Annotated in this window: 103 protein-coding genes and 1 pseudogene (2 of these 104 running past the window's edge); 49 read left to right on the forward strand and 55 right to left on the reverse strand. The window is 49.0% G+C overall.

Going from position 1 to position 115,343, the window contains the following annotated elements:
- The 4 genes from H6F51_12015 to msrB form a co-directional block, all read right to left on the reverse strand.
- Positions 1-174, reverse strand: the 5' end (the start) of a protein-coding gene (locus tag H6F51_12015; protein MBD1823204.1) for a sulfite exporter TauE/SafE family protein. It extends 1,035 nt beyond the left edge of the window; only the first 174 of its 1,209 coding nucleotides appear in the window; its start codon is at positions 172-174; its stop codon lies beyond the left edge, outside the window.
- 14 nt (positions 175-188) lie between these two features.
- Positions 189-962 carry a class II glutamine amidotransferase gene (locus H6F51_12020; GenBank protein ID MBD1823205.1) on the reverse strand — a complete coding sequence of 258 codons (774 nt, stop codon included), beginning with the start codon at positions 960-962 and terminating at the stop codon, positions 189-191.
- 109 nt (positions 963-1,071) lie between these two features.
- On the reverse strand, positions 1,072-4,638 hold the full coding sequence (locus tag H6F51_12025) for a response regulator (GenBank protein ID MBD1823206.1): 3,567 nt from the start codon (positions 4,636-4,638) through the stop codon (positions 1,072-1,074).
- Between the two features lie 117 nt (positions 4,639-4,755).
- On the reverse strand, positions 4,756-5,163 hold the full coding sequence (gene msrB / locus H6F51_12030) for a peptide-methionine (R)-S-oxide reductase MsrB (GenBank protein MBD1823207.1): 408 nt from the start codon (positions 5,161-5,163) through the stop codon (positions 4,756-4,758).
- 124 nt (positions 5,164-5,287) lie between these two features.
- Here msrB and H6F51_12035 point away from each other — a divergent pair, with 124 nt between their 5' ends.
- Positions 5,288-6,379 carry a trypsin-like peptidase domain-containing protein gene (locus H6F51_12035; protein ID MBD1823208.1) on the forward strand — a complete coding sequence of 364 codons (1,092 nt, stop codon included), beginning with the start codon at positions 5,288-5,290 and terminating at the stop codon, positions 6,377-6,379.
- A 252-nt stretch (positions 6,380-6,631) separates the two neighbouring features.
- On the opposite strand, the gene H6F51_12040 is transcribed toward H6F51_12035, so the two are convergent.
- The 4 genes from H6F51_12040 to H6F51_12055 form a co-directional block, all read right to left on the reverse strand.
- Complete coding sequence (locus H6F51_12040) at positions 6,632-7,276, reverse strand: DUF4935 domain-containing protein (GenBank protein MBD1823209.1); 645 nt, start codon at positions 7,274-7,276, stop codon at positions 6,632-6,634.
- A complete protein-coding gene (locus tag H6F51_12045; GenBank protein MBD1823210.1) occupies positions 7,254-7,694 on the reverse strand; it encodes a hypothetical protein in 441 nt (146 codons plus the stop codon). Before H6F51_12045 ends, H6F51_12040 begins: the two co-directional genes overlap by 23 nt.
- 214 nt (positions 7,695-7,908) lie before the next feature.
- Entirely contained in the window at positions 7,909-9,591 is a 1,683-nt protein-coding gene (locus H6F51_12050) for an AarF/ABC1/UbiB kinase family protein (GenBank protein ID MBD1823211.1), read from the reverse strand.
- A 91-nt stretch (positions 9,592-9,682) separates the two neighbouring features.
- Entirely contained in the window at positions 9,683-11,755 is a 2,073-nt protein-coding gene (locus H6F51_12055; GenBank protein ID MBD1823212.1) for a GAF domain-containing protein, read from the reverse strand.
- 365 nt (positions 11,756-12,120) lie between these two features.
- Between H6F51_12055 and H6F51_12060 the strand changes: the two genes are divergently transcribed.
- Positions 12,121-13,806 carry a DUF87 domain-containing protein gene (locus H6F51_12060; GenBank protein MBD1823213.1) on the forward strand — a complete coding sequence of 562 codons (1,686 nt, stop codon included), beginning with the start codon at positions 12,121-12,123 and terminating at the stop codon, positions 13,804-13,806.
- Positions 13,807-13,825: 19 nt separating this feature from the next.
- On the opposite strand, the gene H6F51_12065 is transcribed toward H6F51_12060, so the two are convergent.
- The gene (locus H6F51_12065; GenBank protein ID MBD1823214.1) at positions 13,826-14,662 is read right to left on the reverse strand and encodes a hypothetical protein; all 837 of its coding nucleotides are present in this window, start codon (positions 14,660-14,662) and stop codon (positions 13,826-13,828) included.
- Positions 14,663-14,813: 151 nt separating this feature from the next.
- Positions 14,814-15,554 (reverse strand): histidine phosphatase family protein, encoded by a 741-nt coding sequence (locus tag H6F51_12070; protein ID MBD1823215.1) that lies wholly within the window; start codon positions 15,552-15,554, stop codon positions 14,814-14,816.
- A gap of 118 nt (positions 15,555-15,672) precedes the next feature.
- Here H6F51_12070 and H6F51_12075 point away from each other — a divergent pair, with 118 nt between their 5' ends.
- The 7 genes and pseudogenes from H6F51_12075 to H6F51_12105 all read left to right on the forward strand — a co-directional run bounded on the left by H6F51_12075 (position 15,673) and on the right by H6F51_12105 (position 23,016).
- Positions 15,673-16,008, forward strand: coding sequence for an NAD(P)H-quinone oxidoreductase subunit M (locus H6F51_12075; GenBank protein MBD1823216.1), 336 nt, complete (start codon positions 15,673-15,675; stop codon positions 16,006-16,008).
- Positions 16,009-16,203: 195 nt separating this feature from the next.
- The gene (locus H6F51_12080) at positions 16,204-17,580 is read left to right on the forward strand and encodes a cytochrome P450 (protein MBD1823217.1); all 1,377 of its coding nucleotides are present in this window, start codon (positions 16,204-16,206) and stop codon (positions 17,578-17,580) included.
- A gap of 102 nt (positions 17,581-17,682) precedes the next feature.
- Entirely contained in the window at positions 17,683-19,089 is a 1,407-nt protein-coding gene (locus tag H6F51_12085; GenBank protein MBD1823218.1) for an isochorismate synthase, read from the forward strand.
- Positions 19,086-19,754, forward strand: a complete 669-nt coding sequence (locus tag H6F51_12090) for a Uma2 family endonuclease (GenBank protein ID MBD1823219.1) — start codon at positions 19,086-19,088, stop codon at positions 19,752-19,754. Before H6F51_12085 ends, H6F51_12090 begins: the two co-directional genes overlap by 4 nt.
- The gene (menD, locus tag H6F51_12095) at positions 19,751-21,478 is read left to right on the forward strand and encodes a 2-succinyl-5-enolpyruvyl-6-hydroxy-3-cyclohexene-1-carboxylic-acid synthase (protein MBD1823220.1); all 1,728 of its coding nucleotides are present in this window, start codon (positions 19,751-19,753) and stop codon (positions 21,476-21,478) included. The genes H6F51_12090 and menD overlap by 4 nt, the downstream gene beginning before the upstream one ends.
- Complete coding sequence (gene menB, locus H6F51_12100) at positions 21,475-22,308, forward strand: 1,4-dihydroxy-2-naphthoyl-CoA synthase (GenBank protein ID MBD1823221.1); 834 nt, start codon at positions 21,475-21,477, stop codon at positions 22,306-22,308. The genes menD and menB overlap by 4 nt, the downstream gene beginning before the upstream one ends.
- A gap of 441 nt (positions 22,309-22,749) precedes the next feature.
- A pseudogene (locus tag H6F51_12105) lies at positions 22,750-23,016 on the forward strand (hypothetical protein).
- Positions 23,017-23,380: 364 nt separating this feature from the next.
- Here H6F51_12105 and H6F51_12110 read toward each other — a convergent pair.
- Positions 23,381-23,887 (reverse strand): pyridoxamine 5'-phosphate oxidase family protein, encoded by a 507-nt coding sequence (locus tag H6F51_12110; protein MBD1823222.1) that lies wholly within the window; start codon positions 23,885-23,887, stop codon positions 23,381-23,383.
- 380 nt (positions 23,888-24,267) lie between these two features.
- Between H6F51_12110 and H6F51_12115 the strand changes: the two genes are divergently transcribed.
- The 4 genes from H6F51_12115 to H6F51_12130 all read left to right on the forward strand — a co-directional run bounded on the left by H6F51_12115 (position 24,268) and on the right by H6F51_12130 (position 32,776).
- Entirely contained in the window at positions 24,268-24,909 is a 642-nt protein-coding gene (locus H6F51_12115; protein ID MBD1823223.1) for a hypothetical protein, read from the forward strand.
- A gap of 48 nt (positions 24,910-24,957) precedes the next feature.
- Complete coding sequence (locus H6F51_12120; GenBank protein MBD1823224.1) at positions 24,958-26,982, forward strand: hypothetical protein; 2,025 nt, start codon at positions 24,958-24,960, stop codon at positions 26,980-26,982.
- A gap of 70 nt (positions 26,983-27,052) precedes the next feature.
- Positions 27,053-30,877: a S8 family serine peptidase gene (locus H6F51_12125; GenBank protein MBD1823225.1), complete on the forward strand. Its 3,825-nt coding sequence runs from the start codon at positions 27,053-27,055 to the stop codon at positions 30,875-30,877.
- Positions 30,878-30,901: 24 nt separating this feature from the next.
- Positions 30,902-32,776: a hypothetical protein gene (locus tag H6F51_12130; protein ID MBD1823226.1), complete on the forward strand. Its 1,875-nt coding sequence runs from the start codon at positions 30,902-30,904 to the stop codon at positions 32,774-32,776.
- Between the two features lie 99 nt (positions 32,777-32,875).
- On the opposite strand, the gene H6F51_12135 is transcribed toward H6F51_12130, so the two are convergent.
- From H6F51_12135 to H6F51_12155, 5 genes are all read right to left on the reverse strand, one after another.
- The gene (locus tag H6F51_12135) at positions 32,876-34,819 is read right to left on the reverse strand and encodes a tetratricopeptide repeat protein (GenBank protein ID MBD1823227.1); all 1,944 of its coding nucleotides are present in this window, start codon (positions 34,817-34,819) and stop codon (positions 32,876-32,878) included.
- Positions 34,820-34,850: 31 nt separating this feature from the next.
- Positions 34,851-36,149, reverse strand: a complete 1,299-nt coding sequence (locus H6F51_12140) for an ATP-binding protein (GenBank protein ID MBD1823228.1) — start codon at positions 36,147-36,149, stop codon at positions 34,851-34,853.
- A gap of 231 nt (positions 36,150-36,380) precedes the next feature.
- Positions 36,381-37,337 (reverse strand): methylenetetrahydrofolate reductase, encoded by a 957-nt coding sequence (locus H6F51_12145; protein MBD1823229.1) that lies wholly within the window; start codon positions 37,335-37,337, stop codon positions 36,381-36,383.
- Positions 37,338-37,466: 129 nt separating this feature from the next.
- Positions 37,467-38,477 carry a tryptophan--tRNA ligase gene (trpS, locus tag H6F51_12150; GenBank protein MBD1823230.1) on the reverse strand — a complete coding sequence of 337 codons (1,011 nt, stop codon included), beginning with the start codon at positions 38,475-38,477 and terminating at the stop codon, positions 37,467-37,469.
- 56 nt (positions 38,478-38,533) lie between these two features.
- Positions 38,534-39,121 carry a Uma2 family endonuclease gene (locus H6F51_12155; GenBank protein MBD1823231.1) on the reverse strand — a complete coding sequence of 196 codons (588 nt, stop codon included), beginning with the start codon at positions 39,119-39,121 and terminating at the stop codon, positions 38,534-38,536.
- A gap of 183 nt (positions 39,122-39,304) precedes the next feature.
- Between H6F51_12155 and trxA the strand changes: the two genes are divergently transcribed.
- A complete protein-coding gene (gene trxA, locus H6F51_12160) occupies positions 39,305-39,622 on the forward strand; it encodes a thioredoxin (protein ID MBD1823232.1) in 318 nt (105 codons plus the stop codon).
- Here trxA and H6F51_12165 read toward each other — a convergent pair.
- The 4 genes from H6F51_12165 to uvrC form a co-directional block, all read right to left on the reverse strand.
- On the reverse strand, positions 39,619-44,628 hold the full coding sequence (locus H6F51_12165; GenBank protein ID MBD1823233.1) for a translocation/assembly module TamB domain-containing protein: 5,010 nt from the start codon (positions 44,626-44,628) through the stop codon (positions 39,619-39,621). The two genes, trxA and H6F51_12165, sit on opposite strands and share 4 nt — an antisense overlap.
- 321 nt (positions 44,629-44,949) lie before the next feature.
- A complete protein-coding gene (locus H6F51_12170; GenBank protein MBD1823234.1) occupies positions 44,950-45,693 on the reverse strand; it encodes a hypothetical protein in 744 nt (247 codons plus the stop codon).
- A 193-nt stretch (positions 45,694-45,886) separates the two neighbouring features.
- Positions 45,887-47,641: a tetratricopeptide repeat protein gene (locus H6F51_12175; protein ID MBD1823235.1), complete on the reverse strand. Its 1,755-nt coding sequence runs from the start codon at positions 47,639-47,641 to the stop codon at positions 45,887-45,889.
- A 116-nt stretch (positions 47,642-47,757) separates the two neighbouring features.
- A complete protein-coding gene (gene uvrC, locus H6F51_12180) occupies positions 47,758-49,698 on the reverse strand; it encodes an excinuclease ABC subunit UvrC (protein MBD1823236.1) in 1,941 nt (646 codons plus the stop codon).
- Positions 49,699-49,819: 121 nt separating this feature from the next.
- Here uvrC and H6F51_12185 point away from each other — a divergent pair, with 121 nt between their 5' ends.
- The gene (locus H6F51_12185; GenBank protein ID MBD1823237.1) at positions 49,820-50,020 is read left to right on the forward strand and encodes a hypothetical protein; all 201 of its coding nucleotides are present in this window, start codon (positions 49,820-49,822) and stop codon (positions 50,018-50,020) included.
- Between the two features lie 38 nt (positions 50,021-50,058).
- On the opposite strand, the gene H6F51_12190 is transcribed toward H6F51_12185, so the two are convergent.
- The 7 genes from H6F51_12190 to H6F51_12220 form a co-directional block, all read right to left on the reverse strand.
- Positions 50,059-50,457: a response regulator gene (locus tag H6F51_12190; GenBank protein MBD1823238.1), complete on the reverse strand. Its 399-nt coding sequence runs from the start codon at positions 50,455-50,457 to the stop codon at positions 50,059-50,061.
- Positions 50,458-50,641: 184 nt separating this feature from the next.
- On the reverse strand, positions 50,642-52,723 hold the full coding sequence (locus tag H6F51_12195) for a cation:proton antiporter (protein ID MBD1823239.1): 2,082 nt from the start codon (positions 52,721-52,723) through the stop codon (positions 50,642-50,644).
- A gap of 60 nt (positions 52,724-52,783) precedes the next feature.
- Positions 52,784-53,446, reverse strand: a complete 663-nt coding sequence (locus H6F51_12200) for a hypothetical protein (protein ID MBD1823240.1) — start codon at positions 53,444-53,446, stop codon at positions 52,784-52,786.
- 113 nt (positions 53,447-53,559) lie between these two features.
- The gene (locus H6F51_12205; GenBank protein ID MBD1823241.1) at positions 53,560-53,754 is read right to left on the reverse strand and encodes a DUF3252 domain-containing protein; all 195 of its coding nucleotides are present in this window, start codon (positions 53,752-53,754) and stop codon (positions 53,560-53,562) included.
- Positions 53,755-53,864: 110 nt separating this feature from the next.
- A complete protein-coding gene (rodA, locus tag H6F51_12210) occupies positions 53,865-55,142 on the reverse strand; it encodes a rod shape-determining protein RodA (protein MBD1823242.1) in 1,278 nt (425 codons plus the stop codon).
- A 16-nt stretch (positions 55,143-55,158) separates the two neighbouring features.
- Positions 55,159-56,229 carry an Mrp/NBP35 family ATP-binding protein gene (locus tag H6F51_12215; protein MBD1823243.1) on the reverse strand — a complete coding sequence of 357 codons (1,071 nt, stop codon included), beginning with the start codon at positions 56,227-56,229 and terminating at the stop codon, positions 55,159-55,161.
- Positions 56,230-56,292: 63 nt separating this feature from the next.
- The gene (locus H6F51_12220; protein MBD1823244.1) at positions 56,293-56,799 is read right to left on the reverse strand and encodes an SRPBCC family protein; all 507 of its coding nucleotides are present in this window, start codon (positions 56,797-56,799) and stop codon (positions 56,293-56,295) included.
- A gap of 336 nt (positions 56,800-57,135) precedes the next feature.
- Here H6F51_12220 and hemF point away from each other — a divergent pair, with 336 nt between their 5' ends.
- From hemF to H6F51_12240, 4 genes are all read left to right on the forward strand, one after another.
- Positions 57,136-58,191, forward strand: a complete 1,056-nt coding sequence (gene hemF, locus H6F51_12225) for an oxygen-dependent coproporphyrinogen oxidase (GenBank protein ID MBD1823245.1) — start codon at positions 57,136-57,138, stop codon at positions 58,189-58,191.
- A gap of 171 nt (positions 58,192-58,362) precedes the next feature.
- Positions 58,363-58,755, forward strand: coding sequence for an STAS domain-containing protein (locus tag H6F51_12230; GenBank protein ID MBD1823246.1), 393 nt, complete (start codon positions 58,363-58,365; stop codon positions 58,753-58,755).
- Positions 58,756-58,916: 161 nt separating this feature from the next.
- Positions 58,917-60,251, forward strand: a complete 1,335-nt coding sequence (locus H6F51_12235; GenBank protein ID MBD1823247.1) for a hypothetical protein — start codon at positions 58,917-58,919, stop codon at positions 60,249-60,251.
- 3 nt (positions 60,252-60,254) lie between these two features.
- On the forward strand, positions 60,255-61,442 hold the full coding sequence (locus tag H6F51_12240) for an MFS transporter (protein ID MBD1823248.1): 1,188 nt from the start codon (positions 60,255-60,257) through the stop codon (positions 61,440-61,442).
- Positions 61,443-61,459: 17 nt separating this feature from the next.
- On the opposite strand, the gene H6F51_12245 is transcribed toward H6F51_12240, so the two are convergent.
- Positions 61,460-62,047, reverse strand: coding sequence for a shikimate kinase (locus H6F51_12245; protein MBD1823249.1), 588 nt, complete (start codon positions 62,045-62,047; stop codon positions 61,460-61,462).
- A gap of 2 nt (positions 62,048-62,049) precedes the next feature.
- Entirely contained in the window at positions 62,050-62,577 is a 528-nt protein-coding gene (locus tag H6F51_12250; protein ID MBD1823250.1) for a hypothetical protein, read from the reverse strand.
- 328 nt (positions 62,578-62,905) lie between these two features.
- Here H6F51_12250 and H6F51_12255 point away from each other — a divergent pair, with 328 nt between their 5' ends.
- Both H6F51_12255 and H6F51_12260 read left to right on the forward strand, forming a co-directional pair.
- Complete coding sequence (locus H6F51_12255) at positions 62,906-64,519, forward strand: carbohydrate porin (protein ID MBD1823251.1); 1,614 nt, start codon at positions 62,906-62,908, stop codon at positions 64,517-64,519.
- A 76-nt stretch (positions 64,520-64,595) separates the two neighbouring features.
- Complete coding sequence (locus tag H6F51_12260) at positions 64,596-66,671, forward strand: thioredoxin domain-containing protein (GenBank protein ID MBD1823252.1); 2,076 nt, start codon at positions 64,596-64,598, stop codon at positions 66,669-66,671.
- Here the strand turns inward: H6F51_12260 and H6F51_12265 are convergent.
- The 3 genes from H6F51_12265 to hisH form a co-directional block, all read right to left on the reverse strand.
- The gene (locus H6F51_12265; GenBank protein MBD1823253.1) at positions 66,655-66,960 is read right to left on the reverse strand and encodes a hypothetical protein; all 306 of its coding nucleotides are present in this window, start codon (positions 66,958-66,960) and stop codon (positions 66,655-66,657) included. The two genes, H6F51_12260 and H6F51_12265, sit on opposite strands and share 17 nt — an antisense overlap.
- Positions 66,957-67,490 (reverse strand): 16S rRNA (guanine(966)-N(2))-methyltransferase RsmD, encoded by a 534-nt coding sequence (rsmD, locus tag H6F51_12270; GenBank protein ID MBD1823254.1) that lies wholly within the window; start codon positions 67,488-67,490, stop codon positions 66,957-66,959. The genes H6F51_12265 and rsmD overlap by 4 nt, the downstream gene beginning before the upstream one ends.
- A 117-nt stretch (positions 67,491-67,607) precedes the next feature.
- Positions 67,608-68,249 carry an imidazole glycerol phosphate synthase subunit HisH gene (gene hisH, locus H6F51_12275; protein MBD1823255.1) on the reverse strand — a complete coding sequence of 214 codons (642 nt, stop codon included), beginning with the start codon at positions 68,247-68,249 and terminating at the stop codon, positions 67,608-67,610.
- 34 nt (positions 68,250-68,283) lie between these two features.
- Here hisH and H6F51_12280 point away from each other — a divergent pair, with 34 nt between their 5' ends.
- Entirely contained in the window at positions 68,284-68,784 is a 501-nt protein-coding gene (locus tag H6F51_12280) for a peptidase C15 (GenBank protein MBD1823256.1), read from the forward strand.
- An 80-nt stretch (positions 68,785-68,864) separates the two neighbouring features.
- Positions 68,865-70,637 carry a family 10 glycosylhydrolase gene (locus H6F51_12285; GenBank protein ID MBD1823257.1) on the forward strand — a complete coding sequence of 591 codons (1,773 nt, stop codon included), beginning with the start codon at positions 68,865-68,867 and terminating at the stop codon, positions 70,635-70,637.
- A 130-nt stretch (positions 70,638-70,767) separates the two neighbouring features.
- Here H6F51_12285 and H6F51_12290 read toward each other — a convergent pair whose 3' ends face one another.
- From H6F51_12290 to petG, 3 genes are all read right to left on the reverse strand, one after another.
- Complete coding sequence (locus tag H6F51_12290) at positions 70,768-71,589, reverse strand: hypothetical protein (GenBank protein ID MBD1823258.1); 822 nt, start codon at positions 71,587-71,589, stop codon at positions 70,768-70,770.
- Positions 71,590-71,621: 32 nt separating this feature from the next.
- Positions 71,622-72,335 carry a DUF1361 domain-containing protein gene (locus H6F51_12295; GenBank protein ID MBD1823259.1) on the reverse strand — a complete coding sequence of 238 codons (714 nt, stop codon included), beginning with the start codon at positions 72,333-72,335 and terminating at the stop codon, positions 71,622-71,624.
- A gap of 131 nt (positions 72,336-72,466) precedes the next feature.
- Positions 72,467-72,580 (reverse strand): cytochrome b6-f complex subunit PetG, encoded by a 114-nt coding sequence (petG, locus tag H6F51_12300; protein MBD1823260.1) that lies wholly within the window; start codon positions 72,578-72,580, stop codon positions 72,467-72,469.
- A 234-nt stretch (positions 72,581-72,814) separates the two neighbouring features.
- Between petG and H6F51_12305 the strand changes: the two genes are divergently transcribed.
- Positions 72,815-73,189, forward strand: coding sequence for a cytochrome c (locus H6F51_12305; protein MBD1823261.1), 375 nt, complete (start codon positions 72,815-72,817; stop codon positions 73,187-73,189).
- On the opposite strand, the gene H6F51_12310 is transcribed toward H6F51_12305, so the two are convergent.
- Entirely contained in the window at positions 73,184-74,083 is a 900-nt protein-coding gene (locus H6F51_12310; protein MBD1823262.1) for a peptidoglycan-binding protein, read from the reverse strand. The genes H6F51_12305 and H6F51_12310 overlap by 6 nt on opposite strands.
- Positions 74,084-74,187: 104 nt before the next feature.
- Between H6F51_12310 and radC the strand changes: the two genes are divergently transcribed.
- On the forward strand, positions 74,188-74,913 hold the full coding sequence (gene radC / locus H6F51_12315) for a DNA repair protein RadC (protein MBD1823263.1): 726 nt from the start codon (positions 74,188-74,190) through the stop codon (positions 74,911-74,913).
- A gap of 41 nt (positions 74,914-74,954) precedes the next feature.
- Here radC and psaK read toward each other — a convergent pair whose 3' ends face one another.
- The 9 genes from psaK to H6F51_12360 all read right to left on the reverse strand — a co-directional run bounded on the left by psaK (position 74,955) and on the right by H6F51_12360 (position 81,772).
- Positions 74,955-75,269, reverse strand: a complete 315-nt coding sequence (gene psaK, locus H6F51_12320) for a photosystem I reaction center subunit PsaK (GenBank protein ID MBD1823264.1) — start codon at positions 75,267-75,269, stop codon at positions 74,955-74,957.
- Between the two features lie 44 nt (positions 75,270-75,313).
- Entirely contained in the window at positions 75,314-76,696 is a 1,383-nt protein-coding gene (locus tag H6F51_12325; protein ID MBD1823265.1) for an AtzE family amidohydrolase, read from the reverse strand.
- Positions 76,693-76,869, reverse strand: a complete 177-nt coding sequence (locus tag H6F51_12330) for a DUF4089 domain-containing protein (GenBank protein MBD1823266.1) — start codon at positions 76,867-76,869, stop codon at positions 76,693-76,695. Before H6F51_12330 ends, H6F51_12325 begins: the two co-directional genes overlap by 4 nt.
- On the reverse strand, positions 76,870-77,253 hold the full coding sequence (locus tag H6F51_12335) for a glutamyl-tRNA amidotransferase (protein ID MBD1823267.1): 384 nt from the start codon (positions 77,251-77,253) through the stop codon (positions 76,870-76,872).
- Positions 77,254-77,263: 10 nt separating this feature from the next.
- Entirely contained in the window at positions 77,264-77,704 is a 441-nt protein-coding gene (gene aroQ, locus H6F51_12340; GenBank protein ID MBD1823268.1) for a type II 3-dehydroquinate dehydratase, read from the reverse strand.
- Positions 77,705-77,731: 27 nt separating this feature from the next.
- A complete protein-coding gene (locus H6F51_12345; protein MBD1823269.1) occupies positions 77,732-77,869 on the reverse strand; it encodes a hypothetical protein in 138 nt (45 codons plus the stop codon).
- A 162-nt stretch (positions 77,870-78,031) separates the two neighbouring features.
- Positions 78,032-79,279, reverse strand: a complete 1,248-nt coding sequence (locus tag H6F51_12350) for a competence/damage-inducible protein A (protein MBD1823270.1) — start codon at positions 79,277-79,279, stop codon at positions 78,032-78,034.
- The gene (locus H6F51_12355; GenBank protein MBD1823271.1) at positions 79,276-80,307 is read right to left on the reverse strand and encodes an undecaprenyl/decaprenyl-phosphate alpha-N-acetylglucosaminyl 1-phosphate transferase; all 1,032 of its coding nucleotides are present in this window, start codon (positions 80,305-80,307) and stop codon (positions 79,276-79,278) included. The genes H6F51_12350 and H6F51_12355 overlap by 4 nt, the downstream gene beginning before the upstream one ends.
- 235 nt (positions 80,308-80,542) lie before the next feature.
- Positions 80,543-81,772, reverse strand: coding sequence for a serine hydroxymethyltransferase (locus H6F51_12360; GenBank protein ID MBD1823272.1), 1,230 nt, complete (start codon positions 81,770-81,772; stop codon positions 80,543-80,545).
- 389 nt (positions 81,773-82,161) lie between these two features.
- Here H6F51_12360 and glmU point away from each other — a divergent pair, with 389 nt between their 5' ends.
- Entirely contained in the window at positions 82,162-83,526 is a 1,365-nt protein-coding gene (glmU, locus tag H6F51_12365; GenBank protein ID MBD1823273.1) for a bifunctional UDP-N-acetylglucosamine diphosphorylase/glucosamine-1-phosphate N-acetyltransferase GlmU, read from the forward strand.
- A 143-nt stretch (positions 83,527-83,669) separates the two neighbouring features.
- Here glmU and H6F51_12370 read toward each other — a convergent pair whose 3' ends face one another.
- Complete coding sequence (locus tag H6F51_12370; protein MBD1823274.1) at positions 83,670-84,215, reverse strand: response regulator; 546 nt, start codon at positions 84,213-84,215, stop codon at positions 83,670-83,672.
- Positions 84,216-84,513: 298 nt separating this feature from the next.
- On the opposite strand from H6F51_12370, the gene lipA reads away from it, so the two are divergent.
- From lipA to H6F51_12385, 3 genes are all read left to right on the forward strand, one after another.
- Complete coding sequence (gene lipA, locus H6F51_12375; GenBank protein MBD1823275.1) at positions 84,514-85,440, forward strand: lipoyl synthase; 927 nt, start codon at positions 84,514-84,516, stop codon at positions 85,438-85,440.
- Between the two features lie 537 nt (positions 85,441-85,977).
- Positions 85,978-87,048, forward strand: coding sequence for a PEP-CTERM sorting domain-containing protein (locus H6F51_12380; protein ID MBD1823276.1), 1,071 nt, complete (start codon positions 85,978-85,980; stop codon positions 87,046-87,048).
- 232 nt (positions 87,049-87,280) lie between these two features.
- Positions 87,281-87,940 (forward strand): hypothetical protein, encoded by a 660-nt coding sequence (locus tag H6F51_12385; GenBank protein ID MBD1823277.1) that lies wholly within the window; start codon positions 87,281-87,283, stop codon positions 87,938-87,940.
- Here the strand turns inward: H6F51_12385 and H6F51_12390 are convergent.
- Entirely contained in the window at positions 87,937-88,515 is a 579-nt protein-coding gene (locus tag H6F51_12390) for a pyridoxamine 5'-phosphate oxidase family protein (protein ID MBD1823278.1), read from the reverse strand. The two genes, H6F51_12385 and H6F51_12390, sit on opposite strands and share 4 nt — an antisense overlap.
- A gap of 57 nt (positions 88,516-88,572) precedes the next feature.
- Here H6F51_12390 and H6F51_12395 point away from each other — a divergent pair, with 57 nt between their 5' ends.
- Positions 88,573-89,274, forward strand: coding sequence for an alpha/beta hydrolase (locus H6F51_12395; protein ID MBD1823279.1), 702 nt, complete (start codon positions 88,573-88,575; stop codon positions 89,272-89,274).
- Positions 89,275-89,323: 49 nt separating this feature from the next.
- Here the strand turns inward: H6F51_12395 and H6F51_12400 are convergent, their stop codons facing one another.
- A complete protein-coding gene (locus tag H6F51_12400; GenBank protein ID MBD1823280.1) occupies positions 89,324-89,986 on the reverse strand; it encodes a hypothetical protein in 663 nt (220 codons plus the stop codon).
- 180 nt (positions 89,987-90,166) lie between these two features.
- Entirely contained in the window at positions 90,167-90,679 is a 513-nt protein-coding gene (locus H6F51_12405; GenBank protein ID MBD1823281.1) for a L,D-transpeptidase, read from the reverse strand.
- Positions 90,680-90,850: 171 nt separating this feature from the next.
- Between H6F51_12405 and H6F51_12410 the strand changes: the two genes are divergently transcribed.
- From H6F51_12410 to H6F51_12445, 8 genes are all read left to right on the forward strand, one after another.
- Entirely contained in the window at positions 90,851-91,144 is a 294-nt protein-coding gene (locus tag H6F51_12410; GenBank protein ID MBD1823282.1) for a DUF2470 domain-containing protein, read from the forward strand.
- 80 nt (positions 91,145-91,224) lie between these two features.
- On the forward strand, positions 91,225-92,376 hold the full coding sequence (locus H6F51_12415; protein MBD1823283.1) for a glycosyltransferase family 4 protein: 1,152 nt from the start codon (positions 91,225-91,227) through the stop codon (positions 92,374-92,376).
- 75 nt (positions 92,377-92,451) lie between these two features.
- Positions 92,452-93,474, forward strand: coding sequence for a formamidase (locus H6F51_12420; protein ID MBD1823284.1), 1,023 nt, complete (start codon positions 92,452-92,454; stop codon positions 93,472-93,474).
- A 5-nt stretch (positions 93,475-93,479) separates the two neighbouring features.
- The gene (locus H6F51_12425; GenBank protein MBD1823285.1) at positions 93,480-94,163 is read left to right on the forward strand and encodes a cysteine hydrolase; all 684 of its coding nucleotides are present in this window, start codon (positions 93,480-93,482) and stop codon (positions 94,161-94,163) included.
- A gap of 75 nt (positions 94,164-94,238) precedes the next feature.
- On the forward strand, positions 94,239-95,438 hold the full coding sequence (locus tag H6F51_12430) for a BMP family ABC transporter substrate-binding protein (GenBank protein ID MBD1823286.1): 1,200 nt from the start codon (positions 94,239-94,241) through the stop codon (positions 95,436-95,438).
- Between the two features lie 40 nt (positions 95,439-95,478).
- Positions 95,479-96,300 carry a HAMP domain-containing histidine kinase gene (locus tag H6F51_12435; protein MBD1823287.1) on the forward strand — a complete coding sequence of 274 codons (822 nt, stop codon included), beginning with the start codon at positions 95,479-95,481 and terminating at the stop codon, positions 96,298-96,300.
- A gap of 21 nt (positions 96,301-96,321) precedes the next feature.
- On the forward strand, positions 96,322-97,959 hold the full coding sequence (locus tag H6F51_12440; protein MBD1823288.1) for a serine/threonine protein kinase: 1,638 nt from the start codon (positions 96,322-96,324) through the stop codon (positions 97,957-97,959).
- A gap of 188 nt (positions 97,960-98,147) precedes the next feature.
- Positions 98,148-98,438, forward strand: a complete 291-nt coding sequence (locus H6F51_12445; GenBank protein ID MBD1823289.1) for a hypothetical protein — start codon at positions 98,148-98,150, stop codon at positions 98,436-98,438.
- A 117-nt stretch (positions 98,439-98,555) separates the two neighbouring features.
- On the opposite strand, the gene H6F51_12450 is transcribed toward H6F51_12445, so the two are convergent.
- Positions 98,556-98,855: a hypothetical protein gene (locus H6F51_12450; GenBank protein ID MBD1823290.1), complete on the reverse strand. Its 300-nt coding sequence runs from the start codon at positions 98,853-98,855 to the stop codon at positions 98,556-98,558.
- Positions 98,856-99,100: 245 nt separating this feature from the next.
- Here H6F51_12450 and H6F51_12455 point away from each other — a divergent pair, with 245 nt between their 5' ends.
- The 3 genes from H6F51_12455 (at position 99,101) to H6F51_12465 (ending at position 102,284) form a co-directional block, all read left to right on the forward strand.
- Entirely contained in the window at positions 99,101-100,165 is a 1,065-nt protein-coding gene (locus H6F51_12455; GenBank protein ID MBD1823291.1) for a uroporphyrinogen decarboxylase, read from the forward strand.
- 119 nt (positions 100,166-100,284) lie between these two features.
- Positions 100,285-101,226 carry an NAD(P)-dependent oxidoreductase gene (locus tag H6F51_12460; protein ID MBD1823292.1) on the forward strand — a complete coding sequence of 314 codons (942 nt, stop codon included), beginning with the start codon at positions 100,285-100,287 and terminating at the stop codon, positions 101,224-101,226.
- A 116-nt stretch (positions 101,227-101,342) separates the two neighbouring features.
- The gene (locus H6F51_12465) at positions 101,343-102,284 is read left to right on the forward strand and encodes a ParA family protein (protein MBD1823293.1); all 942 of its coding nucleotides are present in this window, start codon (positions 101,343-101,345) and stop codon (positions 102,282-102,284) included.
- Here H6F51_12465 and H6F51_12470 read toward each other — a convergent pair.
- Entirely contained in the window at positions 102,242-102,733 is a 492-nt protein-coding gene (locus H6F51_12470; protein MBD1823294.1) for an AAA family ATPase, read from the reverse strand. The genes H6F51_12465 and H6F51_12470 overlap by 43 nt on opposite strands.
- A gap of 10 nt (positions 102,734-102,743) precedes the next feature.
- Positions 102,744-104,039 (reverse strand): glucose-1-phosphate adenylyltransferase, encoded by a 1,296-nt coding sequence (locus H6F51_12475; protein ID MBD1823295.1) that lies wholly within the window; start codon positions 104,037-104,039, stop codon positions 102,744-102,746.
- A 205-nt stretch (positions 104,040-104,244) separates the two neighbouring features.
- Between H6F51_12475 and gcvT the strand changes: the two genes are divergently transcribed.
- From gcvT to gcvP, 3 genes are all read left to right on the forward strand, one after another.
- The gene (gcvT, locus tag H6F51_12480) at positions 104,245-105,327 is read left to right on the forward strand and encodes a glycine cleavage system aminomethyltransferase GcvT (GenBank protein MBD1823296.1); all 1,083 of its coding nucleotides are present in this window, start codon (positions 104,245-104,247) and stop codon (positions 105,325-105,327) included.
- A gap of 32 nt (positions 105,328-105,359) precedes the next feature.
- Entirely contained in the window at positions 105,360-105,749 is a 390-nt protein-coding gene (gcvH, locus tag H6F51_12485) for a glycine cleavage system protein GcvH (GenBank protein ID MBD1823297.1), read from the forward strand.
- 203 nt (positions 105,750-105,952) lie between these two features.
- A complete protein-coding gene (gcvP, locus tag H6F51_12490) occupies positions 105,953-108,886 on the forward strand; it encodes an aminomethyl-transferring glycine dehydrogenase (protein MBD1823298.1) in 2,934 nt (977 codons plus the stop codon).
- Between the two features lie 57 nt (positions 108,887-108,943).
- On the opposite strand, the gene H6F51_12495 is transcribed toward gcvP, so the two are convergent.
- Positions 108,944-109,459 carry an SRPBCC family protein gene (locus H6F51_12495; protein MBD1823299.1) on the reverse strand — a complete coding sequence of 172 codons (516 nt, stop codon included), beginning with the start codon at positions 109,457-109,459 and terminating at the stop codon, positions 108,944-108,946.
- 142 nt (positions 109,460-109,601) lie between these two features.
- Between H6F51_12495 and H6F51_12500 the strand changes: the two genes are divergently transcribed.
- Positions 109,602-109,781: a hypothetical protein gene (locus H6F51_12500; protein ID MBD1823300.1), complete on the forward strand. Its 180-nt coding sequence runs from the start codon at positions 109,602-109,604 to the stop codon at positions 109,779-109,781.
- 143 nt (positions 109,782-109,924) lie between these two features.
- Positions 109,925-110,344, forward strand: coding sequence for a DUF2294 domain-containing protein (locus H6F51_12505; protein ID MBD1823301.1), 420 nt, complete (start codon positions 109,925-109,927; stop codon positions 110,342-110,344).
- Here H6F51_12505 and H6F51_12510 read toward each other — a convergent pair.
- Positions 110,310-110,714 carry a response regulator gene (locus H6F51_12510; protein ID MBD1823302.1) on the reverse strand — a complete coding sequence of 135 codons (405 nt, stop codon included), beginning with the start codon at positions 110,712-110,714 and terminating at the stop codon, positions 110,310-110,312. The two genes, H6F51_12505 and H6F51_12510, sit on opposite strands and share 35 nt — an antisense overlap.
- Positions 110,715-111,283: 569 nt before the next feature.
- On the opposite strand from H6F51_12510, the gene H6F51_12515 reads away from it, so the two are divergent.
- Entirely contained in the window at positions 111,284-112,651 is a 1,368-nt protein-coding gene (locus H6F51_12515) for an NAD-dependent succinate-semialdehyde dehydrogenase (protein ID MBD1823303.1), read from the forward strand.
- 80 nt (positions 112,652-112,731) lie between these two features.
- Complete coding sequence (locus H6F51_12520) at positions 112,732-114,369, forward strand: acetolactate synthase large subunit (protein MBD1823304.1); 1,638 nt, start codon at positions 112,732-112,734, stop codon at positions 114,367-114,369.
- Here the strand turns inward: H6F51_12520 and H6F51_12525 are convergent.
- A complete protein-coding gene (locus H6F51_12525; protein ID MBD1823305.1) occupies positions 114,366-114,794 on the reverse strand; it encodes a hypothetical protein in 429 nt (142 codons plus the stop codon). The genes H6F51_12520 and H6F51_12525 overlap by 4 nt on opposite strands.
- A gap of 7 nt (positions 114,795-114,801) precedes the next feature.
- Here H6F51_12525 and H6F51_12530 point away from each other — a divergent pair, with 7 nt between their 5' ends.
- Positions 114,802-115,343 carry the 5' portion of a class I SAM-dependent methyltransferase gene (locus H6F51_12530; GenBank protein ID MBD1823306.1) on the forward strand. Its footprint extends 118 nt past the window's final position, so only the first 542 of its 660 coding nucleotides appear in the window; it begins with the start codon at positions 114,802-114,804; its stop codon lies off the right edge, out of view.

Consider the following 115,343-nt stretch of genomic DNA (forward strand, 5'->3'; position numbering starts at 1 on the left):
CGTGTAACTCAAGACTCTACCAAAATTCAGCAGTAGATTAAACCGAATTTGCTGCCATCTGGAACCGCGTTCGCGAGATAGCGAAAATGCCACGGTCAACGGGCTACACATCCCCAAACAATGACCGAAGCTGCCTAAAAATCCGACACTCGCAATCAACAGTAAATCAAGCATTTTTTCATGCTATCTCATGCGAAGCGCACAGGTAAGCCATCTTGAAACGCTAGCAATTCTCCCGGCTCGATCGTTGTCCACACTTCGTTATCGGTTAACGGAGTCGTCGCGATCACGGCAACACGATCGCTCTTGTTCGTCAATTCCTGAAAATCCACCGTTAAATCCGCATCAATTAGATGTGCGGCTGCAAACGGAGCTTGCCGCACAATGTAGCAAAGCTTGGTTGAACAATGCACAAAAAAAGTTTCACCGTCTGAAAATAGATAGTTAAACGTGCCATATTTTGCGATCTGATCCGTGACCGATCGCAGCACCGGATACAACTCGGTTGAACTCGGTTTCTCGATCGGAAAGGTCTGCCGCAACGTATTCAAAATTAAACAAAACGCCCGTTCACTATCGGTTTGTCCCACAGGGCGATATATTCCGTCGGCTTCTGGCTCGAAGTTTGGCAAATCTCCGTTGTGTGCGAATACCCAATAGCGCCCCCATAATTCTCGCTGGAACGGATGGCAATTCTCTAACGCCACTCGACCGAAAGTGGCTTTACGAATATGAGCAATCACATGAGTCGAATGAATCGGATATTTACGAACTAACTCAGCTACCGGAGACGCGATCGCAGGCTTGATATCGATGAACGATCGCACTCCCGCTCCTTCAAAAAACGCAATCCCCCAGCCGTCCTGATGCTCATCGGTTCGACCGCCCCGCGCAGAAAATCCCTCAAACGAGAAGCAGATATCTGTGGGAACATTGCAATTCATTCCGAGTAATTGACACATACCTCGCGTTCAGAATCCCCGTAAAGTTGTTGGAATAGCACAGCGGTTTGCGATGCAATCGAGCTAGATAGTGTCTCAAGCGCGTGGCAAGTTAAGTTCGGACTGTGCTTCAACGATAAAGCCAAACGCGCAGCAATGACAATAATTGCTCAGTATCAACAGGCTTCGTAATGTAATCAGATGCGCCTGCTTCGATACATTTTTCTCGATCGCCCTGCATTGCTTTTGCAGTGAGCGCAATGATCGGCAGGGATTTAAATTGCGGTTGTTCTCGAATGGCGCGGGTTGTCTCATAACCATCCATTTCTGGCATCATAATATCCATCAGAACGACATTTGTATCGGGATGGGCTTGCAGCGTTTCAATGCCTTCGCGCCCATTCTCAGCGTAGAACACTTCCATCTGCTGACGCTCTAGCAAGCTTGTCAACGCAAAAATGTTCCGCATATCATCATCGATAATCAAGACTCTCTTGTTTCCTAAGACAGAATCGGCTTGATGCAGGTCTTCGAGGATTTGGCGTTTGGGCTGCGGTAGGTTCGCTTGCACACGGTGGAGAAACAGTGCAGTTTCATCAAGTAAGCGTTCGGGCGATCGTACATCTTTGATGATGATTGTCTCTGCAAGGCGTTTTAGCTGCGTCTCTTCTGGGCGGGTTAGTTCTTTGCCGGTGTAGATGATGATGGGAATTTTAGATAAAGCATCGTCTTGCTTGATCTGTTCGATGAGATCGAAACCGCTCATATCCGGGAGTCCCAAATCCATTACAACACAGTCAATTTGCTGTGAGTGTAATGTTGATAACGCATCTTTTGCTGTGTAAGCAGCAATGCTATTGACATCTCCGTTGCCAATCAGATCAATGATGCTTTGAGCTTGTACGGTGTCATCTTCAATGATTAGCAAGTTTTTAACGCGCCGATCGATAAAGCTTTGAATCTCACCGAACAATTGAGTTAAGTCGTCAGAAGAAACAGGCTTTTGCAGATAAGCGATCGCGCCCAATTGCAATCCGCGTTGGCGCTGGTCGTCGCTCGATAGAATGTGAACCGGAATATGACGCAGTTCTGGATCACGCTTTAAGCGATCGAGGACTGCCCAGCCGTCCATATCGGGCAAATGTAAATCTAGTAGAATTGCACGCGGTTTGAATTGTTGTGCCAGCGCCAATCCCGATTGACTCCTCAAGGCTGCAAGTACCTTAAAGCCCTGCCGTCGTGCAATATCTGTGAGAATTTTAACGAAGTTCACATCGTCTTCGATGATCAGTAGCACACGATCTCCCCCGTGAATCGAAGCACGATCGTCTGGAACTTCTGAAGTCAGATTGAGCGTTGGTGCAGGACGAGACACCGGAGGAGTAACGGTCTCTGGAGTCGTCGCAATTGGATCTTGAGTTTGAGGAAGGTAGAGTGTGAAGGTACTCCCGCGATCGGGTTCACTGGTCACTTCAATAAAGCCACCCAGTCGATAGGCTAACTCTCGACTAATCGACAGTCCTAAGCCTGTCCCCCCAAACTTACGGCTTGTTGTGCCATCAACCTGCTGAAATGCTTCAAAAATTAGCTGCTGCTTCTCACGCGGAATGCCAATCCCGGTATCCTGCACTGCAAAAAAAACTTTTTGATCCTGAGTTGAACCAATCCGAACGGTGACGCTTCCTTGTTCCGTGAATTTGAAAGCATTGGCGAGTAGATTCTTGAGAATCTGCTGAAGACGTTTGCTATCCGTTGAGATGACTTCTGGTGCTTGAGGATCACGCTCGATCGAGAACGCGAGTTCTTTACTGCTGGCAATCTGGCGGAAGGTGCGATCGAGACTCCGTTGCAGATCCGTGAGGTTAAGCGGTTCAATGTCGATCGCAATGGTTCCCGATTCAATCTTGGCAAGGTCGAGAATGTCATTGATCAACGTCAGCAAGTCATTACCAGAAGAGTAGATTGTTTTGCTGTATTCCACCTGCTTGTCGGTTAAATTCTGGTCTGCGTTGTCACTGAGGATCTTTGCTAGAATCAGCAAACTGTTGAGTGGTGTTCTCAACTCATGCGACATATTCGCCAAGAACTCCGACTTATACCGGGATGAAACTTCTAACTGCTCTGCTTTTTCTTGCAGTGCCAGCATCGCTTGATCAATCTCACCGTTTTTCTGTTCAACTTCGCGCTTTTGTGCAGCTAAGAGTTCTGCTTTTTCTTCAAGCTCCTCGTTAAGTTGCTGTAGCTCTTCGTTGGAGACTTTTAGCTCCTCTTGTTGTTCTTGCAGACGGAGTTCTGATTCTTCTAGAGCACGGGTTTGATCCTGAAGCTGTCGATTGCTTTGGTAAAGTTCTTCTTGCTGACTTCGCAGTTCTTCTGCCAAAGCTTGTGACTCTTTGAGTAACTGCTGCGTTTTTGCATCCGATGCGATCGCTTTTAACACAACCCCGATCGTTTGTGCTAATCGCTCTAATAAGGTGAGTTGAACCTCTGTGAATCGCTGAAATGATGCTAATTCGAGCACCGCAACGACTTCGTTTTCAAACAGCACGGGCAAAACAATCACATTGATTGGGCTTGCATCTCCTAAGCCCGATCGAATCCGAATGTAATCGCTTGGAACATCCGTTAAAAGAATGCGTTGCTTTTCTAGCGCACATTGTCCGACTAATCCCTCGCCTAAGTGAAACTGATTCGATAGCTGTTTGCGCTCTTGATACGCATAGCTACTTAACAGTTTGAGTACAGGTGGCGATAGTTCTGTATCCATCACGTAAAATGCGCCATGCCGAGATCCCACTAACGGAGCAAGGTGCGATAACATCAATCGCGACACCGTTTCTAAGCTCCGCTCTCCCTGAATCAAGTGGGAAAATTCTGCTAAGTTAGTCTGTAACCAAGTTTGGCGATCGCTCTTTTGCAAACTATCGCGCAAACTGTCTACCATTTGCCGCAAGGTGCGCGTTAGAATGCCAACTTCGTCTTGACGATCCAGCCTGGGCAGTTGTGCTGATAAGTCGCCGTCAGCAATTCTTTCAGCACTCCGTGAAACTTGGGTTAAAGGGGTTGAGATATGGCGATTGAGCAAAACACCCAAAATTGCCAGCAGCGTAAACGCAAGCGGCATCCCGATCGCAATGCTATCCAGTGTATTCTGTGCGGCAATATTGGCATTTCTGGATCGCTGATCCAGTAGCCTTTGTTCTCGCACTTTCATCTGATCGATGATTCGTCGAATCTGATCGGTAACAGGCTTGCCGCGCCGTACACTATCATCTTGTATGACTGCTTGCAGCCCTCGCGCTCGTCTGAGGGCAATGCGCTCCTTCATCAGTTCGATGCGTTGATCAACTAGACCCGCTAACTGCCTTATATCCTGTTGTTGAGTAGGATTATCTATGGTTAGCTGGCGAACATTTCCAATCCTTTGCTGAACCGTACTGATCGCGAGGTTGTAGGGCTGCAAATACGGTGTTTCACCAGTTAATAAATATCCCCGCTGTCCGTTTTCAGCTTCAACGATCAAGGATAGAATGTCTTCGAGTTCTCCTAAGACCTGATAAGTATGAGTGACCCAGCGTGAGGTTGCGATCAATTCACGGGTTCCACTGTATGAGGCAATTCCGATCGCTGCGAAAATGGAGAGTCCGAGTCCAAATGCCGCTCCGATCTTTGTCCCAATTCGCAAGCGCTTCAACATTTTTTACCCAGTGCGATCGTGCATTCAGCGATCGATTGTCTGACGGTTAGAAGAATTGCCACATCTGACTTTGGGTAGAGAGGCGAGAGAGAATTGCTTGTCTCTCACCCCTTGTTTCTATTCTGGAACGAATTCTAAAGCAACACCATTCATGCAATATCTCTGTCCGGTTGGACGAGGGCCGTCTTCAAACACATGACCTAAATGCCCACCGCACTTAGCACAGTGAACTTCAACGCGAGTCATGAAGAACGATCGATCAACTGTGGTCTCGATCGCGTTTTCTAAGGGTGCATAGAAGCTGGGCCAACCTGTACCGCTATTGAACTTAGTTTCAGATGAGAATAATGGCGTTCCACAGCCTGCACAGGAGAAAGTACCCTTGCCGTATTCCTTATCGAGTGGGCTAGTTCCGGCTCGTTCTGTGCCGTGTTTGCGTAACACTCGAAACTGGTCTGGGGTGAGCGAAGCTTTCCATTCTTCTTCGGTTTTGTTGATTTCAAATGAATTGTTTTGAGTGTTCATTACAGCAATGTTGTTTCTAGTGTTCTTAGTTTATTTTAACAAGTCCTCTAAATTTCCCTCGCAAGCATGAAGTCAGGAAAACGGCGATCGCGCTTGATTTGAGTGGTTTACTTCAAGTATGGCTATGATCAAGCGACTTCTGGGATATGTCAGTGTGTTAGTGCTGAGTTTGGGATGGCTGCTGCCTGCTCAGGCGGCTCCGTTTGGGCAGGGCGATAACTTTGTCACAGCGGCGATCGATAAAGTTGAAGCGGCAGTGGTGCAGGTGAATGTGTCGCGCAACTTAGGCGGTGATGTGCCGGGTGCTTTAAGGCCGTTTTTGGGCAATCCGCAAGCCGGTTCTTCTTCAAGAGTGCTGCGGGGATTGGGATCAGGGTTTGTGATTGATCAAAACGGTAAGATTCTCACCAATTCGCACGTCGTTGATAATGCGGATACAGTCACCGTTTCATTTCAAGATGGACGCGTGCTAGAAGGCAAAGTGCTGGGTAAAGATCCGGTGACAGATGTAGCTGTGATTCAGGTGCAAGCTGAGAACTTACCTACGGTAACGCTGGGGAATTCTGATGAGGTACGGCAGGGACAATGGGCGATCGCGATCGGGAATCCATTGGGACTTCAAGAAACCGTAACGGTCGGGGTGATTAGCGGGACAGAGCGATCGAGCGTAGATATTGGTGTTCCCGATAAGCGGGTGGGATTCATCCAAACCGATGCAGCAATTAATCCAGGGAACTCCGGCGGGCCGCTGTTAAATGCAAACGGTGATGTAATTGGAATCAATACGGCAATCATTCAGGGTACACAAGGATTGGGATTTGCCATTCCGATTAACACAGCACAAAATGTAGCACAACAATTGATCGCAACAGGAACTGTGACGCATCCCTATATTGGAGTTCAGTTAGTTGCGCTTGATCCGAATGTAAGAGACTTTATTAATCGCGCTCCCAACAGTCGCATGAAGGTTGAGGACGATCGCGGAATTCTGGTGGTTGGGGTCGGTCGTGGAACGCCTGCGGCAAAGGCAGGACTCAAAGCGGGAGACGTGATTCAAGCTGTGAATGATCAACCGATTCAAAACGTAAAAACGATTCAGCAATTGGTCGATCAAGCAGGAGTCGATGGCAGTTTGAGTGTCAACGTGAAGCGGAGCGATCGCACAGTTGCATTGACGATTTCACCGGAGCAATTACCTGCGGTTGAGGCACAATAAAATTGAGTTGTAGCGACGCGATTAATCGCGTCGCCCTACAAATTCCGCAATGGTCATCAGGCGCAACATTCAGCCATCAAATTGGTATAAAAAGACTCCTGTAGAGCGATCGCTCACATTGCAGCGATCGCTCTGAAATCTTGAATTCTATCTTGCTCAACAACTGCCTTAAACTTCTGCTGTAATTCGATCAGCTGCAAGAAGAAATCCTAAACACTCTTCTTGTTTCGGAAGCTCAACACCGATAGTTTCTCATTCAGTCTTCAATTCTTGCTGTAGCCAGCCCAGAAAGTTCTTCGTTCTTGTAAAGCGTTGACTTACTCCAGCGTCTAATAGTGCTTGCTTAGCAGGATTCGGTTGACCAAATATCTCATCCTTCCAGAACGCTGCATCATTCGTCAATAAGACTTTTTGCTCAGTGAAGTGTTGTCGAGCATGGTGCAGAATACATTGCAAAACTAAATTATCTCGACGCTGTTTCTGCTCTGGAAGAAACCGTTCATTCAGTCCACTGACTAAACTTTCAGGAGTCAAATGCACCATTTCAAATCGATTAGACATCGCTTGTACGGCTACCTGAAATCGTGCTTCAACATCATTCAGCAGATTGCTATAACGCACCAAGGCATCATTCAAAACAGACACTAATACTTCGCTACCCTGTGCTGTTTTATCTCGTCGTGCCTCGCTCAATTGCTGATCCAGTGTTTTCCTAAAGCTTTCTCGTCTTTGTCGATCCTCTTCAAAAGCAACCAAAGCTTCCATATAACAAATACTAGGAATGCCAATTCTTACCGACTCGCACAGCGAATCTTGCAGCAGTTCTGTTGCCTCTGGATCTTGCCCTTTTGCAATCGCCAAAATTAAGTTCGTCTCAACGTACAGAATCAAGCTCAACCTCTTCTTCCGTCGTACCGTCTGCCAAGTGATGCAGCAACCCGATTTCTTCTATCGCAGCCGCCGCAGGAGGATTTGGAGATTTCCAATGATAGGCTAGGTCGCGCAACCACGCTTCTACTAAAGTCGTTAAGTAACTCTCAAAAATTTGTTTTTGTCCAAACTTTGGCTCATAAAACCGCAACACATCCTCTGTGTTGAGCACTTGAATTGGCTTTGATAGTTCTTGTCCATTCCATCGGAAAATCTGAATGTTTTCGCTATTAACCGTCATGCCAAAGGAAACGTTGCCATGATACTGACTGAGATAATGCCTTAAATTCTCCTTTGAATCGCCTCCTAAGCCGCTTGTTTTCACTTCACCAACTAAGATGATGTTTCCGTCTTTATCTTTTGCTACAAAGTCGAACTTGTCCATTGTCATCTCCTACCCTCATTCTTTGCTTTGGTCATCATCTTACATTTCCTAGCTCAATGAAGACCAAAAATAAACCAGCAGGTTCAACCCGACTTGCTTTCACTTATTGATACCCTCACTCCGTTCTCGTCGTCGAGTTGCAACAAATTCACGCTCGTAGATCGTGAAAGTCAGCCCAAATAAGCTCACTCTCGGCATTAAGAGAGCTTCACCTCTAATCCAGCATTCGATCGACGCGATCGCGCAACATCAACCGAATCAGCGATCGGAGCAAAAACACTCCCGTCACTGCCGCGATTGCAAACGCAAAAACCGCGCCGCCGCTGATCTGACCAATCAGTAAAATGGCTCCAGTCAATCCCGCAAATCCTGAAATACACGCATAGAGCAGTGCTCTCACCGAAAGATTAAGCGTTTTCAAGGCGCGATCATGCTTCAGAGAATCGACCTGAACGCGGAATTCCCCTTCTTGAAGCCGGGTTTCGATCCGCTCGATCGCGCTCTGAGTTGGATTCGGTTTAGTCAATTGATACGCTAGAAAACTCTTCGCTTGCCGCGCTAACTCACCGACCCCACTCCCCTGCCGCGCTGGAAGCGTCGCTAAACTCTTCACAAACGGCTTTGCCGCAGACAACAAGTTATATTGCGGATCAAGATCCCGCGCCACCCCATCCAACGTAGTCAACGCCTTGATAATAAAAGTCATTCTTGCAGGCAGTCGGAAGGGCTGCTGCTCAAACACGGCGTAAAGCTCATTGCGTAAGCTCTTGAAGGCTTGCATTTCAACGGGCTTATCCGCGAAGCGCTCGACCAGCACATTCACAATCCGCTTCACCGGGGTCATATCTGCCATCGGCTCAACCAAGCCCATATCGACTAGGGTACTCACCACCTGATCCGTATCTTTCTTCAAGACAGCAAAAAAGGTCTGTACCATCTGGTTACGATTAATCGGCTGCACTTCCGCCATCATGCCGAAATCGTAAAAGATCAGCTTGCCGTCGTGGCTCACTGCCATATTGCCAGGATGCGGATCGGCTTGGAAAAAGCCATCTTGCAGCAATTGTTTTAAGTAGGCACAAATGCCCAAATGGTTAATCTCGCGTGGATCAAGCCCAACAGCAAGCAACCCTTGACGGTCGTTCACCTTAATTCCCGGCACATATTCCATCGTTAACACGCGACGAGTCGTGTACTTCGGATAAATCCTTGGAACGACAATGCGATCGTGATTCGCAAAATTATGCCGAAAGCGATCAGCGTTCATCGCCTCCTGAATGTAGTCGATTTCCCGACCGAGAATTTCTGAAAACTCTGCATGAATCGCCTGAACGTCATAGTGTCGCGCACTGGGCGAGATGCGATCGATCCAGCGAATCAGTCGCCCGACAATCTGAAAGTCCATCGCGAATAGCTGATCTAAGCCCGGTCGCTGTACCTTAACAACGACTTCTTCACCGGTATGCAGTCGCGCCCGATGCACTTGTCCTAAACTAGCAGCCGCGATCGGAGCGCGATCGAACTCCTGATACAGCAGGTGCAACGGATAACCGAGTTCGGATTCGATAATCGAGATCGCCTGGTTTGAGTCAAATTCAGGCACTCGATCTTGAAGCTGTCCCAATGCCTTGACATACTCCAACGGCAGCAAGTCTGCCCGTGTTGAGAGCGACTGCCCAATTTTGATAAAGGTGGGTCCTAAATCTAACAGCGTCCCCACCAGCCACTGAGCGCGGCGATTGCGGTGATGCGCGGACTGCTTGGCAATCTGCCGATCCCACCACAGGTAAAACGTCAACTTTGCAGCCGACACGGAAATATCCACTTGTCGCGCCAGTGGAGAAGAAAGTTGCCGTTGCCAGCGTAGGGATTTGGGAGGGACAGCAGTTTGTAACATAACTTCAACCCATTATACCCATAGTGCCCGCACAAGCAGAAAAGCAATCCTGCCCGCTTTTCCAGATTCTAGACAGGAACGCGAAGAAAAGCTACGCTCCAGCAATTTCTAAATTCTGCGGCAGCATGATCGTAAAGCAGGTTTCGTAAGATTGGGAGTCTGGAGCCGCCACGCTAATTGCCTCGATCGTGCCATTGAGATGCTGTACTAGACTTTTAACCAGCGCTAGTCCCAATCCAGTTCCAGGCACGGCGTTTTGAGTCATCCCCTGACACCGACGAAATTTATCAAAGATGTGCGGCAGTTCTTCCTCGGAAATGGGCGAACCCGTATTTGATAGAGAGAGCTTAATTTGCTGACCCGGCTCCAGCGTCACCTCTAGCCCAACTGTGCTATTCGGCTCGGCGTATTTGCCTGCATTCGTCAGTAATTCCAGCAAAATTCGCTGAAAACTGGCTAAATCCGTATGAAAAACAGGCGATCGAGCAGGTAATTTCACATCCAGCGTCAATCCTTTTGCTGCCCAGCGTTGATTAAACGACTGCGACAACTCCTCGATGGCGTGTGGTAATTCGACCCGCTGAAGCTGAAAGGCAACCTGTTTAGTTTCTAGTTCCTGTAGCGCCAGTAGATCGTTGATCAAGCTAGTTTCTTGAGCACACTGCTGCTCCAGAATATTGAGATACTGATCGCGTCGCTCAGGAGTCAGCGTCGCCTGCCGCAACATCCGAATCGCCAGCATCATGCTCGTTAAGGGTGTCCGTAGCTCGTGGCTGAGCGTGCTGATGAACTCGTCCATCCGCTGATTCATTTCCCGTAGCTTCTCGATTTGTCTGCGGGTAATTTCGTAGAGTCGCGCTTGTAGCTCTAAACTTTGCTGAAGCTGCGCCGTTCGCTCTTCAACCAGCGATTCTACCTGACGTAGGGTTTCGGTCTGAATGATTGCTGCACTAATTTGAGCGCTCAAGAGTTCAACCAGCGCAATCTCTTCCGGGAGCCAATTGCGCGATCGACTCTGCTGAACGGCAATAAATCCAAGCAAGCGGTTTTTGCTTTCTAAAGGTACAAGCAGCAGTGCAGGCATTTTTGCCGGATCGAAAATTGCGGCAACGCCCGCCGCTTCTCCCGTCGCGGTCGGAAATGCTGCAACATCTCTAAACACAAATGATTTTGCCGCACTTCGCAGTACAGCTTGGCAAACACCGCAATCGTTCACCCAAAACGACTGGCTCAACGGTGTCTCGGCTTCTAAGTCCAGGGGCTGCCGCCACTCGCTGTCAATCATGACGCGCATTTTCGGCACTCGATTGCTGTTCGATCGCAGACTCTGCCGTGGGTCCCAAAACTTCGCCCTCAGCACAAACGCTCGATCGATTTCAAGCGATTCGGCTAATCCTTCTAGCGCCAATTGCTGAACTTGCGGCAGATCCAAAGAATTCTGAATTGCCATTGTCACTCGGCGGAGCAGCGCTTGATATTGCGCTTGTTTTGCAACTTTTTGTTGCAGCAGAATTTGTGAAATCGCGATCGCAACCTGGTCAGTAATCTGAGCTAAGGTGTCAATCTCAAGATCGCTCCACTGATGCGCCTGAGTCCACATCAAGCTCACAACACCATTGATCCGCCCTTGAAACCGAGTCGGCAGACTAACTACCGATCGAATTGGCAACGCTCTTGCAGCGTAATCAATTTCGCTCAGGGTCAAGTCGGAGATCAATAATCCTGCGCGTTCTAGAGTCGCAGATTCAAGGATTACGGAGTTTGACACAATCTCTTTCTGCTGGCTGGCTGTGAACTGCGAGTGGGCAAACCAAGCCATGAGCGATCGATCCAAAGATTCAGACTGAATTGAAATCAAGCAAGCTTGTGCGCCATAAGCTTCACCTAACAGCGCCGCTACTTCAGATAAAACGGCATCGGGCTGAGTCGCACGACTGAGCGCCTGAACTAGCTTTCGTCCGATCGTGGCTTCCACTGTGGCGAGAGCCGATTGAAAGGCATGAGAATGCGACACAGTTTCGAGAGAATGGGTAGACGCTGAGGCAAGCCGATCCGAATCAATCCGAATCATCTCATCTCTTCTTGTAGTGTTGACAACATCCATGACCTGCCCCACAATTTCCTGCGATTTTACTGTTTCCGATCGCGAAACTTTTGCTTGCATCTTGTCACATGCCTGCTTGCGTCACGTTAGAGAAGGTTCCTTCACTAAGTTACCGTTGCTTAGTAAGGGAAACCGTGTTGCCCTGCATTGAAAAGGGAGATGGTCATTGCTTACCCCTGTCGCAATTCGCTTACTGCTTTATTGCACCATTGCTTTCAGATTACAATCTGAAGACTTTAACAGTATCCGTAAATTCCCCTGATTGCTCCCTCTAAATTGTTAAGTTCTCAAAACTCTATACGTGACGAAATCAAGCATAGATGAAGTGCGGGAGGTATTGTACCTGATGAATTGTGGATTTACGATTGATCTTCTCATTTTAATAGTACACTTGAACGAAATTCGCACTGACTTTCTTCCCAACTATGAGCCTTAAGCCTGCTTCAAACCCGATGAGCGTTGTAGGTACAGTCAAGGGACCCGGTGAGAACGGCAACCAGTACGTTTTCATCACTTCTGATAATCGCCATGTCCGAATCGGTGAATATGTCTATTACGAAGTTCGCGAGGCGGGAGCAGTCCGTAAGATCTTGGGGAAAATCTCCGATCGCCGGCTGATCGACCATTTGCCCGACCGCATTTTTGCGGATACCGAGATTAGCCCAGAGGCGATCGCGGCTTTGGTCGGATTTACCTACGACAACCCAGAGATTTATGAAGTGAGCGTGGATGTGATCGGATATTTCGATCCATCGCTTGGCTTTATGAATCCGCGAAAAAGTCCTGACCCCGGTGCAAAAGTGGTGTTGGCAGACGATGCCATGTTGCAGCAAATTCTCAATCGTCGGCAACCGCAAACGGTGGGATCAGCGCATATTGGGTCGCTGCTGCTGCGGGAAATGGGGGCAGTGCCGATCGCGCTTGATGTGAAAGAGCTTGTCAGTACCCATATGGCAATTCTGGCAGGAACAGGATCAGGAAAGTCTTATACAGCAGGCGTTTTAATCGAAGAGCTGCTGTTACCGCACAATCGCGCTGCGGTTTTGATTTTTGATCCTCACGGAGAGTACGGAACCCTAGCAGAAATGCGGGGACATCCTGCGTTTGAGGCGGCAGATGGATACTCGCCAAAAGTCAAAGTCATGACTCCAGAGGAGGTGAGAATCCGCATCTCTTCGCTCGATTATTACGATATTTTGGCGCTGCTGCCGGAAATGAGCGATCGACAACAAGCGATGCTGAGTAAAGCATTTCGGATTTTGCAACGTCACAAGCGCGGCGACTATCGCTGGGGAATTCAGGACTTGATTGCCGCCGTGCGAGAGGCGGATGTCCAAGTGGATGACGACGGCAACGAGAAAACCGGATCGTCGGCTCCCGCGCTGGAGTGGAAATTAGAGAAGATTGAGCGATCGAGCTACTTTCATACGCTAGAGCATACGGTTAGCCCAAAGGAGCTATTTGAACCGGGACAAGTCACAGTTCTTCAAATGAACGAGATTAGCCAAGAAGAACAACAGGTCATTTGTGCAGCCGTGCTGCGGCAAGTAAATCACGCTCGAATGAGTACCGAGAAAGAGCTAATTTCACCTCAAGATGAAAATTTCTTACCTTATCCCGTGTTTATCCTGATTGAAGAAGCGCATCGTTTTGCGCCTGCCCATGAACCGTCTCGCTGTAAATCAGTGCTACGAACGATTTTGAGCGAAGGGCGGAAGTTTGGGGTAGGCATGGGATTGATTACACAGCGCCCCGGAAAACTGGATGCGGATGTGCTATCCCAGTGCATGAGCCAGTTTTTGATGCGAATTGTGAATCCGGTCGATCAAGAAAGCTTGAAATATGGTGTAGAAGCAGCGGGAAGAGATTTACTCAAAGAATTACCCGCCTTGACCAAGGGACAGATTATTATTTCTGGAGCTTGTGTGAATACGCCTGTGTTATGTAAAGTTCGCCAGCGTTTAACCAAGCACGGCGGGGAAACCTTAGATGCTCCGGCACTTTGGCAAAAGCACTTTGAGAGCCATCGGATTCAAGAACGTCAAATCGAGCTTGCTCCCGTTGCGGTTCCGCGTCGATCGCAGACTGTTCGCGGTAGAAGCATTGATTAATAGCGCAGCGAGCGTGGCTCTACTTCACGTTCTTTAACGCAATCTGTTGATTCTTACGGTAGAGGTCTGCGCGATTTCGCGCCACATCTGCACGCGGATGATTATCGGGCACTTGAGACATCAGCCGGGATGCTCCTCCCCACATTTCTGCGACCTGTTGCCATTGAACCGGAGTTTTTGCCTCTTTCGCGCTGTTTGCGGCTTGTTCTGCAACTCGCACCGCTGTTGCAAAGGAGTCACCATCCTGCTTCACGTTTGCAGTCCACTGGGGCGGCTTGGGTGAGACTTGCGGCTGCATCCGCGGGGTGGCAAAGAACTTACCTTGGCTCCAAGCATAAACTCCCCAACCTGTGAGCAAAATGCCTGCGCTGATCACGATACCGCCGAAGATGCCTTTGGTGAATTGGCGTTTCTCGCGCACGGCTTGGGGTGAAAGCGTCCTTGGTAAGTCATCGCGATCGCTGAAGGCTTCTCGTAGATCTTGCAGCATTCCCCGAATGAAATTTGGTCGCTTTAGAAGGATCTCTTGCGACCAGAGTAATTGTCCATCGGGATCGCGGTTGATTTCTTCAAACCAGAGCAGTTGCTGTTCTCGGACAATTCGGCTGTTAATGTTTACTCGTCGAATATGGCGGGGTGAAATCGATTCGAGAATTTTGCGGACGCGCTCAGTGAGCGCTGCGCGATCGAGCTGGTCGGAGGTGGCTGCCTCGCATAAAAGTTGTAGCACTCCATTGGCAAAGATAGCGCGAGTTCTCACGCCAGAGTCTGCCAATTTATCATTCAGAATTTGAATGATCGCGGCGACGCTGCCTTGGTGGGCTTGCTTGTAGATATCATTGACCGCATTCACAATCATGAGATGAGTAGTTAACGAGAAACCCTGACTTGGAATTTACTACGTTAATATATCGCTTGTTTTGCATTTCAGGGCAAGTTTAACTGTCAGAAAAGGCAGATTCCTTAGCAAAAATTTGCTTTTTTACGAGAAATTGACCTCAGAATTTTTAATGTAAATGCCGAGAATCATTGAATCTACGAATCTGCCACAGATCGGTATTGAAACGATTTTGATTTTGCAGTTCCCAACGCGATCGATCAACCCAGAATTCAAACAGGGCAGTATTGTGGGCGCGTAATCTCCAGGATCTATCGCTTCCGAGTAATTGAGCGATTAAATGTTGCAAAATCCAACTGTGGCTCACAATCCAAAGTTGGTCTCCGTCGCGGTGGCGCTGCATAATTCGAGCGATAAATCGATGGGCACGATCGCGAGCATCATGTAGGGTTTCGGCTTCGGGGATCGGAATCCAATCGGGAGAAGTTTCTAATTTTCGGCAAAGATCGGGATAGCGAGATTGCGCTTCTGCCCAGGTTAATCCTTGAAAAATTCCGTTCTGAAATTCTTTTAATTCTTCGGCATATTCAAGCGGGATTTTTCGTGGGGTGGGTTCATCTTCAATCGGGCTTTCTAAATCGGAATCGATCAAATCGCTCACTGCAGCAGGTAGATGCGGTTCTTGAAAATAAGACAGCAGAATTTCAGTCGTTTGGGCAGCGCGTTTGAGGGGACTAGAGTAAACGTGGGAAGGTCGCCAAGACTCAGCGCGCAGGTGTTTCGCGAGTTTTTCGCACTGTTGGCGACCAAGGGGAGATAATTCGTAATCGCCGTGACCTTGCATTCGTTTTTGGATATTGCCGATCGACTGGGCGTGACGGATAAAAAGGAGTTTGAGGACTTTAGACATGAGAAAATCAATCTTAGAGATGGGAAAGGATTGATGAGTAAATTGGGCGCGATCGAGAAATTTGGCGACCGAGTACAATTACAATTTCAAAAGTAAGCTACGGAATCCAGGTCAGTTTATGTTACTCAAATCTACGACTCGCCACATTCATATTTTCTCGGCAGAAGTACAAAATAATGAGTTGATCGAAAGTGATAAGGTTCTGACGCTGGATGTTGATCCAGATAATGAATTGGTCTGGAACCAAGATGCGCTGCAAAAGGTGTATAGCAAGTTTGATGAGTTGGTTGAGTCTTACAGTGGTCAAGCACTGACAGACTACAACCTGCGACGAATCGGGTCGGATTTGGAGCATTTGGTGCGAGCGCTGCTTCAGAAGGGTGAGATTTCTTACAACCTAGAGAGTCGGGTTTTGAACTATAGTATGGGATTGCCGCAGGTGAAACCGGAGTAGAGCGATCGAGCTTGCGCGGAAAGTTTCGCTTCGTTTCAGTAGGTTGCAGCTCCCTAAATCCCCCATGAATGGGGGATTTTGAGTGTATGGGGGCTGACTTAAGCGAGTGTAGACCGTTTGAAGAATTTGAAACTTCTCACATAGAGCTGATCTAAATTCTCTAAACTAGAGACAGCGTGTATTACCAGTAATCTGATGACGTTGCCGCCCGGATTGCGTTCTCCTGCTCTTGTTCAAACTCTATCGCTTGTCGCTGATCCGATCGCGTTTTTCGATCGTGCGTCAGCCCGATATGGGGATACCTTTACCACGCGAGTTTTGGGTCTGAATTCCCCGCCTGTGGTCTTTCTCAGCAATCCTGATGCGATTCAAGCAGTATTTACGACACTGGCAGATGCGTTTGAGTTTGGTAAGGTCACGCACGTTTTTCGACCGTTGGTGGGCAATGAGTCGCTGATTATGCAGGAAGGTGCGCGGCATCAGCGACAGAGACAGTTATTGATGCCTGCATTGCATCGGGAGCAACTGCACAGTCAGGGACACTTGATTTGTCAGTTGACGCAGAAACGCATGATCGAGTGGAGCGTGGGAGAGACGATCGCCATTCGCTCTGAAATGTCGGAAATCTCGCTGCAAGTGATTCTTCAAGTTGTGTTTGGTTTAGTGCCCGGAGTGCGCTACGAGCGTTTGAAGCAGCTCCTCGCGCAATTGTTAGAAGCCATCACATCGCCGCTCTATTCAACGCAATTCTTTTTCCCGATGCTTCAGCAAAATTTGGGGCGCTGGAGTCCTTGGGGACAGTTTTTAGAGCAAATGGCGCAGATTGATGAGTTGATCTATGCGGAGATTGTCGATCGACGGTCGCAATCGCTGCAAAATCGTACCGATATTCTCTCGGTGCTGATGATGGCGCGAGATGAACAGGGCGAATCGATGAGCGATCAGGAATTGCGCGATCAGTTGATGACTCTGTTGCTCTTGGGACATGAAACCACGGCATCGGGTTTAACGTGGGCGTTTTATTGGTTGCATCGGAATCAAGAATCGCTCGATCGCTTGCGTCAAGAATTAGAAAGCTTGGGCGAAAATCCTGATCCGGTCGCACTTTCACAAGCGCCTTATCTCACCGCAGTTTGTAAGGAAGCGCTGCGGGTTTATCCGATCGCGCTGATCTCACAGCCGCGTAAGGTGAAACGAACGATCGAGATTGAAGGTTATACCTACGAGCCGGGAACGATTCTGATTCCGTGTATTTATCTGGCGCATCGGCGCGAGAAAACCTACGAACACGCGGATCAATTTAATCCCGATCGCTTCATCAATCAGAAGTTCTCGGCGTATGAATATTTGCCGTTTGGGGGTGGGAGTCGCAGTTGTGTGGGAATGGCGCTGTCGATGTTTGAGATGAAGCTGGTGCTGGCAACGGTGCTCTCTTGGTACGACTTTGAAACGACGCTCGCTCGCTCAGTTCATCCAGCGCGGCGAGGAATTACTTTCGTGCCACCCGATACGTTTCGGCTGAAAGTGGTGCGCGATCGGGCAATAATCCCCGAATTGCTTCACAATCCGTAATAAACACGACAGAAATGCTTCACTTCATTACAAATTACAAAGGATGAATCCCTAAGTGCTTTAAGATCGGCTTAATGGTTGCCGACGTTTAGGACAATTGTTATGCCTGCGATCCAGTATCAGCTTCAGTCACAGCTTGATCCTCAAGGTCTCTATCAGTTTCTTCTCAGGTGTAAACAATCTATCTCTCGAACGGTTAATTCTTGCATTGCCAGCATTTCTTTGAGTGTTGAAGAGATTGATCTGCTTGCGGTTCTAGAAGCATTGGTCAAGCCGGATCAAAAGCATTTTTATCTTGAGAACACACAAGCAGTTTTAGCATTTGATCCGGTTTTAGAATTTCAGGCTGAAGGAGGAGATCGATTCACCCAAGTTAAAAGATTCATCCAAGCGACGTTAGATCAAACTCATCAAATTGGAGCGCTCGATACCGAATTTGCTGGAGCGCATTTTTTTTGTAACTTCTCTTTTTTCGAGCAAACAGCCGATCCATTATTTCCAGCAGCGAATGTCTTTCTTCCTAGATGGCAAATTTCGCGCGCTCAGGATCGATCGACGATCACAGCAAATCTAAAAATTTCAGAGACTTCCGACTTAGAAACAACCGTAGAGCAAACGTTTCAAACCATTCAGAGAATTCGATCGATTAAACATAATGTGATTCGCTTGGCGATTGATACACCGAAACCTTTTTTCAAACGGCAATCCGTTTCGCATCCTGGGCACTATCAAAAATCTGTTGCCGCAGCGTTAAAACTGATTCAGCAAGAGCGATTTAACAAAATTGTTTTAGCTGATGCTTTGGATGTCATCTCGCCATTACCGTTTAATTTAGTTGGATCGCTGAGTAACTTACGATCGCGCTATCCCAACTGCTATATTTTCTCGGCAAGTAACGGAAAAAATGCAGCCTTTATCGGTGCAAGTCCAGAGCGGTTAGTTAAGATTCAGCACGATCGTTTACTCACTGAAGCTTTGGCGGGTTCCGCTCCACGGGGTAAAACTCGCGCTGAAGATGCTCGACTGGCAGCAGCATTACTCAACAGTCAGAAGGAAAAGCGTGAACATCAGGTTGTGATTGATTCGATCGCTCAACACCTTAGAAATTTGAATCTCACACCGCAATTTTCGCCGCCGCGATTGCTGCAACTCCCCAACATTCAGCATTTACAAACCCCAATTCGGGCTGTGATTAAATCTGATGTGCATCTGCTTGATGCAGTCGCAGAACTTCATCCGACACCTGCCGTTGCAGGCGCACCGAAATTGATTGCCTGTGAACATCTACGATCGTTTGAGGCATTCGAGCGATCGTGGTACGCGGCTCCGATCGGTTGGATCGATGCTCAAGGGAACGGTGAATTTGCAGTCGGAATTCGCTCTTGTATCTTGCAGGGGAATCGGGCGCGATTGTTCGCAGGCGCGGGAATTGTGTCAGGATCAGATCCAGAGAAGGAATTCGCTGAAGTTCAACTCAAACTCAAAGCTCTGTTGAATGCCCTTGTATGAACACTCCTGTAAGTCAAATTCCGCCGCTTGAGAATGGCGATCACTTAACTCGCGCAGAGTTCGAGCGCCGCTATGCTGCCTCTCCACACATCAGAAAAGCTGAATTAATCGAAGGAGTCGTGTACGTGGCATCAGCGTTACGCTTTCAGTCCCATGCAGAACCTCATAGCAATTTGAATGGTTGGCTGACGATCTATAAGGCATTTACTCCTGGCGTTCGACTTGGAGATAATCCAACTGTTCGACTGGATCTCGATAACGAGCCTCAACCCGATCTAGTTCTGTTTCTTGACCAGAGTCGAGGTGGACGAGTCGTTATTGATAGTGACGATTATCTGGCTGGCACACCTGAATTAGTGATTGAAGTTGCCGCGAGTAGTGCCGCGATCGATAGTGGAAGCAAAAAACGGGTTTATCGCCGGAATGGAGTCCAGGAATATATCATCTGGCAATCCTACGAGAAGCGTGTGGACTGGTTTCAATTGGTTGAAGGTGAATATCGATTGATGCTGCCAGATGAAACAGGGATTATTCGATCAAGCATTTTTCCCGGTTTGTGGCTCAGCGTCGAGGCTTTATTAGGCGGAGATATGATCACCGTATTGGAAACCGTTCAGGCAGGAGTGAGATCGCCAGAACATCAAGCTTTTATTAATCGGCAATGAATTTAGATTTTCGGAATGTGAATACGCTTTGGGCTTCGGTTTTAGTCGAAACTTTAGCCCGATCAGGCTTAAAAACTGCAATTATTTGTCCAGGATCGCGATCGACTCTCCTAACGGTTGCATTGGCCCGTCATCCTCAAATCGAAGCGATTCCAATCTTAGATGAGCGATCGGCTTCTTTTTTCGCACTTGGAATTGCTCGAAGAACTCATAATCCTGTGGTTTTAGTCTGCACCTCCGGATCAGCAGGCGCGAATTTTTATCCCGCAGTGGTTGAAGCGCGAGAAAGTCGAGTGCCATTGTTAATTCTGACCGCAGACCGCCCGCCGGAATTGAGAAATTGCAACGCAGGACAAGCGATCGATCAGCAAAAACTATTCGGTTCCTATGTCAATTTCTACACAGAGATTGCAATTCCTTCAACAGAATCATCAATGCTGCGATATTTGCGTCAAACAATGCTCAATGCAATGCAGCAAACTCAATATCCGATCTCCGGAGTTGTTCATCTCAATTTGCCGTTTCGCGAACCCTTAGCCCCGATCGAACAACCGGGAATGTCGATCAATATTCCCAATGATTTCTTCGATCACATTCACCCTAAAGTTTCAGCACAATCAAAGTCTCCCATGAACGGGGGATTTAGGGGGCAAATCAACCTTGCCGGCCAACGCGGAATTATCATTGCTGGAGTCGCTCAACCAGAGTCACCCAACCAATATTGTGAAGCGATCGCTCATCTTGCCAAATCGCTCTCGATGCCTGTTCTGGCTGAAGCGCTTTCACCTGTACGGAACTATGCCAGCCTCAATCCGTATCTAATTTCAACTTACGACACGATTCTCAGAAACAAAACTCTTGCTAAAAGCCTTGCACCTGAAGTTGTGATCCGAATCGGAGAAATGCCAACGAGCAAAGAATTACGGCTCTGGCTGAATGCGATTCAACCGACGCAAATTGTGATTGATCCGAGCGATCGTAGCCTCGATCCTCTTCACGGCAAAACCATTCATTTGCAATGTTCGATCGAATCCCTCGAATCACTTCCAAGCGTTGAGCCATCTGATTTTCTGCATGACTGGCTTAGTGCAGAATCGAAAATGCGGAGAACGATCGATCAGTTCCTGGCAAAAGAAACCGCTTTATTTGAGGGCAAAGCGGCTTGGATATTGTCACAATCTCTTCCGGCTGAAACGCCGCTATTCATTGCAAGCAGTATGCCTGTGCGCGATGTGGAGTTCTTCTGGAAACCTGGAAACTCGCAGACTCAGCCGTTCTTCAATCGAGGTGCGAATGGCATTGATGGAACCCTTTCAACCGCTTTAGGAATCGCGCATCATCAGCAAGCAGTCATGCTTACAGGAGATTTAGCGCTATTGCATGACACCAATGGATTTTTAATCCGATCGCACTTCAAAGGACATCTAACTATTGTTTTGATCAACAACAATGGTGGCGGCATTTTTGGAATGTTACCGATCGCGCCCTTCGATCCCCCGTTTGAAGAATTCTTTGCCACCCCACAGAACATTGATTTCTCCAAACTTTGTCAAACATACGGCATAAAACATGAAATCATCGAACATTGGGAGCAATTGCGCGATCGCATTCAATCGCTTCCCAAGAGCGGCATTCGGGTACTTGAACTAAGAACCGATCGCCATGACGATGCCAACTGGCGCAAAACCAACTTAAGAACATTCGCGGACTCAATAGAACTATGACGATTGAATGGCATAGCGTAAAAACCTACGAAGACATCCTTTATCACAAAGCCGACGGCATCGCCAAAATAACCATCAACCGTCCCCACAAGCGAAATGCCTTTCGCCCAAAAACCATTGTTGAACTGTATGATGCTTTCGCCAACGCCCGCGAAGATAGCCGCATCGGAGTCATTCTCTTGACAGGTGCAGGACCTCACACCGATGGGAAATACGCCTTCTGCTCCGGCGGGGATCAAAGTGTTCGGGGTCATGCAGGCTATGTTGATGAAGCGGGTATCCCACGATTAAACGTACTGGATTTACAGCGATTGATTCGATCGATGCCCAAAGCGATCATTGCTTTAGTGGCAGGCTATGCGATCGGGGGCGGTCATGTCTTGCATTTATTGTGCGATTTAACGATCGCGGCTGATAACGCCATCTTTGGACAAACAGGTCCAAAAGTGGGTAGCTTTGATGGTGGCTTTGGGGCAAGCTACATGGCGCGGATTGTCGGACAAAAAAAGGCGCGAGAGATTTGGTATCTTTGTCGCCAGTACAACGCTCAGGAAGCCTTAGAGATGGGATTGGTAAACACAGTCGTTCCAGTGGATCAACTCGAAGCAGAAGGTATTCAGTGGGCACAAGAAATTCTAGAAAAAAGCCCGATCGCAATCCGTTGTCTCAAAGCTGCGCTGAATGCAGACTGCGATGGACAAGCCGGACTTCAGGAACTCGCAGGAAACGCCACCATGCTTTACTACATGACCGAAGAAGGCTCAGAAGGCAAACAAGCCTTTCTCGAAAAGCGCAAACCCGACTTTCGCAAATATCCTTGGTTGCCTTAACTTTTCTCTGAGCTACCACAATTTAGAGTTTTAACGATTTTGAACATTTAAGGGTTTCTTCACAGTCTTCCATAGCTCTGATTGCTCCCTAATCTTTTACTTCAGGTAACTATACGGTGGTAAAAGTAATCAACTTGTAGCGAGATGTGATACCAAATTGATTTTTGAGTGCTACAGATCTTGGAAGCCCCCTAAATCCCCCACGTGTGGGGGACTTCAAGCCAAATCTGTTTCGGATTCTCAAAGTCCCCCAGTATGGGGGATTTAGGGGGCGAAGGATCTGTCGCATTAATAAATTGATTCGGTATGAAATGACTAGGATGGAATTGTTGAGTCATTCAACCTGAATCTGTCGAGTCTGGCAGATTCTGTAAGTGAGTTTGTTGGGAGACTGTGAGAATGATTCGTTTGTTAGTTGGTATTTTGGCGTTCGTGATTAATCAGGTCTATATCAATTACTACCGAGATGGCAATCTGTATATGTTTGATGAGTTCCAAGCCAGCAGAAAGCCTGAAGAGCGCCGTCCCAAGATCGACAATTTGTATGATGTCTTCATGGCAATTCGAGATGATGAATCAGAGCACGTTAAAACCATGATTGCCCGTCAGCACCCTGATGCACAATTGATGCTACAAAGTCCGCATACGGCTTGCGCGATCGGGGGCACTGCATCCAATGAAACCAACGATGAAGCTTTTGCTGCTTAACTTCAGGGCAGAGCTTCGCTGACACTAGCAGACTGTGAACAAACTATTTCCTTAACGATCGTCTGCATTGCTGCTAGCGTTACTTTTCAGCTTTTGAATGTGTTGCTTGCTAAGTATCTGCCGGAAGACGAGGACGGCGGTGAACTTTCTCCAGACGGTCGGGTGCTGGAAATGTTGAGTGAACACACCTTATACCGAATTAAACATAGAATGCGACAGATCATACTCAAAGTCCCCCATTCTGGGGGATTTAGGGGGCGAGAATCTGTCGCATCCACAAATCAATCTGGTATTAGAAGGCTGGCTCCTCACAGGGCGGCATGGATTCTTCTCAACCTAGGAAGCATTCGTTCATGTGATTGATTCAATTTAACGTGAGCTTCACGTCCTCAGTTAAATCCTCAGTTTTGCCTGTCGTTGCCGCCTTGACAAAGCCATAAGCTTTCGCAACCCAACCCGCAGGAGCATCCCAGTATTCTGCTTTCGTCGCACTCACTTTTAGCAAAGCAATATCAGGCTCATCGAGTTCTTTGGGAAACCAAGCTTTGAGTTCTGGTGTCCAAAGTTCTTCCATTTTGGCGCGATCGCGCACCAGTTCCGCCGTTCCTGAGAGCGACACATAGCGCTGTTTGTCTGGAGCAGAGAAGCTAACATTCACCTGATGATGGTGATTCACTTCAGTGACTTTGTGCGAACTCGCATAGGTAAAAAACCAGAGATCACCATTGGCTTCGACTTCACTATTGACAGACATGGGGCGACTGCGAAGGCTGCCATCGTCATCGATCGTGGTTAACATACAGAAGTTAATGTCCTTGATGATGTCGCGCAGCTTTTGTAAAGACTGATCAGAGTCGGTTGCAAGCGTCATTTTGTTGGTTCCTTCTTAGCATCATTTCTCACAATGCCGTAATCGAAAGATTTTTTCTCAAACCTTTAGAGAGGAGTTTGGCTCTATCAATTGGCAGAGGTTGCGTTGAGATCGCTAGTTTTGGCTAAATACTGAGCAGCTTCTTGAAGCTTCGACATCTTACTTTCTCCACAAAGATATGTTTGCAGTGACGTGTTTGCAGTGAGTAACCTAACAGTATCCAGAGGCTTGAGAAGCTGACAGAATATGCTTGTATTTGGCTATCTGCAACAGTACCCGCGTGGGTGATGCCAGAGCAACTCTCGATCAGCCACTTTAGATGCAGTTGAAGCAAGCGAACTGCTCACTATTGACCGAATCCCTGCTAGGAGGTCACTGGAATGGAAACCACAATTCCTATTTCCATCATGATCGTTGGGCATCCATTGCTTGAATCAGTAACGGTGGCATGGTCGGCGAACACTGGCATGGTTCCGAAAGCGCTTTCTTTTCCATCAGAAGGAGGGACGACGGAAGCTGAACTGACAAGCGAGAATCCTGCGATCGCTAGGATTCATTGTCAAGCTCAAGTGAACTTTGCCATCGCAAATTGGGAGGTCATTCACTGGGACGTGAGCCAATCGGTGCAACAGGGCGGCGATCGTATTGTGATTGATCCGGGACAGTGGATTCAATCTCTCAATCTGCAATTTGAGGTTGCAGCCATTGAGACAATGGATTCAGTTGAAAGTGTTAATCGCAATCATTTGGTGGTTAACCTAAATTGGCAGTCTCCTCATCTTTCCCGTCCTGTCAAACTCTCACACCGACTGACACCCAATCAGAGCTGGGACGTGCCGTATCTGCTATTTCCTGAAGAACAGACAGTCTTTACCATTACTGCATTTGGTGTTGTCAATCAGCGCTTGGTGAAGATGTTGGCTCAGTCGCTTGAGGTTATGCGATCGCAAAAGCTCCCTTCAACATTGATCTTGCTTGCCAAAGATCAAGAGCTTCAACTGTTCGATGCAATGTCTGTATAAAGTCGCTTCGTTTTAGATACTTTACTTACCACAAACCCAGGAGGTTTTATGGTCTCTAGCCTGTCTTCTCAATATTGCGTTGCTTTGTCTGGTCAGAAATGGGATGTCGGTAACTTCACGCTTTGGCAAAGCTCAGATGATGATGTCATTCTGTTCAGTCCCAAACAAGCAACCCTGGCGCGAGATTTTAGAACGGGACGCTATCAAGCTGCAATTAGCCAATTTCGAGTGCAGAAAGATGGAGCTTACAAAACTGTTGGAGGTGGCGCACTCTTTACGCTCTCGACAGGGATTGAATTTGATGCAGATACCTATAAGCAAATCGAACAGCAATGGCGTGAGGAAGTTGTTAAATCAGGACGCTCTAAGTCGACCAATCCTCGCTTTGTTCCCTTGGTCACTCGCAAAGGAACAGTGGAATTGTTGATTCCTGAAGTGATTGGTAAAGCGAGCCAATCGACGATCGACAACAAAGAATTCGGCGTGATTGGTTCTAAGGTGTCTTTGCTGGCAAACTTGACGGCTGAAGGGGCGCAAGCCTTGGCGCAAGCTGTTCGGAATCGGGAGAATACACCGATCGGTGCAATGGTACGGTATGAGTATCTGCAATCGATTCCAGAGTGTATTGTCGAAGTGGATGTGAATGGAAGCCGTGTGTTTAAGCATCTGTCCGCTCAGTTGAAAGCGAGCTACGACGGATGGTTCTACGGTGGCAGCATCGACTTGCAAGCACAATGGGAAAGCATGGTGCGGAATGGTGCCATTTCTGTAAAAGTGCAAGGCTTGGATAAGTTGCCAGATGGCATGGAGGAAGTCAAACAAAATCTGCTGAATACCTTTATTGATCAGGCATTTAAGAACTTCTTCCCGATGCTGTTTGAGAAAAAACCAGATGTTAAACCTGCTGAGGCGGGTAACACTTCTGGATGGTTTGGCGGTGCCAATTTCGCGCTGAAATGGCGGAAAGAGTCCGACGTGACCAATCTTTCCTTGAAGATGGAGTTTAACGGTTTCTCCTGGCTGAAAGGGGCAATGGATACAGGCGCAACGTTCCTTTCTGAGTTGGATGCAAGCTATCTCAATGAAGTGAACACCGAGCTAACCTTCCCGTTACTTCTGAGTGTTTCTCCTGATGAGATGGTGAAGTCGGTTGCACTGTCTTGTTCTGCAATGGAAGATGGTCGTCCGGTAATGATTCCGGCTTCTGATGTGTTTGGTGCGGATGTTACTTCTAAGCAATATCTACTCACCAGTCAAAAGCCTGATAAAGTGCGGATTAACTATCAGGCACAAATTGACTTCAACAATGCGAAGTTTCCAATCATCACCGAGAAGGGTTCGACCACGGGGGCGCAGCCTTCTATCACCATCAAACCGTCTGCTCGTCTGGGTCGAGTGAATATCTATCTCTACACCTTTGACAGCGACAATCAGATTAACTTAATGCCGGGTGACAAGGATGAATTAGTAGTTAACGTTTCGGTTGCAGGAACACATCTGAAGAATCCGATCAAGGAATCTGCTCGGATTAAGCCGTTCCCGAATGGAGAACCGATTACATTCACGTATCCAATGCCCCTTGATGGCACTCAGCCAGTCGTCACCTTCAGTGCAATGGGAGTGATTGGCACTAAGTTAGTCCGCGCCAAAGAACAACCGATTACTTTAACCGAAGAGTCAATCTTCATCGTGGTGGATAAGAACGGGGTGCGACTGATTTCTAAAGAAGCTGACTTGCCCGAAAGCGATCCGATCGCCGATCGCCTCCTCACAGCAGGAACCAATCCAGTGATTCACCTGAGCGAATCTGAGAACAAAGAGCCTGAGTCTGAAAAGACCGAACCCAACGGTAATGGAAACGGGAACAAAAAAGCGATCGCTGGAACATTAACCGCAGTGGAGTACGGCAAATTTGGTCCAGCACTGTGGATCGAGGAACTCAGCGGCAGCAAGCAGCGCGTCATGCTGCATGATGTGGAAGAAGCTGATCCGTTTGATGATGAAGGTCGCAAGAAGGTCAAAGTTCTGGTCGATGAAACGGGTTACGCAGAATCGATCGTCATTGAACTGTAATCCATAACTGGTGTGGATGAAAGAATTGCTTCTTTCATCCACGCCCTTGAGAATAAATGGTGAGCAACCTATGTCTGATGAACGAACAGTCTTAGTTCCTTCAAACTGCGAAATTCTCAGTCATGCGAGTACCGAGATTTTGCATACCTATCGCAACGGTGAAGTCTTAGTCCGAACTGCCGCACCGATCGATTCAACAGAAACCTTAATCAATTCGGGTGTGTGTTTAGACAGTCGTTTAGACGGTCAAACTAATCGTCTCCTCGAATCTAGTCGATCGCCCTTAGACGCATTCAGCGATCGTGACATTATCACTGCCTATCTTGAATTAATTGGTCCGCTTGATCCAGATTGGTTATTGATTCTTCAACAATTAGAAATCGAATTACTTCAATTTCAGCCTGAACATAGCTTTTTGAGCCGAGGTTCTGTCCAAGCTTTTCGGCAGGCATTGAAGCAATATTTTGTGATAGGTGTTGTGCCGATCAGCGCTGAAACGAAGCCTCAACCGCCAGCACCCGAAAGCGGAGAAGAAGAGGTTTGGATTGTTGTGCAGGATCAGCCCGATCGCACTGCTCTGATTCAAGAACTCAATTCGATTCCTGAGGTTTCAATTGATCCAAATCAGCCGATCGAGAGTGTTGGATTTTATCTACGTCTGCGGGGTCGGGTTTCTGCTCAAGGACAAGCCGCTCTACTCCAGCATCCTCATGTGTTGGCTGTAGAACCTTACAGTCCTGTGCAGCCTGAAGACGAAGTGGCAGGACTGATTTTGGCGGGACAATACAACAGTTTGGGACAACCTCAAGGATCATATCTGCGATGGTTGGAAGATCATGGCATCAATGGTGCAGGAGTCACGATCGGAATTGTAGATGCAGGGGTTGAAGCAAACCATCCCGCATTTACGGGGCGAATTAAGCAACTGAATCCTGATCGCAAATCCTGGCACGGTACGTTTGTGGCGGGTCATGCCGCAGGATGTTATCTAGAAGAAAAAGATAGCAATCAATTTATCTATGGATTAGGCATGGCTCCCAAAGCGGAGATACTCATTCAAGATAACCAATCGACTCCGATCGCACTCTGTCGCGAAACCGTTACCGAGAAAAGCCCATCCGGTCAAATCGGGAGCATCCAGAATAATTCCTGGGGCGCGGGAACTAAAAATCCAATGGATTATGGCTCACAGGAGGCAACCTACGATCGTTTAGTCCGCAATGCTGATCCAGATAGTGCGATCGCAAAACCCTTAAACATCTGTTTTTCGGCAGGTAACTCTGGTATCAATGGTTTAACTCGCCCAAAAGCTGCAAAAAATATCATTGTCACAGGAAATTCAGAAAACTATCGTCCCGCTACTGGCAAAGAACAAAGCGACAGCATCGATCAGCTTTATCAAGGTCCGCGAGGCAGCAGTTATGGTAATTGTGGGGATGGTCGCATTGCACCGCATCTCGTCGCACCCGGAGAATGGACAGCTTCTGCAAACTATGATTCTAATCCGGGCGATCGTGAATATATCAGTTCACAGTTAACTTGGGGAAGCGGCACGTCTGCGGCAAGTCCTAAAACGGCTGGAGCGTGCGCCCTTTTGATTCAATGGTGGCGACAACATCACTACAATCAAGACCCATCGCCTGCGCTGCTAAAAGCGATGTTAGTTAATGGTGCTGAACCTTTGAAAGCAGGTGGATTTATCCCCAATATGCAGCAAGGCTGGGGCAGACTGAACTTAGAGAATGTACTGCGTCCAGATGTTCAACGCATCTATATTGATCAATCTATCCGACTGAAGCAGCGCGGCGACAATCAGACCTGGAAAATTCGAGTTGCAAATCCGAATCTTCCAGTGAAAGTAACCCTATGCTGGACTGATCCACCAGGAGCATTAGGAACTGGAACAAGCACTGCTTCTGCGATCGTCAATAAGTTAGCTTTACGATTAGAAGCAAACGGCGAAACCTATCGAGGCAACCAATTCCAAAATGGATGGTCTTATCAGGATGGAAGTCGCGATCGTGAAGGGTGGGATAATCTACAAAATATTTTTCTAGCGCCCGGAACTGCAACAGGCACGTTACAGGTCACAGTGACTGCACTGGAAATTACAACGAATTGCCTCACTGGGAAAATTGATATTCCGCAGCAAGACTTTGCTTTAGTGATTAGCAATGCAACGATCGAGACTGACCAGACTAGCGTCTTCGTGAGTGTCGATCCAAATACAAACACTCAAACTAAGCCTAAAGATTCAGGAGATTATTGGGCAGGAAGAAACCAAGATCGCCAAAGCGTAGACTATGACTGGTGGCAGAAGATTGACAACAATACTAAACCCAAGCCAAAACCTGCAACCCAACAGCAGATCGAAGCTTGGTGGATGAGAGAGGATATTGGATCATCTAAGCCGGAAAGCGATCGCGCACTTCCGCCTGCGATCGTCGAATCTTTAGAAGCAAGCATCACGGTCGTTACAGCAGATCAATCGCATCAGATTGTGATGGCAAATCGAACCGAATCAGAAAGCAGTCGGACGAACTCATCAGAAGGGCTTGTGACCATGGGAGGTGGCAAAATTGCTGAAAGCACAAAGGATATTACTTCACTCCTTCAGTATCCAGTCGATCTAAGCCGTGCATTGCTTCAATTGATGCAGAATTGGACTCAGTTCGGCTCACTTCAGCAGAAGCAAGTTGCAGTTCTACTGGTCGGAGCAGGAACACGAGTCACCGCAGATGACCTTTTCGCATTACGACGACTCGCACAGTTAGGACAACTCTATCTAATTTCAACAGATGCTCAGTTGCTATCGTTTCTAGTACAACGGGTACATTACTCTCCTAATCTATTCTGTCGTCTTGCAAAAGATGAGAATGCTTTACCCACTTTACTGCGTGATACGATCGTCGAAGCCAGTGGAGGACAGCAATGTGAGATCGAGATGAATTCCATTGTGATTGAGAACAATTGGCTCAGTTACTACAGCTTCAACGTTACACATCTCGATCGTCATCTAACAATCCGATTGCAATTCCCACTTCAGCAAGCGCTACCTAAAATCGCACTTTACCGACCTGGACAAGAGACGATCGAACTCTCCTCCAGCATTTCAGGCATTCAGGTCACATCGGGTGAGGATTTTTTACAGATAGATTGCGATCGCTCATCTATCAGCGCAGGAGCATGGAAATTGCTGCTCCAACAAGCGACACCCGATGATACTTACCGGATTAGAGTTTGGGCATGGACTGATCTCGGTATTTCCATCGACCAAAAAACGCTAAGTGTCTCTGATCAGGAACTTGAGTTTCTTATGACGGTTCGGGGTGGTGAGGGAATTACATTCCATCGGCTACAAGGACAACCTCGATTGATTCAGGAAACCACAAGCTCTCGTGAAGTAGAGTCCGATCGTTTCATCGAAGCAACTGCGATCGCGCCACGGGAAGGACAGCGGCAACCTGAGTCGAGCCGCACCGTTAATGCAGCAGAATTGGGAACTGTGATCCGGGTGATGCCCTCTCAGCCAGGAGCCATTGCTCTGGATGTCCCGATGTGGGTTGAAGGCACAGATCCGCAGGGCGTTCAATTCACACGGTTAATTCGCCAGAGTTTGCTTCATCTTGAATCTCGATCGCAGTGGCGACAGCGCCTTGTAGAAGCAGCGGAACTCTTTTTCACGTCAGCCCGAATGATTGGTGTAGAGCGAGAAGCGGAAGCCATTGTTCGCTTAAAGCTTCAGCGCAGCGATCGCACTCGATGGGTTTCTGTTACTTCACCTTCTCTCAGAACTCAATTGGAGTGGATTTTAAAGCAATCTTGGTCTACGCAGGAATGTTTAGTAGGCATTACAGGTGATGAATTGTTCGGACTCTATCGGGCTTTGAAATAAAACACACTACTTTTGGATAAACCTATGTTGAAGAACGGCTCACTTACAGAATCAGACTGGATTGCTTATCTTTCAGAAAACCTAACGTCTTCGGATACTGTTCCGACAGAAGGCGATCGTCCATCTCCGATGCTTGATCGAATTGCTGTCGATAGAATTTCTCCTGTTTTGAGCAAACCGATTACTGAAGTAGTCACATCTCCGATTTCATCGGGACTGATCAAAGATCGGTTCCGCGAAGGAATCATTGATCGATCGGTGTTGACCGACTTAACAACAGCAAATCTGGCTAAGTCTAATTTAGCGATTCAAGCGAAGCCAGAATGGACAGTGGCGGCTCAGCAAGTCTATCGGCAAGTTCCACCTGTTCCAATGCTCGGTGATCCCATCCAAGTTGGAAATTTTCTACTCTGGGCTGACCCGCAAGCAGACACCATTGAGGTCAAATTACCGGAGCGATTTGTTCAACTTGATCCACGCTACATTAAGCCTTTGCCAAAACCAATCTTAATCGACCAACGAATCAATCCCGTCGATCGCATCATTGCTCCCCCAATGCTGACTGCGAATCTACCAACAATGGTCGATCGAGCAACAATGATCGATCGCGTCGTTCTCCGTCCCGATATCATCGATGCGCTTAAAGTTCAGAAAGTTAGAGTTCCAGCCCGGCGTGCTTTTTTTACAACCGTTGCACCAGAGCTTCAATCCTTCCGATTGATGGTGCAACAAGGTCAACCCGGACAAGCCACAGTCGGCACAGCGCTATTAACCGTTAGTCTGTACACGAAAGATTCAGCAGAACTCTTAGAAACCCATCGATTGAAGTGGACAGATGCCCTAACTCAAGCAGGCTATGGCGCTCGAATCTGGAAATTTCTGCCGATTAATTTACAGCAACTTCAACCCTTTCTGGATATTGATGCTCAACAGTTACGATCGCCCATTCAAGTTTCCACCAATGCAGGTGCAGGTACAGCAACCTTTTTACTGGAACTTTCTGAGATTGGAACTCAGATTTGGAGACAAGCGTTAGAACGCCGTCAGCCTGAGCAGATCACTGGAGTTGCAAGATTTACGGCTAAGTTCTATGCCCGCACCGACGATCGCCTACAAATCCGGGAGCAGAACTTCTCTGCGACTTTAGCAACCTTACTCTCTGGTTGCGGTTCAGAACATATCGAAGTCCTCAATCCGACCTTAGCCTTAACGACTTCAATTCTTGCCCAGCGACACGCCTTTGTAGACTCAACGACTGTAATTTGGGATATCGATCGATCTGAACACAGTTTTTCCGGCACTGAGGATGGAGTTTTAACGGGTGTGATTACAACAGACAATTTAGAAGGGGTACAGGTCAACTGGAAAGCACAAGTGAAGTATCGTTTCTCAAGCTGGTCGATCGGAGTTCAGCAAGGGAAACTATCTTTGCGAAACTCAATCGGAATTATTAAACCAGGCTCAACTGAATGGATTCGAGAATTCACGGTTTACACAGTGATGATGGCAAGCCCGACACAAGTTGCAACGGATCTCATTGATTTTGAAGACCTCGAAGTAGAAGCGGTTCTAACCTTTAACGCGGATTATCTCACTCTGCCACTCGCCACAACATTCAAACCTCGACATCTAGATGTTACAGAAGTTCCCTTTCCCGTCCAACCCGGACAGGCACCCAAGCAGGTTGGAATTACAGTCGTCGTGCGCTCGAAGTCCAGCGATCGCATCCTAGCCGCTCCTCCCCCTCGAATCTTGGCTCCTTCGTCCTCTTTAATCAATCTCAAAGTCTTTCGGGATGGCACGATCGATGTGGTCACAAACATCGATCCAATTTCAGAAAGCTCGATCGATGGCGATCTATTCGATTTGGTTCACAACCTCAAAGCATCCGATAACTAAAATTTGACAGCAGTTTGAATGATAAGCGCTCTGCATCTTCAAACTGCTCGACGATACACTCAGGACTGCTCGGTGGAACATTCAAAGTCTCTCCCGAACTTACTGCTTCTCATTCTCATTCTGGTGGGAGATTGTTGCACTGACTGAATCCACAAAATCAGTTACCGCTTGCACCAGTGACTTGGGTAAGTGATTACGGAACCATTGATACATATACAGCAAGGTTAAACCATTCACTTTCTTCTGGGTAAATAGCTCCTCCTGCAAATCATTCAAATGCTCTAGAGCGCGATGTCTCACTTCTTTTGGAGCTTCTGCACTCACTTGAGCGCGGAGCTGCTTGAAGTTCTGCTGCAATGAACTGAGATCCGATCGATCCGAAGAAAGCGCCGCGATCGAGGAAATGTAGCTGCCATTCATGCTCGTAATCGGAAGCACTTTCAGGCGTTCAACGAACTGCTCTTCCCGTCGAATCTGATCGAGTAAGCGCTTTACCTGAGCATTGTTCGGTTCAATCGCATACGCTTCTTCGAGCTGCGCGATCGCTTCATCGTTTTCACCTAAGTTGTGCAGTTCTTCAGCATAGTCATACAACGCTTCAACATAGTTATCTTGCACCCGTACTGCATCGACTAGGTAAGCTCTGCGGTAATGTCTTAAAGCCTGGGGAAACTCTCGCAGCTCTATCAAGCTATCTGCAAGCTCAAACAATGCTTCAAAGTGATTCGGATTGTGTCTGAGCGATTCATTTAACAAGCTAACAATCCTTGGCGTTGTGCCCCGACGACGCGCCGCTTTTGCCGTTTCGTACAAGGTTTTTGCTTTGACATCCAAATCCTCTAGTTCGCGTAGTTCACGGCGGATCGGATGACGTTGCACCAGCCAACGACGCACCAGTTCGATCGACACGCGATAGGTTGCAACGCTAGGTGGCATCGAAGTGCGACGGACTCCGATCCCAGAGCGGCTTCCAGTCGTCCGAAGAAATCGCCAATCGACCAGATTGATCACTCCATTGCGAATCGGCTCCGTGAGTTCAACTCCGCATTCGCGCAACAGTTCTAGCGACTCAGCTTCGCTAAAATCTAAGCTTGAGAGTTCTGGGTACTGCAATTGACGAGCGCGAGGCACTTCCGCCGCCGCAGAAAATACAACTCGTTCCGGTAGGGGAATCCCTTCCCAAAACCAGCCCAAGCCGCCTTCTCCAAGCTCGATTGCCCGATCGACATTTGCTCTGACATCCGAGCGCGTGACTCGCCAGCAATTCTCACTCCGGGCATGAGTAAACAGCGTGAAGCAGATCACCTGAGTAAAGTAGGGATGTCCTGCAGATAGCTCTAAAATGGCATCGATCGCCTCTAAGTCATACTCCAAAATCCCTTTTGCTGGAACTGTGACCAATTGTTCTGCACTTTGACGATCGAGCAATCCCACTTCCTGGTTGGGTGCTTCTCGAAACAAACTCAGCATCGCGGGTAAATCATCTAATTGCCGCCCAACCACCGGAATTAAATAAAGATGCGGATAGTCATACACTCCCGCTTGCAGAAAGTGAAACAGATTTCCTGCCGCTTGATCAACCGTTCGATTGTAAAGCGCGTCAAATTCGTCTAAGAGCAGCACCACATTCTCAACGGCTAACTCTCGTCGCAGATTCGGGATAAACTGCCGCAAAAATAGACTCGGATCACGCTGAAACTCCTCGATCGTCGGGATTTCCATGTGCTCCTTAAGACAATCAAACTGCTGCACCGCATCCCGCGCTAACTCATAAACCACTTCACCGATCGATTTGCGGCTATCTCCTTCGAGCGACAAGAGAACAAACGCAAACTGCGGCAGGTTAACCGATCGTGGAATTTGCGCTAAGACCGACGACTTGCCGATGCGTCGCTGTCCGTGCAGCAAAATCACCTGCGCTCCCTGAAGCAAATTGTCTGTGATGAACTCAAATAAACGATCGCGCCCAAAAAAGCAGTTGGGTTCGGCGATCGGACGACCGATAATGTATGGATTTCTGCGTTGCTCGATTAAGTAGCTCATAGCAGCAATTCGCTTAACCCGCTTTTGATTATCACAAGATCAATCCGGTGGATAGGGCAGCAGTAATTTTTCCTAACCAGGTCAGAATAGTCGGCACCTCGTCTTTGTTTTGCCACAGCCAGCGAATTGCGTTTGTGACCGTTTCCGCTTGCCGACGGCTCATCAGATTGAGAAAGGTGCGCTGTCTCGCTTGCAGTGCTTCTTCGTCACTGTTTTCGATCTCCTTAATCACCCACCATTCCATCAGCGAGGACGCAAAGCGATAATACTTTTTGCCTTCTTGAAATTGACAGAGGACGATCCCGCGTTCTTCGAGATCCCTTAATTCTCGCTCTTTTTGACTAAAGATTACATCCGTATCACCCAAGTCATAACGTTTCTTCAGTAACCGCCCTTTGAGGTGAGTCAGAGCGAGCAGCATCATCAAGCTTTGCTCGATTTCACTGGAGAAGTTCCAGTTGTCCTCGAAGTAGTGTTCGGTGGCGCGACGAAATTCCGCAACAAAAGCATTGGGATCGGGCAGGCGATTGGCGCGAAATTCTCGGAATAAAAGGTAGCCCGCAACTTGCAGGAGCGTTGGACTGCCATCGGCAATGTCTCGAATGCCTTCTTTGATCGCGGGCGTGAGCGGCAATCCGCCTAAAAGTGCGGCTGCCTCAGTTTCACTAAACGGTTTGAGCGGCTGAAAGAGGTAATGGTTATACCAGGGGGATTCATTTGGCTTGAGTTTGATCCCGGCTTCATTCAGGCGACGCAGTGAAGTGACAATGCTGGCAAGATGCTGGCTTTCTTTTGAGTGGGAGGCAAGATTGCGACAATCATTGAGGAAGTCAGCCGCATCTTGTTCGCTGTAGTCCTCAGTCGGCTGAAGCGCGACATCATAATCATCAATCAACAGCAGCAAAAATTTCTCTTTCTTGCCCAACAGCCGCAGAATCGATCGCAGCGCATCTTTACTCGCTGTAAGCCGCTCCAGGTGGCGATCGACTTCGGTTTGAATTTCCGGTTCATCGGTCAGGGCATCTTTCAGAATGAGAAAAACTTCTCGCCAGAAATTTGCCGCCGTAAATGGCGTAACTCCCAAGCAACTGAGCAGCACAATCACCGCTTTTGACGGATCGTGTCCCCGAAATGCCCAAGTCTGCGGAGCCGCGATCATTTGGAGAAAGGAGGTTTTGCCGATCCCAGACCCACCCCAAACTGCCAGATGTCCCCGAATGAGAATTTGGTCGAATGCAGTTTCGATCTCGTTACCGCGCCCGATAAAGGCGAGCGGCGACACAGGTTTACCAGGCACATAGGGATTTCGTAAAAATGGGGAATCGGTCATGGCAATATCTAGGGGCGATCGTCGATAGCAATCCTAAGCGAGAGTCTTTCGTGCCCTTATCCCCAGCCCTTCTCCCCCAGGGAGAAGGGAGCTAGAATTCTTGTCCCCTCTCCCTGAGGGAGAGGGTGAGGGTGAGGGTTGACACGCTAGGCTTTCACAAATTTATAGCTTTCACAAATCAATGAGGATTTTTATAGCTCGATCGTAGCGACGATCCCCAAAATCTGCGACCTATACGTTAACCACTTCAACCCGGGGCTTCTCGATCGCTTTGATCCCCGCCAAATCAAGAATTTCTGGGATCAAGTCTTCGCGTTTGACTGCCATCATGTGAACACCCTCACACAACTCTTTTGCCAGCTTCACTTGTTCCGCCGCGATCAGCATTCCTTCTCGGAGGGGGTCAGCCGCTTTTTCTAGGCGATCGATAATATGCTCTGGAATATTTACACCCGGAACGGCGCGATTGATAAATCTGGCATTTTTAGCAGATTTGAGTAAGAAGATTCCTGCAAGCACAGGTTTACCGCAGTTTGAGGCAATCTGAGTCATAAATTTTTCCAAGCGGTCGAAATCGGTAATTAACTGACTTTGGAAAAACTGTGCGCCTGCTTCGACCTTGCGCTCAAATCGCTTTTGCAAACCTGACCAACTGCCACACTGCGGATCAACTGCCGCACCCACGAATAAATCAGTTTCACCATCGCTTAGCGCTCGATCGTTCCAGTCCAACCCGCCATTCAGCTTGCCGATCATCTGCAACAACCGCACCGATTCCAGCTCGAACACTGCTTTTGCGTCAGGATGATCGCCAGCTTTGACCGGATCACCTGTAAGCGCCAGCACATTCCGAATGCCCAAGGCATGAGCGCCGAGCAAATCGGCTTGTAAACCGATCGCATTACGATCGCGGCAAGCGACTTGATAAATCGGCTCGATTCCCTGCTGCAGCAAGAGCGCCGCCGAAACCAGCGACGACATTCGCATCACCGCCCGACTACCATCGGTAATATTCACACCATGCACCCGTCCTTTGAGCAACTGCGCCATTTGCAGCATATGCGTCGGATTAGTCCCCTTGGGGGGTGCGACTTCTGCGGTGACGAGGAATTCGCCTTTTTTGGCGGCAGTGCGAAGAGCAGATAGAGGGGCGTGACCAAGGAAATTCGAGAATTGCGGATAGGTCATGAGCGATCGTTAGGGTGCGACTTCTTGATTTAGCGTATCGGGGGAGATTGAGAATTTTGAAGTCACTTGCCGAAACCTTTAGAAAAAGCAGTGAATTCAGAAGAAATTCGTGAAGTTACGGTTGATCTGTTAGCCAGGTAGCGTGTAGCCCATCGCTTTTTTTGCCTTGGTTAACGTTTGGTTCGCCACTTCGGATGCCTTTTCTCGACCCGATCGCAGTACCGATTCAAGATAGCCTTGGTCGGCTCGAATGGCGTGATATTTCTCCTGAATCGGTTTGAGGGCTGAGATCGTCGTTTCGGTGAGCAACGGTTTGAACTGTCCCCAGCCCATGTCCTGACATTCGGCAGCAACTTCATCTTTTGTTTTACCCGACAGCAGCAGATAAAGCGTCAGTAGATTGGTACATTCTGGACGCTGGGGATCACCAAAGGTTAAGCCGCGAATCGGATCAGTTTTACAGCGCTTGATTTTGTTTTGAATCACATCGGGCGGGTCGAGCAAATTAATCCGGCTCAGTTCCGACGGGTCAGACTTCGACATCTTTTTCGTGCCATCGGTCAAGCTCATGACTCGCGCACCGTCAGCCCGAATCAGCGCATCGGGACGTTTGAGAACCGGAGCATCGGGAGTCGTGAATTTGAAGTTGAAGCGATCGACTAAATCCCGCGTTAGTTCTAAATGCTGCTTTTGGTCTTCTCCGACCGGAACTTTATCCGGTTCGTACAGCAGAATATCCGATGCCATCAGCACTGGATAGGTGAGCAGACCTGTGCCGACATCTTGACCTTGCTTGATCCGTTTTTCTTTGAATTGGATCATGTCTTCGAGCCAGTTGAGCGGCGTAATGCAGCTTAATAACCAGGAAAACTCAGCATGAGCGGGGACATGAGATTGTACAAAAATGGTCGTGTGTTCTAAATCGAGTCCACAAGCGAGATAGAGTGCAGCAACTTCATAGGTGTTTTCTGCCAGCGTGGTGCGATCGTGCGGCACCGTAATCGCATGGAGATCAGCAAGAAAGAAATAGTTGTCGTACTGGTCTTGTCCTTCGACCCAGTTGCGAATTGCGCCCAAATAATTACCGAGATGAAGGTTTCCGGTGGTTTGAACGCCAGAAAGAACCCGCTGCTTAGTCATACCGTTTGTCAAATCGCCTGTGATTTTCTCTTTTGCCCATCATAGATGAGAGGCGACTATCTCGCTCTGCCGATTTGTCGAAAGAACTTTTGTACAGGAGCGCGAAATCCAGGGAGTAGCGGCGAGGTGATTTCGTCTTGGGCTTTGTACGTTGCAACTCGCTTAAGCGCAGCATTCTCGCGACGATAAACTTCGACCTGCTGGAGTTCGCGGCTGACAATCCAGTATTCCTCAACGCCTTGGGTGGAATAAAGTTTAAGTTTGGCTTCACGATCGCGTCTTTCGTTCGTTGTGCCCGGAGACAAAACTTCGACAATGAGTTCGGGGGCAGCAGTAAAATGTCCAGCTTCGTCAATGATTTGAGTCAGACGATCAACGCTTACCCAAACAACATCCGGAATGACGCTATCTGCTTCACTAAAAATGATGCCAGGAACTGGAAAAGCCTCGCCGAGTTGAGTCTCATCCGACCAGCTTTGTAATTCACCGCAAATATTACGAATGACAGATTGATGTCTAAGATGCGGCGCTCTCGTCACAAATAATTCTCCATCAATGATTTCATAGCGTTTCCATTCATCGTTGGAAAGCAGCTCAAGATCCGCAGTTGTCCAGCAGACGCGCTCAGGCAGAGTTTTACTCATGAGAATTCTCCACAGCCTTGATTTTTCTTATTTTCGCGCACTTTTCGTTAACCTCAGTTGGACAATTGTTAAGACGCTTTTAACAGGTTTCACAGACATTAACAATTCTCCATCGGGCTAGTTGAGACGGTTTTGCAGGGACGCGCTAGTGTAAGAGAACACGATATGGAGGCAACTGTAAAAATGGCAACGAAACAGCAATTCAACAGCTTTGAAGAGCTACTTTCTGGCTCGGAAATGCCAATCTTGGTAGACTTTTACGCGACTTGGTGCGGGCCTTGCCAAATGATGTCTGGATTTCTTGATCTCACTGCTGATAGCCTCAGAGACAAGCTCAAAATTGTCAAAATTGACGTAGACAAATATCCCGAAATTGCCAGTCAATACGGAATTTCAGCGCTACCTACAATGGTTCTGTTCAAAGAGGCTAAGCCCGTCGATACGATCGAAGGCGTAATCCGACCGCAGCAACTAATTGATCGCGTTCAGCCGTTCCTCTAAAACCGGAATTCGTATTCAAATACGCCTTGTGTGTCGCCGGAGAAATCCGTTGAGCCCCGGAACAATAAGCGATCACTAAATCGGTAGCGCACTCCAAATTGAGTCGGTTGATCCGCCGTTAACACTCGCAACACTGATGCAGATAGGTTGCGAGTGATATCGACCCCAACTTCTGCGGCTAATCCTAGCGTTGAGCCGCGCTGCTGACCCCGATCGAGCAGGGTTGGAAACAGACGAAAATCACTCAGACCAAGCGCGTTACCAATAAATCCTTGAATGTTGGTGAGCAATGCCGACCCCGCTAGGTTAGCAATGCCTAAAGCACTATCGCCCCGTCCCAGCGTGTTGACAAATCCGCCGCCGATTAGGGAAACGATTTCACTCCGGCTGCGGCTCGGACTGCTAGTGAGTTCTAAGTTTTGAAGCAGTTGACTTGCAGGGCCTGTTGCTTTTGCCTGAATTCGCACGGTTCGGAGTGAGCCTAGATTCGCGATCGAGGCAGCAGAAACCGGGCTATCTGACACTTCTGCGGTTCCGGGAGTCGCAATCCGACTTCCAGTAACTTCTGGAACAGAAGCAATCAAGCGGACATCTAGCACCGGATCAAGTCCTCGATCGCGCACGAAGGTTGCAGTCTGCGGATAGCCCCTTTCCAGCACAAACTGGGTTGTGAATAGATTCACCTGCCCGCTTCTAAGGCGAATCGTTCCTTCGGGGCGAAGCGCATCAAGCCTGCCGTTCACAGTCAGAGTACCAGAAGCGACAAAGTTAATCAGCGGTGCGCGGACAATCTGCACCCGATTGCCTAAGACGAGTTTCAGATCGTTTAAGCTGGCGCTGAGTTGAGGAGCCTGGGAATTGGTGCTACCTGATGCAGCAGGAGGCGTTGCTCCACCTGTGGCTTCTGTATCGGGCAATTGAATTTGTCCGTCTGCGAGTTCGACCTCTCCGCCAATTTCGGGTGCAAATGCAGTTCCCAATACTGTAATGTTGCCTGTCACGCCTCCTTGATACAAGCCTTTGCGGTTGATTGCTAGACGATCGAGCGTAATTTGTAGGGGATTGTTTGGATCAGCGTCCGCCGCGACCAGAATCGGTAGCGTTCCTTTGGCGATTACCTGTCCGCGATTGAACTGTCCTTGGAGGCTCTCAACCGAGATGCGATCCCGGTTAAACAAGATCGTGCCTGTGATGTCGGTTAGGGGTTCTTGTAAGGCCGTGGATTCGATCGTCGCACCTGCAAGAACGATCGAGCCTGTGACTTCTGGGCGCAGTAGGGTTCCTGCGACGTTGAGCTTGACGGCACCTTGTCCGTCGCGCCACGCGAGTTGAGGCACTAGCACGTTTAACACAGATAGTCCTTCGTTCTTCACGTCAAGATTCAAGCTAATTTGATTGCTCTCCGGGCGAACACTATCAGGCAGGAGTTGGTAGGGGAAGCTGCCTTCGATCGTAATCGGTTCGTTGGTTGACAGGGCGATGTTGCTGCCGAAATTGAGACGCGAGTTGGTGTAAGTGAAGTTGCCTGTGGCGGAGTTGATTGCTTTGTCATTCAAAAAGCCATCAATGACTCGGATTTGTCCTACGGCAGATGGATTCGTGCGTGTACCGCTAATCGTGACTGTGGTGTTGAGTTTGCCATCGATACCGAGGGGGAGGGGGTAAAAGCGATCGATTTCGGCGATCGGTAAGTTCTGCACTTCTAGCTGTCCGAATTGAGTTTCGCCGCCAAACTGCCCAGTCAGGTTAATCTGGGATTCACCGGATTGAATTCTGAGGGGTTCGAGGGAAACCACACCATTGTTGAGGCTACCAAGGGCGATCACCTGCTGAGCGGTGAGGACACGATCGTTCACCGGTTGGAGTTTGCCGTCGCGCAATCGAATTTGAGATTGATAAGGACGGTATTCCACATCTTGTGCGCGTAAATCGAAGTTTGCTTGAACGCCTTGAGCAGCGGAAGCACTAAGCGTAATTTCACCGCCAAAGTTACCGCGAATATCAGCAGTTTGAGGAATGCGATTGTTGGCGATCGCTTGATTATTCAGTCGCAGTAACGCATTGATTTCGGCAAAGCGACGGAGTTGATCAAACAATAAAGCTTGGGGATTACCGACTGCGACTGGGTTCAGCGCATCGGCGCGGTTGTAGGTCGGTGGTTTTGCTCCACGGGTAAAGTCTTGCAGATCAAAGAACTGTAATCCGCCTAAGACATCTTCGATTCTGCCTTGAGCGATCGCGATTTTGCCGTTGAATTTGGGCTGCGATCGCAAATCGACATTGCCTGAGACAGTGTATTTGCTTTGTCCCCTAGTCAGCACTGTGTCGCCAAATTCAAAGACATTATTGCGATTCACAAAGCTAGTCGAAGCGACATCTGTGCGGAATGATCCAAGCCGGAAGTTTTGCACCGTTGCAGTCCCATCAATCACTCGCAGTCGATCGAGATCAATGTCAAGGTTGCCAGCCAGCGTGCCACCGATGCCACCGTAACGAGAGACATCGACGCCGGGCAAAATAAACCCATCGATCGGGAATTGGCGCACCGCAACCTGGAAGATATTACCCCTGGTTTGTCCAATCAGGCTAGCTTCTCCGCGTTCGACGTTGAGCGATCGGGGTCTGAAGCTGGGCGCGAGATCGAGCGCAATTCGATCCTGAACGCCTGCCACTTTCAGATCAAAGCCTTGTGGTAGCAGATTTAGGGTTCCATTTAGCACTGGATCGAAGGTGATGCCATTCAGCGAGAGTCCCCGCACTGAAACGGTACTGACGACGCTTGGACGATCGGGCGTTCCGGTAATGCGTCCGACGAGATCCACGACACCGGAAAGCTGAGTCACAGGGGGACGAGGAATCGGCAGATTCGAGAGCGCGTATCCGTTGGCTTGAATGGCTAAATTAAGTCCAGTGATTTGTGGCGTTCCGCTCAGGTTTGCCAAAATCGTGCCATTTGCTCGGAAGCCCGAAGAGGTTGCCTGCGGAATGTTGAGTTTCTGACCATCCCAGTTAATCTGCGCGACTAAGGGCGTAGTGACCAACGAGATTCCTTGAGACAGTCTCACTTGTCCATTGGCTCGAACCGTCTCTGGACGTAGAGCATTTAACGCTCCTGTCAATCTCACATTACCGCTCAAGTCTCCGCGTAGTTGTTGAGAGAATTGATTCAGTGCAATTCCAGCGATTTGTGTATCGGCTTGCCAACGTCCTGCGATCGCATTGAAGTTTGCGTTCACAAAACTATTTCCGTTCGTCAGTCTGGCTTGTCCGCTTGCCTGTATATTTTCCAGTTGCGGTGAACTTAATGATCCAGCTACCTGAGCACTGCCGTTAATGATTCCTTGTACTTGTGACGAGAATTGACTAGCTTGAACATTGGAAGCTTGAACTGTGCCACGGAATCGATCGCCGATCGTTTGTCCCTGAGCGGTAACGGTTCCGCCTGCGACTTGAAACACTGCGTTTCTCAGCGCAACGTTTCGACCTGTCACTACAACTTCACCTGTTCCTGGATAAGTTGCTTCTGGCGCTTGGAATTGGGCGATCGTTTGGACGCGATCGAGCCGTCCGATTACTTGTCCTCGTGCATTGACGCGCCCCACGGTGACGGGTAGTGTTCGATTGTTGTAGAGAGCTGCGATCGTATCTCCTGGAATGTTCCAGGCTTGATAGTTCACTGCGATCGACTGAGGCGCATCGAGGTTGAGGTTGCCACTGGCGACAACTGTTCCACCCACTTCGGGCACGGCGCGAACATTCGATAAGGCTAAGTTAAGTGTCTTTGTATCGAGGCGAAAATCACTGCTGACTTGGGACAAATTGATGCGATCGACTCGTGCCGTTTTGGTATTGCGAACGCTGCCGGAAATAATCGGGCTTTGGGTTGCACCTGTAACCCTAACATTTGCGGTCGCTTCTCCGGTAGCTGCAACCGGGAGATTAACTTTGAAGGTACTGAAGAAATCTTCGACTTTGACCGCTCGGACATTTGCCGTGAGGTTAAAGCCTTTTTCAGTGTCGATCGTTCCGTTAGCGGTGAGGGGAATCTTTCCGAGTTGCGAAGAAACTTTCTCAAGCGTAATTAAAGTATCATCGATCTGTAAATTTCCCGATGACTTTGCGAATGTCTGAGGTAATCGCGGAATTTCTACCGTAACATCCTTAAAGTTTGCAGTTCCTCTGACAACTGCACGTTGATCCGGTCTGATTTGAACGTTGACGTTTCCATTCGTGCGACCTTGTTTTAAGTTGATCGGCAGTTTGACTAAACGATCGATTTCCGCAACTAAAAATCCTTGTCCTCGAATATTCAGATTAGAATTCAAACCATTATTAACAATGGTTTCGCCTTGAAGATCGAGCTTGCCTTCTTTAGTGGATTCAGCATCAAGCGTGTAAGCAATCTGCCGATTGTTATCAAAAAAGTTTGCTTCCCCCGCGCCCTGTCGTAACGTGACTGGAATGCGCTTTTGGTTCGGTTTCGGAAACGCATCGAGTTCGATATTGGCATCTTTGAATCGAATTCTCTGGAGTTCAGTTTTGATCAATCCTTCTTGTTCCTGCGCTTTAATCTGCGTTTTGACCCAAACGCCGTCTTTTTCCTGATCCAGATAAACATCCGGTTGCAGCAACGTTATATCCAAATTTAATCGGCGCGTTAACAGCAATTGCAGCAAATTAAATCCGACTTCAACACCTTCCACTGAAGCTCGATCGCGATCGTTCGGGGTTGCGGGGATTGCACTTTTACCAAACCGCAATCCGGTCAGCGAGGCACTTTCAACCTTGCCGAGTTCCACGGGTCGATCGAGCAGTTCGCTGAGATTTCGCTCAATTAAGGGGGCAAGATCTTGCTGTACAAATTTTGATCCGTACCAAATCCCCCCTGCAATGCCCAACGCACCAAGCGCCGCGATCGGGAGTCCGACGCGACCGAGCAGCATCAGCCATAAGCGGCGACGAGTCGGAGTTTCAGGGCGATTGTTGGGGTCAGGAGATTGGGTCATCGACTGGCGGGGGCAGATAGAAAGACAATCTATAGTTACCACACCCGCGAATCTCTAGTGCAAAGAATTTGACAGAATCTATCAATTGATCGCGGTCATTCTATTGATATCCAATAAAAAACGCGATCGTCCGGATAAACGATCGCGAGTCATACCAAATTGATCTTTAATCGCTACAGATCTTGCAAGCCCCCTAAATCCCCCACGAGTGGGGGACTTCAAACCAAAGAAGGACTGGATTCTCAAAGTCCCCCAGAATTGGGGATTTAGGGAGCACGACGGGCATCAACAAAGTGAAAAATCCGTCGAACTCACACCAATTTATGCTTCAGCGGTGCTTTTCGCTTGTTGGGATTTGCTTCTTGCCCGCTTCACTCCCCCAATAATGCCCGAAACAATTAGTCCAGGAATCGGCGAGAACGCAAATGGGACGGGTGTGATCTCACTGGCATCGATTCTGAAAGAGTTACGTATGCCGTCCCCTGCGCTCCAGGTCGGGCTTCCCGTTCCTTGAAATCTATAAGTAGCAGTAGGCGATGATGACCAACCAGAGCCGTTCTGTGCAACTGGAAGATCATTGTTGATGGTGTTTGCCCAACTGAAGCTGTTTCCCGTAACGACGAGCCAGTAGGTTGTGTTTGCCAACAAGGTTGAACCTCCTGGAGCGGTAAACACAAAGTTGTTAGTTGCTCCATTCCCTGGCACAGTTGGATTGATCAACGTATACAGGATTGTATCGGACGGATTATCGGTATCACTTGGGTTGCTTGGATCTTCGGGAAGATTCGTTCGGATTTGCATGGCGGCTGTATCCGCAGAAGTGAACTCCCTCAAGGATAACGCCACTGAATTGAGTGTCCAGTCTCGATTATCCGTTCTAAAGCTCACCGCTTTGAGCTGTGTCGGATTGCCCGTATTAATGCCTGAGCCGTTGTCGGAGTTGATTGGCACGTACAGTGTGTTGCCGTACACATCCAATGCTTGGCTCGGCACAGCCCAACCCATACCTACGATCGTCGCTCCCACCGTACCGAGCGGTAGAAGTCTTGTTGCATTCCTTATCATCGTCTTTAGTGTCTCAGAGAGATTGCTTGCATCGTACAAGTAAAGTTTTCCCTGGTCGCTCGAAAAAACGCTTAACTCGATCGCTAAATCCCCCTAGTTCTCAGTAGAAACACGAATAGGGCGCGATCGTCCCTGATGAAACAAATTCACACTTACGCAGAAGTCGATCTTCTCCTAGTCATGCAGGCACAGTTTACGGATTCACCCCTCGCAGTGCCCGAATTCCCTCCTGAGCGGCTCGCTGTCCTTCTGGATTGTTTTGTTGTTGATACAGTCGAACGGCTGAGCCATAGTCTTTGATTGCACCTGAACGATCGCCGCGTTTAGCCACAAGATTCGCCCGATTGAAATACGCATCCGCTAAGGCTGGATCAAGTCGAATCGCTTCAGTGTAATCAGAAATTGCTTGCTCGATGTTGCCATTGTTAGCGTATTCGATGCCGCGATTGTAGTAGAGATTTGCCGCTCGATTCGCTGGAGTCGGGCTGAGATTTAGCCCCTGAGTGTAAGCCTGGATTGCCGCATTGCGATCGCCCGCCTGCGCTTTACGGATGCCTTCATTAAACCAACCTTCTGCATCGGCAATCTGAGGGCGCGATCCGGGAAACGGTTGGAACAATGACCAAAGAATGGCACCAAACAGCCCCAAAACGAATAAACTTCCGAGTCCAAGCACCAACGGCAGGGGAATGTTGCGCTCTTGCAGATATTGCGAAATCCGATCGTTCGCAGGCTCAAGCTCTGAATCCGACGATCGCAACAACCGCCGATTTCTCAGAAACTGAGTCAATCGATTGCCTGAAGTTTCAAGCTGAGTCTCCGTCTCGACTTGCGGCTCAACTGGAACGATTTCAACCGGAGGCAGTGTCTCTGGTGCGGTATTTTGTGCCTCCTGCTCCATCACAGTTGCGGGTAGGGGTGCAGTCACAAAGGGGTTTTCCGACAGTCCCAATACTTGCCGAAGCTGCAATAGCTCTGCTCGCATATTATCGCTAAGCGGCGACTGACTAACTTGTTCGAGGATGCGATCGTACTGTCGCTGTTTCTCCATCTGCTGACGATGCGGCAAGAGTGCATCTTCTCGAATGGCAATGGCGATGCTTTGAGGAATTCCCTGTCTGATGCGTTGTTCTTCCAGAATGTTGTGTCCGACTAGCGAAATTTCGCCCTGTTCCGCCAAGCTCCTGACCTGTTTGCGGAAGTCCAGATACGGCGCATAGACGACCACAATTCGGTAGCCGTCTGCTGTGCTGTAAAGGTTTGGAGCCAGTGCAGGCGATGTATCTTGCAGATGAGCAGTGATATAAGCGTGAAGTTCAGTCACATCGACCGTACCATCCAACGGACGATTGGCGCTTCCATCTGCCATTCCAGTTTCCAAAGCATCGAGTAAAAGCTGAGTGTAGGTCGATCGCGCCTTAAGTTTGTGCTCGGTTGAATAGTCGATCGAGGTAGGGGAAGTGAGCAAGGCGCGACGATTGCTGCTGAAGTCTTGAGCGATCGCATCAAAGTCCTGAGCGGCAATCATGCCTTGAGTAAAGGTGCCGCTAAAACAACAATCGAGAATCACGACTTGTTTTTGCGATCGACAAGCTTCGAGTTCAGCTTTGAGTTCACTCAATGGATAAGCAGTTTCCTCTAAGTGGGATTGCTGAGTGTTGCGGCAGGGAAAAAACAATGCACCTTGATCATTCACGATCGCGTGACCCGAAACATAAATCAGAGTAGTTTCATCCGGATCACGTAGAGTGCAAAAGGTTTCGATCGTTTCTCTCAGTTGTTTGAGCGTCGGATGCTGAAGCTGCATCACATCATACGCCCGACTTGCACCAATGTCTGGTCGACGCAGCAATTCTTGGAGTGCTTCTGTATCTTGTGAAGGCGCTGTGAGTGAGGGAAAGCTGGGGTCATCATACTGCCCCATTCCAATCAGTAATGCTTCTGTCATCTGCGTCTCCCCAACTCAGTGCGATCGTGCCTGCTTATTTACCAGCAATTATCTGTAAGCAAAGACAACTTTTCAAGCAATCTTACCCATTTTTGGAGGCGAGACTCGTTCCCGCACTAAGAAACAGCTTCAGAGTTTGTCGGTTCTGGAATATTGTCGATCGCATCCTCATCGCCCGGATGAAAATAGCGATAAATCTGTTTCGCAATCTGCATTCCAATGCCGGGGACTGTCGCTAACTGCTCTGGACTCGCTTCACGAATGTAATCGATCGACCGAAATTCTGCGAGGAGTAGCTTTTGGCGGTGATGTCCTAAGCCGGGAATCTCATCTAAGCTCGATCGACGCATCCGCGTGGTACGCTGCTGACGATGGAACGTGACCGCAAATCGGTGTGCTTCATCGCGTAAACGGCGGAGCAATTGAACTCCAGCCTGTTCGGCATCGGTTTCCAGCGGGAAAGATTCACCAGGCAGGAAAATCTCTTCGCGCTGTTTTGCCAAACTCACAACCTTGATATCTTCGAGTAAGTTCATCTCCCGCAGCACATTCACCACAGCAGAAAGCTGACCTTTACCCCCGTCGATCATCACCACATCAGGAAAATCCGAAGACTTTCCAGCAACTAGCGGTTCTCCTTTCGCTTTCGCGGCGGCATACTTGCGGAATCGGCGGGAGATGACTTCTGCCATACTGGCAAAGTCATCCGATCGTCCCGATCGCACGTCTGGATTCTTAATCTTGTAGTGCCGATAATGCTGCTTCGCTGGCAATCCATCAACGAACACGACCTGAGAAGCGACCGCATCCGAACCCTGAATGTGCGAAATGTCGTAGCCTTCAATCCGACGTGGCAACTCTGGCAAATCGAGAATCTCAGCGAGGTCTTGCATCGCTTCCGCATTGCGATCGGCAAACTTCTGCGTCCGCGCTAACTCAATTCCCGCATTGCGCTCGACCATCTCGATCAATTCGGCTTTGGTCTGACGCTGGGGAGCGACGATCGACACCTTCCGCCCTTTCGCCTGACTGAGAAATTCCGCCAGCATTTCACCATCGGGTAACTCATGCTGTACTAGAATCTCTGCCGGAATTTCAACCGGATCAACCGTCTGATAATGCTCTTCGAGAACGCGCTGAAGAATTGCACCATACTCACCTGACTGAGCATCCGCGATAAATCCCAAGCGTCCGACCAGCCGACCTGCACGAATTTGAAACAACTGCACACAGGCATGATGTTCATCGGCAGCAAGGGCGATCGCATCGCGTGAAATCGTATCGTCCGGCAATGCTACCTTTTGATCTGCGCTCAAGCTCTTCAGTCCAGCAATCTGATCCCGCAGTCGGGCAGCGTGTTCAAAGTTGAGGTCTTCAGCCGCTTTCTCCATCTGCGCGGCTAACGATTCCTCTAATTCCCGCGTCCGTCCCTGGAAAATCATCGCCACCTTTTGCACCGTCTTGCGATAGTCCTCCGACGAAATCATCGTCTGACAGACCCCCGGACAGCGCCCAATATCGTAATTCAAACAAGGACGATCCTTAAATAACGGCTGTGGACGCTGACGCAAGGGAAAGATGCGCTTGACTAAATGTAGCGTTGTGCGAAGGGTGCGGCTATCGACATACGGGCCGTAATAACGATCGCGCTCCTTTGCCATACGCCGCTTACGGGTAATGAAAATCCGAGGATACGGCTCCGACCAAGTAATACAGAGATAGGGATACTTCTTATCGTCTTTCAGCAACACATTAAAGTGCGGCTGATGCTGCCGAATCAGATTCGCTTCGAGCGCCAGTGCCTCTGCTTCGGTATCGGTCACGATCACTTCAATTTCGACCACCTGACGCATCATCAGCGTAATTCGGGGTCGAGTATCATGTCCGTTGAAATACGATCGTAAGCGCGATCGTAAGCGCTTCGACTTGCCAATATAGAGAATTTGATCCGTGCGATCGCGCATATAGTACACCCCTGGCTCTTGGGGAATTTCCTTAAGCCGAGCTTCTAAGCGCTCTGGATCATCGATCAGCGACAAAGTTTGAGGAGCAGTCACTTAAAACTTTATGTAAAAGACGGATATTTAAATCTTAAATCAATCTCCACAGACAGGGGTGACGATCACCGAACCGGAATGACTATAGTGCTAAATATTCAGTACCAGACTTGTCTAAGCTATGAATCTACAAGAGTTTGAGAGCCAAACTCGCATCAGTATCGAACGAGCGCTCAATCAACTTCAAACCGCAACTCTATTACTTTCCGCGCTCGAAATTCAAATTCAAGAGTCTGGTGATACTGTCAAGAGCCTGAGTCTCACGATCGAGCAATTCATTAATACGCATCCAGACTATGACTCGATCAGATCCAGACGCTAAGGTTGGCAGGATTAAAGCTTCACGAATCATAGTTTTCTTTACTCGATTAGTTCGGCTTGAATTGCCTGAAGCAACTCAGCCAAGCGAATCGGCTTCACCAAATAACGCCGTGCGCCGAGGCTGAGCGCATTTTGTTGGTCAGTCATAAAGGCGCGAGCCGACACCACAATCACGGGAACCCTGCACCACTCTGAATGGCGCTGCATCTGCTCTAGAATCTCGCAGCCGTCAATATCGGGCAACCTGAGATCGAGTAGTACGACTTGAGGCTGAAACGTTTCTAAGGCTCGATCGAACCCTATGCCCACACCCAAAGCCAATACGCTGTAGCCTTGATAGATTAGATAATCTTCAAGCAGACCTCGGTTTGCCTCATTGTCTTCAATCAGTAGTATTCGGATCGGAGGCTCCGATCCTGTCTCTTGATCACTTGTCATTACATCTGCACCCTTGTTGACTTCCATTTTCCGGTCAACGTGGAGAAATTGCGAGAGGAGTCTTACACCTAATCTCGCGGATGTCCCGGCTGAATTTTGCAGCCGCCTTTATGCGACAAATTTCACACGGTTATCTGCGTAAAGCAAGCAAATCTCAAAAACTTTGCGTATGTTAAGTATTCATTTATGAAGAGGACGACAATAGAACCGAACGATCGACCGATTGCGGTTCACCTACCAGCACGATCGAGCATTGAATCTGCGGCAAGATCTGAGCCGTGCGACTATTTAGCGCCAGTCCTCCTGCACTAAGCAAGCGCTCCGGCGATCGCAAAACCAATAAGTCAGAAGATTTCGCTGCCATTGCGATCGTCCGAACCACATCATCATCTGGGACGATTTGAATATCGGTCTTAAGGGGTGGCAGCTTTGCAGCGAGGAGCGTGATTTGTGATTTGATCCAAGCAATCTTACTGGGAGAGGTCGCTCGATCACACACATGCAGGATTGTAATTTGTCCTCCTGTCGCGGTGGCGATATTATGAGCGAGCTGTAAGGTTGAGATCGATCGCGGGGTAAGATTTTCGACAGGGAGCAAAATTTGCTGAAATTCGCTTGGAGATTTCACTAATCGCGCAACGGCAACCGGGCAAGAAGCCGCGTATAAAACACTGTTGACGACATTTCTAAACAACCGCTCTCTAATCGCGCTTTTGCGTCCCCAACCCATCACAATCAGGTCAGCGCGATATTCTCGACTGGTGCGAGCGATTCCTTGAGCAACGTTGTCATCAATTCGCAGCAGGGGGGTCACTTTAACCCCAAATCCTTCGGTCAGTTCTGTTGCACGCACTAACCGAGATTCGCTGTCATCAATGCGTTCTTGCATCGACGGTGAGTTTAAATGGGCTTGGGACAGGGCGATCGCTAACGGAATTAATTGACCCGCGTGGGAGCGAGCAATGAGAGCTGCAAGTTCAAGAAGATTCGCTTCGGTATTGGGATTGTAGATTGGGACAACGATCGTGGTTTGGTGTGTCCAGGTCGAATCGGGAATTGTCGGTGCGATCGTGGCGGGAGTTTCGGGTCGAAGTTCATTCGCAAATCGCGCCGTTAAGATCGGCCCTAATGTCGAAGTCACTAGCATCAACACAATCACGCTATTGAGAACGCTCTCGGTGAGCAATCCTGCCCGATAGCCGACCAGCGTTGCAGCCAACGTTGCGGCCACTTGAGGCAGGGAAAGCGATCCCATCACCATCATTTCTTGCCAGCTATAGCGATAGGTCAGTTTTGCCAGCACCGCCGCCCCAAATTTACTAGCGATGAGACCGAGCACGATCGCAACAGTCAATCCCAACAACTTCGGATCAGTCAAGCTCTGAATAAACGCCGGAATCCGAATTAGCAACCCCATATCCACAAAGAAGATGGGAATAAACAAAACGCTGCCGACAAATACGACTTTCTCTTTAACAGGGCTGTTTCCGACAACGCGATTTACTGCAAGCCCGGAGAGAAACGCACCCACGATTTTTTCAACCCCGATTAACTGCGCTCCAACCGAAGCCAGAAACACCGCTAATAGAACGAACAGGAATTGATTGCCTTCATCGTCTCCCGATCGTCGAAAAAATTCTCTTCCCGCTCGATCAAACCCAAAGAGAACCACGATCGTATAAACAACCAGCGATCCCAACAGCGTGATCAGCTTGATGAGTGTAAAATCGCCTGCATGAACCCCGACACAAATCGCTAAGACTAACAGCGCCCCAACGTCAGTAAAGATCGTTGCGCCGATCGTCACCGTAACGGCTTCATTTCCCACAACCCCTAGGCGACTGACGATCGGATAGGCCAAGAGCGTGTGAGACGCGAACAGCGATCCGATCAAAATCGCGGGATTCCACTCAAACCCAAACATTCGCCCAACGATCGTTCCAGTAATCAATGGCACTAAAAACGTATAAGTTCCAAAGCCGATCGAGCGATTTCGTGTCCGAGTAAATTGGTCAATATCAATTTCCAAACCTGCCACAAACATCAGATACACCAGTCCGATGTCTGAGAGCAAATTCATGGTCTCAGAGTCATTTTGAATGATCCCCAATCCATTCGAGCCGAGTGCAACTCCCGATGCCAGCAATCCTACCAGTCCCGGTAGCTTTAACCGCTCGAATACGATCGGTACAATCAAAATGACCGCTAGCAGAATCACAAAAGAAACGATTGGTTCTTGAAACAAGCCAGCGGTTAAAAACAACATGAAGCAGCGCCACTCAATGCGATCTAACAATTACCAGGTCAAATTGAGCACGAAATCCACCTAGAGATGAATTTGACTCAGGATCACCCGTAGTCGATCGTAGTCATCTTTCAGCAGCAAGCTTAGCATTCGACCCGCTTGCACCAACCAAGCACGATCGGCTTTCCTCAGTTGATAGATTTCTCGAATTGCAGCCGCCGTCAGCGCATCAACCGGAGCACTGCCCACTTGCAGTAAGGTTCTCAAAAAATCAAGCTGATCGCTAAATTCAACAATTTCTTCTGCATCACAAGCGTAAACGGCTTGATGAATTTGGGGCGGACGGGGCGGTAAATGTTGATAAAGCGTTCCACCTGCCGAGCCATTCTTTTTATTTCCGCCCGCACGATAGCCAACGATCGCCGATCGAAATTCTGTTCTCAGCATCGCGAAAATTTGCGGCTGTTGTTCGCGCAGTTCTAGCAGCGACATTCCTAATGCTCTAGCCCGATGCACGGTATCGATCGGGCTAGTCGTCGCGTGGTAAACGACTGCATAGATTAAGTTTCCTGATTCTTCGTCGATCGCTTTGACCCAGCTTCCAAACGGCGGCATCACCGGAAACGATAGATCTTCCGGTTCCAGGCATTGTGAAAGAAATTCTGTCGTCGCTGTTTCGATCACCTCGGCAATGTGATTGGCAGGGCGATTCTGAGCAGAAAACTGGGGAAGTGGGAGGCGCATAAGCAAATTCATACCGACGATCAAGCCGACGATCGCACCGGTGCAATGTCGTACAGACGTTTCGTGAAAACGTCTCCATCCCACAATCTACCGCATTCAAACCCTGAACGTGCTTATTTTGCTGCCTTTTTCTTGGCAGTTTCGACAATTTCAAGCTCAGACATTCTGAACGTGATCAACTTGTCCCAGTTGCCACCCTCAAATAAAACTGCAACTTTTCCATCAGTGATACGCTGTACAAGTCCTTGGAACCCGTAGTAAGTATCATTCACATTCGTCACACGGACGGCTGAACCTGGTAAAAACATAATTGCTGCAAGATAGCTTCCCTATCAGTTTACAGGCGGTGTCGAACACTCTGTTATCGATTGTGATCGATAGCGCGATCGCGTCTTTCCAATTGTTCAAGTCCAATCGTTTAGAATTTCGGCTTTTGGCGGGCGTTTGCCACGGACTGAACCAAGCCGATCGCGATGAAATTCATCAACAGTGCCGCATTGCCGTGACTCAGCCACGGCAAAGGAATTCCAGTCACAGGCGACAGATTAATCGTCATGCCAATATTGACTGCCATCTGAAACAGAATCATCGAAAATACACCCACTGTGATCAGTGCGCCAAACTCATCTTTGGCGTTTTGGGCAATAATCAGCAATCGGTAGCAAATCAGCAAATAAGCGGCAAGCACAAAGATTGCGCCGATAAATCCTAATTCTTCACCAACCGCAGTAAAAATAAAGTCTGTATTCTGCTCAGGAATAAAGTCGAGCTGTGTCTGAGTGCCCCGAAATAATCCGCGTCCTGTGAGTTCTCCCGCCCCGATCGCAATCCGCGATTGAATCAAGTGATACCCCGCTCCCAGCGGATCTTGGTCAGGGTCAATAAACATCAGAATTCGCGCCTTCTGATAATCGTGCAGCACAAATTGCCACAGCACCTGTCCCAGTCCACCTGCAACTAAATTAATCACCACTGGAACCAGCGTTCCATAAGTGCGCCAAGGCAGCGTTCTCCAAGCGATCAGACCGATCGTCGCAATCCACAACCCGATCGCCGAGATGCCGAACGCTCCTTTGCTGATTAGCGTGGTAAATAAAATCGCGGATACGACCGGAGACAGCAGCAGCAGCAACCAGCCGGGATTGGCATTGCCCCAATACAGCATCCCGATCGTAATTGCCCCAAACACTAGAGAAGTCCCTAAGTTCGGCTGCAAAAACACCAGTGCCCAAGGCAAAGCTGCAACCCCAAGAATCTTCATCATCATCGCGATCGTCGATGCCGATCGCTGGTGCAGCATTCCCGCTAGCACAACAATGATCCCAAGCTTGGCAAACTCTGACGGCTGAATTCCAAACCCGAAAAATCCGAGCCAACGCTGTGCTCCCTTTGCCTCTAGCCCCATGACCATCACGAGCAGCAGCGAGGCATTGGTCACACCATAAATCCACCACTTCCACCGCAGCAGGACATCGTAGCGCATTCGCGCCAGCGCCAGAATCAGAAACGTTCCTAGCCCACCGATGCAGAGGTGATAGATCCAGTCTTCGCGCTCAGTGTGCGTCAGTTGAACGCTAAACAGCATCACGCTACCCAAGAGCGTCAGCGCGAGGACTGCTCCGAACAAGTACCAGTCCATTCCTTGCCAGGGTTGGAGCCATGGTCTGAGGGGGGAAGGAGATCTTTTGCGAAACATAGATTTGAGAAAGGCGTTAAGCGAGGGCTGCCACGGATACTTTAGCAGCAATTTGCTGAGCAATCCGAGTTAGCGCTTTTGCCGAGGCAGAATCGGGTTCACCCACGACGATCGGCACTCCTCGATCGCCCCCCTGACGCAACGGAATTTCGAGCGGTACACAGCCCAAGAGCGGCACGTTTAATTCTGCTGCGGTTTTTTCGCCACCTGCTGATCCGAAAATGTCGTACTGACGATCGGGCATATCCGGTGGAATAAAGTAGCTCATGTTCTCAACAATTCCTAACACTGGCACGTTTAGCTGCTGGAACATCTTTAAGCCGCGTCGAGAATCAAGCAATGCGACCGATTGAGGCGTGGTGACGATGACTGCTCCTGCCATCGGAACGGCTTGTGCCAGCGTCAATTGGGCATCTCCGGTACCGGGAGGCATATCGACGATGAGATAATCCAAGTCACCCCATTGCACCTGATAGAGAAATTGGCGAATCACACCGTTCAGCATCGGGCCTCGCCAGATCACAGGCTGGTCTTTGTCGATTAGAAATCCCATTGAGACAAGCTTAACGCCGTGATTGAAAGCAGGTTCTAGGATCTCGCCTTGAGCCGTTTGGCGCACCGCAACGCCTGATCCTTCCAGACCCAACATCATTGGAGCATTGGGTCCGTAGATGTCAGCATCGATCAACCCCACTTTTGCGCCGGCTTGGGCGAGTGCCACTGCCACATTCACAGCGATCGAGCTTTTACCAACTCCCCCTTTACCGCTCGAAATCGCAATGATGTTTTTCACGCCATCAATTCCAGTCCGATCGGGCAATCCTTTCTGCTGCGGCGTTTCTGCCGTGACTTCCACCTCCACCGATTCCACGCCAGGGAGGGTCTTGACGGCGCGTTCACAGTCTTCGACGATGAACTGGCGCAATGGGCAAGCAGGAGTCGTTAGAACCAGGGTGAAGCGCACCTTGCCGCCGGAAATCGACACATTCCGAATCATGTTTAGTGCAACCAAACTTTTTTGCAGTTCGGGATCTTGAACAGGCTTAAGGACTTCTAAAACAGATTCTGCACAGAGGGTATCTAACATAGAGGGTAGAGAGCGATCGCTTGGGTTATCCGTTTGATCTTACCGCTCGGAGACGATCGCTTGTTAGAAATCGAAACAGCTAGCTTGAGTGGATTTGGAGTCGATCGGCTGTTCGGCTGCATGTGCGAGATCCTCTGCCACTCGCGCCGCGTAAGGCTTGATGATCGACCAGATTAACGGCGACAACCAGCCTTGCAGCGTTACCGAATAAGCGATACTGGTTCCCGAAACCATCGATTTCACTTCATATCGAATTCGTTCTTCGATGCCTGGAATCGCCATAATTCTGATGCTGAGCAACTCTCTCGGCTCAACTCGCTCCACAAAAATCCGAATTGGAAAGGGGCCAAGGCGCGTCACTGCTTCGTAAATCAATCCTGGTTTTGCCACCTGTCCACGCGGCACATTCGTTTTGGAGATTAACGGATGCCAAGAGACATCTGCCAAATCAATCACTTTCTTCCACAAATCATCTACAGAGGCTGAACTAATCGCTTGATAGGTTCGAGCCAGAGTGGATTGCACCCGTCGCCGCCTGCGATTAACCAATCTCCAAGGAAAGTTCAGCATCAATACGTCTCCTAAGTAAGGGAATCGGTTTGACCCGCACCCTGAATCCGGGGTGTTCGATCTTAGCTAGATTTGTGCTGCAATTGTCATCTTTCTTGAGACGGCTAACCAGATTACACCAGTCGTAACAGCACGTTATAAACATTTACGATCGTGCTTTTCCGCTCAGGATGCACCATCCTGGGCTTGACAGCCGAGCAAGTCACCTTCTAGCTGCCGTTTCGCGATAGTCTAAATGAACCGACTGGTTTCAGCAATTCTAATGCTTGAAGCTAGTCGGAAACTTTAAACTCCTCCACTGCATAGTAAGAAGACTCGTTCCAGGAATCGACGTTTATGACTGCCTTCTTTACCTCTAACCCCACCGAAACGACACAACCGCTTCCTCCCAGTGATTCTAGAGAGCGGGTCAGCCAATGGTTAAAATCTTTTCAAGATCAAGTTTGTGAAGGACTAGAAGCCGCAGACGGAGCATCGCAGTTTCGCGAAGATAGCTGGACAAGAGAAGAAGGCGGCGGCGGTCGATCGCGGGTGATTCGCGAAGGTCGAGTGTTTGAGCAAGGCGGTGTGAATTTCTCAGAAGTCTGGGGCAAGGATTTGCCACCTTCGATTTTGGTGCAGCGACCGGAAGCAGCAGGTCATAGTTTCTATGCGACTGGAACTTCGATGGTGCTGCATCCCCGCAACCCTTACATCCCAACGGTGCATTTAAACTACCGCTACTTTGAAGCAGGCCCTGTCTGGTGGTTTGGCGGTGGAATCGATTTAACGCCGTATTACCCGTTTGAAGAAGATGTGATTCATTTCCATCAAACCTTGAAGGAAGCGTGCGATCGTCATCATCCCGAATACTATCCCACGTTCAAACTTTGGTGCGACGAGTATTTCTATCTCAAGCACCGTAAAGAAACTCGTGGGGTGGGCGGCATCTTCTTTGATTACCAGGATACTCGCGGCGATTTGTATCCCATCTCTTATCCCGGATCTCAGAGTGATACCTCTGCGGCGCTGCGCAGTAAAGAAGTGGGAGCAGTACAAAATCGCACCTGGGAAGACTTATTTGCGTTTGTGCAATCCTGCGGTGATGCGTTCTTGCCTGCTTATCTGCCGATCGTGGAGCGTCGTCAAGATACTGAGTACGGCGATCGTCAGCGTCAGTTCCAGCTTTATCGGCGGGGGCGCTACGTGGAATTTAACCTGGTGTACGATCGCGGCACGATCTTTGGGCTGCAAACGAATGGGCGGACTGAATCGATTCTGATGTCGTTGCCGCCGTTGGTGCGTTGGGAGTATGGCTATGAGCCAGAAACAGGCAGTCCAGAGGCGCGGCTGTACGAGATTTTCCTAAAACCACAAGATTGGATCAATTGGTCAACAAACGGGGCACACTAAGCCCAATGGTGATGAACCATTGACATCCATTTGTTAAGCCTTGCACTTCGGGGGAAGCATTCAACAGACGCTTCCCTTTTTTGATCTTAAAATCTTAAGAAATCGTTATCTTCCTCTATCTTTGGGCATAATTTAGAGAGGTGATCACCAAAAGACTGCATGAGGCAAGTCATGGTTTACATGGAGCAGAAGACTTTCAATACCCCAGACGGCACGACGATCGTCGTGTTCAGTCCGAGCGGGCGGCTAGATATTACGACAGCATGGAAATTTCGCACCAAACTACAGGACTGCATTGCTAAACAGGGAAATCATGTTGTTGTGAATTTAGGGCAGGTGAATTTCATTGATAGCTCTGGCTTAACTTCATTAGTTGCAGGGATGCGGGATGCGGATAAGGCAAAAGGTAGCTTCAAGCTGTGTAATGTTCATCCGGAGGCGAAGCTGGTTTTTGAAGTGACGATGATGGATTCTGTTTTTGAGATTTTTGAGAGTGAGGAAGAGGCTTTATTAAGTAGTAAAGCGACTTTGCAAAATTCTGTTCCTCAAGGTTTAGCAAGTTAGCTTGAGAGCAGGACAACTGAAGAGTTTGTACCAGAAGCGATCGAAGTCAGGTTTCGATCGCTTTTTAATTGTTTAAGGCTGTTGTAACAAAATCTATCCCAGGATGCTTTGGGATGGCTAAAGCAAAGGCTTAAGGTATCCAAGGACGATCGAGGTGACTTATGGTAGATGCAATTTTGGCGCGATCAAAAGAACTGAAGCAATCGCTAACGGATTTTGTTTACGATGCGGAAGGGGAATTAGCAAAGGCTTTTGAAAAGTTTGTCGCAGAGAAGTTAGCGCAATCGCAGTCAAAAGAGAGTAAGCACCGGGATACGATCGTTGATATATTTTTGACTCACGGACAAGTTGGAACGAAAACCCCGTTAGAGCTATTCATTGAAAGCGAACCAGAATTGTCGGAGGACGATCGACAACTGATTCTGAACTGGAAGCGTAATTTTTCAGGACTGTTTGCCATTCAAGAAATCTTACCCGACGGCTTCAAACTGATGAATTGGCTAACCACAAAACTATACATTGTGAAGCCGAATGATTCAGAAACACTAGAAGCAATGTCGCGATTAAAGCTTGGGGAAATGCTCGTCACGCGAATTGCACCTGTTGAGGATTACTGGACAATCTTTAGTCCCTATGTGCAGTTAGGGAACTTAGGGAAACCCAAGTTAGCGGTTGCGATCGGTAACTTTAGACAGAGCTATAAATCTGATTTGTACGGGGATGCTCCAGAATTACTCGAAGAAGCCTGGAAATCGGTTGAGCGCTATCACCAAGATTTTCTCGATTTTTTCGGCACCGATCAGATGACGTTATCGGGTTATCATCTGGGTAAAAAGATTGCGGAATTTCAGGGCTTTCTCACCCAGCGTCGAATGGATGAAGCAGGACTTGATCCGAATAAATCCCTTGCAGAAATGGCGCAAGAAGCAGGCGTGAGCGATGAAGAACTCACCGAAATGGCGGAAGCAATGGGACTCGACGAAGAAGCGGCGGCAAAAATGATGCAAAACAAAGCAGCCGCAAAAATGGTGACACCCCAGATCGAGCTACCGCCGGATTTGAAAAAAGCAGAAGAAGTGACGATTCTGGCGCATCCACGCTGGGGACAAATGTTACTGACAACCTACACTCAGTTTGAAGCGCTGCTGAAAGCGGAAGATTGGCAGTCGGTCAAAGGTGCGGATAGATTAGTGCGGAAGTATCTAACAGATGCTGAAGTGAATCCGTTTGTGTGGCATCAACTTGCAGAACAGTATCCAACTCAATTGGAGACTGTGTTGAGATCGTTCCTCGATCGCCCAGATTTCAACCTGCAAACAGACCTTGACCCACTGTTGCAGGAGCATCATAAACCCCTAGAGCCAGAACTACCGGACATCGCCAGTGTGCCAATACATTTACACAATCTATTTCAAGAAGCTTTGGCAGAAGTGAGCAAGACGAAAGCCAAAGAAAAAGCGGATAAGAAGCCAACGAAAGGATTCAAGCGGAGTTAGACTGTGCGATCGAAACCGCGTTCACGATTGAACGATCGATTGTGGATTGGTGTTGCACTCATCTTTTATTCGTTTGTTGCGATCGGGATTGCAGAAGGTGGATTAGGTGTGATTCTGCCATCGATTCTCGAAACTTACAGTCTCACACCTGCAACAGTGACATTTTTGTTTATTAGTCAGGTGTCAGGGTATGCGATCGCAGCCACAGCTAGCAGTTTTCTAACCCATCGATTCGGTTTAGCAAAGACAATTCTGCTCGGCTTGCTCTTACTGACCAGTGCATTAAGCCTTTATGCTTCCACGACGCACTGGATTGTCATGATTGCAACAGGATCACTGTTAGGGTTTGGGATTGGATTGATTGATGCAGGCGGTAATACGTTTATTGCACATGAGCAACAGAATGCTAATTTGATGGGATTGCTTCATGCGTTTTATGGAATTGGCGCACTTTCGGGGCCTGCGATCGCAACCGCATTGCTCACGTTTGGCGTGCATTGGCGACAAATTTACGCTGTGATTGCAGGGATTGTGAGCGTGTCAATTGTAGGAATGCTTTGGGCAGTTCTACACCAATATTCCCCTTTACAGCAGCGCTTTACTGGTGAGACGACCGCTCGATCGAACTTTGCCGCCGCGCTCAGAAATCCGATCGTGATTGTTTCTGCATTGTTGTTATTAATCTATGTGGGAACTGAGGTCTCGATCGGGAACTGGGCCTATACTGTGCAACACGTCGGTCGAGGCATTTCGACACAGATTGCAGGATACAGCGTGTCGGGCTATTGGGTGGGGCTGACGATCGGGCGCTTGAGCTTTGGTCAATTGATGAATCGATTGGGTGCAAATCGCACGATCGTGTTTTCACTGCTATTGCTGATTGTGGGCTTGCTGATTTGGTGGCAAATACCGAGCACATGGTTTATTCTGCCCGTTTTAGGATTTGGGCTGGCAATCATCTTTCCCGCAATGATTTGGTTGACACCGCAACGAGTCGATCGAGCAATGGTTCCAACGGCGATCGGTTTACTTGCCAGTATGGGCAGTGTCGGAGCGGCGACGATTCCTACAGGAGTCGGTTGGGTTGCAAATCGAGCGGGGATTGGAATCATTCCTGCATTGATGTTGCCGTTAGCGATCGTCATGTTAGGTTTGCACAGTTGGCTAATGTCCCGTTTGGCTCAACGCTAACACCTTCCTAAAATCGCCTACGAGTTCATGTGAAACGGCATTTCCTGATTCAACCGTTGCACCGATTGATCGATTTGGCGTTTCTGCTCACAGGCTTGAGCGATCGCCGCAATCACCCGTGCTGTAGCCTGCTCTGGAGTTTCATCCGGCATGACCTGAATGTGAATATCCGCTTGGGCATAGCGCGATCGACGTTCATCCGCAAGCTGCGTTAATCGAGCCGTGAGATCCTGGTTCTGCAGCAAAGGTCGCGTTGTATCTTGGCTGAGTCGTTCCCGCAACTGTTCTATTGGAACATCGAGCCAGACAATTACCCCATGCTTCAGATAGCTCCAATTTTCCTGTGCCAGCACAATTCCGCCGCCTGTTGCCACGACTCGCCGCAACCGTGCTGAAACTTGCGCCAAGGTAGCCGTTTCGAGTTGGCGAAAAATTGCTTCTCCTGACTCGGCAAAAATCGCACTCACCGTCTGTCCGGTTGCCTGCTCAATAAACTGATCGACATCAAGAAACTCATAATCGAGCTGTTTTGCCAGCAGTTGTCCGATCGTGGTTTTGCCAACCCCCATCATGCCGATCAGAAACACACTCACCCCGTTTAGCATGACTATTCCTCCTCATCTAACTTTCGTACCGGGGGGCGAATCACACGGTAGTCTGCGTCCACGACATCCGGCTTTTTCGGTTCTGGTGCTTCGCGATAGGTGTAGGAATACGTCGAACCTGATCGCGTGGTCGAGGTGGGTTCCTGTCTGGTTTCAAAGTCTCGCTCTGATCGATTTTTGGGTTCAGTTGCCCAATCGTCGCTATCGTCGCTAAACCAATCGTCCGCATCAGGGGTGCGGGGTGCAGTGTTACGCGGCGTTTCCGTGTAGGCAAAGCCGGTCGATTGAGGTCGGGTGCCTTTGCGCTCAGAGCGCCGCGCCGTAAATCCAGTGAGTCCAAACAGCGCCGTAATAATCAGCGTTGTCGCAGCACCTAGCCCGATCGCACCGCCGATCCAGATGGGTAGCGGCAAACTAGGCGACGGAACCCCAAGGAATACAAGCGACATCGACACGCCCCAGTTCGAGAGCGCGAAGATTACACCAAACCCAACGATCGCACAGAGCAGAACAAAACGCAGAAGAGCCATAAGAAAACCCCCGGTTAAATTCACCCGATCGGGTACTTTACTTCAGCTTAGCGTATTGCCAGACCGTACAGAAACGCAACGTTACGACGAATGCTGAAACAATCAATTGTTGCAATTGATTAAATCTTTGATTTCTCAGTCTTTAGACAGTCGAGAGCTAAGAACAGAGACCAGTAGTGTGGCTCTATCTAAGGATTTGAACGATTCATAACTCCCGCTTCCCAGGACGTGAGCTTCAGCTTTAGTAATTTTTGAGCTTCAGTGTTTTAGCTTCGTAGCAATGCGAGGTCTGCATCTATAAATATTGATTGATAGTGAGGAATGACGAATGAAATTCGCTTCATTTACCTGTTTGGTGACGATCGCGGCAAGTTCTTTACTGCTTGCACCTTTGAGCGTTCGTGCGGCTGAACCTGAGATTGTTCCTGCAAATCCACAAATTCAAAATAGTTTAGATCAAGTTACTTCTGTCTCACAGCTTTCGGATGTGCGCCCGACAGATTGGGCATTTCAGGCACTCCAATCTCTAGTTGAGCGGTATGGTTGTATTGCAGGGTATCCCGATCGTACCTATCGCGGCAATCGAGCATTAACCCGCTTTGAGTTTGCAGCCGGATTGAATGCTTGTCTCAATCGAGTCAATGAACTGATTGCCGCTTCTACCGCTGATTTGGTCAAGAAAGAAGACCTTGCCACGCTCCAGAAACTCCAAGAACAATTTGCGGTAGAGCTGGCAACGATTCGCGGTCGCGTGGATGCCTTGGAAGCCCGCACAACAACTTTAGAACGCCAGCAATTTTCAACGACTACGAAGCTGCAAGGTGAAGCGATCTTCGCTGGTGTCAGCGTTTTGGGCGGTGATAATGCGGTGACGAGCACCAGGGCTGAACGCAATCCCACGCTATCTTATCGGGTGCGATTGAATCTCAACACAAGCTTTACAGGACGGGACTTACTCACGGCGCGGCTCCAAGCCAATAATGTGACACCGCTCGGCGAAACAACCCAAGACCCAACTAGCGTAACGGGTGTTCGTGGTTTGGGGGTGTTAGGCACGAATATGGGACGAGTTGAATTTGATGGGGATAGTGGTGGACAGGTTGGACTTGCACTCCTGCGCTATCGATTTCCATTGAGCGAGAATACTGATGCGTTTCTTGCAGGGACAGGAAACGGGTTTGTTGATTTGGATGCGTCGTCCCAGCTTAACCCTTATTTTGACGGTGGTTCTGTTTCTCTGTTTGGGTTACGGAATCCGATCTATAACTATTCGTTTGGTGCAGGATTTGGAATTCGGCACCGGATTGGGACGGCTGCCGAGGTTAATTTAGGGTATTTGGTTCCGAATGCTTCCGACCCAGCAAACAAACGCGGCTTGTTTAATGGTCAATATGGAGCCTTAGCACAAGTCATTCTCAATCTGAGTCCAAGTTCTCGCATTGGTTTTACCTACATCAATGCGTATGCTCCATTTGGTGCAGAGCTTCAACCTGATGATCCGTTTAACCTGAGTGCGACGGGTAGCAACTTGGCAAATAGTAACTTTGGTGCTCCGGTTAGTATTAATGCGTATGGGGTTTCTGGTGTCTTCCAAATCTCTCCAAACTTTGCGCTAGGGGGTTGGGTTGGTTATGCAAATCATAATTACATCGGTCGGGGTCGAGGAGATGTGTGGAACTGGGCGGTTAATCTAGCCTTTCCTGATTTGTTTAAGAAGGGTAATTTGGGCGGATTGTTGGTGGGGCAGGAGCCGAGATTAACGCGTAGTGATTTAGGATTTCGCGATCGCAACAACTCCTTACACTTAGAAGCGTTTTACCGGCATCGCATCAATGACAACATTTCGATTACTCCTGGAGTCATTTGGATCACGAATCCTGACTTCAATGAAGACAACGAAGATGTTGTGGTGGGTGTGATTCGGACAGTGTTCTCGTTCTAGCAAGTTGAAGGCTCTGAGCAGTTGAGAAACGGCTTTAGGGTCGCTAAGGTTATGGAATCAGTATGAACTTTTTCCTATGCCAAATCGTTTAATTCAAGCTCAGAGTCTTTATTTGCGGAAACATGCTTATAATCCGATCGAGTGGTGGGCATGGGGCGATGATGCGATCGAGCAAGCCCGCCGCGACAATAAGATTATCTTTTTATCAATTGGTTACTCTTCTTGTCACTGGTGTACGGTGATGGAGGGAGAAGCGTTTTCAGACCCGACGATCGCGCAGTATCTGAATGAAAACTATCTGCCGATTAAGGTCGATCGCGAGGAACGCCCCGATATTGATAGCATCTATATGCAGGCGCTTCAGATGATGACGGGGCAAGGGGGCTGGCCCTTAAACATCTTTCTGACACCGGATGATCTTGCACCGTTTTATGGTGGAACTTACTTTCCAGTTGATGCAAAGTACGGTAGGCCCGGATTTCTGCATGTGTTGCAGACTTTGCGGCGATTGTATGATGACGATCGTGCTCGATTGGATGCCGTAAAAGCTGAGATTTTGACGAACTTACAGAACTCGGTGCTGCTTCCAACTCAAACACTGAGTGAAGCATTGTTAAAAGAGGGGTTGGAGTACAGCACCGGAATTGTTTCAGCCCAGATGCCGGGAACGCGGTTTCCGATGATTCCCTATGCAGATGCGGCGCTTCATGCGGTGCGGTTTGGGTTTGAGCGATACAATGCTCGCGAAGCGACTACACGGCGCGGATTAGACCTTGCGCTCGGTGGCATTTTTGATCAGGTTGCGGGCGGTTTTCATCGCTACACGGTTGATCCGACTTGGACAGTTCCGCACTTTGAAAAGATGCTGTATGACAACGGGCAGATTGTTGAGTATCTTGCAAATCTTTGGGGATCGGGAGTACAAGAGCCAGCCTTTGAAAGAGCGATCGTCAAAACAGTCGAATGGCTCAAACGCGAGATGACTGCACCGGAAGGTTATTTTTATGCTGCACAAGACGCAGATAGTTTTGTCACTCCCGAAGATGCAGAACCCGAAGAAGGAGCATTCTATGTTTGGAGCTATGAGGAATTACAGCGATCGCTCTCTTCCGAAGAGTTAACTGCGCTTTCAGAACAATTCACGATCGAGCCTAGAGGCAACTTTGAAGGGAAAATCGTGCTTCAGCGTCAGCATCCCGGTCAGCTCTCGGACACTGTAGAGACTGCATTCGATAAGTTATTTGAACTGCGATATGGTGCTTGCATCGGTGAAACCTTTCCGCCTGCGCGAGACGCTGAAGAAGCGAAATCCATTGCGTGGTCAGGTCGAATTCCAGCCGTCACCGACACAAAAATGATTGTTGCTTGGAATAGCTTAATGATTTCGGGATTGGCGCGATCGTACGCAGTATTCCGCGATTTAGAAGCATTAGAATTAGCCACTCAAGCTGCAACATTCATCTTGCAGAATCAATGGATCAACGATCGCTTTCATCGAATTAACTACAATGGCTCAGTTGAGGTTCTCGCACAGTCCGAAGATTTCGCATTATTCATCAAAGCATTGTTAGATTTGCATCAAGTCACCCGGAGCATTCAATCCGAAGCGCCGGAAAATCAAATTGATTGGTTAGCTGAAGCCATTCGGATTCAAGCGGAGTTTGATCAGTATCTTTGGAGCGATGGATTAAGTGGTTATTACAACACTGCTAAAGATGCCAGTCGAGACTTACTGATTCGAGAAAGAAACTATGTAGACAACGCCACACCTTCTGCAAATGGAATTGCGATCGCGAACTTAGTCCGCTTGTCTCTGCTAACTGAGAATTTAGATTACTTCGATCGTGCCGAACAAACGTTACAAGCTTTTGCCAGTGTGATGGAACAATCGCCCTCGGCTTGTCCGACCTTGTTTACTGCACTCGATTGGTTCCGCAATCAAACCTTAATTCGGAGTACAGCCGATCGAATTGCAACACTAGAAACACAGTATCTCCCAACAACCGCATTTAGGGTGATGGAGACATTGCCGGAAGATGCGATCGCGCTTGTCTGCCAAGGTTTAAGCTGCAAAGAACCTGCCCGAACTCAGGAACAATTCATTCAGCAAATCCAGCAAAGCCAGAATAGATACGCTACCGGATTGGGATAAAGGGAAAGACAGTTTTGATGAATCTTCGCAGGCGCAGAAGTCCGATCGTTCTTCTCACTTGCGGCGAAACTTGATCACGCGGATTTACAGGCTGACCTTCTTGAAGTTGAGCTTGCAGCGCGGCATATTCCGCAGCATTTAACGGCTTGTTATCAATCGGCGATCGAGCTTCTGTAATGATTTCTGTCCGTGCTACTTCTTCGGGTTGGTCTTCCGGGGGTGGAAGCGCCATTGCAGGTGCAGCAACAGTCAGCGCTAGAAAAGCAATAAACGGAGATTTCCAAGTCATGATGTTTGATAGAACGTGAGTGCAGTGTTACCGTATCGTTTTTGACGAACAATCGTTAAAGGAGTGTCAAAGGTAGCACCCGGACGATGTTCGACTGCCAGTTCACCGTCTTGAGCAAGTAGGTTGAGTGTTGCGATCGCATTCAATACCGGAACATACAATTCACTATCGTAGGGCGGATCGAAATAGATGCGATCGAACTGTTGTCCAGATAGATTCGCTAATCGCTTGACCACATCCCCACGCGACACTTGATAAGACTGCTCGGATTGAGCCACTTGTTTCCAATTTTGCTCAATAATTCGACAAGCAGGCGCAGATTGTTCGATACCAATCACCAATGAAGCGCCTCGACACAAAGCCTCGGCTCCCATCGATCCACTTCCTGTACAAAGATCTAGCCAGCGACATCCCTCGATCGACCCTTGCCAAATATTAAACACGGCTTCGCGCACTCTTGCTAAAGTCGGGCGAGTGTCTTGACCTGGAAGTGTTTTTATAGGTCGATTGCCGTAAATTCTCAGGCTCATACAGCGATCCTAAATGAGTGATGAACTTCTGCTTGCCCTCATCCCCAACCCTTCTCCCCCAGGGAGAAGGGTTGGGGATGAGGGCTGAAATGCCCATGCTTTCACGAATCAAGATTGCTATAGCTTTAATAGCTGACGTTGATTCACCAACTGCACGAAATTCGATAAAAGCTGTAATCCAGCCGTGGAGGATTTCTCTGGATGAAACTGAACAGCCATGAGATTCTCACGAGCGATCGCGGCTGTAACCGTTTGTGTTCCATGTGTAATTGTTGCGGCACGAACGCTTGGATCACTCGGTTCAACATAGTAAGAATGCACAAAATACACCCAAGGAGCTGCGCCTAAGTTCTGCCACAGAGAACAATCCGGTTGTGTGAATTGAAGCTGGTTCCAGCCCATGTGCGGAATGGTTAATCCAGGTTCCGGCTTGAAGCGTTTAACAGTTCCAGGAACAATGCCTAATCCGGGTTCTTTGCCTTCTTCGCTCGATTCAAAGAGAATTTGCAATCCTAAACAAATGCCTAAAAAGGGTTTACCACTGTCGATCGCATCTTTGATCGGTTGCACTAAATCCCGCGATCGCAAGTGCTGAACGGCTGGATCGAATGAACCCACACCGGGAAGCACCACCGCATCGGCTTGCTCAATTTCTTTGGCAGAATCCGTGATGAGCGTGGCTGCGCCTGCGTTGTCTAATCCTTTACAAGCAGAGTGCAAATTCCCCATGTCATAATCGACAACAGCGATCGTCGGCATCTTTCAATCCTCTAGTCTGGTATCTAAATTCTAGATGAAAATCTTATTGACTTCGTTTACAACTTGGATGGAGCATCAACGATCGAATGCTTCCGATGATTTGATTCAAGCCATCTTAGATCGAGAGCGCTTTCACCCAAATTGCCATTTTCTTAGACAGCTTCCGGTTGATTTTGAGCTTGCACCGAAGCAAACGATCGCGAAAATTAATGAGATTCAACCTGACGTTACGATCTGTTGTGGAATGGCAGAATCTCGACAGTGTTTATCGCTTGAATCAAATGGAAAGTTTCAGAGTGAAATTCTACGATCGCGACTTGATCTAAAGCACTTGATGGAATCAACGATCGCCACCGAAATCAGTCATGATGCTGGAAATTTTGTCTGTAATTATCTGTATTACTGTGTTCTCAAACATTTAGAAAGCCTAAATCGACACTGTATCTTCATTCATGTGCCAGTTTTAACCACTGAGAATACAGAAATTATTGTTCAGGATTTTTTGAACATTCTCGATCGAATTTGCATCCAATAATCCATAACAAAATACGAAAAAATTGCACGATCGCGCCCAACAAGTGCGATGGTATTTGACTGAGCATTCTTAGGTGAACTATGCGACGCGCTTGGATTCTTGGATTGTTGATAGCTGTGTTAACGATCGCACCTTCGGCTTTCTCCCAGCCAAAATTAACCGACATTCAAAATCATTGGGCGCGATCGTGCGTTGAATCTCTGTCGCAAAAATCAATCATTCGTGGATTTCCGAACAATCAGTTCCGACCGGACGATCCAGTGACTCGATCGCAGTTTGCTGCAATGGTCGTGAATGCTTTTCCAGACCAAATGAGTGCTCCCACCCGCGCACCGATTCAATTCCGAGATGTACCCGCAAATTTCTGGGCGCAAGATGCCATTCAAAAAGCGTATCGATCGAACTTTTTCTCCGGCTTTGAAGACGGAACCTTTCGACCCAATCTAGAAATTCCTAGAGTACAAGCCTTAACCGCACTAGCCAACGGATTAAAGCTTAAGCCGACCAATGAAATCGAGCTAACAAACAAAACATTTGCCGATCTTCGGGATATTCCGAACTATGCGAAAAGCGCGATCGCAGCCACAACCGAGCGCAAGATCGCAGTCAACTTTCCCAATGTTCAACGCCTCAACCCCAATCGAACTGCAACCCGTGGCGAAATTGCAGCGTTCCTCTGCCAAGCTCGATCCGACACCAAAGGCTTGATCAGCGATCGCTATCTTCCCAACCCTGAACGACAAGCAAGAGAAATTCGCGGCGTTTGGTTAACCAACATTGATAGTGATGTGTTGTTCGATCAGAGTAAGTTGAGCAATGCAGTCAACGAACTTGCGCGATTGAACTTCAACACACTCTATCCAACCGTTTGGAACTGGGGTTATACGCTTTATCCAAGCCAAGTGATGAAGCGAGATGTTGGACTTGCGATCGACCCGCGCCCAGTTGCCGCAGGATTGCAAAACCGGGACATGCTCAAAGAAATGATCACCGAAGCGCACCAGAAAGGAATGGCTGTCATTCCCTGGTTTGAGTTCGGATTCATGGCTCCTAAAGATTCGGAGTTGGCGCAAAAACATCGCGACTGGTGGACACAAAAGCGCGACGGCTCAACCGATTACGAATCCGCAGCGCTCGATCGTGTTCAGATTCCTGTTTGGTTTAATCCCTTTAAACCAGAAGTTCAACAATTCATTCTCAATCTCGTTACCGAAGTTGTTGATAACTACGATGTCGATGGCATTCAGTTTGATGATCACTTTGGCTTACCCGTTGCATTCGGCTATGACGATTACACTGTGAATCTCTACAAGCAAGAACACAACGGAAAAGCTCCACCTGACAATGCTAAAGATCCAGAATGGTCGAGATGGCGATCGGACAAACTCCAAGCTTTCCTAGCGAAACTGTTTCAAACCGTCAAAGCCCGAAAAAACAAGGTTCTGATCTCGCTTTCACCGCTCGATCTGCCTTACGCCTACGAGAACTTTCTAGTCGATTGGGACAAGTGGCGACAAGCAGGACTAATCGAAGAAGTGATCCCGCAAATCTATTTTCAGGGGCAGAAATTCGACGATCGCATCAATCCCAACACTTGGAAGACCTTACGTGCTGCCCGTGATCACATTCCAACCGCAATCGGGATCTTAAGCGGATTGTCCAGCACCCCACGCCCGATCGACGAACTCCAACGACAAGTCAAAGCCGTTCGAGATCAAGGCTATGCAGGAATGTCGTTCTTCTTCTACGAAACGCTTTGGAACAAATCGCCTGAACCGATCGATCAACGAAAATCAGGCTGGCAGAGCATATTCAAGCAGAAAGTTCAGCGAGTGAGTCTCGTTAATCCCTAACTTCATCCCAATTACTCGATACGACAAACTCCGCCTCAGTTCAAAGTCCCCCACTCGTGGGGGATTTAGGGGGCAGAAGCCGATCGCAACGAAGCCAACACCCAGCGAACTAACCTTTCTTCAATGCCGCTTACTTCTCGTAATCCGTTTTCTTAAAAAACTCCCGCAGATCGCTGAAAAACTTCTCTCGATCGCTCTCCTGATACGCCGCTCTCACCCGATTCCAGCCATCCTCTTGCTGCCCAAGCAAATACTTATCCGCCAAATAAGCCGCCAAAATTCCTTTGACCTCAGCGTCTTTCTCGGTTCTCACTTGCTGATAACCCTGCCACAGTTTGTAAGCATCGCTGTAAATCAGCTTCGGATATTGCCGCGTCACATCGATCATTTTTCCATTGTCAAACCGCCAAATCTGAACTGGAAACGCCGAAGCCGCATAGCTCGTAAACGCATAAGCAAAACGATCGTCCGCACTATAAAATTCCGTTTTGCCATCGCGATCGAGATCCCGCAGTTGATAGCCCAAATTGCCCCAATAGGCTTGCGATTCCACATACTGCTTCTGAGCAGAATCGTACTGATAAATCAATGAATACTCACAGCAATGCGCCCCACCTGTATACATATCTGCAATCACTTCGGGGTCTTTATCACCATTCAAATCCCGAACAACAAACCCACGATCGCGCTCATTCATCCCAAACGAAACCATCGGACGATCGTACTCAGAAATCTTTGGCGCTTGATCAAATACAGTCTGTCCCGATCGCTGAATCTTCAATCGCACATTCTTGACTTGGGGAAAGCCATCGGTTGAAGTCTGTTCATATGACAATTCAGCTTTCACCTCTCCTTGCTGTACTGTCTTTGTCAATACTTCCGCTCGAACTGGCAACCCCACAAATCCCAACACTCCCAAACCCACTAAAGCAATCGCCCGAATGCTCATCATCGCAGTATTCCATCACTGCGTTTAACTACGCTTCAAGAGTGAGGAATTACGAAATCCTGTCGCTCCCGCTTCGGACGAAGTTTCCAGTAGTCTGACAATGAAAAATGAACAGGTTTCAGCAACGCATAAAGCACTGTGAGAATGATGAATGTTAACACCATTGTCATCAATGGTTCCTTTGCAAACATCGCATCAAATACGCTATCGACAACATCATTCCAATTCGTCAGCAGGTTCCAGCTATTAAACCGCAGAAATCGTCCTAGATAAATCCCGATCGCGCTCAGCAAATGAATCGATAGTTCAACCGGAAAAATATATCGTCTCAGTCCTCGCTGCTTCAGGTAGTGCCCCACATTCAGCAGCGACATCACATACGCCTCGAACCCCGCGAAAAGAAACAAAAAGAAAAGCGGCACATAAACCAGTGCAACCGTCCAGATCGACGAACCCGCCCGCACCCATCTGACAAAATGAATAATATCCGTGAGAATATAAGGCGCGTTCGGCAGAAAGGCAATGAACACCGCAACCCCAAACCACCACAGGGGAGAGCGATGCCGACGCTCGATCGCGCCACCCGGCAAAGTTAGGGTCGAATTGCCAACTTGCACCTGCCGAAATAACCATACACTCAGGACTAGCGGAATGACGGCAAGAAACAGATTCCAGCCCATCCAATCGACGTTGTGATAGAGCGTATGCAGCGCTTGGGCGACAAGAGACTTAAGCGGCAAGTCCAGCATCTTAGACACTCCTCTAAAAAATACTTTCCTGCAATCTACTCAGCCCGTTTGTCGATCGTATGACAATGCCGTCTAAAAAAAGTTGCCCTAGAAAATACTTTCCAGGGCAGGGTACGAGTAACACAATGAAATTAGAGGTTCAGCTGATTGCCGCGACGATATTGCGTGTAAGCAGCAACAAACAGACCCGCCAAGGTAACGGGCACAAGTCCCAATACAATACCCAGCAAAATTGGCTCAACCATGTTTGAATCTCCTCGGTTCGTAAGATTTTGAAACTTAAATCATGAAGGTCTCGTTATCTATTATCTTAGCCGTTCTTGTCCGCTCCACATAGAGCAACCCTTGTACATCAACCGAATCACAAGATTTTTTTGGCAAGATTACAGAATTTGCTGCGGCAGGAGGAGCTGAAATTTGTTAAAGTCTGTTTAGTATATGAGTGAACAAATTTTACAGTCCTTTTATAGAATCCTCTTTTGAACCAGCAGCTTGTCAAATCTGAAGGGTCGCCCCAAAAATTACTCACGATCGCGCTCGTCGTGTGTTTTGCGATCGTGCTGTCGCTTCTGGGTGCAAACCAACTTCATCGGACTGATCCCTATGTGCAGGAAGTTCTCTCGATTCCAGGGGATGCCATCCAGGGTCATGCCATCTTTCAAATTAACTGTGCAGGTTGTCACGGAATCATGGCAGATGGCAAAGTGGGGCCGAGTTTGAAAAATGTCTCTAGTCGCAAGTCGCGTACTCGCTTGATAGAGCAGGTGATCAGCGGACAAACGCCTCCAATGCCCAAGTTCCAGCCCAGTCCCCAAGAGATGGCAGACCTGCTGGAATATCTAGAAAGTTTATGACCCGATCCTGATTCTGCGTGCCTCGGCATCAATTCGGCTGCGGACGGCTAAGCTAGCAATTCCGTTTACTCTCAAGCCGTAACGAGACTGAAATTGTTCAACTGCGGCACGAGTCGCAGCATCGTAATATTGAGCGATCGCAAAGTTACTTCTCAAAATCAGCTTCAGATTGTTGCGTAGATTTCGCATGACTCTAGACAACTGCTCTTCAGTGTCGCGATTAATCGCACCCGTTTCAGAAAGCCCATACAGTCTCTGAAGATCCCGGATTGCCCGCACCGTTGCGGGATCACTGAGCGGTGCTTGCGGATTAATGTCATACCCAAACCCAGCCAAAATTGCTTTGATTTGAGGCTCAGTGTAGATGCTCAACTGCGATCGTTCAGCAGGAATCGTAGGAGTCGTAGGTGTTGAGGGAGTGGTCGGAGGGGTGAGAGGATCTTCATCGTTGAGAATGGCATTTAATCGCCGCCGTGTTTCTAGCGTTGCAGTTCCCGTGATAGGTAAGCGATTTTGCTCCTGAAATTGTTTGACTGCTGCTTCAGTTTGCCTGCCGTAGAACTGACTTCCCGGAAGTTGGGGAGAGGGTTTTACAGCACGATTTAAGCCAGATTGCAGCGATCGCACAATCTCCGCTGCTTTGTCTTGCGTGGGATTGTTTAACGTTCCATCCACAGGTAAAGCGTATTGAACTTGAAAGTCTCGAATCGCCTGCTGAACCCGTGGATCAGTGATCGGAGCATCCAACTGCACCGCATAGCCCAGTCCATTCAGCACAGAGATAAATTGTGCTGGGGAATAGTCTTGCGATCGGGCTGCATTCGCGGCTTGAGCATAGGTGACGATCGCGACACTTCCACAAACCACACCGGAAATTAACCTTGCGTTCCACATATCCAATTTATGATTTTTTCTGAGCAAATTATCGCGCGTTCTGCGGTGTTGCGCTGCATTTGCTAGAAGGGATTAATTGAGAAACGAACACTTTTTCCCACTTTATGACTTATTCGCTTCGCATTGCTGATCTTCCAGAGAGTGAACGTCCGCGCGAACGTCTGATCGCCCAAGGTGCAAGAACACTTTCAACGGCAGAGCTTTTAGCTATCTTGCTCAGCACGGGTTCAGGAAAGCTCTCAGCCGTTGGATTGGGGCAGTACATCCTCAAGGAACTAAGTCAGCATGAGCGCGATCCTCTGAGTGCGCTGCGTGAGGTGAGCATTGCAGAACTGACCAAAGTTCCAGGAGTGGGAACGGCAAAGGCGACGACAATTTTAGCGGCGATCGAGCTTGGCAAACGAGTGTATCAATCCCGCCCACCGGAAAAAACTGTGATTGATGATCCAAATGTTGCTGCTGCTGCGCTCAGTCACGAATTGATGTGGCAAACCACAGAGCGATTTGCAGTTTTGATTCTAGACGTAAAAAACCGGCTGATTGCAACGCAGGTAATTACGATCGGCACTGCAACCGAGACGTTAGCCCACCCCCGCGAAATTTTTCGAGAAGTGATTCGGCAAGGAGGAACGCGAGCGATCGTCGCGCATAATCATCCATCTGGAAACACTGAACCTAGTACCGAAGACATCGCCCTAACCCGTCAATTATTCGAAGGCGCTCGATTCCTTGGCATCCCGATTTTAGATCACCTAATTTTAGGTAATGGCACACACTTAAGTTTGAGGCAAACCACTGCACTCTGGAATGAAGTTCCACAAGGCATATAAACCGTGTATACACAGCTTTTGCATACACGGTTCCCCTCTACCTACAAAACGCCAGCGTTACTAAGTCCAAGAATCACACCTGCACCAATCACATGACCTAAGCTCATTGTTCCAAGCAGTTCGGGAAATCCAAAGCCTTCAAATAAGGCGGGTGACTCTAACGGTAATTTCGGACCCACGCCGCGATTTTTGATCGCAAAGCGTCCGATCGCAACCGAAAACAAACAGCACAGCGTCATGACCAAGCCAACCGCAGGTGTCCATTCGACGGTTCGGGGCATTGTGGCAAGTAGTGTTGAGTAAAGCAACGTTTTTCTCCTGAATCTTGCTAAATCGAAACAATTCACAAGATCCATAGATACCTGTTCGCTGAATTCTCTGATCAAGATTGTTGAAAGAGTTAACGATCGACGACCGGAGCCTCAACGATTCCCTTCGCCTCTAACTCTGCCGCAACCCGCAGCACTAGCGCTTCTTGATATGGAGCCGCGATGATTTGGACACCGATCGGGAGTCCCGATCGCTTGACCGGAACCGAAACGATCGGCAACCCAATAAACGACAACGGCTGAGTAAACATCCCCAAATTCGGACGCACTAACATTTCCTGCCCGTCTAAGGTCATCGTTTGCTGCCCGATGCGGGGTGCAACACAGGGAGTCGCCGGAGCCAAAATAATATCCACTTCTTGAAAAATTTCGCGAACTTGATCGCGAAACCACTGCCGAAATCGCTGCGCTTGTACGTACCAGTGTCCCGGCACTAATGCCCCTGCAAGCAGCCGATCGCGCACGGCAAAATCAAAATCCTGCGATCGGGTGCGTAGCTCCTCAAAATGTAAATTTGCTCCTTCCGTTGCCGTAATCACAAAGGCTGCGGCTCGCGCTTGCCCTGGTGCGGGTAAGGTTATACGACGAGTCACGCCTAGCGCTTGTGCAACTTGTTCGACAGCAGCAAACACCTCTGGTTCGCCGCCTCTGGCAAAATAGTCATCCGCGATCGCAATCCTCAATCCCTCACTACCTTTAGAAAGCTCCGGCAAGCAGAACTCCGGCGATCGCGCTGTACAAACCGGATCGCTCGGATCATGCCCCTGCATCACGTCAAACAAGAGGGCAAGATCTCGCACTGATCGGGCAAACGGGCCGACATGATCCAAGCTGCCCACAAACGGATAGGCTCCCGCTCTCGATAGCCGTCCATACGTTGGTTTCAGCCCAAAGATGCCACAAAACGACGCAGGAACCCGGATCGAACCGTTCGTATCAGACCCCAAGCTAAAGGGGACTAATCCGGCGGCGATCGCGGCGGCTGATCCTCCTGATGATCCGCCTGCGCTACGACCAAGATCGTGCGGATTGCGAGTTGCTCCGTAATGCGCGTTCTCGGTGGTGAAGCCGTAGGCAAATTCATCCATGTTGAGCGCTCCAACCAAGACGGCTCCCGCTTCCTTCAAGCGTTTGATTAACGCAGCATCTTGAGTGGCTGGAGGTTTCTCTGCATTAATTTTCGAGCCTGCGAAAGTTGGAATTCCGGCGACATCGAACAGATCTTTCACCGCAAAAGGAACACCTGCTAACGCACCTGGATCTTCTCCTGCGGCAATTTTTTGATCGATGCGATCGGCAGCTTCTAGCGCCGACTCGGATAAAACCGTCGTGAAGCAGTTGTAAGTTTGGTTGTGTTCTGCAATTTGAGCAAGGGCGGCGGCTGTCACCGATTTAGCGGCGACTTCTCGGTTGCGGACGACGATCGCGGTTTGAGTCGCGTCAGGAATGTTCATGGTTCAAATACCGGGGCGGCTTCGATTTCTTCGGGTAACGGAAACTCTAGCACCAACTGCGCGACCGTGTGAATGCGTTCCATATTGGCAACCACGCTCTCACGGTACTCCGCTGGAATCGGCAAACCAACCGCTTCAGCCATGATTTCGACAAATTCGTTTGCGTTGTTCATTTACTGACTCTCGATATACGCTCTCCAACCACCGTACTGCGTGATTTCGACCTGACCTTCGCACAAAAACGGCTCACCCAAAACTCCTAAAACCTCTGTACCGTCTGCGAGCCGAACTTTTCCAATACACAATCCAGGTGGCTCTTGCACCAATAAAGCTGCTAATCCACTTGCCGGAACCGCCCACACTTCAACCACGATCGCAACTCCGCCTTCTTTCACTTTCAGCATCGCCGGATGACGATCGTGAATCGACCAAATCCGATAGCTCGGTTCCGTCTGATCCTCACGCAAAAACTGGGCATTAAGCGCCAATAAATTCTGATTCAGTTCTAAGCCGCGCATCAATGTTCCATTGACCGCCAACTGTACCGCGCCTTCCATAAAGTCATAACTAAGCTTGTCTCAAATAGTGTACAAGCGCATGTAACCCCAAACGGTAGCTATCGGCTCCAAATCCACAGATCTGTCCGATCGCAACGGGCGCAATATAAGAATGATGCCGAAATTCTTCCCGCTTATGAATATTGCTCAGGTGGATCTCAACCGTCGGAAGATCGACCGCAGCGATCGCATCCCGAATTGCCACGCTCGTATGAGTATACGCACCTGGATTGATTAAAATTCCTTGGTGTTCTCCGAGTGCCGCTTGAATCGCGTCCACTAGAACACCTTCATGATTCGATTGCAGCGCTGTAAGTTCAACCTGGAGCGATCGCGCTTCTTGCTTCAGGCGCTGATTAATTTCTTCCAGCGTAACCACACCGTAAACCCCAGGCTCTCTTTTACCCAGGAGATTAAGGTTTGGTCCGTGGAGGACCAAAATACTGCTCAAGCTGTTTACCCCGTCATGGGTGTAGGACTAACGGTGGCGATCGCGCACTGGAACTGGAATGGGAATAAGTTCCGCTTCTGGCTCTTCATCAGGACCCATCAGAGTCTCGATCACACGTCGCGCCCATTCTTTGAGCTTTTCCAATACCTTTTCAATATAATCCATCGGTCAGACGGCTCCTTTGATTGGGTTTAAGGGTACTAAAGTCAGAAGTACCTAAGCACTCTCTGATTTTAGCAAGGAGTTTTTCCAAACCATGACTCCCAAGTTAGGAGATCAGTATTCATTCATCATACCGAAAGATAGATTAAAATCAAGCGGCAAAGCTTAAGCGCCGCTTAATAGTATCCGTCGAAGCTGGTCGAGCGCACTGCAAGCACTGACTTGACGCACCCAATCACGTCCACGATCGCCAAACAGATAGCGCTGACTGGTTGCGCCTTCTGAGTTCGCTAAGCCAATATAGACCAGTCCAACGGGTTTTTCGTCGCTGCCGCCTCCGGGCCCAGCCACCCCTGTAATGCTAATTCCCCAGGTTGTTTCCAAACGCGATCGCACTCCGGCTGCCATTTGTTCTGCCACGATCGCGCTCACCGCTCCTTGAGTAGCGATCGCCTTTGGGTCAACGCCTAAAAGCCGTTCTTTGACTGAATTATCGTAGGAAACCACACCGCCCCAAAAGTAAGCAGAACTTCCAGAAACGCGGGTGAGCATTTGCCCTAAACCGCCTCCAGTACAAGATTCGGCGACGCTCAGAGTCGCTTGTCGCTCTTTTAGAAGTTCACCCACCACTGATGCCAGCGACTCTTCATCGGCTCCGTAACAATCAATGTCTGCAATCTGCCGCAGTTGCTGTTCAACAGGCGCAATTAACTCTTGAGCCACTTGCTCTGAGGCTGATTTGGCTGAAATTCGGAGCTTAACTTCGCCGTAGTTGGCGTAAGGTGCAACGGTCGGATTCTGCAAATCGAAAAATGTACCAACTTTCTCAGCCAGAGCTGATTCTGAAATTCCCCAAAAGCGCAAAGTGCGGCTGACAATAATTTCTTTTCCACAGCCTTGCTGTCTGAGATACGGAACTGCAATTTCATGCCACATCCGCTTCATTTCAGTAGGCACACCCGGAAAAGTAAGGATCGTTAGATGCGATCGCGGCTGCCAAATCATACCGGGAGCGCTCCCGATCGGGTTGTGCAAAATTTCCGCACCTTCGGGAATCAGCGCTTGCTTGCGGTTGTTGTCGGTCATCATGCGACCACGCTGAGCGAATTTTGCGGCAATGTCTTCAACAATCTCGGCTTTTTCAATCAGCGGCGTTGAGAAGAAGTCTGCGATCGTTTCGGTCGTCAAATCGTCCGGGGTGGGACCTAATCCCCCTGTGAACACTAGCAAATTGGCACGATCGCTGGCAATTTGAATCGCTTGCTTTAAGCGCTCCGGGTTATCCCCAACCACCGTTTGAAAATAATGAGGAATTCCGAGTTCAGCGAACTGTTGAGCGAGAAACTGAGCGTTTGAGTTGAGAATATTCCCTAACAGCAGTTCGGTGCCAACGCTGATAATTTCTGCATTCATCTTGCTGTCCGCCACACTTGCCAACTGGTTACGCTCAAGATGATGGTCGCGGCGATCGCATATCCAACTCCGCTCGGCATCCCGGAGACTGCCATCGCCAAACTTCCTGCCCATAGAGTCAGCGAATAGATAAACAGCACGGCTAAACGCTGAGACAATCCAGCTTTCAGCAATCGGTGATGCAGGTGACGTTTATCGGCAACAAACGGGGATTTACCGCGACGAATGCGATCTAAAATTACGGCGGACATATCCAAAATGGGCACTGCCAAAATCACATACGGAAGCAGCACGGCAACGGTAGTGACGCTCTTCACCAAGCCAATCACACCCACCCCCGCCAGCATAAAGCCGATAAAATACGCACCTCCATCACCCATGAAGATCTGAGCCGGATTGAAGTTGTAGCGCAAAAATCCGAAGGTCGCTCCTGCAAGTGCTGCCGCAAACAGCGCTGCTTGGGGCTGCTGCATAAATAAGCAAGTCCAGAACATTACAAAGGCGGCGATTCCTGAAACGCCTGCTGCGAGTCCATCGAGTCCATCAATCCAGTTAATCGCATTTGCCATGCCGACGAGCCAGATGACGGTAATTGGCAAACTTGCCCATTCTGGAAGTGAAACCAGCCCTGCGATCGGATTGGTTAAGAAATCAATCTGCACCCCCGACTCCCAAGCTAATCCCGCAACTACAACCTGCAAAATCAACCGAGTTTTGGGAGACAGATTGAACAAATCATCCGCCAGCCCAATCAAAAAGAAGGCAATCCCGCCGATCGCCAAGCCCCAAACCTCTGATTCTTTCGTCGGTTTGAGCAGTCCAAAGCCACCTATCCACCAAACGATTAATAGAGCAATCACCACTCCCAGAAACATCGCCACGCCGCCGAGACGAACCATCGGTCGTTGATGAACTTTGCGGTGATTTGGCTGATCTACCAATCCTACGCGCTTACCAAAACGGTTAATGATTGGGGTTGCAACAAGAACAACCAGGAATGAAATCAGAAATGCGGCAAAAAACGGCATTAGAAATCGCAGGTAGGAAGGACAAAAGCTTCAGGCAGAGTTTACTACAGATTCGAGAATCCTTAGCAAAGAATTATGAACTATATTTTCTGTTTCATTCAGAAATTTATTGTCAAAATCATCATCTGTCTGAAGTTAGTTCTATGTCATTCCCAAAAATAAAGGCATCCACTGATGGATGCCCTTACAGCAATAGTCTGTGCCTTGAAAACGAATCAGGGAAATTACCGAGGCTTTACACTAACGCCGGAACTTGAGCACTGAGATGGGGGTAAAGCGGGAAGCGATCGCATAGTGCGGCAACGCGACGACGACAATCTTGAGCAACGCTCTCGTCTTCAGGGCTAAGTAAGCGATCGGCGATGATATTCGCAATCTCCGTGAATTCTGCTGTACCCATGCCGCGTGTGGTCATCGCGGGCGAACCCAGTCTCAGACCGCTCGTGACAAACGGAGAAGCGGGATCAAAGGGAACGGTGTTCTTGTTCGCGGTAATGTTCACGCCACTGACGAGCTGATCTGCCACTTTTCCGGTCATGTTGATCGATCGCAAATCCACTAGCATCAAATGGTTGTCAGTACCATCAGAAACTAGCTTAAAGCCGCGATTTTGAAGCTGAGTTGCCATTGCTCTTGCGTTCTCAATCACTTGACCTGAATAGGTCTTAAATTCCGGCTTCAGTGCTTCTCCAAAGGCGGCTGCTTTACCCGCAATCACATGCTCCAAGGGGCCGCCTTGGCTACCGGGGAAGACCGCTTTATCTAACTGCTTACCGAGTTCGGCATCGCGGGTGAGAATCAATCCACCTCTAGGCCCGCGTAGGGTTTTATGCGTGGTGGTCGTGACGACATCACAGTAGGGGATTGGACTCGGATGATGTCCCGTTGCGACTAATCCTGCAATATGAGCGATGTCGGCTAACAAGTAGGCTCCGACTTCATCGGCGATCGCTCTAAATTTCTCGAACTCGATCACACGCGGATACGCTGAATAGCCGCAAATCAGCAGTTTCGGGCGATGTTCCAGTGCCAGTTCTCGAATTTGGTCATAGTCTAAGCGCTCGGTGGTTTGACTCACGCCGTAATGTTTAACGTTAAACCACTTACCAGAGACATTTACAGGCGATCCGTGGGTCAGGTGTCCACCGTGCGACAAATCCATGCCCATGATCGTGTCTCCGGGCTGGAGTAGCGTCAGAAACACGGCAAAGTTTGCTTGTGCGCCGGAGTGGGGCTGCACGTTTGCGTGTGCGGCTCCGAACAGTTCTTTTGCCCGATCGATTGCGAGTTGTTCAGCGCGATCGACAAATTCACAGCCACCGTAATAGCGTTTTGAAGGGAGACCTTCGGCGTACTTATTGGTCAAGACTGATCCTTGAGCCTCCATCACCGCAGGAGAGGTGAAGTTTTCGCTGGCAATCAGTTCTAGGTGATCTCGCTGGCGTTGCAGTTCTTGTTGCAGCATTTCAGCAAGAGCGGGATCGGACTGAGCAAGAAAATTTGAATGCGTCACAGTGCTTGTTCCTTTAATTCGTCGATCGGAGTTTCGTAATTTTCAGTCGTGCGATTGAGCTAAAGACGGAACCGCATGGCTAGGGTAGGGCAATCTGAGACGACTCAATCACGAATTACGAATGGGGTATCCGGGATTTTTGATCATAACGCTGTTCGATCGAGACTTTGATTGAATCTCTGGATTTTTGGAGAAACTTTGAATTCCGACGCAGAGCCGAGGAAAAAAACCTAAAGCGATTATATGTATTCGATAAAGTGCTTCAGCAGATTCGATCGAGGGGTGAACGATGAAACCGACTCAAGGTATACTCCCTCTCGTATTGAGAGATTGAAAAACCTATGGTAGCGGTTGCAATTCTGGCGGCAGGTCGTGGAACGCGGATGAAATCGGATTTACCCAAGGTGTTGCACCGCTTGGGAAGTCGATCGCTCCTTGAGCGAGTTTTAGGCAGCGCAAGCGCGATCGCGCCATCACGTCGATTGGTAATTGTGGGCTACCAATCAGGGTTAGTCCGTCAGTCGCTCACTGAGTATCCGGAGTCGATCGAGTTTGTTGAACAACCTGAGCAATTGGGAACAGGACACGCCATTCAACAGTTGATCCCATTTCTTGAGGGATTCGATGACGATTTGATTGTGTTAAACGGTGATTTGCCGCTATTGCGTTCTGAAACGCTGACCTTGCTGCTCGAAACTCATCGATCGAAAGGCAATGCCGCAACGCTTCTTGCCGCTCACGTTCCTGACCCAACAGGATATGGGCGCGTGTTTTGTGACGAGAATCAAATTCTGACTGAGATTATTGAAGATCGCGACTGCACGATCGAGCAAAAACAAAATCGCCGGATCAATGCGGGGGCTTACTGTTTTCGCTGGAAAGATCTCGTTCAAGTGCTCCCGAAGCTGACCCCGAATAATCAGCAGAAGGAGTATTACATCACTGATGCCGTGAACCATTTCGATAAAGTTACAGTCGTCGATATCGCGGATTATCAGGAAGTTTTGGGAATTAACGATCGCGCTCAACTGGCTCAGGCTTACTCGATTCTGCAAACGCGGATTCGCGATCGCTGGATGAGGGAAGGCGTGACGATCATCGATCCAGCCAGCGTCACGATCGATGATACGGTCGAGCTTGAGGCGAATGTAACGATCGAGCCGCAAACTCACCTACGTGGGAATACTGTGATCCGAGCAGGGAGCCAGATCGGCCCAGGTAGCTTAATCGAAGACAGCCAGATCGGGAAAAACGTTACCGTGTTGTTTTCCGTTGTTAGGGGCAGTGTGATTCACGCGAACGCCCAGATTGGCCCCTACTCGCATCTGCGATCGCCCGTTGAAATCGGTGAAGGCTGCCGAGTCGGAAATTTCGTTGAACTAAAAAACTCGAAACTAGGCGAACGAACGAATGCAGCGCATTTGTCGTATTTGGGCAATGCCACGATCGGCAAGCGCGTCAATATCGGAGCAGGCACGATTACCGTCAACTACGATGGCGTGAAAAAATACCCAACCACGATCGGCGATCGTACAAAAATTGGCTCCAACAATTGTTTGGTTGCCCCCATTACGATCGGTGAAGATGTCACCACTGCCGCAGGCTCAACCATCACCGAAGATTTACCGAACGATTGTCTGGCGATCGCTCGTGCCCGCCAAGTTGTCAAACCCGGATGGCGCAGAAAGGACACTCCAGATCAGTAACGTCAACCAGAGAGAGTTTAGCTAAGCAAAAGCGCTACGGTAGCAGGGTGTTTCTGCTGCTGTAGCGCTTCAAATCGTTTGCTCGATCGCGAACTGTCTTATCTCAGTCCCCCAATCTGTAGCGAGTATTTAGAGATGTGGGATTACTTCAACTTCTGCTTCACAAAGGTCAAGAGCTGACCCATCTGCTTCTTCAAGCCATCAATCTCAGCCTGCATTTTTGCAACTTTCTGATTCAGCGCTTCAATTTGAGCCGCTTCAGACGCGGTCGCAACTGGAGCCGCTTGCGGCGAAGGCAACGGCGCTGGACGGCGTTTCGCCTTTGCCATTGCAGCCTTGATTGCCTCAATCAGACCCTTCTGGTCAAACGGCTTCTGCACAAACTCAAAATACTCAAACGGCTCTTGTAGCTTCTCTGCTACTTCTTCTTTGCGCCCGGACATCAGCACCAAAGGAATTGTTTGCAGTTCAGCGGTACCCTGGATTTGCTGATAAACTTCCCAACCGCTCATTCGAGGGAGCAGGAAATCCAGCATGATCAGCGTCGGACGCTCCTGCCGAATTAAGTTAATTCCTTGCAAACCATCCTTGGCTTCCAACACTTCAAAGTTACCTTTCGGCAACATATCTCGCACCATGTTCCGAATCACGGCGCTATCATCGATGACTATGACTTTGTGACTTGCCACAACTGAACTCCTCTAGGGTGATCTAGAAAATCGCAATTGAATCGGGGAAGATTCGCCGGAAAACGATGCAATAGAAACCTCACTGCACTCCTAATCGAATCATTACGGAAAGAAGCAGGGTTGCAATCCTGCAAACTCCGTGCCAAATGTTACTCGATTTGGTGAAATACGGACGGCTTTAGTACCCGACTCCGCTGAATTGCTCCCTTATAATGGCGATAGGTCAAAAAACTTCATATTTTTTGCTGCTGGCTTGCGCCAACTTTAGAACGAACTGACCCTTAGCATTCCCTTGTTTATGTCACCCCAAACGAATCGATCTGCAATTTCTGAGCGTCGTGCGATCGTCTCTGCCCTGCCTGATTGGCTACGCCGTTCGATCGGGAGTGCCAGTGAAATTTCGACGGTGCAGCAAATTATTAAACAGCGGCAGATTCACACGATTTGTGAGGAAGGGCGCTGCCCCAATCGGGGAGAATGCTATGCCCAAAAGACTGCCACGTTTTTACTGATGGGGCCTACCTGTACGCGATCGTGCGCGTTCTGCCAGGTGGATAAAGGACACACACCGATGCCGCTCGACACGGAGGAACCCCGAAAAGTTGCGGAATCGGTACAACTTCTGGGATTGCGATATGTCGTGCTGACCTCAGTAGCGCGAGATGATTTAGCTGATCAAGGCGCGGGTTGGTTTGCGGAAACGATGCGGCAGATTCGCGTGCTCAATCCACAAACTCAAATCGAGGTCTTGACTCCGGATTTCTGGGGCGGACGGCAAGACGGCACTTCACCTGAAGCCTTACAGCAGGAGCGAATCGCGACGATCGTGGCTGAAAAGCCCGCTTGCTACAATCACAACATCGAAACGATCAAGCGGCTACAGGCTCCGGTGCGACGTGGTGCTAAGTACGATCGCACTCTCCGAGTCTTGCAAACAGTGAAGGAACTCGATCCCACGATCCCGACAAAATCTGGCTTGATGTTGGGACATGGAGAAATGGAAGCAGAAGTGATCGAAACGCTGCAAGATCTAAGAACGGTCGGCTGCGATCGCGTCACGATCGGGCAGTATATGCGTCCATCGCTAGAGCATCTCCCAGTGCAGAAATATTGGCATCCTGACGAATTTGAGCGTTTAGGCAAGATTGCACAAGACATGGGGTTTTCTCATGTGCGATCGGCTCCGTTAGTTCGCAGTTCATACCATGCTGGCGAGGAAGCCTAAACTGCTGATTAAACCCTAATGGATGCCTACCCTTCGATAGAGGTTAAGAGGGATGTATCAGTTCTAATTTAGGAAATCATCGGGACTCCAGTAAGCGCGGAAAATGCAGGGTGTAAAGATTAGCCGCGTGAGGAGTAATCAAATGCAGGATTGCTGATTAGCCGCATACTTCGACCAACATTTACAACAGCGGTGAAGCTGATCTAATCAGTTCGATTGCCGCTTACAGAGTTGGAGTGCTGCACAAAAGCAATTGGCTGCAATTAAAACGAATTGCATGGGTCAAATGGCCCATCTCTTTGACATGCCCAGCTCTATTTAGCTACTCAGATTGACTTGGATGTTTCTAGCGACATAATTCCCGCCAAAATTTCGCTCCTCCGCAAGGGTGATGCTGTTATTACACAAACGTTTTTACACTGAGCGGAAGTTAAAGTCGCGCTCCTCATGACTCCTTGGCAGATTTAGCTTGCAGCGAGAATTGCAGTGAGCGCTTCCAGGGCGTTAATCATAGTCCTTTCATAGAGTCAGCTTTAGATGGTGTCAGAACAAAGTCCTACTTCAAGGCAGTGTGTGAGGAGGCAGCCTTTATTCCGCTGTACTCCACCTGAAAATCCGGATCGGCGTAGAAATCGTCTTACCACGATCGCATTTACGCTCTCATTGGGATGGTTAACCAGCAGTTTAGTGCTGCCTGCACGGGCTGCGGATCTGTCGATCGGCAACCAAGGTATCCGAGTCAATCGAAATGCAACTTTAGAAACCGATTTTGTCGAGTCTCACGGCGCATATCAATCCACGTTCGGCGTGATCAACTTGACCACGAATGAGAAAACGCCCCTGCTGATAGAAACCAAACCCTCGGATAATCCCGAAACAATTTTCCGACCGTCTACCAAAATTGATGATGTCGGCAGTCAGCAAGACTTCAGCGGAACTCCCGGAAATGCAGTTCCCCAACCCAGAGGGAAGTACACATTCCAACCGAATAACGATTACGTTTTCTACCTAGAGTCTTCATTCAATGGCAGACCTACAGGTATTCTCTATTCCACCGATCGCTTAAATCCCAACGCCGAACAGCACGTTCGGTTCACAGGCAATATCACGGAGTTATGCCAAACTGGAGGAATGCAGATTGGATGGGATGATACGGGGTCAAGAATTGTGCGAAACCGTCCAGCACAAGACCGCGACTATGATGACTTTATTGTGAGGCTGCGAGATACTGCCTGTCCCGTTGGAGGGGGTGAACCCCCTCCTGTGGTATCAGGTGCTGGGACACCTCCGGTGGCTCAAATTCCCCCTGTTGCACCGATCGCTGGCGGCGGTGGCGGTGGATTCTTAACACCGCTCCTGATTGCAGGCGGAATTGCAGGATTAGCCCTTGGGCTGAGCGGCGATAGCGACAGCGGCGATTCCTCTCCCCCGATCGACATTGGCGGCGGCGGTACTGGCGGCGGCGGCGGTGGCGGTACTGGCGGCGGTGGGGGTGGCGGTCCCACAGAGCCAATTCCAGAGCCGATGACGATTCTTGGATCAGGGGCAGCGATCGGATTTGCAACCCTAATGCAGCGCCGCCGCGCTAAGAAAAAGAAAAAAGACTAACAGTCAACTCAATGATAGAAGTCCCTTGCTGAAGGGGCTTTTTTTTGCTTAAATTCAGCCATCGAGAAAGTGGCTTGTTTCCGTAAATATTCCCATACACGTTTGAAGCTTTCATCAAGAAAGGGGAATCCTACTCGATCGCACGATCGTACTGTGCTAGAAATTAGCCATGTCTTCAGCTAGGAAAGGTGCAATGTTTGGCTTAATAAGATTGTGCGCGATCATTAGTGGAATGTCTGGGATTGTTCTGAGTAGTGCGCTGTTTCCGATCGTCACTCAAGCAAAAGAAGATTGGCTGATCGCTCAAGCACCCCTTCCTGCACCGGAATCCCCTGCTGCACCTAGCTCGGTGATTGCGCCTCCGGCGGTTCCTCCCGTCCCGCTTCCCAGAAGACCTGTCATTCGGACTCCCAGAAGACCTGTTCGCCCAACTCAGATCACGCCTGCTACCCGGACTCCCAGAGTTCCTGCTCGCCCGACTCGACGGATTCCGATCGAGCCATTCCCCATGCCGGGAGATTATCGCCGCCCACTTCCTGATTTACCTGCGCCTCCCGATATTCGCACCATGCCGCAATCAGGCGACACCATGTTGAGCGGAATTTCTGGCAGAGTTTCTTTCACACCGATTTGCTCAGTGACAGCTCCTGCAAGCACTTGCGCGACTCGTCCCTATACAGGAGCATTAAAAATTTCCACAACTTCTCGCGATCAATTCTTCCGCGTCACACCTGACGCACAGGGCACTTTCCGCGCTCGTCTCGCACCTGGACTGTATGTGATTGAACCTGACGCGCCGAATTTCCCGATCGGCACTGGACAAACCTTTAGTGTGATTAGCAGTATTGTGCGTCAGGTGGAATTCAATTTCCAGGGAGTATTGCCCCGTTAAGGGTTGACTGCTTCAACAATCCAGTCTTCTGAGTTTAAGTGATACTGATAGCGATTCTGTGGATTGCCGCGTAATTCTAGATGATCCACATCAGTTGGATTCAGCAGAAGTAGACAAAACTGCTGGAGTGGATCACTTGGGCTGGGTGCAGGAGGGGAAAAGGTTTCGTCTCCTGCGCGGGGCTGTCCTGGATGCGCCCAAGCAAACTGAGTTCTAGCGCTATCTGATAGCTCTTGCCATATTTGTTGTCGTGCTGTTTGCAGTCGCTGGTCTGAATTTGTATGGTCGATTAGGCTCAGTTTTCCCGCAATGCGGAACTGTTCGCGAGTGTTTGGAAAGTACCAGCAGACCTCAGCCCAAGGGCAATGTTCGATGTGCTTTGGCTTTTCGCTGCGATCGTCGCTGACAAATTTAAGCTGATTTGTGTCATCCAGGAAGCCGCGAAAGACGATCGTACGATTTGCAGGTCTGCCATCGGGTCTAACCGTTGCAAGTTGGACATACCGAGCATAAGGCAGAGAGCGATTGCGATGAAGCGCACCCGCCAGAATAGAACGCCAAGGAGCTAAGGACATAGGGGAATCAAATAAATGCTTTAAGATCCTACATGAAGCGTTTCTACTGATGAATTTATGGCACTGCCGACTGTGATTTTACCGGGGTATCTTGCGGGCGCAAACGATTACCGCGAGATGCAGCAAACGTTAATTGACCTCGGAATTTCAGCCGTGACGGTTCCCTTAGTAAAACGAGATTGGTTGCCAACCTTGGGCGGTCGATCGATACTGCCGATTCTAGAAGCGCTCGATCGTACCGTTCAACAAGTCCGGCAAACTTACGCCACCGAGAAAATCAATCTGGTTGGACACTCAGCAGGCGGGTGGATTTCGCGCATTTATCTGGGTGAGAACGCGTATGATGTGCATGGAATGAGCAGCGATCGCACCTATGTCTGGCAAGCGCATCAGTTTGTTTCAACGCTGGTGACACTCGGTACACCGCAAACGAGTTATGAACGCTGGACGCTAAAGAATCTGAATTTCGTCAATTTTACTTATCCCGGTGCGTTTTATCCGCAAGTGAAATATGTCTGTGTCGCGGGTAAATCCATTTTTGGAGCGCGGCGGTTGGGTAGTTGGCTTGCCTACAGCAGCTATCAACTCACTGGAGGACGGGGCGATACTTGGGGCGATGGCATTACGCCGATCGAAGCCGCTCATCTCGAAGGCGCGGAGAATTTGATTTACGAAGGGGTGAGTCATTCACCGCGATCGCCCGGACGCTGGTATGGCTCTGCGGAAGTTGTCAAACAGTGGGCAACTCATCTCAATTGACGCAAAAAAGAGGGGTGTAATCGCACCCCTCTTTGAAGGCTATACCGCTCTACCAGAGTGCGCGAACACCGCCAGAGGTGCCGCTGCTTCCCGAATCACTCTCAGAGGGAGTAGAACTCGGAGTGGTGGATGAATCAGGAGTCGTGGTACTCGGTGCCGTTTGAGTCGAATCAGGAGTCGTGGTACTCGGTGTCGTTTGAGTCGAGTCAGGAGTCGGTGTCGGAGTGGTCTCCGTCGAGCCAGAGGGTGTAGTTGGTACGACTACATCACCAGAGGAACCTCCCGGAGTGGTGGTGGGTGAAGTTGGGCTAGTGGTTTCGGGAGCAGGTGCGACTTGACCCGGTCGGTTAGTCGGTGTGACGGTTGAAGGAGCTGTTTGAGAAGAGGAAGGCGTTGAACCCCCTGCTTCACTAGGACTCGCTTCCACGGGCACCGACGAAGGGTTCGATCGCGGTGAAACCGGTTGCTGTGTTGTCGAACCGCCCGAAGTCGAGCCACCTGTTGTTGAATTTTGTGTTGAATTTTGTGTTGAATTCTGTACTGTTGAGTTTTGGGTTGTCGTTGAAGACTGAGCCGCCCGATTGTAGGGGGCTTCGTTAAAAATACTGGGGTTCGGATTTAGCGGGGATTGCGCCATCACAGGCAGCGACATCAATGATCCAAAGCCAGCAATGCCGATCGTACTCGCTAATTTCTTGATCTTTCCGTTCATCGGTACTCTCCCTTTTGCTTGATGTTGACAAGTTCGGTTGACTGATTGGAACTCACCGAATGGGCGGAAGCGAAATCCGAAGTTGGACTCACAACCATAGGTTGCAGTTTAGGCACTATGAGGGATCAAGGCTCTCTGCCTGTGGTTTGATTTATGCCTAGAAGAAATTTCATAAATTGCTTAGTTTTTGACGACTACCTCTGTCCCCAGACCGACTTTACCGAAGAGTTCTTCAACATCGCGGTTGTACATCCGAATACAGCCATGAGAAGCCGCAGTGCCGACGGATTCTGGATTGGGAGTCCCGTGAAATCCGATCCAGTTTTTTCCGTCTGTCCAAAATCCAATCCAGTATTGTCCGAGTGGATTTTCTGGATCGCCGCCCGGAACCTTTGAGCCATTTAAGGGATGAATCCATTCGGGATTGCGGATTTTTTGCTTCACCGTATAGGTACCGATCGGGGTTTCCCATCCCGGACGACCGACGGCGATCGGGTAGGTTTTGACTCGACGATCGCCCTGATAAACATTCACCCGCCGTTGTTTCAGCCGAATTTCTAATCTCAAAGGTTGTGCGATCTGCTGTGATTCTGGAACGGGTTCAGTAACAGGTTTCGAGAAACTCGGTTGGGGACTTACTAGCGCTGCACAAGCAAGCAAAACTCCTACACACCACACTGTTTTTCGCTGCATCGGTTGTTAGGACAGAACTACACCCAAGACGAAACCAGATTGCGAAACACCGATTCATCTGCCGAAGGCGTGAGATCGGCTTCGTAGAACCTGAAGAAAAGCCGCCTGCTAGCGAACAAGACTCCTCATTTCGCAGTACGGTATCATCGAATCAGTGCATAGGAGGGAGTTATGTCTGAATCCGTCAGTGAAGCCTTTTCGCCTGCGGTGAGCGATCGCATTTGTAGCCACATGAATAAAGATCATGGCGATGCGGTGCTGGTTTACGCGCAATATTTTGGCAAGGTCAAGGATGCAACGACTGCTGAAATGAAGTCGATTGATGAAAAAGGCATGGATCTTTTGGCACAGGTAAACGAAGAAACGGTTCCGGTGCGCGTGACGTTCGATCGCACTCTAAAAGACGCAAAAGAAGCGCACATTATTCTGGTAGAAATGCTGAAGCGCGTTCGACCGAGCGACTAGAGGACGCACAGAAACTTCTTTAGTTCCTGAAATTGTGTGATCACGCTCACGATTTGGGCATTTAAAGGAAGGGTAATCTGATGCTCTTCTGGGCGGACTGCGGTTCGCCCTTTTTCCTGCTTATGCCCCAGAATCATGTTTTTGTTTTTCTCGAAATCTTCTCTTGCGAAGGCGGAATTCAGTCTTATGTCAAAGATATTCTGCGAACCTATTCGCAAATCGATACGCTGAGCGCTGATATCTTTCTTCTACGAGATCGCGCATCCGTCGGAAATCCGTTTGCATCAGAGCGATCGCGGTTTCATTACTGCAAAGATCGATCGCCCAGGTTGGGACGAATGAAGTTAGCGATCGCTCTATTCACGCATCTTTTAAAGCACCGTCCGGACCGAGTTTTTTGCGGTCACATTCTCCTTGCTCCTTTAATTCAAACGCTCTGTAAACCGTTGGGAATTCCTTATACTGTGTTGACCTACGGGAAGGAAGTTTGGGAACCGTTACCGAGTAGAAAACAACGCGCTTTGCAGAATGCCGATCGCGTTTGGGCAATTAGTCGGTATTCGTGCGATCGAGCTTGTGCAGCGAATGGAATTGAGCCTAATAAAGTTGATTTCCTCTTTTGTGCGGTGGATGGTTCCGTGTTTCAACCTCAAGCAAAAGACTCAGAATTGTTGCGGAAATACCAGCTTGAGAATTGCAAGGTTTTAATGACTGTTGCCCGCTTGTGGTCGGGCGATCCCTATAAGGGTGTAGATGTCACAATTCGCGCTTTGCCACAAATTCTCCGAGTGTTTCCCAATGTGAAATATTTGGTGATTGGGCGAGGAGACGATCAGCCACGATTAGCAAAACTGGCGGAAGACTTGGGCGTGAGCGATCACGTTGTGTTTGCCGGATTCGTTGCCGCTGAGGAACTTCCGAAACATTATTGTCTTGCAGATGCGTATGTGATGCCGTCTCAAGAAGGCTTTGGCATTGTGTATTTGGAAGCATTGGCGTGCGGCGTACCTGTGCTTTCAGGGGATGCAGATGGATCGGCAGATCCATTGCAAGATGGGCGTTTAGGGTGGCGAGTTCCGCATCGTGACCCGGATAAAGTGGCGATCGCCTGCATCGAAATGCTCAAAGGCGAGGATCAGCGCTGTGCGGCAGAGTGGTTACGCCAAGAAAGCCTTGCAGCGTTTGGTAAACCTGCGTTTGTTCAGCGCTTAAAGGAACTGACAGGTCTCTAACCGTATCGTAAGGCACGAATTGCCCTCAGAAAAGTGTGATAAAGCTGACACACAAACAATCTTGAGGGCAGGATGATGAGTGGACTAGGTGGCTTAAACAAGACTCCAAACGGTGTGGTTTTGGGGTTGGTGCAGTTGCAGCTTCCGAACGTGGTAACACCCGATGATCTGGCGACACAGACCGATCTCATTTGCCAAATGGTCGGCAAAGCGCGACGAAATATGCCGACTATGGATCTGGTGGTCTTCCCTGAATACTCGCTGCATGGCTTGTCGATGGACACCAATCCAGAAATCATGTGCCGCTTAGACGGAAAAGAAGTCCAAGCGTTTCAGAAAGCTTGCCGGGACAATCACATCTGGGGATGCTTTTCGATCATGGAATACAACCCCCACGGCAATCCCTATAACAGCGGTATCATCATCGACGACACCGGAGAACTGAAACTGTATTACCGCAAGCTGCATCCTTGGGTTCCAGTCGAACCGTGGGAGCCTGGAAACTTGGGAATTCCTGTGTGTGAAGGCCCGAACGGCAGCACGATCGCGCTCATCATTTGTCACGATGGGATGTTCCCGGAAATGGCGCGTGAATGTGCCTACAAAGGTGCAGAAATCATAATTCGTACCGCAGGCTACACCGCTCCAATCCGTCACTCCTGGCAAGTCACCAATCAAGCGAACGCGTTTTGCAATCTGATGTACACTGCCTCGGTGTGTATGTGCGGCACCGATGGCACGTTTGACTCGATGGGTGAAGGTATGTTTGTGAACTTCGACGGCGCGCCGCTGGTGATGGGTAGCCATCGCCCAGATGAGATCATCACCGCAGAGTTACGCCCGGATCTGGTGCGTGAAGCCCGGAAGCATTGGAGCGTTGAAAATAATATCTATCAGTTCGGGCATCGCGGCTACGTGGCGGTAAAAGGTGGAGCGCAAGACTGTCCTTACACTTATATGCAAGATTTAGTCAATGGCAGTTATCGCTTGCCTTGGGAAGACGAAGTGATTTACACCGACGGAACCTCTTGCGGATTCGCGACTCCGACACGATCGTACCGTGGCGAAGAACTCCCGACCTCTGTGACCGGAGGTTAAGCATGATGTTCGTCGAGGCTGATCCGTATCCCTATCCGTTTAATGGCGATCTGCGTCCTGAAAACACGGCGCTGATTGTGATTGATATGCAGACGGACTTCTGTGGCAAGGGCGGGTATGTTGACAAAATGGGCTATGATTTGTCGCTGACCCGCGCTCCGATCGAACCGATCCGCAATCTGTTGACGATCCTGCGATCGCTCAACTACACGATTATTCACACCCGCGAAGGACACCGCCCGGATTTGTCAGATCTACCGGAGAATAAACGCTGGCGATCGCAGCAGATCGGCGCTGGTATTGGTGATCCAGGGCCTTGTGGAAGAATTCTGGTGCGGGGCGAACCTGGATGGGAAATCATTCCTGAACTGGCACCCTTGCCCGGAGAAGTGATCATCGACAAACCCGGAAAAGGATCGTTTTATGCAACCGATCTGGATTTGATTCTGAAACGCAAGAACATTCAGAATTTGATTCTCACCGGAATTACAACCGATGTCTGTGTACACACCACGATGAGAGATGCCAACGATCGCGGCTACGAATGCTTGCTGCTGTCTGATTGTACTGGCGCAACCGATTATGGAAACTACCTTGCAGCGCTCAAGATGATCAAAATGCAGGGCGGCGTCTTTGGGGCAGTCTCTGACTCGATCGCGCTCATCACCGCCCTAAAAGCAGGATTGTGACAGATTATACAATTTGATCAAAGGAAACAGACTTCAATCGATCGCGTTTATTAGTATCCGAAAAAGGAATCAACGATGAGCAAGAATGATGAGCGTCATTCACGAGTTTCCCGCCGTCAGGTTGTGCGGGGGCTCTTGGCGACCGGAGCCTTTGGCGCAACCTCGAAACTCTGGACAGGATGTACGCCGGCTAACAATACAAACACCGCAACAACGACGACAGGTACAAGTCCAGCGGCAGGAAAAGAGCTTGCCATGGGGTTCATCTACGTCGGACCTAAAGATGACTTCGGCTATAATCAGGCGCACTCTCAGGGCAAAGAAGGGTTGAAAGCCCTGAATGTTAAAACGGTCGATCAAGCCAGCGTTCCTGAAACTACCGAAGTCCAAGAAGCCATGCGGAACATGATCGAGCAAGATAAAGCTACGGTCTTGTTTCCAACGTCATTTGGCTACTTCGATCCGCATATTCTCAAACTTGCCGCCGATTACCCTGAAGTGCAGTTCTTCCACTGTGGCGGACTCTATGATGCCAATAAACACCCAAAAAATGTGGGAAGCTACTTCGGCTACATCGACGAAGCCCAATACGTTGCGGGCGTAGTCGCTGGGCACATGAGCAAAACAGGCAAGCTCGGTTTTGTGGCAGCAAAACCGATTCCACAAGTGCTTCGCAACATCAACAGCTTTACGTTAGGCGCACGTAGCATCAAGCCGAACATTACAACTCAGGTGATTTTCACGGGGGATTGGTCGCTGCCGGTCAAAGAAGCTGAAGCCACAAACAGCTTGGTTGACCAAGGCGCAGATGTGATTACCTGCCATGTGGACAGTCCAAAAGTAGTGATGGAAACCGCAGAAAAACGGGGCGTGTTTACGTCGGGCTATCACGCCAACCAGGCATCGCTGGCACCGAAGGGCTATCTGACGGGTGCGGAGTGGGATTGGACAAAGGTGTATAGCGAATACACCAAGATGATTCAAGAAGGTAAGACGCTGATGAATGGTGGGATTCCGCATTTGCTTAGAGGCGGATACAAGGATGGATTCGTGAAGATCTCATCCTTTGGTTCTGCGGTGTCTGATGTTGCGAAAAAAGATGCAGATGCAGCGATCGCGAAAATGCAGTCGGGTTCACTGGTGATTTATAAAGGTGGACTGAAAGATAACACCGGAAAAACAGTCGTTCCAGCAGGTAAAGATTACGGCGCAACTGCGATCGAGCTTGAATCGATGAACTGGCTGGTTGAAGGTGTAGTCGGCAAAACCGCCTAGAAATTCACTGCCACCGCTAAACTCGTAGACGGGATTAGCGGTGGCAAGCATGAACTGGATTTATTTAATTGCAGGATTGAGCCTCGGTTTTGTCGGTGGATGGTTGGCCCGAAAGGCTCCTCAGAATAATCAGGAGCTTGAACTAGCGTATCGATCGCTGCTCGAACTCAGCCAATTCAAAGCGGGATTTCTGGCGCGAACGTCTCATGAATTGCGATCGCCCCTCAACGGCATGATCGGCGCACATCAGCTCATTCTTGCGGACTTGTGTGAATCACCTGAAGAAGAACGCGAATTTATTGCCCAGGCAAATGAGTCTGCACTCAAGCTAGTCAAGCTACTCGATGAGGTTATTCATATTTCTAAAACTGAATACGGAACAGGCAAATTAGACCTACAACCTGTTTCTATTTCTGATGTGTTGGATAATGTATATTCTTTAACGCATCTATTATCGGAAAATCGGAATCTACCCTTTTATTTAGCCTCACCTGATCCTGACCTCAAGGCTATTGCCGATCGCAAATCGCTTTTGCAAGTGTTAACCAGTTTGATTAGCAGCGCGATCGCGACGATGCAGGAAGGCTCGATTAAACTTTCGGCACACGCAGATGCGAATTTTGTGTATATCGATTTGGAAGACGAACGCCCGATTGAGGTTTGGCAAGAAGCGATCGACTTGCTCAAACGAGAAGCGCCACTCGATTTGGAACCGCCCTCGTTAGGATTTAGTCTATTGCTGAATCAGAATCTCATGGAGTTTATGAAGGGTCGGTTAGAATTGGTCAAGCTGCCAATGAACTCAGCAGAAACTATCACTCAACTCCGATGCACTCTGCCTCGAAATGCGGTTCAATCATAAAGCGGTCAGGCTTGATTTGGCATGGATTCTCTCGTTGGTACAACGCTCTCAAATGGTAAATACACCCTGCAAGCGATTATTGGTCAGGGTGGATTCGGCGTGACTTATAAAGCAATTCATCACTTTTTGCATCAAACTGTAGTGATCAAAACGCTGAATGAGTCCCTAAGATTCGAGCGAAATTTTGCCGATTTCGAGCGCAAATTCCAGGATGAAGCGCGGCGGTTGGCGCTGTGTGTGCATCCGAATATTGTGCGCGTGAGTGATTTTTTCATCGAAAGCGATCGCTCGTACATGGTGATGGATTACATTCCCGGCAAAACACTGGAAGAGATCGTTTTTCCGAATCGACCGCTATCGGAAGCGATCGCAATTCACTACATCCGGCAAATCGGCTCAGCGCTGCAAGTGGTTCACCGCAACGGATTGCTGCATCGAGATATCAAACCTGAAAACATTATTATTCGTGAAGGTACCCAAGAAGCCATTCTGATCGATTTTGGCATTGCACGGGAATTCACACCGAATTCAACGCAAACGCATACCCAAATGATGTCGGTCGGATATGCACCGATCGAGCAATATTTCGCTCAGCAAAAACGCAGTCCTGCAAGCGATGTTTACGGCTTAGCTGCAACACTCTACGCATTAGTTACAGCAACCGTTCCGATCGCAGCGATTCTACGAGATCACGAACGAATGCCCGAACCGCGAGAACTCCAACCCTCGGTTAGTCCGGGTGTGAACCAGGCAATTCTGCGGGGGATGGCAATGAACGCCGCCATGCGCTCTGCCAGCGTTGAAGAATGGTTATCCCTTCTGCCACAGGATGCTGTCACGCCGTCACAAACCTTCACTGCTCCTGTAACGCAGGCTTCAAAAGTTTCGACTGCAACTGCCGCAACGATCGCGTATGCCCCAAGAACCGAAGAACCGATCGCAACGACAAATCCAAAATTGCGCCTAGCTTGGCTGCTTGCCGCTTTAACCGGACTCACCTTAACTGGAGTGGCGATCGCACTGCTCTCGCCGCGATCGCGCCAAACATCTGAACCCGCCGTAACGCTGAATTCTCCGAGTCCACTCCCTTCGATTTCGCCTACGCCGTCTGAAGCCCCGAGTCCGTCTCCCGTCCAAATCGACCCGCCCCAACCCAAACCTAGCGCTTCGATTCCGCCATCTCCCAGCCCTGAAGCAACTCCGATCGCGCCGTCTACCCCAGAACCTTCTCAAACAAAAACTCAATCAACGGGTCGTGTTCCTGGTTTCGCAGTTGGCACGTCGGAACAGGAAGTGCGAGCAATTCTGGGAGAGCCTGCACAAACAGGGCGCGGCTATTGGCAAAATACTCGCAGCGCTTTGTATGAAGTTGTACCCGATCAGATTACGCTTGCCTATCTGTACGACCGATCGACAAACCAAATTCGGCAAACTGAGGCATCATTTGCTCAATCGGTTGATGATTTAACGCTGCAAGTGACCGTCAATGGAATGCTAGGTAGCCGTGCCACATCGGAAGTCATCAACGGGTTGAAGCAAGTTTATCGACGAGAACGCAATCGCTATCGATTTCAACAAGGCAATCTCAAAGGTGTCATTGAGCGGAACGAGCGCGATCGGATTTATGTCGGGGTTTGGGACTCAAATTTACATGATTAGACCTTAAGCGGGTGGTATTTCATTCTACTGTCCGAGCTTCTTGCACTTCAGAAACTACGGCAAAATTAAAGAAGCATTATTTACGATCGCTCCTCATACCGAATTAAACATAGAATGCCATACTCAAAGTCCCCCATTCTGGGGGATTTAGGGGGCGAGAATCTGTCGCATCCACAAATCAATCTGGTATCAGGACTGAACTGAAACTCATCTCTCAGTATCCCAATTTGCGATCGCTGATTGAAGCTGTGATCGCCGAATCACTTTCGTCGGTTGAAGCTGGAATTCAACGAACTCAAACACGACTTGAAGCTTTTGAAACTCAATACCAACTCTCAACCGAAGAGTTTCTGAGGCGTTACGAAAATGATGAGCTTCAAGAAACACTTGAGCTTGATGAATGGATCGGTGAATCGCGAATGCTCAAGCGATTACAAGAAAAAGCGACCCGATTAAAAGAGGTTGAATTTGCAGATTGAGCTTTATTTTCAGCAAATTCAAGAAATAATTTCCGTTGATGTAGTATTAAACACCAATAAACGGCATGAAAGGCTTCTCTGCTTCCATGCCGTTAAGCTTTTGAGTTGTCTAACCGATTAGTAGCGATCGCGGGTTCCCGATACATCTGCCGGATCACGATATGCAGTTGCACCCGTCGAAGAATGCTCATCGCGGCTGCTCTTGCGTCCCATCAAACCGAACAATCCGAGCAAGCCCAACAGACCCCAGTAACCGTTGCGTCCTTCTTGGTGATAACCTGCATCTTGAGTAGTCGTGCCGGTTCCAGTCCCGGTTCCAGTTCCGGTTCCAGTTCCGGTTTGGCTCATTGCAGGCAGCGACATCGGAGCCAAAATCAAAGCAGAAGCTAATGCGAGTTTTGCAGCAAATTTAGTCATTGTTTTTATCCTTTTATCAACTTTGAACAGCTTCAGAATATAAACTTCAAACTCCAAATTAATCTGACTAAAGCTTGAGAAGTGACTCTGTTGTTAGAGCTATTTCGTGGTTACAAACATCGGCCGTTCGAGCGATGGAATATTTCAAAACCGTTACATTCATTGGGATTGCGGCTATACCAGATCCCCTCCAGTGATAGGCTAAGAAACGTAGAAAACAAAAGGTTTTATCAAGAGGCTTCTGCATGACGGGTTCTTCGCAACTTCCACTTTTGTTACGGGCAGCACGGGGCGAAGTGTTAGATCGTCCCCCAGTTTGGATGATGCGACAGGCTGGTCGCTACATGAAAGCCTATCGAGATCTGCGCGATCGCTATCCGTCGTTCCGCGAACGCTCTGAAATTCCAGAGGTCGCGATCGAGGTGTCGCTGCAACCTTGGAGAGCTTTCAAGCCCGATGGCGTGATTCTGTTTTCCGACATTGTGACTCCGCTTCCCGGTCTCGGAATCGAGATGGACATCGCTGAGGGAAAAGGCCCGATCATTGCTGATCCGATTCGCACTCAAGCACAGATCGATCGACTGCATCCGCTCGTTCCCGAAGAAACGATGCCGTTTATCAAAACGATTTTGAAGTCTCTGCGCGAAGAAGTCAAAAATGAAGCAACGGTTCTGGGATTTGTCGGTGCGCCTTGGACATTAGCGGCTTACGCCGTCGAAGGCAAAGGATCGAAGACCTATTCGATCATCAAAAACATGGCATTTTCTGATCCGGCGATTCTGCATCAATTGTTGTCGAAGCTGGCAGATGCGATCGCGACTTACGCTTGCTATCAAATCGACTGTGGTGCACAAGTGATCCAAATGTTCGATTCTTGGGCAGGACAACTTAGCCCTCAAGATTACGATACGTTTGCGTTGCCGTATCAACAGCAGGTGTTCCGCAAGATTAAACAGGTGCATCCGGACACGCCGCTCATTCTGTTGGTGACAGGAAGCGCTGGACTCCTAGAACGCATGGCAAAAGCGGGAGCGGATATCTTGACGATCGATTGGACGGTCGATATGGCGGATGCTCGCGCTCGACTCGGTAAAGAGATGAAGGTGCAAGGCAACCTTGATCCGGGTGTGTTGTTTGGATCGAAGGAATTTATCCGCGATCGCATTCTCGACACGATTCGCAAAGCAGGCAACCGTGGTCACATTTTGAACCTCGGACACGGCATTCTCCCCAATACCCCGGAGGAAAATGCAGCCTACTTCTTTGAGACGGCGAAGCAAGTGGATCAGCTTCTTGCTGCTGCACGTTGATGAAATTTCGACGATGAAAGGCATTGAGCGGATCAGAATTGGGCAGAACCGTTTATTCTGTTAATTCATAGGGTTTCCTCCTGCACTTTGTCTTTCATCATTCATCCCTGAATTCCTCAATGAGCAAGCGAATCTTCGTGACAGGTGCAAGTGGTTGCATTGGTCACTATCTTGTCGAAGCCCTGATTCAAAACACTCGACATGAACTGTTTCTGCTCGTTCGTGATGCTAGCAAGATCAAGATTGATCTGACGGCGCGATCGGGCATTACTGTAATTGAGTCAGATTTGCGTGAGATTGAGCAACATCGAGAACTTCTAAGCACGATCGATTGTGTGATACTAGCGGCGACAGCTTGGGGCGGAGAAGGGATTCAAGAAGTCAATGTGCAAAGCAATCTGCAATTGCTCTCGATGCTTGATCCAGAGCGCGTCGAGCAAGTGATCTATTTTTCGACCGCTAGTATTCTCGATCGCAACAATCAACTGCTGCCTGAAGCATTTACGATCGGCAACGATTATCTGAAATCCAAGTATACCTGTTACGAGAAGTTAGCCGGGTTGGCGATCGCACCTAAAATTACCAAGCTGTTCCCGACCTTAGTGATCGGCGGTGGAGAGTGTTATCCTTACTCGGCGGTGACAACTGGAATTCCAGAGGTGGCAAGGTGGGCGAAGCTGATTCGCTTTTTCCGTGCTGATGGCAGTTTTCACTTTATTCACGCTCATGATATTGCTCAAGTGGTGCGGCATTTTGTGGATCACCCGCCGAAGGAAAAGAGTTTTGTAGTGGGCAATCAGAAAATTACGGTCAATCAGGTATTTGATGAGCTTTGTTTCTACCGGGGCCTCAAGCCGATGCTGGGCTTTCCGTTGCTTCTACTTGCGGATCTGGTGATTTTTCTGTTTCGGATTCAGATGGGCGAGTGGGATCGGTTTGCGTTGCGCTACCGTCACTTTATCCACCAAAATCCGATTAGTCCCGCTACGTTTGGTATGGAGAACTATTGCTCAACGATCGAAGATGTGTTGAAGCTGAGCGGCGTTCGCAGAAAGCGATGAATTTTGGCTGTTGGAATGAATGTGCTTTGAAATTTGATTTGATCAACTTAAATCAGAACGCTGTATGATGACCCAAATGTTAGGGTAGCGATTTTGACGCATCATCGGAGGCGAGCATGACATATACGATCGCGATGACGAACATGAAAGGCGGAGTCGGTAAAACAACTCTATCCGTCAACTTGGCAGCTTGTTTGGCAAAGTATCACCAAAAGCGAGTTCTTCTAGTCGATCTGGACACTCAAATCAGCGCAACTCTGAGCTTGATGCCGCCCGCAGACTTCGCGAGACTGCGTAACGATAAGCGCACCTTAAGACACCTGATTCAAAGCGCAATCACTTCAGACCCAAAACTGCCGCAAGTCGTTCCAGATGCGATTCACAAATATGTGTGTCAGCTAAAAGGCTTTGATCTGCTGCCAGGTGATATTGATTTATATGATGAATTTCTGGTTTCCCAGATGCTGCACAAAACAGCGCTACAAAAGCAGGAAACCGATTTTGAGCACGTTTGGAATGTGTTTGAAAAGAACCTGATTCAGAAAGTTCTTGCGCCGATCGCGAACGATTACGACCTGATTTTGCTCGATTGTGCTCCAGGATATAACCTGATTACTCGGAGTGCCTTACTTGCGAGTCGTTTCTACTTAATTCCCGCAAGACCTGAGCCACTTTCGCTCATCGGAATTCAGCTTCTAGAGCGCCGAATTAACAAGCTGAAAGAGATGCACAAAACAGATTTAACTCAGGTCGATTTAGATCTACTTGGAATTGCCTTCTCGCTGTCTGGAAATATCTTGACCAGCCGCTATTATGGGCAAGTGATGAAGCGGTTGAACGAAGATTTTAGCGAAGCGAAGTTATTCAAAACGCGCATTCCGTCGGATGTAAATGTTTCAAAAGCGATCGATAGTTTTTCACCTGTGGTACTGACCAATCCCGGAACTGCGGGATCGAAGGCGTTTGTGATGCTGGCTCAAGAAGTGCTGCAAAAATTATCGACGTTGACGCGCAGTCAAGCCTTAGAGAAGAAAATGTCGCTGTCGTCTCTGAATTGAGCCGATTCAAGCAGGATGAGTTCATCAAGCCCCTCGTCGAGTGCGGGGGGCGCGCCGTATAATCGACGCGCCATTCGATGAATCACTGCATCGGGAACTTGGCGATCGCGCATTCGATTGCGCTCTAAGCAGACCTCGATCGGTGGATTAATCCAAACTCCAGTGATATGAGTGAAGCCGGATTTTCGAGCAAGCGCGATCGCGGCTCGTCTCTGTTTTCTCACGGCATTCGTGGCATCGTAGATGGCGAACTCAATTTCACCGGATCGAATCGCGCTGACGGCTTGCTGAAACTGCGATCGCACCTTTAGCCAAATTTTGAGCCAACTTCCCTGAACGGCTTCGTCTCCGAACAGTTGAGCGCGGATAGTATCGGTTGAAATCATGCACGAACGCAGGGAGCGGGCGTAAGTTGATTTCCCGCTCCCTGGTAAGCCAATGAGTAGAATTAAGCGAACCCTAGATGATGGTTCCGTCGGGAATCACCGCACCTTTTAATGTCACAACAATTCCACTGCGAATGTAGAAACCGAGATTCTCGCGATCGGCTTCTTGAACTCGATCTTTATTCACGATCTGCACATTGCAGCCGATGTGAGCGTTTTTGTCGATAATCGCTCGACGGATAATCGTGTCCGATCCAATCCCAAGTGGGACTCCGGGACTGCTGCAATCGAGTCCCGACTGGCGCTCAGCCTGACCTTCATAGAAGTCAGCCCCCATAATTAACGAGTCCTCGATTACCGAATTGGCTTCGATTCTCGATCGCACTCCCAATACCGAATGATGCACCCGACAGTTCTTTAAGATGCAGCCCTCACCGATGATCGATTCGGTGACGTGCGAATCGAGAAACTTGCTCGGCGGTAAAAAGCGCTGACGAGTGTAGATCGGTGCGGTTTCGTCGTAGAAGCTAAAGGGTGGGCGGGGTTGCTGCGTGAGTGCCAAATTGGACTCATAGAACGCTTCGATCGTCCCAATGTCTTCCCAGTAGTCGTTAAACAGATAGGCTTGAACGTTGTAGTTCTGAGCAGAACTCGGAATAATCTCTTTGCCAAAGTCTGTTTGGCTGGGAGCTTCTTTCAGCAGTTGTTCGAGCACTTCTCTCTTGAAAACGTAGATCCCCATTGAAGCAATGTAGGGGCTTTGACGAGCTTCTTCGGGCGTTAGACCCAGCACTGTTGTATCCACCTGCATTGCTTTGAGAGCATCGCCTTTGGGCTTTTCGCTAAAGTCGATCACTCGTCCATTCTGATCAATCTTCATCAAGCCAAAGTCCGAGGCGCGAGCTTCATCGATCGGCACAACCGACAGGGTAATATCTGCACCCGTATCGCGATGGCGCTGCACGAATTCGCGGTAATCCATTCGGTACAAATGATCACCAGAAAGGATCAAATATTCTTCGATATCCCATTCTTGAAACAGCCAAATATACTGGCGTACAGCATCAGCAGTCCCCTGGAACCAGTTCGGGTTTTCGGCAGTTTGTTGAGCAGCAAGAACCTCAACAAATCCTTCGCTAAAGCTAGAGAAGTTATAGGCGCGGCTCAAGTGGCGATTAAGAGAAGCGGAATTGAATTGAGTCAGAACGTAGATCTTAAAAATTTCGGAATTGATACAGTTACTAACGGGAATATCAATTAATCGATACTTTCCGGCTAATGGGACGGCTGGTTTTGCCCGTTGTTTGGTCAACGGATATAAACGGGTTCCAGCACCCCCTCCCAGGATAATTGCTAATACCTTCTTCACAGATTAACCTCGCAGTTCCACTTCGACTCCCATCCTTAGTGTCTGTCTGGATGGCAAAGTTGACAAGGGGTTTCGGTCAGAGAATTGCAATTGGGGATCGATCGAGGAAAATTTTTTATCGGTTTGCAATCTGCGATACATCCGCTAATCGAAAATTGAGAGAAATGGTAACTTTAGAGTGATGTAAAGTTCTGCGAGACCTCCCTTGAATTCTCTGCGCCGCACCCCTTTGTATGAGTTAGCGATCGAGCTAAATGCCCGCATGACCGGATTTTCGGGTTGGGAAATGCCTGTGCAATTTAGCGGAATTACCCAGGAGCATCATGCGGTGCGATCGAATGCGGGAATGTTCGACATTTCGCACATGGGCAAGTTCACGCTCACGGGTAAAAGTGTGCTGCCCCAAATTCAGAAGCTTGTTCCCTCGGATTTAAGCCGCCTACAGCCGGGGCAAGCCCAATACACGGTGCTGCTGAATCCACAGGGCGGAATTATCGATGATCTGATTTTTTATTTTCAAGGGGACGATCGCTGGGTTGTAATTGTGAATGCGGCAACCACTCAGAAAGATCGCGATTGGTTGTTAGCGAATCTAACCGATGTTGAGTTTCAGGATCTTTCCGATGCTCAAGCGCTGATTGCGGTGCAAGGAAAGAAAGCGGTTGAGCATTTGAACGCGATCGTGGATCAAGATCTCTCGCACATCAAACCGTTTGGACATCTAGAAACATCCATTCTGGGTCATCGTGCCTTTATTGCACGAACCGGATATACCGGAGAAGATGGATTTGAAGTCATGCTTGATCCGCAGGGTGCGATCGATCTCTGGCGATCGCTGCTGGAAACGGGTGTCACGCCTTGCGGATTGGGAGCGCGGGATACGTTGCGATTAGAAGCAGCAATGGCGCTTTACGGGCAGGATATCAACGATTCGACGACTCCACTCGAAGCGGGGTTGGGATGGCTGGTACATTTTGATACGAAGGGCGATTTTATTGGGCGATCGATCCTCGAAGACCAAAAGCAAAACGGGGTCAAAAAACGGCTCGTCGGCTTACAAATGCAAGGGCGAAATATTGCCCGTCACGATTACCCGATTTTTTCAGACGGAGAAGCCGTGGGAATCGTCACCAGTGGAACCTTAGCGCCGACCGTCGGACAAGCGATCGCCCTGGGTTACGTCCCGACTGAATTATCAAAACCAGGACAACTGCTCGAAATCGGCATTCGCGGGAAAAACTATGGCGCGATCGTCGTCAAGCGTCCGTTCTACCGCGCAACGAAATAGAATAAGAAGTGCAATTTGACCCCTGATCGCTCATGGCATTTGAATATCCTGACACTCTGAAATACACCGACTCCCACGAATACGCCAAAGTTGACGACTACACCGTTACGATCGGGATTACGGCGTTCGCGATCGATGAGCTTGGCGATATTGTGTTTCTGGAATTGCCGGAACCAGGGGACACGGTTGAAAAAGGCGAAAGATTCGGCACGATCGAATCCGTCAAAGCGGTAGAAGATTTGAAAGCTCCGGTAAGCGGTACGGTGCTGGAAGTCAACACCGAGATGATGGACGCACCGGAGAAATTAGTTGATGATCCCTACGAGGCAGGTTGGCTGATCAAAGTGAGTGCAAGCGATGTTTCGGAGCTAGAAGATGCGCTGTCTGCCGATGAATATCGCAGTATGGTCGAGGGAAGCTGAGATTCTCTCCGTAATTTCCGAAATCTACTCCGTAAATTCACGATAGCTTTACACCCGCTAGTTTCGCTAGCGGGTTAATTATTGCAGAATGTTTCTAACTAATTTTGATATCTTTAACGTTCATGGTATTGACGCTCCACGTTTTTAGTTTCAAAGCCGAATTCTAGAAGCTCCACTTTGTCACCCTAAACCGCTCACCCTCTATGTCTGAACCCACAGTGACTGCGCCTTTTGACTATGATCGCGCTTCTTTCGATCTCGATGCTTCTGAATCTTCCGATCGCACTCCCGCACAAACTGAATTAACTTACACCGATCAATTTGTCGATCGCCATATCGGGGTGCGGGGTGCGGAAATTCAAGCGATGCTTCAGGTGTTGGGCTTGAACTCGATCTCAGATCTAATCGATAAAGCTGTTCCTCAAAGCATTAGGATCAAGCGTCCGCTCCAGATCGAATCGGGACGAAGCGAGTATGAAATGCTGAAAGAACTCAAAGCGATCGCCGTCAAAAATCAGGTGATGCGATCGTTTATCGGCATGGGCTACTCGAATTGCATTACACCTCCGGTGATTCAGCGCAACATTTTAGAGAATCCCGGCTGGTACACGCAGTACACGCCCTATCAGCCCGAAATCGCTCAAGGTCGTCTCGAAGCGCTGCTCAACTTTCAGACGATGGTGATGGATTTGACTGGACTGGAAATCGCTAATGCCTCGTTGCTGGATGAAGGAACGGCAGCCGCCGAAGCGATGGCAATGAGTTTTGGACTGGTCAAAAACAGTGCAAAAACTTTCTGGGTGTCGAGCGCGTGTCATCCGCAAACGATCGAAGTCATTCAAACTCGCGCGATTCCGCTTGGGATTCAGGTGATTGTGGGAGACCACCGCACGTTTGAATTTGATACGCCAATCTTCGGGGCATTGCTGCAATATCCAGCGACCGATGGCGCAATTTATGACTATTCCGAGTTTGTCGATCGCGCTCATCAAGCGGGTGCATTGGTCACGGTTGCTGCGGATTTGCTTAGTTTGACGCTGCTAAAACCACCTGGAGAATTTGGCGCGGATATTGCGATCGGAAATACTCAGCGTTTCGGTGTTCCTCTGGGTTACGGAGGCCCTCATGCTGCTTACTTTGCGACCAGAGAAGCTTACAAGCGCCAGCTCCCCGGAAGATTAGTCGGAGTGTCAAAAGATCGAAATGGTCAACCTGCATTAAGACTGGCGCTGCAAACTCGCGAACAACATATCCGACGCGACAAAGCGACGAGCAATATTTGTACCGCGCAAGTTTTACTAGCAGTGATTGCGGGAATGTATGCCGTTTATCATGGCGCGTCTGGATTGAAACAGATCGCTGATCGCGTTCACCGCCTGACCGTACAGTTGGCGATCGCCCTTCAACAAGCTGGCTTCAAACTCGGAACTGAGCCTTACTTTGATACCTTGCGCATCGAAGTTCCGGGTAAGGCGGATCAGGTCTTGGCGCAGGCTTTGAAGCAAGGCATTAACTTACGCAAGATCGACGCAGATACGATCGGAGTTTCGATCGATGAAACCGTTTCGCAAACCGATTTGATCAATATTCTGAGGAGTTTTAGCGATCGCGCAACCCTGCGCGAAATTCCCGCCGCTCGGATTCCCACTCAATTCGTGCGAGGCTCAGACTATCTGACCCATCCGACGTTTTCGGCTTATCGATCGGAAACCGAATTGCTCCGCTATATGTATCGCTTGCAGTCGCGAGATTTATCACTCACTTCTGCGATGATTCCGCTTGGTTCTTGTACGATGAAACTGAATGCGACGGCGGAAATGGTGCCCATTACCTGGGCAGAATTCGGACAACTGCATCCGTTTGCACCGATCGACCAAACGCAGGGTTATCAGGAACTCTTCAAACAGCTTGAATCCTGGCTGTCTGAAATCACCGGATTTGCAGGAATCTCACTGCAACCGAATGCGGGATCTCAAGGTGAATATGCTGGACTCTTGGTAATTCGGCAATATCATCAAAGTCGTGGGGATACGCATCGCAATATCTGTCTGATTCCACAATCGGCACATGGAACGAATCCGGCGAGTGCAGTTATGGCGGGCATGAAAGTAGTGGCGATCGCCTGTGACAGCGAAGGCAATATCGATTTAGACGATCTCAGAACCAAAGCCGAACAGCATCGCGAAAACCTTGCCGCCTTGATGGTGACGTATCCTTCAACGCATGGTGTGTTTGAAGAAGGCATTCGGGAGATTTGTACAATCGTGCATGAAAACGGCGGACAAGTTTATATGGACGGCGCAAACATGAATGCACAGGTGGGATTATGCCGTCCTGGTGATTTTGGTGCGGATGTCTGTCATTTGAATCTGCATAAAACCTTCTGCATTCCGCATGGGGGCGGCGGGCCGGGAGTGGGGCCGATCGGCGTTGCTTCCCATCTTGTGCCCTTCTTGCCGAATCACTCGATCGTTCCCACCAGCACAGACCAAGGAATCGGAGCGGTATCGGCGGCTCCTTGGGGCAGTGCGAGTATTCTGCCAATTTCGTGGATGTACATTGCGATGATGGGCGGGCGCGGCTTGACCGAAGCCACCGAGATTGCGATTCTCAACGCCAACTATATTGCCAAACGCCTCGAAGGACATTATCCGGTGTTGTACAAAGGCAAAAATGGCTTAGTGGCGCATGAGTGCATTCTCGATCTGCGGGAGTTCAAAAAGAGCGCAGAAATCGAAGTCGATGACATTGCCAAACGGCTAATCGATTACGGATTCCATCCGCCGACCGTCTCTTGGCCCGTTGCTGGAACCGTCATGGTCGAACCCACCGAGAGCGAATCTCAAGCAGAACTCGATCGCTTCTGTGATGCCATGATTGCGATTCGCGAAGAGATCCGAGAGATCGAAACCGGAAAGGTCGATCGCGATAATAATCTCCTCAAGAATGCACCGCACACCGTTGCCGATTTAACGGCTGAAACTTGGGATCGTCCCTACTCCCGCTCTGAAGCCATTTTCCCAACGGCTTGGACTCGTGCGAACAAGTTCTATCCCGCCGTAGGCAGAATTGACAATGCGTATGGTGATCGCAATCTAGTCTGTTCCTGCTTACCGATGGACGCTTACGAAAGCTAGATCACTCAAAAACCTCCGAGTTTGACGATTCGGAGGTTCAATCTTTAAATCTGAGGCTTACCGCCCTGCACAAATCACCGATCGCATCCGTCTCAAATTCACAGGCAGATCCAACCGGATTGCCTGCTCGATCAAAAAACTTGGAACTGGAATCGTCGGAGTCGCCTGCACTGCATAAGTCAGAATCGTTCCTTCCGCATATGACTGTAGCTGCAAATCGGCAGTAAAATCGCTGAAACTTCCAGATTCCAAGAAGAACTGAACTCGCTGCTGATGAGTTTCGAGAACATTCAGTGTGATTTCAACTTGAGCCGTAAAGATCAAAAACGCTTTACTTGCGGCTTGATAAATTCGCTTGGTGCGCTGTGAAATCACTTGCCGCACTTCGCTGCGCGTCACCTCTGGAAAATACTGCGTCCAGCGCGGATAATCCGTCACCTGCTCCCAAACTAGAGTCGGCGCGATCGGTAAATACATCTGTGCAGTAACAGCCCCTCCCCAAGCAGAATGCGGCTTTGTTTTCAGCAAAATCTCACCTTGCATCAAAGCAGACTCGCGTACCAAGGTCATCATGTCTAAACACTCCTCATTCACACGATCTGATCAACCGACACAATAGCAAGCATTCCGTAAAACAATTGTATTCAACTGATGAAGATCTGAGAAAGTCTGCCTATAGTGATAGAGACTAATTGAGAGAAGCATCGATTACCTTATGAATCAACCCAGCAATTCCAGAGCAATTGTTTATATTGTTGTCCTCGCCCTCACCGCGATCGTGTGGATTTTGCGCGGTGTCGGATTGCTTACATTTTTGCCTGGTTTTATCTTATGGATATTGATTGGTTTATCGATTGTACTCACGATCGTCAATGGCTTAATTGAAGTGCGTTAATCATAAAAATGTTACTTCCGTTACGCTGAGAACAATGCAGGAGAAAACCTTTCTCTAGGGAGATTGGTCACAGAATCAAGACCGCAATAATAACCGTATCTGAAATCCTATGACCGGACTTGATTCTTAATTAATTTACTATTATGACCTCTACTGCTTTACCGACCCGTGGACAACTGGAGCGGACACTTTCGCAGCGCGTACAAGCCTTTTATCGGACTCAACTCGGACACCAACCGAGTCGCGTCAGTTGCCATATCGCAGACGGCAAAGTGATTATCGTGCTAGAAGACGCAATTACTAAGCCTGAAAGATTACTACTTGAAACGGGACAAGAAGAACTTGCAGAGAAGGTGCATGACGATCTAGACAAAGCGCTGCACCCACAATTGACAGTCCTGATCGAAGAAGTCGTCGATGTCAAGGTGATTGATATTCTCAGCGATGCTACGTTTGACACGGGACGCAGCGGGACGATCGTAGTGCTGGAAAAAGCCCCCCAAGTGCGCGAATCTCACTCCCGTCGCCTTAGAGACGACAACACTGAGGTAGATGACGATTAACCACGGCTTGTAGCTCATCTAAATCGTAGGGTTTAGCCAGATAATCATCGCAGCCAGAGTCAAGAATGCGATCGCGGTCTTCGGTTCTGGCAAGTGCAGTGAGAGCAACGATCGGAATTCCAGCCGTACTGGGAGCTTGCCTCAATCGCTGAATCACCTCAATTCCATTGATGTCAGGCAGCAATATATCTAGCAGAATTAAGCTTGGCTGGTTGTGTTGTGCAAGGTGAACCGCAGCTTCGCCTGTTTCAGCGGTGACGACAGCACACTCGGTCAGGCTGGTAAGCTGATACTCTAACAAAACGAGGTTATCAACACTATCATCCACTACAAGCACGATCGGTCTACTTAAGGAAGTGCGTAAATCCATATCTAATGAGTTCATATTAAGGCTATGTCCGATCCGTTCTACAACTTCCAACTCACTACGAGAAGGTAAAGCATTTTCAAGAGCGGCAGACATCGCTCTTAATTTGATCCGTGTTGACAATTGGGCTAATGTAATTGGGCTAATGTAGGCGACTTTCATCCTAGCGGACGACTTCTCTGGCTAGTTGCGAATGCAAGAGATGCGGCTCAATTGCTACCATATGTTGCTTCGGTCGCGTACCTCTTATGATATAGCAAGCATTTTTTGTATCTGAGCTTACCGAAAAAACTTAACCTTTCTGAAATATTTGCCGATCTCGTCATCAGGGTTAATCTTTCTCTACAGCTTGAGCAGCACGTTAATACTTTAACGATCGCGAACAATTGCAAATTTAATCATAGTTTACTGATCGTTTTACACAATTGTTGGGAGAATTGTAATAGAGATATTTGCTAAAACAAAGTAGCGATCTACACGGTTTAGACTCTAATTATAAAGAAATGATTAACTTAAGCTTCAATCCGTGCGATCGCATTCTGTAGATTCCTAAAAATTAGGGAGGAAGGGCTATGGCGATCGCAACCGTAAACCCCACAACCGGAGAAGTGGTAAAAACGTTTGAAGCGCTCTCGACTGTAGAAATTCAGCAGAAAATCGAGGCGGCGCACTCCCGGTTTTTGCAGTATCGTTCTGTTCCGCTGGATCAGCGTGCACGCTGGCTTTCCGAAGCAGCAAATATTTTGGAAAGAGAGCGAGATCGCTTCGGTGAATTAATCACTCTAGAAATGGGTAAGCCGCTGAAAGCCGCGATCGCAGAAGTCGAGAAATCTGCGTCGGTTTGTCGGTTTTATGCAGAACAGGCTGCCGAATTTCTAGCCGATGTGCCGATTCAAACTCAAGCTGCGTCTAGTTTTGTGCGCTATCAACCGCTGGGCGTGATTTTAGCGGTGATGCCGTGGAATTTTCCGTTTTGGCAAGTGTTTCGATTTGCGGCTCCGGCTTTGATGGCGGGAAATGTGGGACTGCTCAAACACGCCTCGAATGTGCCGCAATGTGCCGTTGCGATCGAGGAAGTGTTCGTTCGCGCTGGCTTTCCGGCTGGCGCATTCCAAACGTTACTGGTGGGTGCGGATAAAGTGGCGATGATTGTCGAAGACGATCGCGTTAAAGCAGCAACCCTAACTGGAAGTGAACCCGCTGGAGCGAGTCTTGCGGCGATCGCGGGCAAGCACATCAAAAAAGTCGTTCTAGAGCTTGGCGGCAGTGATCCGTTTATTGTGATGCCGAGCGCAGATTTAGACCAAGCAGTCAAAACGGCGGTCGCGGCTCGAATGCTCAACAGTGGGCAATCTTGCATCGCAGCAAAGCGCTTTATCGTGGCCGACGCGATCGCCGATCAATTCCTCGATCGTTTAGTTGAGCAGTACAAAGCGCTGAAAGTCGGCGATCCAATGTTGCCGGAAACCGAAATTGGCCCCTTAGCAACCCCAGACATTCTGCAAGATCTCGATCAGCAAGTTCAGACCTCGATTCAGCAGGGCGCAAAAGTGCTAATCGGTGGGGAACCGTTGCGTGATCGACCCGGAAACTTCTATGCCCCCACGATTCTGACTGACATTCCCAAAGGCTGTATTGCAGAGTATGACGAGTTTTTTGGGCCGGTTGCGCTGGTGTTTCGGGTGCCAGATTTAGACAGTGCGATCGCTCGTGCAAATGATTCACCGTTTGGATTAGGGGCAAGTGCTTGGACGCAAGACGAAACGGAGCGCGAACGGTTAATCGAAGAAATTGAATCTGGCTCAGTGTTTATCAATGCGATGGTGAAATCCGATGTGAAGCTACCATTTGGTGGCATCAAGCGATCGGGGTTTGGGCGGGAACTAGGGCGCGAAGGCATCCACGAGTTTGTCAACATCAAAACTATCTGGGTGCAATAGATAGAAAGTCTTTTAGATCATTAAATCTGGGCTATCACTATACGAAGCGAATCCCTAGCCCTTTACTTTGGAGGACGAGCATGAACACGGCAGAACTATTAGTCCGGTGTTTGGAAGCAGAAGGCGTTGAGTATATCTTCGGTCTACCCGGAGAAGAAAATCTTCATGTGCTAGAAGCGCTGCAAAACTCATCAATCCGGTTTATCACCACGCGACATGAGCAAGGTGCAGCATTTATGGCAGATGTCTACGGGCGGCTCACCGGAAGGGCGGGGGTTTGTCTTTCCACGTTAGGGCCTGGGGCCACGAATTTGATGACCGGCGTGGCAGATGCGAACCTCGATCGCGCTCCGTTAGTTGCAATCACGGGGCAGGTGGGCACCGATCGAATGCACATCGAATCGCATCAATACCTCGATTTAGTGGCCATGTTTGCGCCTGTTACCAAGTGGAACACACAAATCGTGCGACCCAGTAACACGGCTGAGATTGTTCGCAAAGCCTTCAAGATTGCTCAAACTGAAAAGCCCGGAGCGGTTCACATCGACTTACCGGAAAACATTGCAGCGATGCCTGTAGATGGAAGGCCGCTCACCTCTGACAACATTGAGAAGACCTTTGCTTCGTTCCGCAGTATCGAGAAAGCTGCTAACGCCATCAATGATGCAGCCAATCCATTAATTCTGGTAGGAAATGGGGCAATTCGCAGCAATGCAAGTGAAATGCTGACTAAGTTTGCGACTCGATTAAACATTCCGGTTGCAAATACGTTTATGGGCAAAGGAGTCATTCCTTACCCGCATCCGTTGGCGCTTTGGGCGGTGGGGTTACAACAGCGAGATTATATTAGCTGCGGATTTGATCAAGCCGATTTAGTCATCGCGATCGGCTATGACTTAGTAGAATACTCGCCGAAAAAGTGGAACCCAGGCGGCAGAATTCCGGTGATTCACATTGGCAGTACGCCTGCTGAAGTCGATAGTAGCTATATGCCGATCGCAGAAGTTGTCGGTGACATTTCCGATTCGCTGCAAGAGATTTTGTATCGTTGCGATCGCGATGGCAAACCCGACCCACAAGCGCTCGGCTTACGTCCTGAGATTCGCAGCGATTATGCTCAATATGCGAATGATGATGGCTTTCCGATCAAGCCGCAGAAGCTCATTTACGATTTACGGCAAGTGATGGGCACAGATGACATTGTGATCTCGGATGTGGGCGCTCATAAGATGTGGATGGCGCGGCATTATCACTGTCATCGCCCGAATACCTGCATTATCTCGAATGGATTTGCGGCAATGGGAATTGCGATTCCGGGCGCGATCGCGGCGAAGTTAGTGCATCCCGATCGTAAAGTGGTTGCAGTCACCGGAGATGGTGGTTTTATGATGAACTGTCAGGAGCTTGAAACGGCGCTGAGAGTTGGAACTGCCTTTGTGACGATTATCTTTAACGATGGCGGCTATGGCTTGATCGAGTGGAAGCAAGAGAACCAGTTTGGACACTCATCGTTTATCAAGTTCGGCAATCCAGATTTCGTCAAATTTGCCGAAAGTATGGGGCTGAAAGGCTATCGGGTTGAATCGGTGGCGGATTTGATTCCAACTCTTAAAGAAGCGCTCGAACAAGACGTTCCCGCAGTGATTGACTGTCCAGTAGACTATCGAGAGAATCTACGATTTACACAGAAAGCAGGCGATCTGAGCTGCCCAATTTAGCCACGCTTCCGAGTGGGGTCGATCGCGGTTAGGTTCCATTCGTCTCCGCTCTGTTGGGCTAATCGCCAAGTTTGAGTTTTTCCTTCGATTTGACGCTGCAGATACAGATCGAAGATGTTATCCACTTGCTTGTCCTGGCGCTTCGACTGCTTCAGGGTGAAATCATACTCGCCTTTAACGTGATACCCATCAAATCCTTCGATTTTGAGCGGAGTTTGATCCGTGATTTTGACGCGATCGATCGTCACTTTCGGAGCGGAAGTGAGTTTAAGCTGCTGACTAATTTCTTGTTGGGTGCGATCGACTGTAATTGCGATCGCTTTTTTCAACACTGCACCCGGAACCGAGTAGCGCCCACCGCAGGCAGTCAAGCCAACTGCAAGGACAATCGCTAGGATAATTTGTATCGCTCGTTTCACGGTCATAGCTCCTATGTTTAAGCAGGCGTTTGGTGTCGATGAGTCTCTCTACCGCTATATTCTCTCAAACTCGCTGCAAGAATCAGACATTCTCGCGCAACTTCGCGAAGAAACTGCACAACTGCCTCAAGCCCGAATGCAGATTTCACCCGATCAAGGTCAACTCATGGCGCTGCTGGTGCGATCGATCCAAGCGAAAAAAGCTCTAGAAGTCGGAGTCTTTACCGGATACAGTTCGCTTTGTGTGGCAATGGCACTTCCCCCCAATGGAAAACTGATTGCTTGTGATGTGAGTGAGCAATATACGACAATCGCCCGCCGCTATTGGGCAATGGCAAATGTTTCAGACAAAATCGAATTGCACCTCGCACCCGCGATCGACACGCTCGATCGCCTGCTTCAAGATCAAACAGAAACTTTCGATTTTGCCTTTATTGATGCGGATAAAGGCAACTATGCAAACTACTACGATCGAGCGATTCAACTGGTGCGCCCTGGCGGATTAATTGCGATCGATAATGTGTTGTGGTCGGGTCGTGTGGCAGACGAAACCGA

This window comes from Cyanobacteria bacterium FACHB-DQ100, assembly GCA_014695195.1.
Taxonomy (GTDB): domain Bacteria; phylum Cyanobacteriota; class Cyanobacteriia; order Leptolyngbyales; family Leptolyngbyaceae; genus Leptolyngbya.

What these genes read in the sequence shown, in the direction of transcription:
- H6F51_12020 (MBD1823205.1), bottom strand. Translation starts at nt 962, where the DNA reads ATGTGTCAATTACTCGGAATGAATTGCAATGTTCCCACAGATATCTGC.
- H6F51_12025 (MBD1823206.1), bottom strand. Translation starts at nt 4,638, where the DNA reads ATGTTGAAGCGCTTGCGAATTGGGACAAAGATCGGAGCGGCATTTGGA.
- msrB (MBD1823207.1), bottom strand. Translation starts at nt 5,163, where the DNA reads ATGAACACTCAAAACAATTCATTTGAAATCAACAAAACCGAAGAAGAA.
- H6F51_12035 (MBD1823208.1), top strand. Translation starts at nt 5,288, where the DNA reads ATGATCAAGCGACTTCTGGGATATGTCAGTGTGTTAGTGCTGAGTTTG.
- H6F51_12045 (MBD1823210.1), bottom strand. Translation starts at nt 7,694, where the DNA reads ATGGACAAGTTCGACTTTGTAGCAAAAGATAAAGACGGAAACATCATC.
- H6F51_12050 (MBD1823211.1), bottom strand. Translation starts at nt 9,591, where the DNA reads ATGTTACAAACTGCTGTCCCTCCCAAATCCCTACGCTGGCAACGGCAA.
- H6F51_12055 (MBD1823212.1), bottom strand. Translation starts at nt 11,755, where the DNA reads ATGCAAGCAAAAGTTTCGCGATCGGAAACAGTAAAATCGCAGGAAATT.
- H6F51_12060 (MBD1823213.1), top strand. Translation starts at nt 12,121, where the DNA reads ATGAGCCTTAAGCCTGCTTCAAACCCGATGAGCGTTGTAGGTACAGTC.
- H6F51_12070 (MBD1823215.1), bottom strand. Translation starts at nt 15,554, where the DNA reads ATGTCTAAAGTCCTCAAACTCCTTTTTATCCGTCACGCCCAGTCGATC.
- H6F51_12075 (MBD1823216.1), top strand. Translation starts at nt 15,673, where the DNA reads ATGTTACTCAAATCTACGACTCGCCACATTCATATTTTCTCGGCAGAA.
- H6F51_12080 (MBD1823217.1), top strand. Translation starts at nt 16,204, where the DNA reads ATGACGTTGCCGCCCGGATTGCGTTCTCCTGCTCTTGTTCAAACTCTA.
- H6F51_12085 (MBD1823218.1), top strand. Translation starts at nt 17,683, where the DNA reads ATGCCTGCGATCCAGTATCAGCTTCAGTCACAGCTTGATCCTCAAGGT.
- H6F51_12090 (MBD1823219.1), top strand. Translation starts at nt 19,086, where the DNA reads ATGAACACTCCTGTAAGTCAAATTCCGCCGCTTGAGAATGGCGATCAC.
- menD (MBD1823220.1), top strand. Translation starts at nt 19,751, where the DNA reads ATGAATTTAGATTTTCGGAATGTGAATACGCTTTGGGCTTCGGTTTTA.
- menB (MBD1823221.1), top strand. Translation starts at nt 21,475, where the DNA reads ATGACGATTGAATGGCATAGCGTAAAAACCTACGAAGACATCCTTTAT.
- H6F51_12110 (MBD1823222.1), bottom strand. Translation starts at nt 23,887, where the DNA reads ATGACGCTTGCAACCGACTCTGATCAGTCTTTACAAAAGCTGCGCGAC.
- H6F51_12115 (MBD1823223.1), top strand. Translation starts at nt 24,268, where the DNA reads ATGGAAACCACAATTCCTATTTCCATCATGATCGTTGGGCATCCATTG.
- H6F51_12120 (MBD1823224.1), top strand. Translation starts at nt 24,958, where the DNA reads ATGGTCTCTAGCCTGTCTTCTCAATATTGCGTTGCTTTGTCTGGTCAG.
- H6F51_12125 (MBD1823225.1), top strand. Translation starts at nt 27,053, where the DNA reads ATGTCTGATGAACGAACAGTCTTAGTTCCTTCAAACTGCGAAATTCTC.
- H6F51_12130 (MBD1823226.1), top strand. Translation starts at nt 30,902, where the DNA reads ATGTTGAAGAACGGCTCACTTACAGAATCAGACTGGATTGCTTATCTT.
- H6F51_12135 (MBD1823227.1), bottom strand. Translation starts at nt 34,819, where the DNA reads ATGAGCTACTTAATCGAGCAACGCAGAAATCCATACATTATCGGTCGT.
- H6F51_12140 (MBD1823228.1), bottom strand. Translation starts at nt 36,149, where the DNA reads ATGACCGATTCCCCATTTTTACGAAATCCCTATGTGCCTGGTAAACCT.
- H6F51_12145 (MBD1823229.1), bottom strand. Translation starts at nt 37,337, where the DNA reads ATGACCTATCCGCAATTCTCGAATTTCCTTGGTCACGCCCCTCTATCT.
- trpS (MBD1823230.1), bottom strand. Translation starts at nt 38,477, where the DNA reads ATGACTAAGCAGCGGGTTCTTTCTGGCGTTCAAACCACCGGAAACCTT.
- H6F51_12155 (MBD1823231.1), bottom strand. Translation starts at nt 39,121, where the DNA reads ATGAGTAAAACTCTGCCTGAGCGCGTCTGCTGGACAACTGCGGATCTT.
- trxA (MBD1823232.1), top strand. Translation starts at nt 39,305, where the DNA reads ATGGCAACGAAACAGCAATTCAACAGCTTTGAAGAGCTACTTTCTGGC.
- H6F51_12165 (MBD1823233.1), bottom strand. Translation starts at nt 44,628, where the DNA reads ATGACCCAATCTCCTGACCCCAACAATCGCCCTGAAACTCCGACTCGT.
- H6F51_12170 (MBD1823234.1), bottom strand. Translation starts at nt 45,693, where the DNA reads ATGATAAGGAATGCAACAAGACTTCTACCGCTCGGTACGGTGGGAGCG.
- H6F51_12175 (MBD1823235.1), bottom strand. Translation starts at nt 47,641, where the DNA reads ATGACAGAAGCATTACTGATTGGAATGGGGCAGTATGATGACCCCAGC.
- H6F51_12185 (MBD1823237.1), top strand. Translation starts at nt 49,820, where the DNA reads ATGAATCTACAAGAGTTTGAGAGCCAAACTCGCATCAGTATCGAACGA.
- H6F51_12190 (MBD1823238.1), bottom strand. Translation starts at nt 50,457, where the DNA reads ATGACAAGTGATCAAGAGACAGGATCGGAGCCTCCGATCCGAATACTA.
- H6F51_12195 (MBD1823239.1), bottom strand. Translation starts at nt 52,723, where the DNA reads ATGTTGTTTTTAACCGCTGGCTTGTTTCAAGAACCAATCGTTTCTTTT.
- H6F51_12200 (MBD1823240.1), bottom strand. Translation starts at nt 53,446, where the DNA reads ATGCGCCTCCCACTTCCCCAGTTTTCTGCTCAGAATCGCCCTGCCAAT.
- H6F51_12205 (MBD1823241.1), bottom strand. Translation starts at nt 53,754, where the DNA reads ATGTTTTTACCAGGTTCAGCCGTCCGTGTGACGAATGTGAATGATACT.
- rodA (MBD1823242.1), bottom strand. Translation starts at nt 55,142, where the DNA reads ATGTTTCGCAAAAGATCTCCTTCCCCCCTCAGACCATGGCTCCAACCC.
- H6F51_12215 (MBD1823243.1), bottom strand. Translation starts at nt 56,229, where the DNA reads ATGTTAGATACCCTCTGTGCAGAATCTGTTTTAGAAGTCCTTAAGCCT.
- H6F51_12220 (MBD1823244.1), bottom strand. Translation starts at nt 56,799, where the DNA reads ATGCTGAACTTTCCTTGGAGATTGGTTAATCGCAGGCGGCGACGGGTG.
- hemF (MBD1823245.1), top strand. Translation starts at nt 57,136, where the DNA reads ATGACTGCCTTCTTTACCTCTAACCCCACCGAAACGACACAACCGCTT.
- H6F51_12230 (MBD1823246.1), top strand. Translation starts at nt 58,363, where the DNA reads ATGGTTTACATGGAGCAGAAGACTTTCAATACCCCAGACGGCACGACG.
- H6F51_12235 (MBD1823247.1), top strand. Translation starts at nt 58,917, where the DNA reads ATGGTAGATGCAATTTTGGCGCGATCAAAAGAACTGAAGCAATCGCTA.
- H6F51_12245 (MBD1823249.1), bottom strand. Translation starts at nt 62,047, where the DNA reads ATGCTAAACGGGGTGAGTGTGTTTCTGATCGGCATGATGGGGGTTGGC.
- H6F51_12250 (MBD1823250.1), bottom strand. Translation starts at nt 62,577, where the DNA reads ATGGCTCTTCTGCGTTTTGTTCTGCTCTGTGCGATCGTTGGGTTTGGT.
- H6F51_12255 (MBD1823251.1), top strand. Translation starts at nt 62,906, where the DNA reads ATGAAATTCGCTTCATTTACCTGTTTGGTGACGATCGCGGCAAGTTCT.
- H6F51_12260 (MBD1823252.1), top strand. Translation starts at nt 64,596, where the DNA reads ATGCCAAATCGTTTAATTCAAGCTCAGAGTCTTTATTTGCGGAAACAT.
- H6F51_12265 (MBD1823253.1), bottom strand. Translation starts at nt 66,960, where the DNA reads ATGACTTGGAAATCTCCGTTTATTGCTTTTCTAGCGCTGACTGTTGCT.
- rsmD (MBD1823254.1), bottom strand. Translation starts at nt 67,490, where the DNA reads ATGAGCCTGAGAATTTACGGCAATCGACCTATAAAAACACTTCCAGGT.
- hisH (MBD1823255.1), bottom strand. Translation starts at nt 68,249, where the DNA reads ATGCCGACGATCGCTGTTGTCGATTATGACATGGGGAATTTGCACTCT.
- H6F51_12280 (MBD1823256.1), top strand. Translation starts at nt 68,284, where the DNA reads ATGAAAATCTTATTGACTTCGTTTACAACTTGGATGGAGCATCAACGA.
- H6F51_12285 (MBD1823257.1), top strand. Translation starts at nt 68,865, where the DNA reads ATGCGACGCGCTTGGATTCTTGGATTGTTGATAGCTGTGTTAACGATC.
- H6F51_12290 (MBD1823258.1), bottom strand. Translation starts at nt 71,589, where the DNA reads ATGATGAGCATTCGGGCGATTGCTTTAGTGGGTTTGGGAGTGTTGGGA.
- H6F51_12295 (MBD1823259.1), bottom strand. Translation starts at nt 72,335, where the DNA reads ATGCTGGACTTGCCGCTTAAGTCTCTTGTCGCCCAAGCGCTGCATACG.
- petG (MBD1823260.1), bottom strand. Translation starts at nt 72,580, where the DNA reads ATGGTTGAGCCAATTTTGCTGGGTATTGTATTGGGACTTGTGCCCGTT.
- H6F51_12310 (MBD1823262.1), bottom strand. Translation starts at nt 74,083, where the DNA reads ATGTGGAACGCAAGGTTAATTTCCGGTGTGGTTTGTGGAAGTGTCGCG.
- radC (MBD1823263.1), top strand. Translation starts at nt 74,188, where the DNA reads ATGACTTATTCGCTTCGCATTGCTGATCTTCCAGAGAGTGAACGTCCG.
- psaK (MBD1823264.1), bottom strand. Translation starts at nt 75,269, where the DNA reads ATGGATCTTGTGAATTGTTTCGATTTAGCAAGATTCAGGAGAAAAACG.
- H6F51_12325 (MBD1823265.1), bottom strand. Translation starts at nt 76,696, where the DNA reads ATGAACATTCCTGACGCGACTCAAACCGCGATCGTCGTCCGCAACCGA.
- H6F51_12330 (MBD1823266.1), bottom strand. Translation starts at nt 76,869, where the DNA reads ATGAACAACGCAAACGAATTTGTCGAAATCATGGCTGAAGCGGTTGGT.
- H6F51_12335 (MBD1823267.1), bottom strand. Translation starts at nt 77,253, where the DNA reads ATGGAAGGCGCGGTACAGTTGGCGGTCAATGGAACATTGATGCGCGGC.
- H6F51_12345 (MBD1823269.1), bottom strand. Translation starts at nt 77,869, where the DNA reads ATGGATTATATTGAAAAGGTATTGGAAAAGCTCAAAGAATGGGCGCGA.
- H6F51_12350 (MBD1823270.1), bottom strand. Translation starts at nt 79,279, where the DNA reads ATGAATGCAGAAATTATCAGCGTTGGCACCGAACTGCTGTTAGGGAAT.
- H6F51_12355 (MBD1823271.1), bottom strand. Translation starts at nt 80,307, where the DNA reads ATGCCGTTTTTTGCCGCATTTCTGATTTCATTCCTGGTTGTTCTTGTT.
- H6F51_12360 (MBD1823272.1), bottom strand. Translation starts at nt 81,772, where the DNA reads ATGCTGCAACAAGAACTGCAACGCCAGCGAGATCACCTAGAACTGATT.
- glmU (MBD1823273.1), top strand. Translation starts at nt 82,162, where the DNA reads ATGGTAGCGGTTGCAATTCTGGCGGCAGGTCGTGGAACGCGGATGAAA.
- lipA (MBD1823275.1), top strand. Translation starts at nt 84,514, where the DNA reads ATGTCACCCCAAACGAATCGATCTGCAATTTCTGAGCGTCGTGCGATC.
- H6F51_12380 (MBD1823276.1), top strand. Translation starts at nt 85,978, where the DNA reads ATGGTGTCAGAACAAAGTCCTACTTCAAGGCAGTGTGTGAGGAGGCAG.
- H6F51_12385 (MBD1823277.1), top strand. Translation starts at nt 87,281, where the DNA reads ATGTCTGGGATTGTTCTGAGTAGTGCGCTGTTTCCGATCGTCACTCAA.
- H6F51_12390 (MBD1823278.1), bottom strand. Translation starts at nt 88,515, where the DNA reads ATGTCCTTAGCTCCTTGGCGTTCTATTCTGGCGGGTGCGCTTCATCGC.
- H6F51_12395 (MBD1823279.1), top strand. Translation starts at nt 88,573, where the DNA reads ATGGCACTGCCGACTGTGATTTTACCGGGGTATCTTGCGGGCGCAAAC.
- H6F51_12400 (MBD1823280.1), bottom strand. Translation starts at nt 89,986, where the DNA reads ATGAACGGAAAGATCAAGAAATTAGCGAGTACGATCGGCATTGCTGGC.
- H6F51_12405 (MBD1823281.1), bottom strand. Translation starts at nt 90,679, where the DNA reads ATGCAGCGAAAAACAGTGTGGTGTGTAGGAGTTTTGCTTGCTTGTGCA.
- H6F51_12410 (MBD1823282.1), top strand. Translation starts at nt 90,851, where the DNA reads ATGTCTGAATCCGTCAGTGAAGCCTTTTCGCCTGCGGTGAGCGATCGC.
- H6F51_12415 (MBD1823283.1), top strand. Translation starts at nt 91,225, where the DNA reads ATGCTCTTCTGGGCGGACTGCGGTTCGCCCTTTTTCCTGCTTATGCCC.
- H6F51_12420 (MBD1823284.1), top strand. Translation starts at nt 92,452, where the DNA reads ATGAGTGGACTAGGTGGCTTAAACAAGACTCCAAACGGTGTGGTTTTG.
- H6F51_12425 (MBD1823285.1), top strand. Translation starts at nt 93,480, where the DNA reads ATGTTCGTCGAGGCTGATCCGTATCCCTATCCGTTTAATGGCGATCTG.
- H6F51_12430 (MBD1823286.1), top strand. Translation starts at nt 94,239, where the DNA reads ATGAGCAAGAATGATGAGCGTCATTCACGAGTTTCCCGCCGTCAGGTT.
- H6F51_12440 (MBD1823288.1), top strand. Translation starts at nt 96,322, where the DNA reads ATGGATTCTCTCGTTGGTACAACGCTCTCAAATGGTAAATACACCCTG.
- H6F51_12450 (MBD1823290.1), bottom strand. Translation starts at nt 98,855, where the DNA reads ATGACTAAATTTGCTGCAAAACTCGCATTAGCTTCTGCTTTGATTTTG.
- H6F51_12455 (MBD1823291.1), top strand. Translation starts at nt 99,101, where the DNA reads ATGACGGGTTCTTCGCAACTTCCACTTTTGTTACGGGCAGCACGGGGC.
- H6F51_12460 (MBD1823292.1), top strand. Translation starts at nt 100,285, where the DNA reads ATGAGCAAGCGAATCTTCGTGACAGGTGCAAGTGGTTGCATTGGTCAC.
- H6F51_12465 (MBD1823293.1), top strand. Translation starts at nt 101,343, where the DNA reads ATGACATATACGATCGCGATGACGAACATGAAAGGCGGAGTCGGTAAA.
- gcvH (MBD1823297.1), top strand. Translation starts at nt 105,360, where the DNA reads ATGGCATTTGAATATCCTGACACTCTGAAATACACCGACTCCCACGAA.
- gcvP (MBD1823298.1), top strand. Translation starts at nt 105,953, where the DNA reads ATGTCTGAACCCACAGTGACTGCGCCTTTTGACTATGATCGCGCTTCT.
- H6F51_12495 (MBD1823299.1), bottom strand. Translation starts at nt 109,459, where the DNA reads ATGATGACCTTGGTACGCGAGTCTGCTTTGATGCAAGGTGAGATTTTG.
- H6F51_12500 (MBD1823300.1), top strand. Translation starts at nt 109,602, where the DNA reads ATGAATCAACCCAGCAATTCCAGAGCAATTGTTTATATTGTTGTCCTC.
- H6F51_12505 (MBD1823301.1), top strand. Translation starts at nt 109,925, where the DNA reads ATGACCTCTACTGCTTTACCGACCCGTGGACAACTGGAGCGGACACTT.
- H6F51_12510 (MBD1823302.1), bottom strand. Translation starts at nt 110,714, where the DNA reads ATGGATTTACGCACTTCCTTAAGTAGACCGATCGTGCTTGTAGTGGAT.
- H6F51_12515 (MBD1823303.1), top strand. Translation starts at nt 111,284, where the DNA reads ATGGCGATCGCAACCGTAAACCCCACAACCGGAGAAGTGGTAAAAACG.
- H6F51_12520 (MBD1823304.1), top strand. Translation starts at nt 112,732, where the DNA reads ATGAACACGGCAGAACTATTAGTCCGGTGTTTGGAAGCAGAAGGCGTT.
- H6F51_12525 (MBD1823305.1), bottom strand. Translation starts at nt 114,794, where the DNA reads ATGACCGTGAAACGAGCGATACAAATTATCCTAGCGATTGTCCTTGCA.